This window comes from Bacillus pretiosus (genome assembly GCF_052947655.1).
The window spans coordinates 173,015-288,357 of record NZ_JBRFUV010000002.1; the positions used below are offsets into that span (position 1 = coordinate 173,015).

79 protein-coding genes and 13 pseudogenes (2 of these 92 running past the window's edge) are annotated in these 115,343 nt (G+C 31.8%); 33 read left to right on the top strand and 59 right to left on the bottom strand.

All coding sequences use genetic code 11. The annotated features are described in order from the left end of the window. The 10 genes from ACU8YW_RS28055 to ACU8YW_RS28100 all read left to right on the top strand — a co-directional run. Positions 1-379 carry the end of a GerAB/ArcD/ProY family transporter gene (locus ACU8YW_RS28055; protein ID WP_097891992.1) on the top strand. Its footprint begins 725 nt before the window's first position, so 379 of the gene's 1,104 nt are visible here — the last part of the coding sequence; its start codon lies off the left edge, out of view; it ends in the stop codon at positions 377-379. Beyond that, positions 376-1,503: a Ger(x)C family spore germination protein gene (locus ACU8YW_RS28060; RefSeq protein ID WP_097891996.1), complete on the top strand. Its 1,128-nt coding sequence runs from the start codon at positions 376-378 to the stop codon at positions 1,501-1,503. Before ACU8YW_RS28055 ends, ACU8YW_RS28060 begins: the two co-directional genes overlap by 4 nt. Before the next feature lie 414 nt (positions 1,504-1,917). Next, on the top strand, positions 1,918-2,595 hold the full coding sequence (locus ACU8YW_RS28065) for a papain-like cysteine peptidase (RefSeq protein ID WP_426934647.1): 678 nt from the start codon (positions 1,918-1,920) through the stop codon (positions 2,593-2,595). A 655-nt stretch (positions 2,596-3,250) separates the two neighbouring features. Next, the gene (locus tag ACU8YW_RS28070; RefSeq protein ID WP_426934646.1) at positions 3,251-4,000 is read left to right on the top strand and encodes a sugar phosphate nucleotidyltransferase; all 750 of its coding nucleotides are present in this window, start codon (positions 3,251-3,253) and stop codon (positions 3,998-4,000) included. A 20-nt stretch (positions 4,001-4,020) separates the two neighbouring features. Continuing rightward, positions 4,021-6,090 (top strand): glycosyl transferase, encoded by a 2,070-nt coding sequence (locus ACU8YW_RS28075; protein WP_426934645.1) that lies wholly within the window; start codon positions 4,021-4,023, stop codon positions 6,088-6,090. Positions 6,091-6,172: 82 nt separating this feature from the next. Continuing rightward, positions 6,173-7,132, top strand: a complete 960-nt coding sequence (locus ACU8YW_RS28080) for an NAD-dependent epimerase/dehydratase family protein (protein ID WP_340438641.1) — start codon at positions 6,173-6,175, stop codon at positions 7,130-7,132. A 28-nt stretch (positions 7,133-7,160) separates the two neighbouring features. Next, complete coding sequence (rfbG, locus tag ACU8YW_RS28085) at positions 7,161-8,249, top strand: CDP-glucose 4,6-dehydratase (protein ID WP_426934644.1); 1,089 nt, start codon at positions 7,161-7,163, stop codon at positions 8,247-8,249. Between the two features lie 1,023 nt (positions 8,250-9,272). Further along, positions 9,273-10,388 carry a response regulator aspartate phosphatase gene (locus tag ACU8YW_RS28090; RefSeq protein WP_097892001.1) on the top strand — a complete coding sequence of 372 codons (1,116 nt, stop codon included), beginning with the start codon at positions 9,273-9,275 and terminating at the stop codon, positions 10,386-10,388. Beyond that, the gene (locus ACU8YW_RS28095) at positions 10,388-10,549 is read left to right on the top strand and encodes a hypothetical protein (protein WP_088065107.1); all 162 of its coding nucleotides are present in this window, start codon (positions 10,388-10,390) and stop codon (positions 10,547-10,549) included. Before ACU8YW_RS28090 ends, ACU8YW_RS28095 begins: the two co-directional genes overlap by 1 nt. A 685-nt stretch (positions 10,550-11,234) precedes the next feature. Beyond that, entirely contained in the window at positions 11,235-11,609 is a 375-nt protein-coding gene (locus ACU8YW_RS28100) for a hypothetical protein (RefSeq protein WP_426934643.1), read from the top strand. A gap of 486 nt (positions 11,610-12,095) precedes the next feature. Here ACU8YW_RS28100 and ACU8YW_RS28105 read toward each other — a convergent pair whose 3' ends face one another. The 6 genes and pseudogenes from ACU8YW_RS28105 to ACU8YW_RS28130 all read right to left on the bottom strand — a co-directional run. Beyond that, positions 12,096-12,431 carry a hypothetical protein gene (locus ACU8YW_RS28105; RefSeq protein WP_426934642.1) on the bottom strand — a complete coding sequence of 112 codons (336 nt, stop codon included), beginning with the start codon at positions 12,429-12,431 and terminating at the stop codon, positions 12,096-12,098. 1,565 nt (positions 12,432-13,996) lie between these two features. Beyond that, positions 13,997-14,545 carry a fascin domain-containing protein gene (locus ACU8YW_RS28110; protein WP_088123170.1) on the bottom strand — a complete coding sequence of 183 codons (549 nt, stop codon included), beginning with the start codon at positions 14,543-14,545 and terminating at the stop codon, positions 13,997-13,999. A 255-nt stretch (positions 14,546-14,800) separates the two neighbouring features. Further along, positions 14,801-17,122 carry a putative mucin/carbohydrate-binding domain-containing protein gene (locus tag ACU8YW_RS28115; RefSeq protein WP_426934641.1) on the bottom strand — a complete coding sequence of 774 codons (2,322 nt, stop codon included), beginning with the start codon at positions 17,120-17,122 and terminating at the stop codon, positions 14,801-14,803. Positions 17,123-17,226: 104 nt separating this feature from the next. Then, complete coding sequence (locus ACU8YW_RS28120; protein WP_098082649.1) at positions 17,227-19,593, bottom strand: putative mucin/carbohydrate-binding domain-containing protein; 2,367 nt, start codon at positions 19,591-19,593, stop codon at positions 17,227-17,229. 421 nt (positions 19,594-20,014) lie between these two features. Next, positions 20,015-22,261, bottom strand: coding sequence for a M60 family metallopeptidase (locus ACU8YW_RS28125; protein WP_426934640.1), 2,247 nt, complete (start codon positions 22,259-22,261; stop codon positions 20,015-20,017). A gap of 593 nt (positions 22,262-22,854) precedes the next feature. Beyond that, a pseudogene (locus ACU8YW_RS28130) lies at positions 22,855-22,998 on the bottom strand (gamma-aminobutyrate permease); the annotation flags it as partial. Between the two features lie 395 nt (positions 22,999-23,393). Between ACU8YW_RS28130 and ACU8YW_RS28135 the strand changes: the two are divergent. Then, positions 23,394-25,040 (top strand): S-layer homology domain-containing protein, encoded by a 1,647-nt coding sequence (locus tag ACU8YW_RS28135; RefSeq protein ID WP_426934639.1) that lies wholly within the window; start codon positions 23,394-23,396, stop codon positions 25,038-25,040. A 403-nt stretch (positions 25,041-25,443) separates the two neighbouring features. Here the strand turns inward: ACU8YW_RS28135 and ACU8YW_RS28140 are convergent, their stop codons facing one another. Next, complete coding sequence (locus tag ACU8YW_RS28140; RefSeq protein ID WP_001136645.1) at positions 25,444-26,523, bottom strand: RNA-guided endonuclease InsQ/TnpB family protein; 1,080 nt, start codon at positions 26,521-26,523, stop codon at positions 25,444-25,446. A 5-nt stretch (positions 26,524-26,528) separates the two neighbouring features. Then, positions 26,529-26,930, bottom strand: coding sequence for an IS200/IS605 family transposase (tnpA, locus tag ACU8YW_RS28145; protein WP_033666944.1), 402 nt, complete (start codon positions 26,928-26,930; stop codon positions 26,529-26,531). 512 nt (positions 26,931-27,442) lie between these two features. Here tnpA (ACU8YW_RS28145) and ACU8YW_RS28150 point away from each other — a divergent pair. Next, positions 27,443-27,847, top strand: a complete 405-nt coding sequence (locus ACU8YW_RS28150; protein WP_088065097.1) for a DUF3221 domain-containing protein — start codon at positions 27,443-27,445, stop codon at positions 27,845-27,847. Positions 27,848-28,179: 332 nt separating this feature from the next. Here the strand turns inward: ACU8YW_RS28150 and ACU8YW_RS28155 are convergent, their stop codons facing one another. Further along, positions 28,180-28,923: a M15 family metallopeptidase gene (locus ACU8YW_RS28155; protein ID WP_088065122.1), complete on the bottom strand. Its 744-nt coding sequence runs from the start codon at positions 28,921-28,923 to the stop codon at positions 28,180-28,182. A gap of 244 nt (positions 28,924-29,167) precedes the next feature. Between ACU8YW_RS28155 and ACU8YW_RS28160 the strand changes: the two genes are divergently transcribed. Next, positions 29,168-29,422 (top strand): SunI/YnzG family protein, encoded by a 255-nt coding sequence (locus ACU8YW_RS28160; RefSeq protein WP_098134635.1) that lies wholly within the window; start codon positions 29,168-29,170, stop codon positions 29,420-29,422. A gap of 338 nt (positions 29,423-29,760) precedes the next feature. Here ACU8YW_RS28160 and ACU8YW_RS28165 read toward each other — a convergent pair whose 3' ends face one another. The 3 genes from ACU8YW_RS28165 to ACU8YW_RS28175 form a co-directional block, all read right to left on the bottom strand. Further along, positions 29,761-30,084, bottom strand: coding sequence for a hypothetical protein (locus ACU8YW_RS28165; protein WP_088065096.1), 324 nt, complete (start codon positions 30,082-30,084; stop codon positions 29,761-29,763). Positions 30,085-30,190: 106 nt separating this feature from the next. After that, positions 30,191-30,736 (bottom strand): hypothetical protein, encoded by a 546-nt coding sequence (locus ACU8YW_RS28170; RefSeq protein WP_088065095.1) that lies wholly within the window; start codon positions 30,734-30,736, stop codon positions 30,191-30,193. A gap of 14 nt (positions 30,737-30,750) precedes the next feature. Beyond that, positions 30,751-31,338, bottom strand: a complete 588-nt coding sequence (locus ACU8YW_RS28175; protein WP_218923189.1) for a colicin E3/pyocin S6 family cytotoxin — start codon at positions 31,336-31,338, stop codon at positions 30,751-30,753. On the opposite strand from ACU8YW_RS28175, the pseudogene ACU8YW_RS28180 reads away from it, so the two are divergent. The 4 genes and pseudogenes from ACU8YW_RS28180 to ACU8YW_RS28195 all read left to right on the top strand — a co-directional run. Beyond that, positions 31,317-31,445: pseudogene (locus ACU8YW_RS28180) on the top strand (3'-5' exonuclease); the annotation flags it as partial. The gene ACU8YW_RS28175 and the pseudogene ACU8YW_RS28180 overlap by 22 nt on opposite strands. Before the next feature lie 311 nt (positions 31,446-31,756). Next, positions 31,757-33,184 carry a serine hydrolase domain-containing protein gene (locus tag ACU8YW_RS28185; protein ID WP_426934638.1) on the top strand — a complete coding sequence of 476 codons (1,428 nt, stop codon included), beginning with the start codon at positions 31,757-31,759 and terminating at the stop codon, positions 33,182-33,184. Positions 33,185-33,578: 394 nt separating this feature from the next. After that, positions 33,579-34,700 (top strand): IS200/IS605 family element RNA-guided endonuclease TnpB, encoded by a 1,122-nt coding sequence (gene tnpB, locus ACU8YW_RS28190; RefSeq protein ID WP_427325940.1) that lies wholly within the window; start codon positions 33,579-33,581, stop codon positions 34,698-34,700. Between the two features lie 72 nt (positions 34,701-34,772). Then, positions 34,773-35,006 (top strand): annotated as a pseudogene (locus tag ACU8YW_RS28195) (3'-5' exonuclease); the annotation flags it as partial. A 78-nt stretch (positions 35,007-35,084) separates the two neighbouring features. On the opposite strand, the gene ACU8YW_RS28200 reads toward ACU8YW_RS28195, so the two are convergent. The 10 genes and pseudogenes from ACU8YW_RS28200 to ACU8YW_RS28245 all read right to left on the bottom strand — a co-directional run bounded on the left by ACU8YW_RS28200 (position 35,085) and on the right by ACU8YW_RS28245 (position 44,485). Then, complete coding sequence (locus tag ACU8YW_RS28200; protein ID WP_426934636.1) at positions 35,085-38,366, bottom strand: VaFE repeat-containing surface-anchored protein; 3,282 nt, start codon at positions 38,364-38,366, stop codon at positions 35,085-35,087. 733 nt (positions 38,367-39,099) lie between these two features. Continuing rightward, positions 39,100-40,028, bottom strand: a pseudogene (locus tag ACU8YW_RS28205) (DUF3994 domain-containing protein). Between the two features lie 182 nt (positions 40,029-40,210). Beyond that, the gene (locus ACU8YW_RS28210; RefSeq protein WP_257131297.1) at positions 40,211-40,459 is read right to left on the bottom strand and encodes a metal-dependent hydrolase; all 249 of its coding nucleotides are present in this window, start codon (positions 40,457-40,459) and stop codon (positions 40,211-40,213) included. Positions 40,460-40,718: 259 nt separating this feature from the next. Further along, positions 40,719-41,108, bottom strand: coding sequence for a hypothetical protein (locus ACU8YW_RS28215; RefSeq protein ID WP_098134647.1), 390 nt, complete (start codon positions 41,106-41,108; stop codon positions 40,719-40,721). Between the two features lie 152 nt (positions 41,109-41,260). Next, the gene (locus ACU8YW_RS28220) at positions 41,261-41,386 is read right to left on the bottom strand and encodes a hypothetical protein (protein ID WP_017658030.1); all 126 of its coding nucleotides are present in this window, start codon (positions 41,384-41,386) and stop codon (positions 41,261-41,263) included. Further along, positions 41,383-42,456: a response regulator aspartate phosphatase gene (locus ACU8YW_RS28225; protein ID WP_098134649.1), complete on the bottom strand. Its 1,074-nt coding sequence runs from the start codon at positions 42,454-42,456 to the stop codon at positions 41,383-41,385. Before ACU8YW_RS28225 ends, ACU8YW_RS28220 begins: the two co-directional genes overlap by 4 nt. 250 nt (positions 42,457-42,706) lie before the next feature. Then, on the bottom strand, positions 42,707-42,850 hold the full coding sequence (locus tag ACU8YW_RS28230) for a hypothetical protein (RefSeq protein WP_252196083.1): 144 nt from the start codon (positions 42,848-42,850) through the stop codon (positions 42,707-42,709). 268 nt (positions 42,851-43,118) lie between these two features. Next, positions 43,119-43,423: pseudogene (gene tnpA, locus ACU8YW_RS28235) on the bottom strand (IS200/IS605 family transposase); the annotation flags it as partial. A 74-nt stretch (positions 43,424-43,497) separates the two neighbouring features. Further along, the gene (locus ACU8YW_RS28240; RefSeq protein WP_071732440.1) at positions 43,498-43,725 is read right to left on the bottom strand and encodes a hypothetical protein; all 228 of its coding nucleotides are present in this window, start codon (positions 43,723-43,725) and stop codon (positions 43,498-43,500) included. Between the two features lie 160 nt (positions 43,726-43,885). Further along, the gene (locus ACU8YW_RS28245; RefSeq protein ID WP_098649461.1) at positions 43,886-44,485 is read right to left on the bottom strand and encodes a hypothetical protein; all 600 of its coding nucleotides are present in this window, start codon (positions 44,483-44,485) and stop codon (positions 43,886-43,888) included. Between the two features lie 260 nt (positions 44,486-44,745). On the opposite strand from ACU8YW_RS28245, the gene ACU8YW_RS28250 reads away from it, so the two are divergent. Continuing rightward, positions 44,746-44,952, top strand: a complete 207-nt coding sequence (locus ACU8YW_RS28250; protein ID WP_088063460.1) for a hypothetical protein — start codon at positions 44,746-44,748, stop codon at positions 44,950-44,952. Between the two features lie 180 nt (positions 44,953-45,132). Here ACU8YW_RS28250 and ACU8YW_RS28255 read toward each other — a convergent pair. Further along, positions 45,133-45,330: pseudogene (locus tag ACU8YW_RS28255) on the bottom strand (5-deoxy-glucuronate isomerase); the annotation flags it as partial. A gap of 898 nt (positions 45,331-46,228) precedes the next feature. On the opposite strand from ACU8YW_RS28255, the gene tnpA (ACU8YW_RS28260) reads away from it, so the two are divergent. The 3 genes from tnpA (ACU8YW_RS28260) to ACU8YW_RS28270 all read left to right on the top strand — a co-directional run bounded on the left by tnpA (ACU8YW_RS28260) (position 46,229) and on the right by ACU8YW_RS28270 (position 49,148). Then, positions 46,229-46,627, top strand: a complete 399-nt coding sequence (tnpA, locus tag ACU8YW_RS28260; protein ID WP_046956862.1) for an IS200/IS605 family transposase — start codon at positions 46,229-46,231, stop codon at positions 46,625-46,627. A gap of 11 nt (positions 46,628-46,638) precedes the next feature. Continuing rightward, the gene (locus ACU8YW_RS28265) at positions 46,639-47,751 is read left to right on the top strand and encodes an RNA-guided endonuclease TnpB family protein (RefSeq protein ID WP_446894118.1); all 1,113 of its coding nucleotides are present in this window, start codon (positions 46,639-46,641) and stop codon (positions 47,749-47,751) included. A gap of 1,100 nt (positions 47,752-48,851) precedes the next feature. Continuing rightward, positions 48,852-49,148, top strand: coding sequence for a hypothetical protein (locus ACU8YW_RS28270; RefSeq protein WP_000219733.1), 297 nt, complete (start codon positions 48,852-48,854; stop codon positions 49,146-49,148). A gap of 244 nt (positions 49,149-49,392) precedes the next feature. On the opposite strand, the gene ACU8YW_RS28280 is transcribed toward ACU8YW_RS28270, so the two are convergent. Then, a complete protein-coding gene (locus tag ACU8YW_RS28280) occupies positions 49,393-49,563 on the bottom strand; it encodes a hypothetical protein (RefSeq protein ID WP_166689422.1) in 171 nt (56 codons plus the stop codon). A 472-nt stretch (positions 49,564-50,035) separates the two neighbouring features. Between ACU8YW_RS28280 and ACU8YW_RS28285 the strand changes: the two genes are divergently transcribed. Beyond that, positions 50,036-50,710 carry a hypothetical protein gene (locus ACU8YW_RS28285; RefSeq protein ID WP_097815243.1) on the top strand — a complete coding sequence of 225 codons (675 nt, stop codon included), beginning with the start codon at positions 50,036-50,038 and terminating at the stop codon, positions 50,708-50,710. Between the two features lie 358 nt (positions 50,711-51,068). Here ACU8YW_RS28285 and ACU8YW_RS28290 read toward each other — a convergent pair whose 3' ends face one another. Beyond that, positions 51,069-51,533 (bottom strand): hypothetical protein, encoded by a 465-nt coding sequence (locus tag ACU8YW_RS28290; protein WP_446894119.1) that lies wholly within the window; start codon positions 51,531-51,533, stop codon positions 51,069-51,071. A gap of 654 nt (positions 51,534-52,187) precedes the next feature. On the opposite strand from ACU8YW_RS28290, the gene ACU8YW_RS28295 reads away from it, so the two are divergent. After that, positions 52,188-52,814, top strand: coding sequence for a hypothetical protein (locus tag ACU8YW_RS28295; RefSeq protein ID WP_262720393.1), 627 nt, complete (start codon positions 52,188-52,190; stop codon positions 52,812-52,814). 239 nt (positions 52,815-53,053) lie between these two features. On the opposite strand, the gene ACU8YW_RS28300 is transcribed toward ACU8YW_RS28295, so the two are convergent. Then, positions 53,054-60,652, bottom strand: coding sequence for a non-ribosomal peptide synthetase (locus ACU8YW_RS28300; protein ID WP_446894120.1), 7,599 nt, complete (start codon positions 60,650-60,652; stop codon positions 53,054-53,056). A gap of 366 nt (positions 60,653-61,018) precedes the next feature. Here ACU8YW_RS28300 and ACU8YW_RS28305 point away from each other — a divergent pair, with 366 nt between their 5' ends. The 4 genes from ACU8YW_RS28305 (at position 61,019) to ACU8YW_RS28320 (ending at position 65,696) form a co-directional block, all read left to right on the top strand. Continuing rightward, positions 61,019-61,945 (top strand): aldo/keto reductase, encoded by a 927-nt coding sequence (locus ACU8YW_RS28305; RefSeq protein WP_088063443.1) that lies wholly within the window; start codon positions 61,019-61,021, stop codon positions 61,943-61,945. 484 nt (positions 61,946-62,429) lie between these two features. Then, positions 62,430-64,082 (top strand): pyridoxal phosphate-dependent decarboxylase family protein, encoded by a 1,653-nt coding sequence (locus ACU8YW_RS28310; RefSeq protein WP_088063442.1) that lies wholly within the window; start codon positions 62,430-62,432, stop codon positions 64,080-64,082. Positions 64,083-64,185: 103 nt separating this feature from the next. Further along, a complete protein-coding gene (locus tag ACU8YW_RS28315; protein WP_016513521.1) occupies positions 64,186-64,830 on the top strand; it encodes a GNAT family N-acetyltransferase in 645 nt (214 codons plus the stop codon). A gap of 599 nt (positions 64,831-65,429) precedes the next feature. After that, positions 65,430-65,696: a hypothetical protein gene (locus ACU8YW_RS28320; RefSeq protein WP_000404243.1), complete on the top strand. Its 267-nt coding sequence runs from the start codon at positions 65,430-65,432 to the stop codon at positions 65,694-65,696. A 279-nt stretch (positions 65,697-65,975) separates the two neighbouring features. On the opposite strand, the gene ACU8YW_RS28325 is transcribed toward ACU8YW_RS28320, so the two are convergent. The 19 genes and pseudogenes from ACU8YW_RS28325 to ACU8YW_RS28415 all read right to left on the bottom strand — a co-directional run bounded on the left by ACU8YW_RS28325 (position 65,976) and on the right by ACU8YW_RS28415 (position 95,030). Beyond that, positions 65,976-66,542 carry an acyltransferase gene (locus tag ACU8YW_RS28325; protein WP_088063441.1) on the bottom strand — a complete coding sequence of 189 codons (567 nt, stop codon included), beginning with the start codon at positions 66,540-66,542 and terminating at the stop codon, positions 65,976-65,978. Next, a complete protein-coding gene (locus tag ACU8YW_RS28330; RefSeq protein ID WP_088063440.1) occupies positions 66,535-67,665 on the bottom strand; it encodes an aminotransferase class I/II-fold pyridoxal phosphate-dependent enzyme in 1,131 nt (376 codons plus the stop codon). The genes ACU8YW_RS28325 and ACU8YW_RS28330 overlap by 8 nt, the downstream gene beginning before the upstream one ends. Positions 67,666-67,684: 19 nt before the next feature. Continuing rightward, positions 67,685-70,243 (bottom strand): glycosyltransferase, encoded by a 2,559-nt coding sequence (locus ACU8YW_RS28335; RefSeq protein ID WP_088063439.1) that lies wholly within the window; start codon positions 70,241-70,243, stop codon positions 67,685-67,687. 176 nt (positions 70,244-70,419) lie between these two features. Further along, on the bottom strand, positions 70,420-71,211 hold the full coding sequence (locus ACU8YW_RS28340) for an enoyl-CoA hydratase (RefSeq protein ID WP_088063438.1): 792 nt from the start codon (positions 71,209-71,211) through the stop codon (positions 70,420-70,422). 746 nt (positions 71,212-71,957) lie between these two features. Beyond that, a complete protein-coding gene (locus ACU8YW_RS28345) occupies positions 71,958-72,767 on the bottom strand; it encodes a class I SAM-dependent methyltransferase (RefSeq protein ID WP_000651404.1) in 810 nt (269 codons plus the stop codon). A 395-nt stretch (positions 72,768-73,162) separates the two neighbouring features. Then, positions 73,163-73,573: a hypothetical protein gene (locus ACU8YW_RS28350; protein WP_088063436.1), complete on the bottom strand. Its 411-nt coding sequence runs from the start codon at positions 73,571-73,573 to the stop codon at positions 73,163-73,165. 540 nt (positions 73,574-74,113) lie between these two features. Beyond that, positions 74,114-80,278, bottom strand: a complete 6,165-nt coding sequence (locus ACU8YW_RS28355) for a non-ribosomal peptide synthetase (RefSeq protein ID WP_446894121.1) — start codon at positions 80,276-80,278, stop codon at positions 74,114-74,116. A gap of 381 nt (positions 80,279-80,659) precedes the next feature. After that, the gene (locus ACU8YW_RS28360) at positions 80,660-81,919 is read right to left on the bottom strand and encodes an MFS transporter (protein WP_088063434.1); all 1,260 of its coding nucleotides are present in this window, start codon (positions 81,917-81,919) and stop codon (positions 80,660-80,662) included. Between the two features lie 9 nt (positions 81,920-81,928). Beyond that, entirely contained in the window at positions 81,929-82,852 is a 924-nt protein-coding gene (locus ACU8YW_RS28365) for an aKG-HExxH-type peptide beta-hydroxylase (protein ID WP_446894122.1), read from the bottom strand. Between the two features lie 37 nt (positions 82,853-82,889). Then, a complete protein-coding gene (locus ACU8YW_RS28370) occupies positions 82,890-83,987 on the bottom strand; it encodes a ThiF family adenylyltransferase (protein WP_071680185.1) in 1,098 nt (365 codons plus the stop codon). A gap of 1,043 nt (positions 83,988-85,030) precedes the next feature. Continuing rightward, positions 85,031-85,189 carry a hypothetical protein gene (locus tag ACU8YW_RS28375; protein WP_179196841.1) on the bottom strand — a complete coding sequence of 53 codons (159 nt, stop codon included), beginning with the start codon at positions 85,187-85,189 and terminating at the stop codon, positions 85,031-85,033. 373 nt (positions 85,190-85,562) lie between these two features. Then, a pseudogene (locus ACU8YW_RS28380) lies at positions 85,563-85,753 on the bottom strand (DnaD domain-containing protein); the annotation flags it as partial. 264 nt (positions 85,754-86,017) lie between these two features. Beyond that, positions 86,018-86,470, bottom strand: coding sequence for a JAB domain-containing protein (locus ACU8YW_RS28385; RefSeq protein WP_446894123.1), 453 nt, complete (start codon positions 86,468-86,470; stop codon positions 86,018-86,020). Positions 86,471-86,892: 422 nt separating this feature from the next. Continuing rightward, positions 86,893-87,945 (bottom strand): McrC family protein, encoded by a 1,053-nt coding sequence (locus ACU8YW_RS28390; RefSeq protein ID WP_426936027.1) that lies wholly within the window; start codon positions 87,943-87,945, stop codon positions 86,893-86,895. A 16-nt stretch (positions 87,946-87,961) separates the two neighbouring features. Next, positions 87,962-88,079 (bottom strand): annotated as a pseudogene (locus ACU8YW_RS28395) (IS6 family transposase); the annotation flags it as partial. 457 nt (positions 88,080-88,536) lie between these two features. Beyond that, complete coding sequence (locus ACU8YW_RS28400; RefSeq protein ID WP_088062897.1) at positions 88,537-88,908, bottom strand: HEAT repeat domain-containing protein; 372 nt, start codon at positions 88,906-88,908, stop codon at positions 88,537-88,539. Between the two features lie 664 nt (positions 88,909-89,572). Then, a pseudogene (locus ACU8YW_RS28405) lies at positions 89,573-90,260 on the bottom strand (IS6 family transposase). 235 nt (positions 90,261-90,495) lie between these two features. Next, complete coding sequence (locus ACU8YW_RS28410; protein WP_088062896.1) at positions 90,496-93,252, bottom strand: DEAD/DEAH box helicase; 2,757 nt, start codon at positions 93,250-93,252, stop codon at positions 90,496-90,498. 11 nt (positions 93,253-93,263) lie between these two features. After that, positions 93,264-95,030, bottom strand: coding sequence for a site-specific DNA-methyltransferase (locus ACU8YW_RS28415; RefSeq protein ID WP_088062895.1), 1,767 nt, complete (start codon positions 95,028-95,030; stop codon positions 93,264-93,266). Positions 95,031-95,892: 862 nt separating this feature from the next. Here ACU8YW_RS28415 and ACU8YW_RS28420 point away from each other — a divergent pair. Together ACU8YW_RS28420 and ACU8YW_RS28425 are read left to right on the top strand one after the other, a co-directional pair. Then, a pseudogene (locus ACU8YW_RS28420) lies at positions 95,893-96,573 on the top strand (right-handed parallel beta-helix repeat-containing protein); the annotation flags it as partial. Between the two features lie 77 nt (positions 96,574-96,650). Continuing rightward, positions 96,651-96,944 (top strand): hypothetical protein, encoded by a 294-nt coding sequence (locus ACU8YW_RS28425; RefSeq protein WP_088062894.1) that lies wholly within the window; start codon positions 96,651-96,653, stop codon positions 96,942-96,944. Between the two features lie 614 nt (positions 96,945-97,558). On the opposite strand, the gene ACU8YW_RS28430 is transcribed toward ACU8YW_RS28425, so the two are convergent. The 4 genes from ACU8YW_RS28430 to ACU8YW_RS28445 all read right to left on the bottom strand — a co-directional run bounded on the left by ACU8YW_RS28430 (position 97,559) and on the right by ACU8YW_RS28445 (position 103,863). Then, positions 97,559-100,561 (bottom strand): AAA family ATPase, encoded by a 3,003-nt coding sequence (locus ACU8YW_RS28430; protein ID WP_426936028.1) that lies wholly within the window; start codon positions 100,559-100,561, stop codon positions 97,559-97,561. Beyond that, complete coding sequence (locus ACU8YW_RS28435; protein ID WP_088062892.1) at positions 100,536-101,168, bottom strand: ABC-three component system middle component 1; 633 nt, start codon at positions 101,166-101,168, stop codon at positions 100,536-100,538. The genes ACU8YW_RS28430 and ACU8YW_RS28435 overlap by 26 nt, the downstream gene beginning before the upstream one ends. A gap of 2 nt (positions 101,169-101,170) precedes the next feature. Further along, positions 101,171-102,952: a dsDNA nuclease domain-containing protein gene (locus tag ACU8YW_RS28440; protein WP_426936029.1), complete on the bottom strand. Its 1,782-nt coding sequence runs from the start codon at positions 102,950-102,952 to the stop codon at positions 101,171-101,173. Positions 102,953-103,302: 350 nt separating this feature from the next. Continuing rightward, positions 103,303-103,863, bottom strand: coding sequence for an LAGLIDADG family homing endonuclease (locus ACU8YW_RS28445; RefSeq protein ID WP_426936049.1), 561 nt, complete (start codon positions 103,861-103,863; stop codon positions 103,303-103,305). A 266-nt stretch (positions 103,864-104,129) separates the two neighbouring features. Between ACU8YW_RS28445 and ACU8YW_RS28450 the strand changes: the two genes are divergently transcribed. After that, positions 104,130-104,339, top strand: a complete 210-nt coding sequence (locus tag ACU8YW_RS28450) for a hypothetical protein (protein ID WP_088062889.1) — start codon at positions 104,130-104,132, stop codon at positions 104,337-104,339. 68 nt (positions 104,340-104,407) lie between these two features. Here the strand turns inward: ACU8YW_RS28450 and ACU8YW_RS28455 are convergent. The 7 genes and pseudogenes from ACU8YW_RS28455 to ACU8YW_RS28485 all read right to left on the bottom strand — a co-directional run bounded on the left by ACU8YW_RS28455 (position 104,408) and on the right by ACU8YW_RS28485 (position 109,981). Then, positions 104,408-105,105 (bottom strand): annotated as a pseudogene (locus ACU8YW_RS28455) (DUF874 domain-containing protein). A 314-nt stretch (positions 105,106-105,419) separates the two neighbouring features. After that, positions 105,420-105,553: pseudogene (locus ACU8YW_RS28460) on the bottom strand (Crp/Fnr family transcriptional regulator); the annotation flags it as partial. Positions 105,554-105,633: 80 nt separating this feature from the next. Next, complete coding sequence (locus ACU8YW_RS28465; RefSeq protein ID WP_446894124.1) at positions 105,634-107,022, bottom strand: MFS transporter; 1,389 nt, start codon at positions 107,020-107,022, stop codon at positions 105,634-105,636. A gap of 642 nt (positions 107,023-107,664) precedes the next feature. Beyond that, entirely contained in the window at positions 107,665-108,132 is a 468-nt protein-coding gene (locus ACU8YW_RS28470; protein ID WP_426936031.1) for a DMT family transporter, read from the bottom strand. Positions 108,133-108,152: 20 nt separating this feature from the next. Next, on the bottom strand, positions 108,153-108,851 hold the full coding sequence (locus ACU8YW_RS28475; RefSeq protein WP_098133278.1) for a Crp/Fnr family transcriptional regulator: 699 nt from the start codon (positions 108,849-108,851) through the stop codon (positions 108,153-108,155). Between the two features lie 20 nt (positions 108,852-108,871). Then, positions 108,872-109,297 carry a DMT family transporter gene (locus tag ACU8YW_RS28480; RefSeq protein WP_426936032.1) on the bottom strand — a complete coding sequence of 142 codons (426 nt, stop codon included), beginning with the start codon at positions 109,295-109,297 and terminating at the stop codon, positions 108,872-108,874. Positions 109,298-109,555: 258 nt separating this feature from the next. Further along, entirely contained in the window at positions 109,556-109,981 is a 426-nt protein-coding gene (locus tag ACU8YW_RS28485; RefSeq protein WP_088062884.1) for a DMT family transporter, read from the bottom strand. 217 nt (positions 109,982-110,198) lie between these two features. Between ACU8YW_RS28485 and ACU8YW_RS28490 the strand changes: the two genes are divergently transcribed. Continuing rightward, entirely contained in the window at positions 110,199-110,783 is a 585-nt protein-coding gene (locus ACU8YW_RS28490) for an HD domain-containing protein (RefSeq protein WP_426936033.1), read from the top strand. Positions 110,784-111,748: 965 nt separating this feature from the next. Here ACU8YW_RS28490 and ACU8YW_RS28495 read toward each other — a convergent pair. From ACU8YW_RS28495 to ACU8YW_RS28505, 3 genes and pseudogenes are all read right to left on the bottom strand, one after another. Continuing rightward, positions 111,749-112,930 (bottom strand): DUF7018 domain-containing (lipo)protein, encoded by a 1,182-nt coding sequence (locus ACU8YW_RS28495; protein ID WP_426936034.1) that lies wholly within the window; start codon positions 112,928-112,930, stop codon positions 111,749-111,751. 425 nt (positions 112,931-113,355) lie between these two features. Next, positions 113,356-113,556, bottom strand: a complete 201-nt coding sequence (locus tag ACU8YW_RS28500; RefSeq protein ID WP_000569753.1) for a hypothetical protein — start codon at positions 113,554-113,556, stop codon at positions 113,356-113,358. Positions 113,557-113,861: 305 nt separating this feature from the next. After that, positions 113,862-114,010, bottom strand: a pseudogene (locus tag ACU8YW_RS28505) (IS4 family transposase); the annotation flags it as partial. Positions 114,011-114,257: 247 nt separating this feature from the next. On the opposite strand from ACU8YW_RS28505, the gene ACU8YW_RS28510 reads away from it, so the two are divergent. Together ACU8YW_RS28510 and ACU8YW_RS28515 are read left to right on the top strand one after the other, a co-directional pair. Next, positions 114,258-114,569 carry an ArsR/SmtB family transcription factor gene (locus ACU8YW_RS28510; RefSeq protein ID WP_000995770.1) on the top strand — a complete coding sequence of 104 codons (312 nt, stop codon included), beginning with the start codon at positions 114,258-114,260 and terminating at the stop codon, positions 114,567-114,569. Positions 114,570-114,689: 120 nt separating this feature from the next. Next, positions 114,690-115,343: the 5' portion of a saccharopine dehydrogenase family protein gene (locus ACU8YW_RS28515; RefSeq protein ID WP_001036800.1), read on the top strand. Its footprint extends 435 nt past the window's final position; only the first 654 of its 1,089 coding nucleotides appear in the window; its start codon is at positions 114,690-114,692; its stop codon lies beyond the right edge, outside the window.

Here is a 115,343-nt window from a genome sequence, read left to right on the forward strand (position 1 = left end):
TCCCGAGGGGATAAAAGACGTAATTTGGCCCGTATTTCATTTGTTAAAAGGGGTTCGTTTTTCTTTCGTGGAACGTTTAGAAATTATTTATATCGCTTACTATTTAATTGTATTCTCCACTACTTTATATCCGTATTTATTTTTCAGTTTTAAATCTATGACCATATCACTTCAAAAAAACGCCCGAAATTGGGCGCTACTTGCTTTTGTGTTATTTATAGTTGGCCTATTTATTTTCGTAAATCCCGATGTAGATCAATATTTGTTTATTTATTCTCTTATGGATATCTTAAATGTCATTTTCTTTATTCTATTACCGATCTTATTTTTCGTTTACAGTATTCTTTTTACTTGGGTTACTAGGAGGAAACAACTTTGATTCGAAAATGGATATGGATTGTAATTTGTTGTGTATATATAATTGGTTGTAGTCAGAGAATTCCTCTTGAAAAGGTTTCATTAATCCTGTTAATTGGCCTGGATAGAACTTCTAATGGAGACATAAAAGTTGGAACAAGTATACCACTCTTTCATCATAAACAGCCAAAAAGTACTATAGAACATTGGACACAAGCATCAACTGTATATACTGGATTCAGTAAGATAGATACGAAGTTAACGGGCTTTATGACAGCTTCCAAAGCTGAAATCATTTTAATTGGGAAAAAATTAGCGCAAGAAGCAAATTGGTTGCAGGAGCTTGATTCTTCTTACCGTGATCCTTACGCTACCATTAATGCTAAAATAGTACTTGTAGATGGATCTGCAGAAGAAATTTTTAAAATTCACAAGCCTAGTAAACCATCACTTTCATCTTATATAAATGGTGTAATCGAATCCTCCATCCAAAATAACCAATCCGTCTCTTCTACAATTCAACAATTAATGAGAGAACAAAACGAAGAAGGAATGACGCAAACTGTTCCATTTATTAAAAAAACAAAGAATGAAATCGACACGGTAGGAATTGCATTTTTAAATCGCCAAGGGAAATACTTAACTCATATTCCTAAAAAAGATGTTAAATTTTTCAATCTTATAAATAAGCCAAAAAGTAACGGCCGAATGATACTACACCTTGCGCTTCCGCCTAAAAAATCAAACAAAAAAACAAACACTTCTATCTTCATACAGAATGCGACAAGGAAGGTAGATGTTACTTTTCAAAACGGAAAGTTTATATTTAATCTCGATATCAATGCCAATGTAGCTTTAATAGAAAAAACCAATCCGAATTTAAAGAAGGGGCACTATGATAATAAAAAAAATATAAATAATTTAAAAAGTGCTATTGAAAAAGAAATTAATAATAATTTAAAAAGTATATTAAATGAGATACAGCAGAATAAAATTGATCCAATTGGATTATCCCTATACGCTAGAGCCTTTCAATATAAAGAGTGGAAAAAAGTAAAAGGAGATTGGTTACAATCGTTAGCAGAGGCTAAAATAAATGTAAAAACACACGTCAAAATAAAAGATACTGGGACCATTAGAAATTAGTCTAGTATTTAATAGCATTTCTTAATGGAATTTTCCATCTTCAATAATTATTATGTAAAAGATGCTAATTCAAAGAAAAATCTACTGGTTAAATGCTAACCAATAGATTTTTCTTTTTTATCTAAGGATTTTTTAAAAGGATTAAAATTTTACTGAAGTAAACAAGGACAGGTTTCTAATTTAGGTTGCTGGAGAATATATAACCCTCGTGTAATCTCCCTACCACTTTCATTCCAATGGCAACTCCATGATATAACATCAAAGATTAAATTCCTTAACTTAGGCATTTTGATTTTTTAAGTTTGTATGAATGTATTGGCTTTATCTACTTTGATATATAGGTCCACATCAATATATTATTGCATCATATACTGAAGAGATAATTTAAATTATTCTATAAAAAGGATGATGAGGATGAACCTAGAGGATATACAAAAATCCTATGGCCTAATTGTAAGTTTAGGAGGATTGTGCCAAGTTACTAACCAAATCAAAAGGCACCATTTAAGAACATTTTCTGGACCTTTAGATTGGTTTTATTATCCATCACTTTCAGATGTAAACAGATTACTTCAAAATCGATTTGAAAAATTTATGAAGTTGGAAAATATGGTCATAGAAGGTTCAGAAAGTTACGGTCTTATTGAATCAGAATTTGATAATCAAACTAAATGGGCAAAACGAATTACCCACTGTATAAAGGACACTTATTATAATTGTTTTTCAATGCATGACTTTCCTATTAACTCAGATGAGGATTGGAAAGTAATCTATCCTTCTTTTAAAGCTAAATTAGACACTAAAATTAATCGATTCCTTGAAAAAATAACTAGTAGTGAATCAATTTTATTCATTAGAATTTGGGGAAATCGAGATGAAGCAGTTGAATTAGAAAACGTATTATCCAAAATTACAAATAAAGATTTTAATATTCTTATCGTTAATTTTAAGGAGGGTCTATCTAATATTGTTGAACAAAATTGGGGCATACCGAGGGTTTGTTCAATTGAACTCCCACGTTATCAGGATAGATGGGAAGGTGATGATTCCGATTGGGATTATATTTTAAATAAAATAGCATTAACTTATTAATTTTCTTTTTACTTTTCACATAATTTTGTCTGTAGATTAAAATAGGCGTAGAGAAATAAAATTCCCCTCTAATTGATACACACTTAATTCATTATCCGTTCATATAATAATTCATAAGTCCTTCTTTATAGGATCAATAGTTCTTTACAAAATTAATTTCATGACTAGAGCACCTTTATGCGGTGCTCTTTTTTAGATTTCTAGAATGTAAAATGTAATATTTGTTCACTTTTCCTTTAAATAGTTAATTTCTTTGAAATCATTTATACAATCAGTTTATTCTGCTACGTAATATGTTGATGACTACTTACTTCCACACTTTATCTTATTTTCAGTATAATTTTGTCTTCTTAGATTTTTCATTATAAGATTCTTCAATTCCCCTGATTTCCCTCCCCCTCTTTTATCTTACAAACAAGCAATGTCTTTTATTAGTATTAAATATAACTAAAGCATTAATTTTTAAAATAACCTAATTTACATACAATTGATGATAAACTACAGTGCGTATTCTCCACATTTAATCAGCATTTGAATTATAAATCTAACATATTTTTTTAGTTGATTGTCATTATGGTACAACCGTGTATACATTTATCAAACAAGCTACATAGTTTAAATTAGTAAAATATATAGAGAGGAAGGAAATAGATCTATGAAAGTCATAATTTTGTGTGGCGGAAAAGGGCTTCGGATGCAAGGAATTTTAGAGGATATTCCCAAACCATTAGTTCGAGTTCAAGGAAAGCCTCTCCTCTTGCATATAATGAATTGGTATAGAAAATATGGACATTCTGATTTCATTTTGCCCTTAGGATATAAAGGTGAGAAAATTAAAGAATATTTTATGGATTTTAGCTGGAAAGAGAATGACTTTAGTTTGAATTTTAAAACCAGTCAATATACGCTACTTCAGGAATTAGAAAATTGGAATATACACTTTATAGATACAGGAATTGATACAATGACCGGGGCAAGGCTAAAAAAACTTGAACCCTTTGTACAGGGTGAAACCTTTTTATTAACTTATGGCGATGGATTAGCCAATATAGATATTGATCAACTAATAGCATTCCATAAAGAAAAAGGAAAAATTGCTACATTAACTGGAATTAAAAAGAATAGTCAATATGGCCTATTGGCGGTTGAAAATGGAATTGCTATTGATTTTAAAGAAAAACCCTTACTTGATGAAGTAATTAACGGCGGGTTTTTTGTATTTAACAAAGAAATATTCAATTATTTAGGTAATAGTGATGATTGTGTTCTAGAAGAAGCTCCTCTCCAAAATTTAATAAAAGATAATGAGCTGGCAGTCTATGAACACAATGATTTTTGGGCTAGTGTCGATACACCTAAAGATTTAAAAACCGTAGATGAAAGTTGGAATCCTAATAAATTTTAGTGGAGAGGACTGAATAAACATTGAGCTTTAATGATAAAAAAATAAGTTTACCTCGATTATATATCCCCTCTAATGAGAAAATAATTAACCCGCTTTCAACAGAAATTAAGACTTCAAATCTCTCCCCTAAAAATACTCAAAAACTAATTAACCCTCAATTCTATAATCAACAACATGATCTAAATAATCATTTCTGTGTCATTGTAGGTAGTGAATATGTCTTGAAAATCATTGCCTTACAGCAATCATTAATGCAGTACTCAGAAAAATTTACATTGTGGATTTGTTGTATAGATCCTTTTGCATATTCATTATTAAAAGAAATGAATCTAATTAACGTAAACCTTTTACAAGTTGAAGAATTAGAAGATAGTGAACTAAAAGCAATTAAGAGAAAAAGAAAAGTAAATGAATATTGTTGGACTTTAAAATCTGTCTTGATAGAATATTTATTGGTAAATTACCATTTACCATCTATTCTATATTGTGATGGTGATTTATGCTTTTTCTCTGATCCTAATATTATTTTTGAGGAATGGGGTGAACATTCTATTTTCCTTACTCCCCAAAGAGATCGTGATTGGGTAGAAAAAATGTACGGCAAATATCAGGCTGGTCTAATTGGATTTAAGAATGATCTCTATGGGCTAAAGAGTGTAAGTTGGTGGAAAAATAAATGTATAGATTGGTGTAGTGCCGAACCTGAGGAGGGAAAGTTTGGCGACCAAAAGTATTTAGATTATATCCCTATCTATTTTCCAAAAGTAAAAATTTCCAATAACTTAGGTATAAATGCTGCGCCTTGGAACTGTATATATAATAACGATTACAAAATTGACAAGAGTAACAATGATGTATTTATTGAAAATGATAAACTAGTTGTTTACCATTTTGCATGTATTACTATCTTTACTGAAAATGATTTTGATCTATGGTCTTTGGGAGCAATTTCAATACCAAACAATATATTAAACCATATTTACACTCCTTATTTAGAGAGAATCCAATTTGTTTTAAAGCAATTAAAAGAAAAATTTAATAAAAATACGAAACAATTTTTAAGTAAAAAAGATATAAATGAAGCTCAAACCTTATATAAAGATTCACAATTAAGAAGAAAAATGAATCAATCCAACCATTTTATGAACTTTTCTATGATTATAAGTAAAGAACGATTAATTCAAGGATTGACCTCTTATTATTCCTTAGAAAATCTCAACACTAAATTTACTGTATGGATCTGTTGTATGGATGATTTAACTTATCAAATATTGGAGAATTTAAAATTAAAGCACGCCATACTCATTCCGGTAAAAGATCTTGAAAATCATGAACTCCTCAGTATAAAAAATGAGAGAAATTTACAAGAATATTGTTGGACATTAAAAGCACCTCTTTGTCTACATGTCCTTAGTCTTTATCCCGAGGTTGATCACATTATACATTGTGATGCTGATATGTATTTCTTTACAGCACCTAATATCATTCTTGATGAATGGTGGAAATACTCTATATTCCTATGCCCCCAAAGAAGTTCTACTGAAATTGAAAGCATACACGGTATATACCAAGCTGGTTTAGTTGGCTTTAAAAACGATCAAAATAGTAAAGAAATTTTAACATGGTGGAAAGATAAATGCCTAGAATATTGCAAAAATCATTATGATGTTGAAATGAATAGGTGGGGTGACCAAAAATATTTAAATCACATTCCTAACATTTTTTCTAATATAAAAATCATGACTCATAAAGGTATTGATGCAGCACCTTGGAATGTAATTCTAAATAGCAGTTCTATATCAAAAACAGATAATAAAGTTCTTATTGATCAAGATGAATTAATTGCTTTTCATTTTGGAAGTATGCAGATTATTAATCCAAATGAGTTCGACTTGTGGAAACATGAAACTTTAGAATTACCTCCAACGATTTTAGATCATATATATATTCCTTATATTGAACAAATGAACAAGACATGTCATATCCTTCATAACACTTTTCAAAAATCCCCTTCCTCTTTATTTGCTGGCCAAATTGATACAAATACAATAAAAAATTATTTTAAATACTCCTCCCCTCATCACAATTAAGACTGATATTCTCCTTATGTTAAAATAAGTGAATTTATTCCATTAACTAAAAATAAATCTTAATAAAGGATAGATTATCACTATGATTACTTCATTTAAAAATAAAACTTTTCTTATTACTGGTGGATATGGTTTTATTGGTTCTCACTTGGTACGAAGACTTTTAAATTTACAAGCAAAAATTGTTCTTTTTATAAGAACATCATCCAATTCTTGGAGACTAAAGGATATTCTAAAAAATATTGAAACCTATGAAATAGATATACGAGACAAAAAACAAGTACAAGATGTAATAAAGAAAGTTAACCCGGATTATATCTTTCACCTGGCAGCCTATGGTGTAAATTCTGCCCATATAGACTACATGCACGCTATAGAAACAAATATTATAGGGACATGTAACATAATTCAGGCAGCAAAATTAGTAAATTGTAAAAAAATTATTCATATGGGTAGTAGTTCTGAATACGGCAATAAAATGGAACCTATTCATGAAAATATGCTACTAACTCCTGTGGATATCTATGGAAGTACCAAAGCTGCTGCTACTATATTAGCCCATCAAATGGCAAGCGAAAACAATATTAATCTTATAACACTAAGACCTTTTGGCATATTCGGAGAGGCTGAGGAGCCACATAAAATATTCAGCTATATTATCTTGCAAGTGTTGCAAAATAAAGATGTAAATTTAACTTTATGCAATCAATTAAGAGATTATTGTTATATAGAAAATATAATAGATGCCTGTATCCTAGCAGTAGAAAATACCACTGTACAAAATGATATCTTTAATATTGGGAGTGGTACCATTCATCCCTTAAAACATTATGTAGAATTATTATTCAAACATTTGAACACCAATTCCAGACCAAATTACGGTGCAATTTCCTCTAGAACAAATGAAAGATGGGTTCCTGAAGCAGATGTTCACAAAATTAAAGAATCTCTTTCTTGGGAACCTAGAATTAATATTGAAGAAGGAATTATTAAAACTATTGATTGGTATAAAAACAATACACATTTATATCTAATCCCCTGAAAATATTGTACTAAAGGAGGTGGATTAATTGTTAAACAAAAACTTTAATAACGCTTTTTACGGAAAGAAAATTTTAATTACAGGACATACTGGTTTTAAAGGTTCTTGGTTATCCCTATGGTTGAAGGAATTAGGTGCCACTGTAATTGGATATTCATTGGATCCTAAAAATAAAAACGACAACTTTAATGTTACCAATCTTCAAAATGATATAATAGACATTCGCGGTGACATAAGAGATTTTAGTAAACTAAATAAAGTTTTTACAGATTATAACCCTGAAATTGTATTCCATTTAGCTGCACAACCGCTAGTTAAGTATTCATATGAATATCCTAGAGAAACATACGAGGTAAACGTTCTAGGAACTATGAATGTACTAGAGGCAATTCGATTACATGAATCAGCTAAAATAGGAATTATGGTGACAAGTGACAAGTGCTATGAAAATAAAGAATGGCCTTGGGGTTATCGTGAAATTGATCCTATGGGCGGTCATGACATATATAGTTCAAGTAAAGGATGCTGTGAGCTTTTAATTTCTTCCTATCGAAATTCTTATTTATCAGAAGAAAAATTTTCTCACCACAAGAAAATAATTGCAAGCGTTCGAGCTGGTAATGTAATTGGTGGTGGTGATTGGTCAATAGATAGGATTATTCCTGATTGTATACGAGCATTAGAATCGAATAAAAAGATTATTATTAGAAATCCTACTGCTATTAGACCCTGGCAACATGTATTAGAACCCTTAAGCGGTTATTTACTCCTCACAGAAAAAATTATTAATAATGATATTATTTTTTCAGGTGCATGGAATTTCGGACCATCCCTAGACAATATTGTTCCAGTAGAAAAATTAGTGACGAGTTTACTAGATATTTGGGGTTGCGGGGATTGGACAACAGAAAATATGGGTCCAATGAATTTCCATGAAGCAAATTTACTAAACCTTGACGTTAGTAAAGCAAAATTCAAGCTTAATTGGCAACCGAGGTGGTCCCTACAACAGACTTTAGAACATACAATAGAATGGTATAAACATTATAATTCTTACACCAGTACAGAGATGCTAAATTTATGTGTTAACCAAATCAAACAATATTCCGCACTTTAAACTATCCCCCTTACTCATACTCACTGCTTGTTTCTTAAGGAGGGAGTCTTCTTAGCTAAAGAGACATTAACTTTTATAGTCTAAATTGTGAACCTATTATACCTAGAATCCTGTGACTGCCCATTAACAAAGATTTTATTTCTTCGGTTATTTCAAATTACTCATAGACATTATACTTAAGAACCAAGGAATCACATATTGTGCTAGTGATTCCTTGGTTCAGAGAGAATAATGTCTTACTTTAACGACAATACAGTATATGAACTTATCCATTTATTTGTTCTAGTTATGAAAAAAACTTTTTCCTATCAAAAAAGCTTATTTCAAAGAAAAACTTCCTATCTTCTTCAACTTATCCTATTAGAAAAGCAAACAAGGTGAAAATCTCGATAATTATACTAAGCTTTAACAATTTTATAATTATACCTTTCTGGTATATACTCCCCCAAAGTTCTTACTTATATATCGAGTCTCTCATTTACTTTCACCAATGGGGATAATTTCATGAACTATTTATTCTACAGACAAATAACTTTTAGAATCATCTTTTTAGAACGTTTAAAGGAAATTTTCCCTTTTATGCGCCTTTTCCACTACCTTTCTTTAATTTGTCTTAATCACAGCGAGAACAAATCCTTGAAATAGTACATCTTCAGCATAAATTCACATAATTTTCAAACACAAAAATTCTAAATGCTAAAACTTGTTATATAATGAAAGCAAGCCATAAGTAAGATAGTTTCCCTGTTACGAGTAATGAGATAGTCTGTTTCACATTTTTACATTATCTAAAAAAACTTGTAGGAATTCCTACAAGTTTTTTCTTTCTTTATTCTCTTCTTATTTACATACGCAAAGTTTATACATTTGTGTTAAATTCTAAGTACATTCGACATAAATTGATTGTTTTTTATGAATTTTATTGAAAAACATTGTAAAATACCTCCATTTTTTCTTTTATTTTGCTATGATAGTTACAATTATATAGGATTAAGATATTTCTATAGGATGGGGGAGTATATAGTGAGTGTTTCAGTAAAGGGAAATGAGCAATTAACCTCTCTATTGAACGACTGGTATCGATCTATGCTATCTCAACAAGTTATAAAAGCTACTAATCTAAAAAAGAAGATTGATGAAAAAATTAATAAGTTAAGCATTGAGCCAAATCAAGAACGTCAGGATCAAAATTTGTTACTTTATTACTCACTACTTGAATTTCGTTACACGGTCTTAACAGATAGCCTCGGTATTCAACAAAATAGTTTTGATGCTATTAGTGATTATGATATGCCTACAGACCATTTTCTACGCTTCTATTATCACTTTTTTAAATCCATTCATTCCACTTTTATATCAAGTTTTACTGAGGCAGAGGAACATTATAAACTGGCAGAAAAGATATTAGTAAACATTCCAGATGAAATTGAACACGCTGAATTCTACTATAGAATTGCTACTTTTTATCACCATACCTATAACATGCTCGCTTCTATCGAATACGCAAATAAATCAAGGGCAATCTTTTCGAAGTATGAAGGTTATGAAGTAAAAACAGCCTTTTGTAATAGTTTGCTAGGTGGTTGCTGTATCTATTTAAAGCAGTACGAACAAGCAGAAGAATATCTACATTGTGCAATTGAATTACTACAGAATAATAAGGAAGAAGATTCCTTGTTATACGTAAAAAGTACTATGGGGTGGCTGTATTCTGATCAAAGTATGTCTACGTTAGCTATTCGTCACCTTTCAGAAGTAACAGAAAAAATCCCTACACACTTCAAGGCTATCTTCCTACAAGCTAAGGAACATTATAAATTAGGAGAACAATCAGCAGCTAGCAAACTCATTGATAAGGGATTACAGATTTGCAGAGGAATTCATAACGAAGAATACACACACCACTTCTCTATTTTAAAAAGATTAAATGAAAATATTCCACTGGAAGAATTAGAAAAAATCATTCAAGAAGGAATCTTATACTTTGAGGAAGAAGAATTATGGGAATATGTTGTCGAATACGCCGAATTATTTGCCACAAAATGTAGACAATTAGAGAACCACCAAAAGGTAAGTGACTATTTCCATATTTGTTACCAAGCAAGACGAAAATCAATCGAAAAAGGAGTGTTGAAATAATGAAAAAAATCAGCCTATTATTATCGGGTATTGCTTTTATTGGGGTTCTAACGGTGGGAATTTCTCAATTTTCTAAAGCGGATCAGTTTGCTACTCATGGACATTACCCCGCTCCCACATATAGTGTTGGCGATCATGGTGGTGCACCACAACAAACTTAATGTAAGTGTATGTAAAGCCCCTCCATTCGGAGGGGCTTTACATATAATTTATCTCTCACGTATCACCCTATACACGCTTAAAGAATGTGAATCTTTTAGGAAAATCTGTTAAACAATAATGGAAATACGCTAACTATTATAACTACCGACTCTTCATATGCAATATTACATGCGAATAGTTCTAAATATTTTGTTATACTATTCATGTGGATTTTTCATCCAAAAATCCTCTTAAACGCATATTTATGTATATGCCACCCTAATTGATGAAAGTGAGAAGAATGTTTATCATTTTTCTCACTTTTTTATATTTAAATCTTAATAATTCACACATGTGAATAATACTATAAAAATAAACTTAAAAGAGAATCTAACTTCCAAATTTAATCTTTGGAATCATTTATTTTCTAAAAAAATTCCCACATCTTTATCAACTCATTTTAGAATATTTAAACAATAATTTTATATACATTACTTGCATAAATTATTCATTTTCTTTTATCTAAGACCTACTTTTTTACTTCTGATAAATTATTAAACATTGGATTATTATACACAATCCCCAAAAAGATGAGGTATTTTGTAGAATTTTGTCTATCAATATGTATGTACACCCTTTTGTAGTGGATATAGACTGTGAGGTGTAAGGAGATACCTTACAAAATAATGAAAAGGAGATTGTAAAATGAGTAGATTAACAAAATTCTCAAAGTTAGCATTTGCAACATTAATTGTGGGAAGTGGTTTAAGCGTCTTTGTGTCGTCACACAGTGTACAGGCTGACACCTTAGAACATAATTACCAAGACACTGTAAGATTCATACCACCTTCTAGTGCTAGGCAAACATTGGAACAAAAAAACACTATTGTTCCAGAATCAAAAGTTATTAAAAACCATTATGTAAAGTACTCTAAAGCACATTTCCAAACTAAAGAAAGTATACCAAAAGAGATTTATTATTCTTCAGAAGGCTTTAAGGGCTATATACAAGCAAGTACCGTTTGGGATATGGGAGATCATTTCGCAACACTATATTCCGGAACCGTTATTCGATGTTAGACTTTTAATCCCTTCTCTCCCAATGCTTATAATAATCAATAGCTCACTGCCAATACTGTAATATCTATTGTTCAAAAAATAAACCACAAAATCTTTCGATTTCATGGTTTATCAAATATAAAGATAATGTTAAGCGAATACTCTAACATTACCTTCCCCAAAGTTAATTATAGAGTATTTCCCCAAAAAAGACACTCTTGTAGTGTCTTTTTTATAATATTTTAATTTACTCTCATCTTACTTTTGTTAAACTCGGATATGCAATGATGCATATTATTTTGATTACATATTATGATATACTCTCATTGTGAGCTGATACATAATTTCTTTAGATTGGAAAACTAAAACCTCGTTTACCCAATTTTAGGACGCCTTATGGCGTCTTTTTTTATGTTCTTGAAGTAAAAAACAGGACCGTAATATCATTGTTTAAAAAAATTGTATACTTTAACAAGAATTCCACCTACTAACCCTTATTTTTTGCGGCTATTTATTTGTTTCAACATAATAATTTTTCATCTCGTATATGCAATAGACAATGATAGCTAAATTCCAACTGACACCATAGTAATCATGTGTGTAGAAGTCATAACCTGTCTTAATACCTTTTTCCATTACAACTAACGTAAATCCTAACGCCACCCACTTGTTAATTTTCATCTTAATATACGTTATCGCTATAATTATTAAAAATAAAATATTTGTAAGGTAGTTTATCATTAGCTCATATTTTTGAATGTATACTGCCATTATACAAGCAACGATATTAGTCGCAATGCCCAAGGCAACCACGGCTCCCCAAATCCTGTCCGAAATTCCCACTCCTGATTCAGGCCCTTCCCTAATAACATTACATTCTTTTCCTTAATTCGTTCCTATACCCTATTTAAGGTATGCTGTATTATCCTTGTCTGATGAATATCTATTTATCTTTTCATATAGAGCAAACAAAATTTCTACTCATAATTTTTTCTTTATTAGGCATACTAGGTTTAAGCCGTTTGAACTAGCGGCTTCACTCTTCTGGTAATGGGGTAGCAATATATAGTAATTGACTAACTCATTCAGTCCATTGGCACTGGCAGACGACAAAATTGTTGTCTGCCATTTTCATGTATACTTTTTCTAATTTCATTCCAAATCATATGTTTACCGTACTTATTTTGAAAAGAATGAAATTTAATTTTTAAATAAGTAAAAAAGATACGGCTCAGTCCACTTTTGGTATAGGACTTTTTCTTTTTACATATACTATTTTTGAGCCTTTTTACCAATACGTGTTCTATCGGTGTCTTGAATTCCTCCTAAAAGGGGCGGCAGATACGACTGCATGCCCTTTTTATTTATACTGCTTTTCTATACCAATAAATAAATAAATTGAAAACTAAAAATGCAATATTACATATTCTTTTCAGTCCATATTATGTTAAAATTTCTTAAGTTGTTTATTTCATAGTCGAATTATGATTTCGTATCTAATTCAGCAATATGTAAGCTGTATACCAAAAGAAAAGACACCCGAAAGGTGTCTTTTCTACTTTTAATTTAAAAACATTTTTCTTTTTCAGGAAGATCCAATTACCTCAATAACCTAAACCCCTTATTTAAAGAAAGTTTGATCACGATGCTCCAAAGTTTTCATCTATATCAACAGGTAAACAGTTCACTTCCAAACCATATCTCCACCAATATAATTTCTTAAAGATTTTCTGTCTTGTTCTTAATTTTGTCAAAATCCTCATATAGCTACACAAAATATATATGCTATTATGTTTTTAAGAAACTATGCGTTCCCTTAACCCTGTATCCGACCCTGTATTTTTTTACAGGGTCTTTGTTTATTTTATTTACTTTCATTAGCTTATAAGAGTTAATACACACCCCATTTCAATTAAAATCGTTTAAATGTTAGTTAGAATTTGAAATGATAAATCTATTAGCTTTTTTGACAATTATAATCTAATACTAGATTTCTAAATGTATACTACACGAAACATCAATTAACACTATAAACATAGTGTTAACTATATTAATTGAATATTAGTAATAGTAAGTATAAACATTATCAATTTACTATATCTTACATTTATGTAAAAATAGATGTATGTTAAGCTTTTTCAAAATCTTTCCCCTAATAAAGATTTGAAGTAGCATTTCATGATTCTCCTTACTGTTAATATGCCTTGAAAAAGAACCCAATAGGGTTCTTTTTCTTCTCATTATATCCTCCGTAATTACTTATTTAACATACAAAAAGGACTGACAATTACTTGCAGTCAGTCCTTTTTACACCTTAATATACACTTGTATTAAGTACTTAACTCTTTATTTAGCATGCATATGAACTAAACCAGTCATTATTATTTATATATAAAACACTTCAAAATTTAGAAATACACAATAACAAATCTTTCCCAACTTCCAGCTACATAACTATTAGCAGTTAATTCTCTACCACTATTTGCTGATATAAATCTACCATTACTTAACGCTTGTAATACATATATCCTATTGTCTCCACCATTATATAAAATAAATTTTTCCCATGCCCCAATTGATGTACGATCTGCTACTACTCTACCATTTGGCTCAAACGAAACGTACTTGCCATTACTTTTCGCTTTTAAAGCATACGTATATAATTCTCCAGTCGGAATTAATTCGAATTTCTCCCATTCATTAACTGCATTACGATTTGCTACTACATTGCCCGATGGCTCAGCAGAAACATATTGTAAATTTGCAGCTTGTATAGCAACAGTCCAGCTTCCATTAAATAGATTCACACCTTTTAGTGAACTTGCATTTGATTGGTTGGCTGCCAATGCATCATTCGATGGGGTTATCATCATTATCATTAGAACCATTGGTAACACCATTAAAACTAACTTTTTAAAGATATTATTACCATTTGCATGAGCTATGAACCACTTCATTCTCATTCCTCCCTTATTATATAGCACTCATATACATCATACCAAATATGTAAAATATTGTAATACAATAGAGTCTTTATCAACATATACCTTATTATTCTGTTTCTTTTTTCTCAAATCTATAGCACCTAAACATCACTCAGTCCTCAAACATATTTTTAAAATTAATTTCACTTTATATTAAATAAATGCCAAATAGTCGTTCATAATGAACGACTATTAAGCATCAAACTAAAAATTTGAATGTTTTTCATGTTAATCTATTTTGTTTAATCCCGTTGAAGTAGCTTGATAGATTCTTTTTTTGCCTATATATTCTTGTTTATTATTCTCAAGGTTAGTAAGTTTAGCCCGTGTCTTTTCATTTACTGCTTCCCCTTCTATATGGGTAAACTCGATATAATCTCCCACTTTGACCGGCACAGTTTGGCTTTCAGCAGTTTGCTGTCTATTTCCCACTATTTCCTTATTGTACACAACACTACCGGATGAATTCTGTACTTTGATACTCGCATACGTATTATTAAAATAAGAATGTGGTACGCCTGCTTCTAAATTCACCTGCATTTTCTCTGTTACCCTATTATAATTTACTTTTGCAATTTCTCTATCACTATATCCTTTTAAAGACCAACTAAATTGATTTCCATCTAAAACCGTTGTTTCTGGCATTTTTTCTACTTTCTTCAGACCTTCTTTTGTAACTTCGTACATTGCTTTTTTTCCAAAGCTTTCTTGTTTACTATTATCTACATTTGTTAAAGTAGCTCTATGCACACCTTCTTGATGTGTTAACTCAATATAATCTCCTACTTTAACTGGAACTTTTTGCGATTCAGCATTTTGTTGTTTGTTTCCATAAATGTTTTTATTGTATACTACTTTGCCTGATGCATTTTGTACTTTAATACTTGCATATGTTTCATTAAAATAATGATGCGGTACGCCTGCTTTTAAGTCCACTTGCATTTCTTCTGTCGACTTATTGAAATTGATTTTAGCAAACTCAAAATCACTTATTCCTTTTAGTGACCATGCAAATTGATTTCCTTCTAAAATACTAGAAGAGTTCGGTATATCTGAATTAAAATCTAAGTTATCTAATATAGATTTTAGATCAGGTAAAACACCTATTCTATCATTCCACGGATCTTGAGATTTTGTTCCTGTATTTGGATTACTTAAGATATTTCTTAATTCGGCTGGTGTATAAGGAGAACCTCGATGTTCTTTAGCAATACCTTGAATCGAAGTTGCTGCTCCAGCAATAATTGGTGAAGCACTTGATGTTCCACTAAATGTTGATGTATATAAATTTGTAGTATTTTGACTTGGATTTGCTGATGTTGTATCAACATTTTCTCCCCATCCATATACATCTAATCGACTTCCATAATTTGAAAACCATAAACGTTTATGTGGAACAGTTGATGATCCCGCCCCAACCATAATAGCACCTGAATCCTTGAAGTCTGGACTATTTCGATTTAAGATCTTTTTTCCATTACGATCTTTAAAATTATCTAAGTCGTTTGAACCATTTGCGCCAGCTTCTATAATAATAATCCCTTTATCTGCACCAACACGAATTGCATCAAAAATATCTGGATGTACTTCTACAGGTAAATATTTATCCCCATACCCATCATACGAAGCTTGTGCCTCTAATAAAAGAATATCTCCCGCTTGTAAATTATGTACAGCACTTAAAATAGCATCCGCCGTATTATAAATTCCATTATCCCTGATCTGGGATATTACTTTTACATTTGCTTTTGGTGCAATTCCAATATTTCCAATTTGATTATCTTCAGATGAAACAATTCCTAATACAGAAGTACCATGAGCTCTATGCTGGCTTATATTTTGTCCCGACATAAGCTTAATATTTTTATTGACTAAATCCTCATGATTCAATAACCATCCATATTCCATATCCACAAAAGTTGTATCCTTCCCATCACCACCTTTAATGCTCCAAGCATGCGAGGCATTAATTCCCTTTGGTGCCGCTTCAAGATATCCTTGATTTTTAAATCTAGGATCATCGTACGGATTAACAGATAAATTTGGTAACTGTATTTCAGGGGGTGTCAAAATTTGTTTTTCTTGTATATAAGCCTCCTCTACGAGAGGAGATGTTTCAAATTTTTTCAGTAATAATTCTATTTCTATGTTATTAGGAGCTTGTACAATATAATAATTTAATAAATTATTAGCTGATTCATTAACAACTGATTTAGATTGTACTGATAACTTTTTAATCTCTATCGGATTTACAGATGAGAACAGACGATTCAAAGTAAGTTCTGTATTTTCGGAAAATAACTTCTTTAAATTGTTATCATAATCCCCATTTTTTATTCGTTTCTCAATACCATCTTCATAAGGTAAGTCAATTTGATTTTTAAACTTTACAACTAATCTTTCTTCCTGTGAATCTCTTTCTTTGTATGTGACATTATAAGATTCAGCGTAAACTTTATTATGAATACTATCATTTTGTAGAATTAGATCTGTTCCTACAAATGTGGTCATTGCAATTGATGAAATTAGAAACCCTTTGAATATGTTCATACTATACCCGCCAATCTATATTCTCTTGAGAATTTTTTAATGCGTATAATGGTTAAGATTTTTATATAATATATAAATCTATAATTTAACTTTTGTAGTGAAATCTATGACTTTATTAATAATCCCATAGAGGTAACCTGATATATTCTTTTCTTTCCCATATACTCCTGTTTACTATTCTCAAGATTAGTAAGTGTGGCGCGTGTCTTTTCCTTTTGTGCTTCTCCCTCTATATGAGTAAACTCAATACAATCTCCTACTTTGACTGAAACGGTTTGGCTCTCAGCATCTTGTTGTCTATTTCCTATAATTTCTTTATTGTACAAAATATTACCGGATAAATTCTGGACTTTAATGCTTGCATACGTATTAGTAAAATAAGAATGGGGTATACCCGCTTCTAATTTAAGCTGCATTTTTTCTGTTGCTTTGTTATATTCTATTTTCGCGATTTCTCGATCATTATATCCCTTTAATGACCAAGCGAATTGATTTCCATCTAAAACCGTTGTTTCTGGCATTTTCTCTACTTTCTTCAAGCCTTCTTTTGTAACTTGATATCTTGCTGTTTTTCCAATGGTTTCATTTTTGTTATTTTCAAGGTTAATTAAAGTTGCTCGCGTTTTTTCCTTTGTTGCTTCTCCTTCTATATGGGTAAATTCAATGTAATCCCCTACCTTAACGGGCACAGTTTGGCTTTCAGCATTTTGTTGTTTATTTCCCACGATTTCCTTATTGTACAGAACGTTACCAGAAGAATTCTGGACCTTAATACTCGCATACGTACTAGCAAAATAGGAATGTGGTACACCTGCTTCTAGTTTTACCTTCATCTCTTCTACCGTTTTATCATAATCTACTTTTGCAATTTCTCTATCACTATATCCTTTTAATGACCATGCAAACTTGTTTCCTTCTAAAATTGTTGCTTCTGGCATTTTTTCTACTTTCTTCAGGCCTTCCTTTGTAACTTCGTATATGGCTTTTTTTCCAAAGCTCTCTTGTTTACTATTATCTACATTTGTAAGAGTAGCTCTATGTACACCTTCTAGATGTGTTAACTCTATATAATCGCCTACTTTGACTGGAACTTTTTGCGATTCAGCATTTTGCTGTTTGTTTCCATAAATCTCTTTGTTATAGACCACTTTACCTGATGTGTTTTGCACTTTAATACTTGCATATGTACTATCAAAGTAGTCATGTGGTACACCTGCTTTTAGATCAATTTTCATTTCTTCTGTTGATTTATTTAAATTTACTTTCGCAAATTCAAAATCTCCAATCCCTTTCAGCGACCATGCAAATTCATTACCTTCAAAAATGTTTGGAGATTCATTTTTGATTTGTACCTTTTTCTCAACAGTTTGATCAAATATATCCGTTAATACAATTTTTGCATAAGCATTTGTTGGTAATGATATAGATTGACTGATTCCATTTTGATAAGATTTAATATCATTAATTACGTTAATAGGTTGGCCCGTCATATTTTCATTGTTATAAATTTCAATTTTCCCCTTAAATTGCGGTGTACTATTTTCTTTTAGTTTCCAAGATACATTTAATTTTTCATTTTCATAATATATAGATTGGATATCAAAATCTAGTTTTCCTATTTCAGGTTGAGTAGGTTGATTTAGCGTGAATATTTTTCCTGACCCAATAGTAGACTGCGTATTACCTCCTGCTTTGACCCATACATATTCTGAAGTAGATCCTCCATCATATTGATAAGTATTATCATGCGTTCCAGAAATACTTTGATTATTCCAAGAACTCCATTGTTTATCAACTAATTTTCGGCTATAACCATTTTTTAGGCGCGCTTCTCGAACGTTCTGTCCACTATCAGCCCAGTCTTCTTGAAACATTCCTAATCCATGATTAAATGCAACATTAGCAACCGGAAAGTCCATAATTGCAATTTGATGCCATTTATTCTTTGTTACATCTTTCATCCATTGTCCAAATTTAGTATGACCATTTTCTTGCCATGAACGCATTGTCATTGTGTACCAATTGTAGTCTTTCCAACCATAAGTTGTTTGAACCTTCATTCCTGTTCCTTCTCCTCCAAAGGGTCCAGCTTGCGAATTCGGAGATAAGTATTCGGCCTTTATTGCTTCTTTAGAGGAAATTGGATCCCATAAGGCAAAATGTAAAGTACGTTTTCCATTTTCATCAAACCCACTTTGTTGTTGAAAACCAGCATATCCTCCAGCTTCACCACCTGCATTCCAGTTGTGTACAGCCCAGTACGTATAAGGTGGTGTCTGAACTGGTGACCAGTCTATACTAATAATATCTGAGGCAGGTATATTTTGGGGACTCACATAAACTGCTGGAGCAGCTGAATGTGTTGCAGCTTTAGTGTGCAAAATAGACGTTCCAAACATAGAAAACATGCTACATGCTGCGGTCATTATAATAACTTTATTAAATCTTTTCTTCGTTTTCTGACTAATCACTAATCTACATCCTTTTCTAATTTTTATTTACTTGTACAGATTGCTCTTCGAAAACTGAAGATATGAGGTTGGTTGCAGAAAAACGTTGCAACCGTAAAATCTTCAACGTTCTATCGCCCCATGCTTGCCGAAGTTGCGAAAACCAAGCTAAAGTAGGGAGTGTGTTGCGTTAACGTACAAGATACTTATGTTCTCACCGTAGGGACTACGGGTAGAGCCTGCTAAGATAACCGGTGGATACACCGGTGTTCGCAGGAATCTCCCACTTCAAAAAGTCCGTAAGGGCGTTAAGTGGTGAGTAGTTCAATATTGAATAATAACTTAGTAGAGAAATCTATCAAAATTCAAGCAACATCCAGTAAATCTTTAAAATACTGCCCCAATTTTATGTTGTTCTATCTTCACATCTGATTCTTACATGTTATTTTATTGTAAGTGGTTTCCATAAAGATAACGCAAATATCCAATTCGGGTCACCATTTCCTTGATGATTTTGAACCGCTTCATACACTGTCCCTTGATGTTCTACTTTATCGCCCTTTGTATATGCTTTCTTTGGATCCCATTTTTCATAAGATACATTTTGATCTTTGGTTTTTACCGGAAGAATTTCACTTTGAATAGATGTATTTCCAGCTGCATCTACAGCCTTCACTGCATATTTATATTCCTTATTAGCTGTTAAGTTTTGATCAATAAATGTCGTTCCTTGTACGGTTTGAATCAATTGTCCATCACGTAATACCTGATATTCTTTTACACCTATATTATCTGTAGAAGGATTCCATTTTAGCTCTACACTGTTAGAAGTAAGGTTGCTTGCATATAATCCTTGTGGCTGTGTGGGAGCTTCTGTATCTGGTTTCGGATTAACAATTTGATTTACTTTTTTCAGGCCATCCTTTGTAACTTCATACATTACTTTTTTATCAAGGCTTTCACGTTTATTATTATCTAAATTTATTAATGTTGCCCTCTCTCCACCTTCTAAATGTGTAAACTCAATAAAATCGCCGGTCTTTACTGAAACTTTTTGTGTTCCAGCATTTTGCTGTTTATTCCCATAAAACTCCTTGTTATATACTACTTTACCTGATGTGTTTTGCACTTTAATACTTGCATATGTACTATCAAAGTAGTTATGTGGTACACCTGCTTTTAGATCAATTTGCATTTCTTCTGTTAATTTATTTAAATTTACTTTTGCGAATTCAAAATCTCCAATCCCTTTCAGCGACCATGCAAACTGGTTTCCTTCTAAAATATTATTTACATTAGGCATATCTGGTTTAATCGGATTAGAATCCGTCCCCTTCCAAATCTCTGCTGTTAAAATCGGATATCCTAATGCAGCCACTTTTTGAATGGTATCATTATTTGGACGTAATCCCCACTTCTCAAAGAAAGGCATCAAATTTTGTTTGGCTACTTTTGATGCTGAGATCATAAATAATTGTTTTTTATTTTCATCAGTTTGTGGAAGTTCATTAGAAGGCATATCTCTATACAATTGATGCAATTTAGGATAGAAGTCTTCTCCATATGCTAACTGTAGTTGCCAGAGCATAACAAGCTTAACAAAAACATCACTAACTTCGTCATAATTTTTATTAGGTTGTTCTAAGTATTGAAATGCCTTAGTATAAGCGCCCTCTTGTTGCAATCTAAAAGGTTGATTAGATGTAAATGCTTTTTCTACAGAAAGGCTGTAAATATTATTTTGTACTTCTGTCATATTATAAAACTTCCATGGTGATTGCTGTCTCAAATGCCCTGCCTCATGCCAAGGACCCCAACCATCTTTTATAAATTTATTAATATCTAACACGTATTGAATTGCATCTCCTACATATGCAGTTCGATAAGAAGTCGCATACATATAATAATCTGGTGAATGATTTTCTTCTACGTAATGAATATAATGCTTGTCTGCTTGTTCTTCGGATAATCCAGCTACTTTGTCTTGAATTCGGGTAGCTTCATCCATCTTTTTTAAGAGTTGTACAGGATCTGTATTAGAACCTAGCAAATATTTCTTAACACGTGCAGGGCTGGCCGTAATTAATACACGTTCTCCTTTTAGCTCCACTGCATGTGCATTTGGGTATTGGTTCAGCATGTCTATTAAATCTTGTTTTGTATGCTTGCCTAGTTCAAAGAGAGGAGTAGTCGTTCCACCAGTTGTGACTGTTGTTCGAATGGTGCCACCTTGTTGTTTATTGTAAAAATAAATCATTCCTCCATTTGGAGATTGGATTGTGTTTATACCTGGTTTTAATGTAAATGATTTTATTTTAGAATCTTCTCTCCAAGAAGCATCATACGAATACGTTCCAATGTATGCTTGAATATTTTGATTTCCTTCTACATTAATCGTTATTTGTTCATTTGGCTTTGCATATAAACCAGTCGGTTCATATGGACTAAATGCCATACTTTTTCTTTCCTGTTGTTTCAGTACCTCTACATCCCCTTTTCCTGGGACTGTATATGTCCTGTTTTCTGATTTAACTGACTTTTCCTCTTGAAGTGATGTCGATATTTTATTTTGCCGCTGCGTTTCCTCTGCAATGATATCTGTTGTAGAAATCATTCCAGTTGCAAGCATAGTTACTGTAGCGGTGGCTGCAAGTATTTTTCTAGTTTTATGTTTTGAATTATTCCCCATATTAACTCCCTCATTTTTCCTTAATGCACTTAAGGATTTTTGTTTTTTATGTTTTTACACCCCAAGCTATTCATGCTATCTATGTTGTATCTTTTAATCTATTTTTTCTCATAATAATCTCCTTTTCTTTATTTATCATTGTATACAAATACTATTTGATGACACATTAAATAACAACTTTACGATAAACTCATCAATAACAAACTATTATGTTTTGATTCAACACCCATAACTTCCATCTAATTGTATAAATGTATTCATTTGGCGAAATAAGTAAATAAATTTCAACATTTAAAGCTTATAATCTAGCGAAAAATTCATAAAAGTTTTTTAACTTCAAAGGTTTAAATAATTGCAACCACATTTATTTAAACTTCCTCGAATTTTTTCTAAGCTATTCTCTAAGAATCTTATTGTTTATTCAAGAATTAGTGCGATCAAATTTACTATCTAAAATACAGTAAATAGTATATACGAAGTACTTCGTTAGAAATTTTAGGAGAGTACTTCTTATTCGCCTTTTTCAGGAGATGTACAAAAATACCCCACATATAAATCCAAATTATTTAATTTATTATCTTCAATAATTAATTGATAACGACCAACATGGATATAATTAAACCTGTTGCACCATTTGGTAAGAGGCCACCGTGACTGTTTAAATTTAAAAACCCCGCAGTATGATGACCAAATAATACAAATAATAATAGAAGTCCAACGAAAATAAAAACCACAATAAATAACTGGTAAATAACGCTAAACATCCCTCTTTATTTAATTCATCCTTATAGTTATTATAATGAGTAATTATTCACCTTACATAATAATTACTTACTATATTATTAACATGGTTACCTTACAAAAATGTAATTCTTTTTTAATTGACACTCATATATATAAGTAACTATACTGGTTACACGAGCTTGGTAAATATATCAAATAGCCCCTTATTATAAGTGTATGCCTATAGATTTTTTTCGAAATAATAATTTAAATTAACTAATTATTATTTACCTGTAATATAACGAAATTGCCAACCTACTCTATTATTTAAACTAATTCATATTACTTATAAGATTCACTATAAATGATAGATTTACCAAGCTATACTATTTTTTAGGAGTGTTACATTTTGAAATACAAATTAATTGCTACAGGAATTCTTGCTGGAAGTCTACTATCCTACTCATCTAGTGCATTTGCAAATACTCATAAATTTCCAGATGTCCCAAATTGGGCAAGCCCTTCTGTAAATTACCTAGTTGAAAAAGGCGCATTACACGGAAAACCCGATGGTACTTTTGCTCCTGCTGAAACAATTGACCGCGGTTCAGCTGCCAAAATAATGGCTATAATGCTTGGATTAGAAATTAATAAGAATGCTAAACCATCTTTCCGAGATGCTCAAAACCACTGGGCAGCACCTTACATTGCAGCTGTTGAAAAAGCAGGTGTTATTAAAGGAGATGGAAATGGTAACTTCCTTCCAACAGGTTTGATTAATCGTGCATCCATGGCTTCAATGGTGGCAAATGCTTATAAATTAGAAAATAAAGTTGCTAAAAATAGTGTAACTACATTTGAGGATTTAAAAGGGCATTGGGGAGAAAGATATGCAAATATTTTAATACAAACAGAAATTTCTAAGGGCACTGAAGACGGAAATAGCTGGTCCCCTAATAGAGCGATTACCCGTGCAGAAGCTGCACAATTTATTGCAAAATCTGATCAAATCAACAAACATACAAAAGTAGAAGAAAATACTGTAGTTGGTGTAATAAATGATGCAGACCCTTATTATGTGACTGTTGCATATAAAGATGCTAATGGAAATAGTCAAGAAGTGACTATAGACTTCCCAAATGGTAGTAACTCTAACCTTAAAAAAGGTGACAAAGTTAAAGTTGCTAACAAAAATCAATGGAAACATCAAAAAATCTATGGGCAAACTGTATTTTACACTGATGTGAATTCTATTTCTAAAGTAAATGATGAATCTAACAAACAACAAGAAAACCATGTAATTGGGGTAATAAATGATGCAGATCCTTATTATGTGACTGTTGCATATAAAGATGCTAATGGAAATAATCAAGAAGTGACTATAGACTTCCCGAATGGTAGTAACTCTAACTTTAAAAACGGTGACAAAGTTAAAGTTGCTAACAAAGATCAATGGAAACATCAAAAAATCTATGGACAAACTGTATTTTACACTGATGTAAGTTCTATTTCTAAAATAAACGAAGAATCTAACAAACAACAAGAAAACCATGTAATGAGTAAAGATAAAGAACAAAAACTCTTAGCACAACTAAAAAAACGTTCTGGTACAGTGACAAAAAAATCCGAAGATAGCCTAGAAATTTCAAGTGAAAATCAAACCATTCGTGCCCATGTTAATCCAAAAGTACTACCAAACATTCAGATAGGTGATACAGTAAATGTTTATGCTCAAGCATTTGAAATGGCCCCTATCCTTCTAAAGGACTTACCTTTCGAGGCAAGAAACGCGATTATTCAAAAAGGAAATGAACAAAATATTTTAGAGAATCAATACAAAAAAATCACAGGAAATGTTACAGGAAAATCGGATAACTCAATCTTAGTTTCAAGTAACAACATAACTTATGAAGTTGAAACTTCAACCGAAGTATTACAAGATATTGTAATCGGTGATACGGTGAACGTTTATGCTGCATCTTTTGAGTTTAGCCCTATTTTACTTGCTGGTGTTCCTGTGAAAGCTATTTCTCCTATTGTTGAAAAAACAAACTAATGTTCAACATTCTATAATTTTGTTAACTTCATCCGAAAAGAACTCCTAAGTAACATAGGAGTTCTTTTTATGAAGTTATATATTTTCTATCGTGCTCGCAAGACCTAGTATATTAATCGTGATTTACTATCTGTCCAACAGTAACTATCTTATTTTTATTTCTATAAGTTTTTATCAAGAGACAGAGCTTTATTTCCCCATCTTTCTTTGAACTCCCCCACTCTCACTTCTAAATAAAGTGAACGCGTTTGACACTCCCACGGCTAAAGCCGCAAGTCCTACACCTTACGGTGTAACGGATGGGATTCTTGAATGACTAAGCATTCGCAGTCCATTTCTGTTTTGAACAGCCTTCAAGATGAGGGTGTGCCATCACCCCTCCTAAGACAGACCATATAGGTTCTTAGGCTGATTGACTATTACCGCCAACCACAGTTGCGTAGCGAATATTCATCGCCCCAACGATATCACGATGTTTCTCAAATCCACATTGGCACTTGTATTTTCTGTCTTGTGCCTTGTTCTTTTCAGAACATTTCGGACATGTTTGACTTGTATAAGAAGGGTTCACATATTCGACCTTTATGCCAACTAATGTCGCTTTGTACTCGATGAATTGTGCTAAACGATGGAATGACCAAGTGTGTAGATTTTTTTCGTTTTTACGGCTTGTTCGTGCCGTCTGTCTAATGTTCGTTAGTTGCTCTAATCGAATGACAGAAATATTATTATCCGTTGCAAAATCAACGATTACACGACTTACTTTGTGGTCTTGGTCTTGCATCCATCTTTGTTCTTTATCATCGAGTTGACGAAGGGCATTCAGTTTCTTAGCTTCTCCTAACTTCTTGCGAACACTGCGAAACTTACGTTTCATAAATTTGTTTTGCCTACCGTTCCCGAAGAAACGAACTTTATCATCATCTGTGATGGCTACCGCAGGAACTTTAAGACCTAAGTCTACTCCTAAAATCTTTGTTCCCGTTTTTTCGTTTGTAGGAATCGTGACAGATATTTGAGCAATCCATTTAGCAGATTTCTTCGTGATACGGAGTGTACCTAACTTGTGCTTCAACAATTCGAAATTGCGATTATATTTGTCTATTAATAAAGCGCGAACCTTTAAACGAGTTGACTTTCCGTTTACCATAAACGGAATTGAAATGTGCGTGAAGTCAAATGAATAGTTTTGGTTATTCCATACACAAACAGGTCTTTTTAGAATCGGAACGATTTTGTATTTACTCTTTTTCACCTTTGTAGAAAACACACTTTTCGCATCTTTAATTGCTTGATTTTTCACCGCACTTGGGATATTGGCCTCAATATCCTTTGTACTTTTCTTTGTGCTTTTCTTTGCTTCAACCATTTCAGATACAAGGGCATTAATGACTTTTATATACTCGTGGCTACTTTGTTCCAATAGCATGATTTGTTGTTTTGTTGGAAGCAATTTAACTTTAACTGTGATGGTTTGTGGCACAAGTTTCACCCCCTCGTTTTTTGATTTTCAACATAATGTTTTATTGTCTCACTTGATACATTTCCAGCAGTAGAAACAAAATAAGAACGCGTCCATAGGCTCGGCAAGTGTTGAAGATGAGGAAACTCTTCTCTCAAACGTTTTGATGTCACTCCTTTAATTTTTGCCATTGTATCAGCAGGACTAAGTGTTGGTGGTGTATTTAAGAACAAGTGAACGTGGTCTTTGTCGCATTCCATTGCAACAATAGAAATATCCAATTCTCCGCATATTTCTTGAACCAACTCTTTGAAACGTTCTTCTACTTTTGTATTAAGAAAAATCTTTCTTCTGTATCGTGGACAAAACACAAAATGATAGTTAATTAATGACACGGTTGTTTTGGTTCTTCTATAATCATTCATCATGTTTGCATTGTATCAGTTGGATTATAAAACTGCAACGCGAAAGAGAAAAAAATAAAAGATACCAACATTTTGGATACTTAGAGTGCCACAAACCTTCCGGTTTTTAGTAGCACTCCTTACCCAACCTCCCTTTCATCCCCTGCCTAAACGCGAGGGGCTTTCTCGTTCGGGAAGGGCTGTAATTCAACTGTTTTAAAAAAATCAAATTTTATTGCTCAAGGCACCTTCGAACTTTAGAAGGAACAAAAAAAGAAGAGGGATTTCCTCCCTCTTCACCAATAAAATCAAACATATTTACAATTAAGGAAGGGTATACATTCATCAGGGGATGAATGTAATAATAATATTTCACATAGTGAATCATAACACAAATCCACTTCCATTAATAGATAATTTTAACATTTATGGATTATATGTGACAGAACTGTTAAACATCTTAATATTAAAAGGTTTTATATGATAGAACTAGAAAATTGCTAGTGTAGGGATAAAATATAAGGGGGATATGTATTATGTTTACAAAAAAACAAAAATTAGTAACAACCGTAACAGCTTTAACATTAGGATGTGGATTTACTTTCGGATCAACACCGGCATTTGCAGATTCTAATAAGGCGTCTGTAAGCACTGCACCTATTTATTCTATTCATAAACAAGAACAAGATCCTTTTACTGGATATGTCATTTCAGTAGAAAACAATTATTTAGTGGTTGCTTCTACATCTACAAAAGATGAAGCTCTCGCTTACCAAAATGATTGGTGGGAGTTAGTAAATCAAAATAAGATTTTAAGGGTTCCTATTTCAGATGGTGAAAATTACACTATAGGTGAACAGTTAAATGTTTATGCTGCTGCATGGACCAAATCTTTACCACCAATTGCTGTAATGCCTAAAATTGAAAAAGTAATTCAATAGATTATGCTAAAAATAACAGGGCATCATTCTAATTAGAATGATGCCCTGTTATTTAGTAAAAAACCGAATACGTAATCTTTATATTCTTTTTCGTTGCTTTCTGATTTCCATCATATATTAACCTAATACTTATCATTCTGCACCTGACGCAAGATCCTACATCTCACATTACTGTAAAGATATTATTCGCCATCTTTCATCTCTAAAATAGTAGTATCGTTTACAATCCCATGGCATACCCTTTAAGAGCATTAAGAAATACCTTGTTTCATACCCCTATCTTTTACACTCTTACTGCTATCGCTAGCAAATTTAATTCTTTAATTCTATTTTCACAGATTCATATATTCTTCTAAAGTCAGTTTTTTCTTATATATACTTTCAGCAATATCTCCTACATAGCGAATATGCCACGGTTCATAAGCATATCCAGTAATACCCTCTTTACCTTTTGGATAACGAATAATAAAACCTGCACGATGCGCATTTTCTTTCAGCCATTTTCCTTCTTTCGTATTCGCAAAAGTTAGCTCTAGCTCATTATTTGCACTTTTAGAAGAAACATCCATCGTTAATCCCGTTTGATGTTCACTATGTCCAGGCTTTGCCGAGAAGCGATCCGTATGCTCTTGCCCTTTCTTTTTAACATTGTTGGCATACAGGCCTTTTTGATACTCATAGGAACGAAATCCTGAAACAGCATTCAACTGGATTCCATCCTGCTTAGCTAAAAGGAATAGTTTTTCTAACGCTTCCGCTGCTTCTTTACGAAGATGACTCTTTTCTACCGTTCCACTAAATGAAAACGGTACATTTGGGACAACTAAATCCTCTGGCATATAGTCTTCGGGTAAACCATATTCCTTATTTACTACAGCCTGTACACTAGCAAAAGAACTTGCTATCTTATTTGAAGTCCCATTTTGCTTACTATTTTTTTCTTTATTTATGGAGTTTTCACTAGTTTCATGGTTTGTCTTATATGGTTCTTTACCAATAGATATATTGGTGTAAATGATAAAGATACCTAACATTACTACTATACAAGTTAAGGTTCCTACTAATTTAAGTCTCATCATTCATTTCCTTCCTACAGCGCCTACTGTTACTCATTCATCATACTTCAGCCATGTCAAATCCATATTAATTCCCTGTGAACTTTTCTTCATAACGTATTTCTTAATAGATTGATAGTATATCTTCCCGTACTTTTGACATCCTTAAAATATCAGTTCTATTCATACATGTAGAAATATAATCTAAAAATTCTTATAATAAGATAAGAAGTGTAGCATTCTATTATAGAAAGGTCTTGGTATAATGTTAGGTATTGATGTAAAAAAAACAAAAGAAGAGTTAATAATTTCATGGCAATTGGCGGAGGTTACAATCCCATTACGTGATGTGCTTGAGGTTACCGAAGATGCTACCTATGCGGGAGTTGAAGAACCAACTGCAATCCGTATCGGAACTGCATATGCGACAACTGATCGTATATTAATTAGAACTGTAAAACAAAATTATGTATTATTTACTACAAACAAAGTGTCGATTTTAAAGACTATACTTGGTTAAAGATGGTCATATAAATAGATTCAAACAAAGTTCGAATAAAGCAAAAGAGAGAAGTCATAGAAATTTCCTTATTTTATTAAATTCATTAGTATGGCTGCTAACACTTTTGAATTCTTCAAAACGAAAATTATTATCTTGGTCACCTTTTGCTATATTTGAGGGTAATATGTAATTGATGCTGCAGAAATTTGGATGCAAAATTGCATCTTTAATTCAGATATATTGATGTATAATGAAGATGAACTGCTCAACATTTTTCTTTTAAGTTAGTATGTCAAACCCTAACTACCTAAAGAACTAAGGTAAACGTATATTATGTCATTTTAATATTTTATGTTTTAGAGTTCCTCTATTTGAATCGTAAAATGTGGTTTGAATTTCACTTCAATTGTTTTGTTTCCTACGCCACCTTGGACATACAATGAATCATTGCGGGTATAGATTCGTTTAGCCGAATCCATATTGGTTTCAAATATACAATTATTTTCATAACACATTTTTAATTCAACAGTTTCCTCGTAATAACACATAATCATTACTAATTCAAATCCCAGTTTGTCTATTTTACTATATCTATATGCACCTGCACCAGGAATAAAATAATCTTCTGGTTCACTCTCGAAAATTTCCAATAATTCGTATTCATCATATTTAATATTCAACTTGAGTATTCCTAACTTATTTTATAGGTAGTGTATTTATAGTTTCATACGATGTTTATTTTGCACCGTATGAAACTAGTATATTTACTATATGAAGTAGTGACTATTATTCTGGACATAAATCAAGTACATCATGAAACATAGCGTATTCTACAGTCACCTGAGGTCCAAAAATTGTTACCCCCTCTGGGAATTTGAGGTTCATTACAACCTCATTTACTTCTGCATAGGATAGTTGTGTATAATTCTTCGATGTTAAAGATTGAATAACTTGTTGGTCAAATTCCAATTGCTGACTCGTATAGGGCTGTGTGTCATATCCATCTAAAGTTGACATGAGTGACGTATCGCCAGGACAGTCAACTGAAAATTCATGCTGTAAGTAAAATACAGGTGCCAATTTTGAAATTAATAAAGTACTGCTGTAGTAAATATTTAAATTCTCTTTCTTATATGGTTTAAAATCGAATACATATTTTTCTGCTGGCCAAATATCATCAATGTTGACAGGTGTTGTTTGAATGTGTGCATTATGAATAAATACAGTTAATTCTTTAGGTAATTCAATTTTATTTTCACACCTAAGTAAATATTCATTTACAGCTCCATTTACATAAAAATGTTGTATTGCTTTTTTTACTAATTCATTCATATATGAATCCTTTCTTAACCCATTTTCAAATCATGTCCCGCAGGTTTCGTTGAGTTTAAATTAAAGTCTACTTCTCCCTGATGTTTCCCCTTTTTATTAAGTACTTCAAATCTACCATGTTGTGTATCTAAAGCATAAAGATTATTGGATTTTGAATCAACATATACGTCCCTTTTATTTACTCTGCTCAGTTTTGAGTCTTTTTTCCAACCATTTTGCTCAGCAATGCCTTTTGAGGCTATTTTTATTTCAGCGGCTTTTTCATTTATATTCATTTTTGCGATTTTTTTATCAAAGGCTGCTACATCGAAAGAACCTGTTGATACATTTTTTGTTACATTACCAAGTTTCTGTGCATTTTTCTCCAGATCGCCTAGTTTACCAAAGGTACGGCCAATTACTTTTGTTGTACCACCAGTAACTGCAGTAAGTGTTCCCCATACAAAGTCACTTGGCGCATATTTATCATGAGTAAACATTTCCTCGCCCGTAAAGAGCTGTATACCTTGTTTTACTTCTCCAATTCCAGGAGCTAAATCAAGGAATAATGAAGTTTGTTTAGCGGAACGTTTTTGTTCTTCTAAATATTCCAGCTGAAGCAACCTCCATTCATGGTATTACTAATAAAACTGTCCACGATGCACCATCGTGGACAGTAATGTATAAAAAATTATGTGAAGTTACTGCAGGAAAAACTCTACTTATTTATTGTATAATAGTAATAATAATAAAGTTATTGAATTTTGATTATTAAAAGCTAAGAGCCTTACTACATTCTACGTAGTAAGGCTCTTTAAAGTTGTTTCAAATTACATCCATCTGTTTATATAATACTTAAAAAATGAATAATAAAGTTGTTTACTTCTTATTGAACTAACGCATCTGTTCGTTTAAGTGTAATTCTTTACAATTACTTGATACTATATAGGTGAATAGAAAGATAAATTAAAATTTAGTTTCGTAGTTGTAAAAGGAGGTTATTTATATTATTCTCTTATAATTTTCCAAAAAGGAGAGTTTATGAAAAAGATTATTGTTTTTGTGTTAACGATATTTATATTATCCTCAGGATTCGCAACACAAAGTTATGCGTTGTCAGATTCGCAATCTGCGGCAATACAAGCGTTGCTAGATGATGCCTGTCGTATATCAGGTGTGCCGGGAATGTCAATCTCAATACTTGCTGATGATGAAGTGTTCTACTTTTCTTCAGGATATGCAGACCGTGAAAAGGGTTTGTCTGCAAGTGAAAATACACTCTATGAGTTAGCCTCAGTCAGTAAAGCTTTTACCGGTATGGGTATTATGCTGTTGGAAGAGAAAGGGCTGCTCTCAATGACTGACCCTGTCCAAAAATATTTACCTTGGTTTACGTTAAAGTATCAAGGGAAACCTGTTGATATGCAAAGTCTTACACTAAATAACTTTCTTCACCATACCAGTGGTCTAAAAAATATTATGCATACTCAAAATATTCCACAAGGCAATACACCGGATATGTTGCAAAAGACTGTGGAAATGCTCGTGGATGCTGAATTGGCGTTCCCTCCCGGTGAACAGTATAACTATGGAACCGTTAATTATGACGTATTGGGTTTGGTTATTGAGATTGTGTCGCGACAAAGCTATGAAGACTTTATGAAGGAACAGGTATTTCAGCCATTAGGTCTTCACCAGACGTATGTTTATAAAGAAGATGCTCAAGCGACTGGGCAGTTGGCACAGGGCTACCGTTCTTCCTTTTTTATGACAACTCCATTTAAAGCTCCGGATTATGCTGGGAATAAACCGGCAGGCTACATCATTTCTAATACAAAAGATATGGCGCGTTGGATGGGCATACAGATGGGTATTGTGCAGGACATACCCGGAATATTTCACACGGTTATCGAAAAATCACATAGGGGTGATATGTCTGTTCCAGCTGTCAACGGTATGTATTATGCGGCAGGTTGGTCCGTAAACGCCGAGCAAACGATTATAGAACACACTGGGGGCAATCCAAATTTCAGAACCGAAGTAGCCATACTGCTAAATGAACGAACAGCCGTCTCCTTGCTGAGCAACGGCGCAAATACCAATATAAACATAGTACTAAAAGTTAAAGATATATTAGAAGGCAATCTAACTCAGTCATATGAAATAAGCGGCACACAGCTTTTGGATATCATTTTGTCGTCTATCACAATTATTCTTTGCCTATTGGCCGTTTTGCTATTTCTCTTAGGATTACGCAGAAGGAAAACGAATGAACGGCAGCCAATGACAAAAAAGAGAATAACCGTAACAGTTATTTTCCTGATCGCTACGATTGCCCTGGGTATACTGTGCTGTGCTTTCGATTGGTCAACAATACTTATTTGGCAAACATATAGTGTTCTTACAGCTTTGATTTCGTCAGCATTATTAACAGCAAGCATTACATGGTTTGTATACACTCACCGATAAAATACCTCGCTCCCAAGATAAGCAAAATGTTAAGTAATTAAATTTCAATTTATCGGTATGCTTAATTTGAAAAACATAAGACACTTCGGTGTCTTTTTTAATATCATCGACAATTTTCCCAGTCAAACCTAATTACTATTGCTTCCACTAACCTGCTCCATTCGTGGAATAAAGATTTTTAAACAACTTTATTATTTCTGCACATTTATCATTTTAGCCAAGAAGACTCCTTCCTCAAGGAACGCGAAGTGAGTAGGTGGGAGATGAATTGGCTTCGAACAAGGGATGGCAGGAAGCCATCTTAATTGTTCGACATACAGAAGGTGTTACTTTACTATCTATCGAATATATGTTCTGTGTATAATAGTTATATACCGAAATGGAGGTGAATGAAATGATGATCAATAAAGCCTATAAGTTTCGTATCTATCCAAATCAAGCACAAGCAATTCTAATAAACAAGACGATTGGTTGTTCCCGCTTTGTATTCAATCATTTTCTATCCTTATGGGATCACGCATACAAAGAGACAGGAAAAGGCTTGACCTATGGTACATGCTCTGCCAAACTTCCTGCCATGAAGAAAGAGTTTGTTTGGCTGAAAGAAGTGGATAGTATTGCGATTCAGTCGTCTGTTCGCAACCTTGCCGATGCTTATACACGCTTTTTCAAAAAACAAAACAGCGCACCGCGCTTTAAATCTAAGAAAAACAACGTTCAATCTTACACCACAAAACAAACAAATGAAAACATTTCTGTTGTAGGAAACAAGATAAAGTTGCCGAAACTAGGTCTTGTTCGATATGCCAAAAGTCGCGAAGTAAAGGGACGTATTGTAAATGCTACAGTTAGACGGAACCCTTCTGGCAGATATTTTGTGTCACTATTAGTTGAAACAGAAGTACAAGAACTTCCGAAAACACATTCTTACATTGGGATAGATGTAGGACTAAAAGATTTCGCTATTTTGTCAGATGGAACACCCTATGAAAATCCGAAGTTTTTCCGATCATTAGAAGATAAGTTGGCGAAAGTACAGCGTGTTCTTTCTAGAAGAATGAAAGGATCTTCTCGTTGGAATAAACAACGAGTAAAAGTAGCTAGAATTCATGAATATATATCAAATGCTAGAAAAGATTACTTGGACAAAATCTCAACTGAAATCATCAAAAACCACGATGTTATCGGTATAGAGGATTTGCAAGTATCGAATATGTTAAAAAATCGTAAGTTAGCAAAAGCAATTAGTGAAGTATCTTGGTCACAGTTTCGAACCATGTTGGAATATAAAGCAAAATGGTATGGTAAACAAGTCATTGTCGTATCGAAAACATTTCCTTCCAGCCAATTATGTTCTTGTTGTGGATATCAAAACAAAGACGTTAAAAACCTAAACCTACGTAAATGGGACTGTCCTTCTTGTCGTACACACCATGATAGGGATATTAACGCAAGTATCAATATAAAGAATGAAGCAATAAGGCTTCTAACCGCAAGGACTGCGGGGTTAGCCTAATCAATTAGAGTTCGATAGAACTCTTTACTTAGGAATCCCCCACTTCTAAACGAAGTGAAAGTGGGGGTAGTTCAAAACGCTGAATTTGATTTAGGCATGATAGAAAACACTTGTATTGCTAACAATGTAGAATTTAAGGATTTTAAATCCACATGTGTTATGAAAATGTACGGCGATTATGTTGATTCAAAAAAATGGATTTCATTAAGTGATGCAACGGAATTAACGATTAAGCATCGAGCAGCAGCTGACTGTTTTGCTGTCCTGGAATTATTTCAACAACTCAAAAATAATCAAATAGATTAAAATACTGTAAATAGGGCTAAATTACTAACATAAAAATAAGCACATCCTGTAAAAACAGATGTGCTTATTTTTTAATTTTTATGCGTTTTTACGTTTTAAGAAAATAACTCCACCAACAATTAACAGTAATGCACCTGCAGCCATAGAGATCCAACTTGTTAGGTCAGCACCTGTTTGCGGTAACCATCCAATTTTAGATTGAATTTCTTTCTTAGGTTGTGGTTGTTCTTTCACTTGCTCTTTTGGTTGTTCTGAAGTTGGAGTATTTTTATCTTTATGTGGCTGTTCTGGTTTTGGTTGCTCCGGTTTTACTTCTTTAAATTTCACTGTCTGACCCTTATCTTCGATGTCAACGTGAATAGCTACCAAGACATTATCTTGATACAATTCTTCAAACACTACCACTTCTTTACCTTGTAATGCAGAAGCATTGAATATGAAGTCTAATGTAATAGAACCATTCTTCTCTTTAGCAGTAAACTTAGACTCTACTGTTACTTCTTTACCATCAACTAATAATGGTTTTTTTGTTGCTTTATCCATTAGTTTACCTTTTACTACGTACTCTTTACCCACGATTAAGTCTTTGTATTCCACTTTATCTTGGATTGTTACAGTTTTAGAAGAGTCTAACTCTTTAGAACCATCAGCTTTATTTGTAGCTGTCGTTTTAATAAAAGGCTCTACAAATCGAACTGTTTGACCTACATCGTTAATATCAGCGTGAGTTGCAATTACTTGACCTTCATGTAATAATTCTTCAAACACTACTACTTCTCTTCCTTGCTGTTCAGCACCACCAAAAGTAAAGTCTAATGTTACAAAACCATTCTTTTCTTTTGCAATAAACTTAGTCTCAGCTGTTACTTCTTTACCATCAATTAATAATGGTTCATTAATAGCTTTGTTCATTAATTTACCTTTTACAGTGTACTCTTTACCAACAACTAAGCTAGTGTACTCCACTTTATCCTGGATAGTGATAGAATCCTTTGAATGAATCTCTTTTCCACCATCAGCTTTGTTTGTAGCAGTTGTTTTTACTGATGGCTTAACGAACTTAACTGTTTGACCTTTATCATTGATATCAGCATGTGTAGTAACAACTTTTCCGTCTTTCAGTAACTCTTCGAATACTACTACTTCTTTTTCTTCTAAAACAGTTGCATCAAAAGTGAAATCTAATGTAATAGAACCAGCTGCTTCTTTTGGTGTAAACTTCGTTTCAGCAGTTACTTCTTTACCATTTACAACTAATGGTTTATTAGTCTTTTTATCCATTAATTTACCTTTTACAGTGTACTCTTTACCTACTTGTAGGTCTTTGTACTCCACTTTATCTTGGATTGTTACAGACTTAGAAGTGTGCATTTCTTTTGTACCATCTTTTTTATCAGTTGCTGTTGTTTTAATTGAAGGAATCTTCTCATCTTTGACGATATGTTTAATTATTTGACCATTCTCTTTGATTTCAAAAGAAAACGTCTCTTCATTTAAAATGTAACCGTTTGGTGCAATAGTTTCTTTATATGTGTATTTTCCAAATGGTAGCTTTTCAAATTTAGCGATACCTTTATCATCTGTTTTACCTTTTACTACTTCTTTTCCTGCTTCGTTATAAATCGTAAATTCTGCATTTGGAAGCTTATTGTTTCCATCCGCAACATCTACCTTTGTAATTTCCAGATCACCTTTGATTAGATGATTAACTGCTAATAGCTCAATAATTTTTCCATGTTCCTTTATTTCGAACACAATTGGTTCTTTAACAAGAACGTAACCGTTTGGAGAAGTCTTTTCTACAAATGAATACTTACCATACGCTAGATCTTTAACGTTAATTTCGCCATTTTTATCTGTCTTATATTCGCCAATTACTTTTCCACTTGCATCTTTTAACTCGAATACTGCACCTTCTAATTTTTTACTAATATCTTCGTTATCTACTTTTAGTAGTTTTACACTACCTTTTACTTCGGTGTTTTCTACTGTAAAAGTCAGTGTTTTATTGTGTTCTTTAATTTCAAAAGGATACTTTGTTTTATTTCCAATATATCCATTTGGTGTTTTTGTCTCTAAGAAATAATACTTCCCAAATGTAAGGCCTTCAACATTTGCAATTCCATTTTCTTTTGTTACTGCCTTTTTCACTTCTTTTCCATCTTCAGTAAAAACAGTGAATTCAACATTAGGTAGCACTTTACCTGAATCACTAAGTTTTTTTATTTCAATGTTCCCTTTTGCCTTGTTGTTTACTATTTGAACAACCCCTGTTTCTCCTGTCTTAACCTCAATAGTTTGTGGTTTATCACCTAAAACATAGCCTGTTGGCGCTTTTATTTCTTTTACAGTATAAGTACCAATTGGTAGGTTATTTAATCCTGCCGTACCATCAGCACCAGTCGTGATTTTTCCAACTGATTCATTATTTGCATTAAAGACCTCAAATACTGCACCAGCTAATACTTCTCCATTTTCTCCAACCTTTTTAATTTTTAAAGCACCAGCAGCTTCCCAATTTACTGCAAGGTCACTACTAAGCTTTTCTTCATTTCTTTCTAGTAATACTGTAGCATTCTGAACAGTATCCGTACCGCGGTAAGCAATTGCTTGAACTTTTGTTAAGTTTGCAGCAACACTTAGATTAAATTCACCTGTTTTTGTATTTTTAGGAATTTGGATACGGAATTTCTCTCCAACTGAAAGTTGATCTTTCACTTCACCATTTTCACTAACAATTTTTACTCCATTAGGTGCATTTTTCGCTACTACTTTATAAGAACCACTCTTAGCATTTGTTTGTACTGTATATAGATTCGTTTCGAAGAACTCACCTTTTAATTCTGCTTTTTGCTTTTCAGCTGGGATAACATTCATATAGATATCTTGTGTATCGCCGCTATTATTAGCAGCATTGATAATTGCCTTAGCCGCTTTTTCAACATTTTTATTTTCATGTTTCAGTTCATTTACATCAAGTTGACCTAATGCATTCCAAACTGCAAGCTGAGTCGCGTAATGTGCTTCATTCTGATTAGCTACTCCTAGCTGCTCAACACTTTTTTGCGGGAAACCGTTTAATAGGACCCTATATACTATATTATCTGTTTTCCCCATTTCAGGAAGATCTTCACCATTTGGTGATTTTAGTCCCAGAGTTAAGCAATAAGCAATTTGACCACTTGAATTTTTAATCATTTCAGTTCGAATGTACTTACCTAAACTATTACTATAACTCCAGTTCATTGAATATTTCTCGTGCGTCATAACCTCTGCACTAGCCCTTGGTAAAAACACATTAAGGCATAATGCTAGTACTGATAATAATGTAAAAACTCTTATAATAACTCTCTTACCCAATTTTGAAACCTCCCTAAAATAAATTAATCCGATTGTATATCGCAATATCTAAAACATTCACGACCAACCCGAGTATCATTATAAAACAACAAATTACAAATATTAAATAGATTTAATGAAAAATTCGAAAAATTTACATATTTTAATGTTTTTCAAGTTTTCAAATGAAATTACTATATACAAATCTCAAAACACGCCCACAATTAACAAAACAAATATGTATGTTAAGTATGTTAATAGCAGTTCTTTTACTCAAGTTATTAATTTTCCACATTTTTTTAGCTAGCGGAATAGGCAGATTTAATTCCCTTGTTCTTCATTCTGCTAGGGCTCAAAAATAATTATGGAAACTAAATTTCAAGTCTATTTGTAGGTACTACAGTCTCAAAAACTCGGAAAAGGAGGCACTAAAATAACGAGAAAAGCAATTCAAGTTTTAGGTATTACTCTAGGATTGGTAGCCATTTTTCAGATTTAGTTTTACCTCAAACAACATTACTCAAAATGCTGAACATGGGAAAACATTTTAATACTTAAAAAGAGCCATACAATCTGGCTCTTTTTTCATGACATTACTTTGCCTTTTCTGGGGGGAATATTTGGTGCTTACAAATCAGCACGCTTTAAAATTAATTTATTGCTTGCAGCGGCTTCCATTTGTTGCAATTGTAGCATCCGTTGTAGTGATGCTACAGTAGCATAATTCATGAATCCTCCCCTTTGTAAACAATATTTACTTCTGTCTCTCTACTTCTAATTTGTTACCTTTACTATCTACCATTCTTAAAGAACCTGCTCTCAAGAACTCAACAGTATAATCTACTACCGCATTCATTTGTCTAGCATCTATCTTCTTACCGTCTTTAACAAATTCAGTAGGGATCATGGTTACTTGCTTCTTGTCTGCATTATATAACCACGTACCTATCATATGGTTATCTTCATAAGAAGACTTACCAGTATCATCATAAGCCGTGAATGAATTATCTTCTCTAAGGTCTAAACCTTTATGAAACTCAGAACCTCTGTAACTACCCCACGTGCCAAATAACTCTTTACCGTCTGCGGATATTTGCACATTATCATCATCGGACTTAGCAGGTGGAGGAGTATCAGTTTTTGCTCCTGTACCGAAACCAAGATCGTTAGCTTTTTTTACTGTAGCATCTTCAACTGGTTTGAAACCAGTTTTCCAATAACCATTACCTTCTCTGATTAAATCCATTGATTCTTTTGCTTTTGATTTATCTATGTCTTTAGCATCCGTTTTTGCCATTTTAGCCTGAATTGCATATGCCTTACTATAACAGTCTACCGCCTTTAATATTTCTTTATGTGAGTCTTGATACTCTTTAGGCGGTTCTATTTTATTAAACTTAGTATAGTCTTTTGTAACTCAGCTTCTTCTTTTACTAACCCTTTTACTAAATCTTTTTCGTCCTTCGTTTTATCTAATGCTATCTCAGTTATAGAAGAAATTTTATTCATTAATTCAGAAGATAAACCCGTCATGCGTACTGGATACTGCTCTTTTGATAACTTTTCCTTAGTTTCTGACTTAGACTCTACTTTTTCTTTTTGCTTTGTGTCTGTTTTATCGGTACCACAACCTGCCAATAGCATAAATGGTATCGCTAACGTTACTAGTTTCTTTGCTTTCACTATGCCCCATCCCCTTAGAAAAAATTGTATTTAATTAACATATTGCACCATAACATAATGTGTATAAATAAGATGTAAAGTTATCTCATCATTAATTAAAATGTAGACTCTACATAAAAAAAGCACTTGAACATTAAATAGCTGTTCGAGCGCCTTATCTCTTCCCTATGTTTCATGTAATTTTAAAAAGAACCTCCAATTAAAGTTATGTCAATTACAATAAGTGAAAAGAAAAATATATATTCAATCATACTCCCTGTGCTTGTATATATCGGAAATCTTATTTTCATCTTCAAAGGATAAAGCAATTGAATCCCACTTGGAGTAAGGGCATCTAACACTAAATGACTTAATACCCCAATAAACATTCCTATATATATTATGGGGTACTGGGGAGCTAGGTACTTAAGAAGTGCCGTTATACCAAACAAGAAGATTAGACTATGTGTTATAGTGCGGTACCAAAAGTTTTATTGATACCCCAAGATAATAAAGGTATTTTTCTTCCTAAAGTGGATCCTTGATGACAATTATCTGGTATTAATGCTCCAATTATTGATGTGCCCGTTAATAAATATGGATCATCCCTATCCCCGCATAATTATGTGTAATTAAAGCGAATGCTGCCCCTGCTACTACATGAGTTGGTTCTCTCAATCTTATCTTCCTTTCTATTATTCAAGCCTTACCTTAACAGTTGGCAAAAATATAATATCCTTTTACCCAACGCTCTTTTAACCATCTCAATTTATATTCCATATTTGGTGTATAGTTTGCCGCAGAATCCATTAAGTTATACTGAGTCAAAATTTCCAAACACCTTTTGGGGTCAGTTAAAGAAAATAGAAATTCTAAGTCCTCCTTTTCGAGAGAACTCAATACAATGCCTTTAAAATTAATTGGCAGCAGTTCTAATATCAGATCTCTATTCAAACCTGATGTTTCTAAAAAGTTTTGAAGATAAGAAAGAGATAAGTAACTCCAGTTTGTACTTTGATATCCTTCCCCCCAAAAAGTATACCAATTTAAGTCGTTACCATTTAATTCATAACCTCTTATTGCTTCTATTCCCCATTTCATCTTTTTCCCCCACAATCATTATTTCCGTAATCAACCGATAGTTATGTTCACAAATCCCCTATTATTAAAAAAGATCCAAGCATCAGTAATACGCTCAGATCTCTGTTTAATAATTAGATTAAATAAAACTTTATTAGCCTCTTTTTAGAAAATTAAATATGTTCCCCATGATCCATAAATACTTCAATTGATTCTTGTTGTGGTACGTCTTTTACATTAGTAAGACCAAAAGTAAAAACGGTGGACAACATCATCATTAATAAGATAGCTTTTTTCATTTTAGCGCCCTTCTTTCTTTGCTTATTTTGTCTGCGTCTAAAGCAATGTGTAAATATTTGCTTGCCTTTTCATGATTTTTTGAATTGTAGAATTGGTCACCTAAAAGAGAAGCATACTCTTTTACCCACTCATATAATTCTTCTGCTTCAAAATACGAAATACCTTCTATAACTAATTTCTCAAATTCTTCGAGTGGCGCTTTATTATGTAATGCCCTTAAGATTTCGAAATGATGACGATAACCTACATCACTAAGCTTATAACCTTGTTCAATATATTCATTAGCAATAGTATGCTTTCCTAGCTTGAAATGTTCTCTCGCTAAAAGAAACATAGTTTTAAAGTTATTCTCTAATGAATTCTCTAAATGTTTAACTGCTAACTCTGGCATGTTTTGACTTGCATATAAAAGTCCTAAATTATGCTTAACGCGTTTAATTAGAATTTCATCACCTGATTTTTTGAAAGTGTCTAATGCTGAAAGTAAATATTCTTCTGCACTTTCAAATTCATTTAGTCGTATGTTTGCCATTCCTAAAGTATTTAAACATGCAGCTATTTTCAATTCATATCCTGCGTTATTTATAAATATTTCCTTTGCCTTCATAGCATATTGAATTGCTAGAATTGGTTTCATTATATGGTAGTAGTAAACAGCAACCCAATAATTAAATTCTGCTTTTTCAATTTCATCATGCATGTAATCTAGAAGCTTTTCAGCTTCTTCAAAATGAACCCTTGCTTCACTATTGTTGGCCGTATTGATGGCGTAAATAGCTTTAAATAAATGATAATAGTACTCTAAAAATGTTTCATTTTCGTCTGTTAAAAGTTCGACTTTGTCTAAAATATCTTTTGAACCCTTCGTATCACGAATTAGAAGGCTGTACCGCGCATTTAGTAAAGCGTAATACATTAATATTGTTTGATCTTCCTTGATATAATTAATTTTACTTTCAATATCTTCTTTTATCTTTTCGGACTGTAATACACGTTGTGCAATCATAGCTTGATACCAGTCATTTAATAATTTGGTGATTTTTTCGTTAGAAATGAGGTTAACACTCATCTGCTCCTACCCCCTTTTATCAAATATTATCACGGTATACTTGCATTTATAAATATATTCACAATATTTTAACTTGAGAAACTTATTTTTGAATATTCATAGAAGAAAATGAAGAAAGTAATTCAAGTTTTAGGTATCACTCTAGAATTAGTAGCTATTTTCAGGTTTAGTTTCACTTCAAGCAACAAAATACAGAACATGAGAAAATATTTTAATACAAAAAGAGCCACTCTATCACAAATGGCTTCTTTCATTTCATATATTTTCTTTGCTGTGCCATTTCAGATACAAGTGCATTGATTGTAGAGATATATTCTCTTTCAATAGCCTTTATGATGAAAGCCTGTTCTTTTGTAGGAAGTAGCTCGATTTTTACTGTTATCGTTTGGTACATTTTTCTTCAACTAAATTCCTAATAAATCTAGCTCTCTTAAGACTTTTTTATTCGTCTAAAGTTATAACTCTTACAATTGACCACGAACCAAGCCACATCATTTTTCTGATATAACCACTCGGAATTTTAATTTGAGAAGTATCACAAGCATTTCTCCCACACAGAACAAACAAGGCATTATTGTAGTCATCTCTATATTCTCTGTTGAATTTATGGTCTTTCATAAATTGTTCAAATCCGCAATTACTACATTTAATTTGCACCTTTCTCAGCTCCTTGTTTTTTGTTTTTCTACATATTTTTTAAAAGTTGCACTCGATACATTTCCTGCGGTAGATACAAAATAACTACATGCCCATAAACTTGGAAAATGTTTAGGGTAAGGAAATTCCTCTCTCAATTTTTTTGAAGTTACTCCTTTGATTTTTTCCATAATATCAAAGGAATAAATGTTGACAGCGTGTTTAAAAACATATGTGTATGGTCTTTGTTACACTCTAAAGCGACAATGACAATTTCTAATTCGTCGCATATTTCTTGTACCAACTCCCTAAAGCACTCTTCTAAATCTGTCCGGTATGATGCTCCCTACTTTGTTCAAAGAAACCCGTTATCCATTCTATCCCTTTCCCCTTTTAATTAAAAAGCTATCTGTTACTCTTTATTTTATATATACTTTTCTTTAATTTAGGCTTTTTATGTAACCTTACTTTGCTTCCATTAATATCAAAATCCAACTTTTCTTCTTCTAAAGCCTCCATTTTCTGCTTATGTTCTTTTTCTATTCTATCTTTTTCTTCTTTTCTCTTAGTCGCTTTAGGACCAATTACGAATAGAATTAAGAAAATACTAACCATTACAATGAACGTAGTCACTAATACTCATCCTCCCTTATCAAAACCTCATACACCAAAAGCTTTTTAACTTATTAGATTTAAATTAGAAACCTAAAGGAGAATAAGTACTAGTATATATAGAAGGAATAAATATAGATGTTACCTTCACTATTCCTCTATCTCCTTATATAAACCAAAATTATAAATGGCGCAGTAAGGCTGGTACTAACAATGTCGTTACAAATATAAAAATGGAACTATATCTTAAACTTGAACTCCATTTCCCATATTTCGGATGTTCAAATTTCTTATAAAGCATACCTAGTGCTAGAGATATTAAAAACATTAATACAGCTGTCCCTAAAATTATAGAAGTGATTAAACCCACCATATTACTCATAAAAGTTTGAAAATCAAAAGAACGTGTTGTCAACATTAACACCGGTAAAATCCTTATTAATAGTATGAGAATGAAAGACCCTACTCCAAAATATATTGATCTTTTTTTCCACTTTATATGTTTAAACCATAAAGAAGCCCCAAAAACTAATAATGATATTAAAATTACTACAGAAAGGATCAGGAAAATAACATCAAAGAATGCAGGCACACTCGCATGAACTGCCCCATCTATTTTGTCTCCCCCATCTTTTATTACATCACTGCCTCCATTAAACAAAGAACCAAACCAATCTACAATCCAATCGGTCATCCAGGAAATATCGAATGGTAGATCTTCATTTTTTGTTTGTGCAGGAGCAGCTGAGTTATATACCTCCAAATTATTCTCCCCCTTAATTGAAATTAAGCCCTTTACTTTAAGTATATAAACTTAACGAACCAAAACTAAGAAAATATCAAATCATATCTTATCTTATTAGATAGAAGAACCACACTTTCGAACTTGAATTCTGTATCCCTTTATTCATCACCAATATTTTTTTGTTAGTTAACTTTGCAATATAAGTTTGTATATAATTCCTTTCAAAGACACAAAATATCGAAGTGTCTATTAATAATTCCATTTTTTTATCTCATTCCAAAAAGGAGCTGTATAATATGGACAAAGAAAATCTATTGAGCGAACAGATTAATCGCGTCCCTTCGGATGCCCTGAATACCCCTAGTAAGGAACAAGAACAACTGCTAGAAACATCATCTCAAGTGAAAAATAATCCAAACAATAACAATAACGAAAGTAACCAAGACCTATACAGCACAGACTCACCCATTTTAGATGTAGATAGAACAACAAACAAAAAATAAATTACAAAGAAAAAACTTAATAACAGTAAACTGATTTTTCCATAAAAAATAACTATCAGGTCAGAAGCAAACGTCAAAATAAAGGATCATTTCTACATACTTACTGAAAGAATTCTCCTTCTTCAAATGTGCGCAGAACGATAGCCCGACAGTAACAGTAAAAAGGATCTTCCTTTCTATTTATTCCTTTTCTGGCCAAATTTTCACGTTTGGTTCTAATAACCACTTGTGGTCTTCCTCCATAATGCGATCATTCCATGGGTTATTCTCAAGATGTCGAATCATCCAACAAAAATACATTGCATATCCAGGCGCGGTTGCTTGCGGGTGGTCTAGCTCACCTGGAATTGTAATAAAGCTATTATGTACAACGCGATAATTTTGCTTCTTGGTACACAAAAGGAATTCTTTTAAAATTTGTAAGTATTTCTATCTTCCAGCGTAGTGTTTCATTTTTACAAGCTAATCAACCTTGAGGATACACCGGTAGAAACATTTCACCGATTTGCTTATTAGACATTTGATGTCCATATGCAAGGCTCATTAGAACCAGAGCATGCAGGAACATTCATAGTTCTTTCTCCCATTTACACCAACTCACAGTAATCTCTAATTATTTATTGTAATTCCTAATATTAAGATGTAAAATAATATTATCTTATATGCGCTTAAGATAGATCGGAATAAGAAAAGGAACCCTTCTGGGTTCCTTTTTCTATGCAAAATAAAAAGCATTCTATTTAAATGCTCTGTGCTCTTATTGTTTCTATATGACACTAATTCCTACTGCCATAAGGATACCTCATACAATACATACTAACCCTACTAATATTGAAAACTCTGGTAACCCAAAATGTCCAAGTATCATACATAGAATTAAGCCTATAGGATATACAAAGACTTCTATGCAATTTATCCGTTCATTTTCCCTAGCTATATAGGACGTAGTTATACGATAATTAAGACTCCTAATACAATTAAAGCACGCACTTTCTTCAAAGTTAATCCTTTTTGCTTGTCCTTTTACTGTCTCGATAATTGAAACTACCCCTTTCCTCTTTATAAAATCAAAAATATTATAACCAAATCTAGTTACTGGTCTATCTTGCAATTTTTTAACGAATTCCCCGAAAGAATTCTCCTTCCTCAAGTGTGTGAAGGGCGTAGACCAACGGTAGGTGGGAGATGGACTTCGGTTTGGCGTAGCCAAAAGGTTTTGCATTTTATGTTGCCTCTGATATAATCAGTCTTATAAATGATAAAGGTTGGTATATCAATGAAATTAGATAGTAATAACCATTCAGTATTCTCGTTGTATTATCACCTTGTATTGGTCGTGAAATACAGAAGAAATGTATTTGATGATGATATGTCAGACTATGCAAAAGATATGTTTGTTCGACTATCTGAAAGCTATAACATCACATTAGTTGAATGGAATCATGATATAGATCATGTTCATATTTTGTTCAAGGCACACCCTAATACAGAAATGACAAAATTCATCAATGCTTATAAAAGTGCAAGCTCTCGACTCATCAAGAGAGACTTTCCACAAGTGAGAAAAAAACTATGGAAAGAGATGTTTTGGTCAAGAAGTTTTTGCTTACTAACTACTGGTGGTTCATCAATAGACGTAGTAAAAAAATATATTGAAAATCAAGGTGAAAAGTGAGGTGAAATGATATGACAAAGCATAATAAAGCATATAAATTCCGTTTGTATCCAACAGAAGAACAAGCATATCTTATGCGTAAAACCTTCGGTTGTGTACGTTTCGTGTATAATAGAATGTTAGCTGAACGAAAAGAAGTGTACGAAAAATACAAAGATGATAAGGAACAACTAAAGAAACAAAAGCTTCCCACTCCTGCGAAATACAAAGCAGAATTTGAGTGGTTAAAAGAAGTGGATTCATTAGCATTGGCAAATGCTCAACTAAACTTGCAAACTGCCTATAAGAATTTCTTTCGTGGTCAAAATGACTTCCCAACATTCAAAAGCAAAAAAGACAGAAAGTCTTATACAACGAATGTAGTGAACGGAAATATTATGTTGCTTAACGGTCATATTAAATTGCCAAAACTGAAAATGGTACGTATCAAGCAGCATAGAGAAATACCACAAGACCATGGAATCAAGTCATGTACGATTTCTATGACACCTACTGGTAAATACTATGTGTCTATCTTGACTGAATACGAAAAAGAGATTGTACAAAAAGAAGTAGTAACAGTTGTTGGATTAGACTTTGCGATGAATCGATTATACGTTAGTTCTGAGGATGAGAGAGCCAATTATCCTAAGTTCTATCGTGAAATGTTAGACCGATTAGCAAAGGCACAACGAGTATTATCAAGAAGAACAAAAGGTTCTATTCGTTGGAATAAACAACGTATCCGTGTAGCTAAGTTACATGAAAAAGTAGCGAACCAACGTAAGAACTTCCTTCATCATAAGTCTAAAGAGTTAGCTACTCATTTTGATGTTGTAGCTATTGAAGATCTAAATATGAAAGGCATGTCGCAAGCACTTCATTTTGGAAAAAGTGTCGCTGACAATAGTTGGGGTATGTTCACTTCTTTTTTAGCTTATAAACTACACGAACAAGGCAAACAACTTGTGAAAATAGACAAATGGTTTCCTTCCACAAAAACATGTAGCAGTTGTGGAAATGTGAAAAATATGTCATTGTCTGAGCAAGTATATTCTTGTATATGTGGTGTAAATCTCGATAGAGATTATAACGCAGCTATCAATATCAAAAATGAAGCAATACGCCTATTAGCGTTAGCATAGATAGCAATCAAATAACCCTTGGAACGAGGGAGTTAGCTCGGTTGTCTTAGGACGAATTCGTTAGCTATCAAAAGTAACGACTAACCGAGAAGCCCCCACTTCAAACAGTCCATTAGGACGTTAAGTGGCAGGTAGTTCACCACATGCTGAAATGGCTTCTGTATTAACGAAGGCATTCCAACCATATCGCGGAAGGCACAGGTAACAATGACTATAGTCCTTATATGAAGGTCTCTAGAGAACAGTACGCACAATTTATCTTTAATGCTATGAATAGAAATAATAGATCAGATAATAATTTACCACTTATTCCTGTTGAGGAAATTGGAGAAAGTGGAGAGTCTCATGTTACTAATGGAGGAACACTATTTAAATGATAAAATGTACTAATACAATATTAATAATTATCTATATCTACTTTCGAATAATACACCGAAAGTTTGCTAATAATATAAAATACCAAGTCTCCAATTCCCCTGGAGCTGAGCAGTTAGTTCATTCTAACTGCTCTTTTTATTTTTTATCGTCACGCTTCCATAGTATCTCCATATGTTGTATAGAGATATCTCCTTCTAAATTGTCATTGATGCCTCTTTCAAGTCCTAATGCACATCTTAAAAAGTGCTCTTTTTACTTTGCGTGTCACTCATCCAACGATGAATTGAGATTTTAACTTATGAATAATTTATAGAATTATTTCCAATACTACGAATAGATGGGTAACAACCAATCTGTATCCATAATGAATCTCTAATTTTCTTGGATTCTCCCTGAGGCAAGGCGGTTATTTTTAATAACCGCCTTTCTTGTATAGATTATAAATATTTACACATACTATTAACGGAATGGTTGAATCATTGTCATTGAAAATGTTCAGCGCTTCCGCTCCTTAAGAGAACAGTCTACGCAACTGTTCTCTTTCCTATTTCCTTTTTTCACACATATAATATGACAAGCATTATTAACTCCGCTACAATTAATAGCATCTCAACATTCTCAACGTTTCCTCAACAATTTCACAATATTTTTCATGGACAACAGCACACTTTCTCAACAGGTTTAATATCTTAATATTAAATACTGAAAGGAGATGTTGAAAAATGACTTGGTTCATTATTTTAGGATTTATGCTTATTTTAATAATAAGCGGTTTTCATGCACATAGTATTCATATCATTTTCAAAATAGGTTCAGATACAAAAGCTGTGCCAAGTTGGTCTTTCGTAAATAAAATAAACTTCCAAACATTAAAAGAATTAATAAAAGGACTAAATAAGGATAAACTTAAAATCCTTACAATAGGAGAACTTGTTATTCCTTTAAGTTTCTTTAATAGATTATTTAGCAAAACATTAATTTTTCTATTCCTATTCTTTTACTCTCAATATTTAAACTAACGTAATATGAGATGAGTTAAAGAATAGCAATCACTACGCGTAGCAAGCCAACAATCGATTGCCTATAATGAACTGACCCTGAAGAATTAAACAAAAAATTAAGCGGCTGTTTGAATGTGAGTCCGGTATTGTACTGGACTCATTCCTTTTAAGTGTAATTTGATTTTTTTGCGATTGTAATGACCTCAATAATTATCTAGTACTATCTTAATATGTTATATACTTTCGAATTTTGTAAGATAAATTACTCTTGCTTTGTCTTGTTCTGTAATTCCATCTCTTTTTGAAGGAAGGCCTTTAACTTTTTTAAGTAATCAATTTCCATACATAAACATTCATTTTCATCTTTTAATGCCTCTATAGCCTCTTCAATAGCTGCATTATCTAACTTCGATCTTGTATTTGTAATTCCCATAGCTGGATCCCCTTTCTTCTTTTATATAGGAAATCCATGTCTTTTAAATCATATATTCCCCTTCATCTACGAACTATTTCAATGAATTCCTTAACAAAAACGATTCATTTATTTCCTTTGTTTTTAATCTATTTCTAAACATTTCAGATATACTCTTTGATAAATCCCGCTATATTCATTCCATATTTTTCTCTCCAAAACGAACCGTAGTACATATTATCTACAACATATTTATAGGTTTTAATAGTATTTTTAACAAAATCTTCTTACATTTAAATAGACATACCACTTTAATCTATCAACTCCACCTATATTGATAAATATGAAAAAACAAATTTATTTGACATTTCGATGACTTATAACAGGAAAATATATACATTAAATGAAACCTGATATATCTTTAATTTGTAAGTTGTAGTTAGTTGGCCAACTTTCCATACAATTTAATAATTTAAAATATGGGGGATCTAAAATGAATCAAGTATTAAGAAAAAGTAAGAAAAAAATGATGTATCTAGTTGGTTCACTTCTAATTTCTCTATCAATGTTTTCAACTACTAGTTTTGCAGCTACAGAAGGTGCTGTAAAAAGTGTTACAAATAGTACCTATACCGGGATTGCAGCTGATATAAATCTACCAAAATCAGTTGTTGTTAAAGATGGGTATGTGAATTGGTATTTAGGTATTGGAGCATCTAAAGTTGAGGGTGGTATTTCCAAAACACCAAGTGGATATAAAGTATTTCTAAATTCAGGATATAATGAATCAGGTCAAAACAGTAAATATTGGAACACACAGTTTGATGCGTCAATTAAAGATGGTGATCGAGTAAATCTTAAAATAGTTAATAACGGAAATGGTACGGTTACTATGTATGTAAATGGAAACCCTAGATATGCAAATCAGCCAGTATATGGCTCATTTTCTCAATATGAACCAGTAAAAATGGTTCAGGGGGTTGAAGATACTGGACGTAATACTTTTAGCCAAGCTAGCTTTTCAAATGTACTTCTAAGAGCAGATACATCTGGGTCTACCTACAAAAGCTGGAACAGTTCAATTTCTTCCTCATTTTCAAGACACGGTACTTATGGTAACAATTTCACAGTTTATTCTCAAGTACCATTAAACGCAAGTTTACGCTAAATGTGTTATTTGAATAATAATGTTTTTGAAAAAAAGTAGTTGCACTTGCGACTACTTTTTTTATAGGGTCCATTGTAATAGATATTCGCGCCAATATAAATACCATCTTTCAACTTTTTCAAAAAACAAGCTGTTTATTTAAATGTTATGTACAAAAAAACGTAGAAATATTTAATTCCTACGTTTTTATAGGTTAATCAATTAATTCATTTACTATTACAATTCAAAGTTATACTTCGTTTGATAAGCCACTAAGTAAAAATAATACTCCGAAAAAATAACCCCAACTGGCTTTACACATATATCTCTTGAAAAAATAAGAAACCACCCATTTGGATGGGCTCTAAATTTACTAGTTTTAATATTTTTCTGCTACTAAAATATAATCAAAGTTATTATCTTCATTCCCTCTTACCGATGAACTTACTTCAATATAATAGTCTTCCCATTCTTCTGCTTCAAAGACGATTTTTTCCATATCATTAGAAAGGTTCAAAGATTTTTTAATTATTTTACCTTTCGAATTTCGTACAAATAGATCAAAATCATTATCATCATGCATTCCCTGCAAAGTAACTTCAACTTTCATGGTATTACTTGGGGAAAATCTAAAGATATCTATACCGTCTTTATCGTCTAAATTTAAATTGCCATAAACCACACAATCATACCCCAAATCTAATCTATTGGCTGTTTCAAGTGTATTATTTGGCTTCGTATCTCTAAATTCTTTCTGTTTTCTAGCAGCATCTACAAAATTTGTAGTACTAAACACAAGTGTTACGGTTCCTAATAATATAATCCCTAATTGTTTTAAATTCATTTTCCTCATCCCCTCTTTATTTTTTGTCTTTATTACGAAATCATATACCTATATTTTACTATTGATAAAATCTGTTTATCTTTATTTACTTTACAATCATTTTATAAATGTTTTCTAAGAGTCAAAGTTTTCGAGTCGGTATGTTAAAATTTGTTTCCCCATCTTTTAGAGCTCTAAAAAAACAGGTGGATTCAGCGGATTAATTTGCAATAAAAAATAGACAGTCATGATGGCCTATTTCGTCTTTTTTAAATGTATTAAATGGCTAGTATTTCCCTCTTAATCCATCGATTTCTCCACTCTTCTCCTAAACATTCCCTCAAACGGATAATATAAACTTTTATAATTTTCCACTGTTTAATTAGGAAATTCATATGTTGACCATTTACGCCTAGGATTTTTCTTTCCCCATTTCGCACGACGGTTCCTTTTTACTCTACGGTAACAATTTCAAACATACACATCTTTCGTTCCATTTGAATAATAAATTACTAAATTAAGATTTATCGTTATGCAAAATTACATTTCAATTTTAGTTGATAATAATTCTCGTTGTAACTATAATGATTACATGTTGGGTGATATAAGAAAGTTATTTACGAATTAAACCTAACTGCGCATTTAACTACAACCGGAATGGAGATGTTATAAGGTATGAAAAAAATCATTTTAGCTGGTGCATTAGGAATTGCAGCTCTTGCAGGCACAAATCTACCAGGATTAGAAGTAACAAAAGCAAGTGCAGCTTCTATCGAGTCAAATTTATCAACAATTGAAGGGCGTGTAATTGAGGTTACTGATAATGTTATCTCTGTTGAATCAACAAAGTATTCAGAGCCTATTAGTATTTATTTCAACTCTACACCAAATGTAAAAGTTGGTGATCAAATAAAAGCTACTGGTGCAATGATGCGTAATTTTACGGACTATATGGTTGCAGAGTCAATTGAAAAGGTTCAAGGTACTGATACATTACACCAGGGAAGTTATTTAAAACATGTTTTTGCATACGAATATGAAATAGGACATGTTACAAAAGTAGATAAGTTTAAATTTGGAATAGAAGAATATATTTATGTAATTGTTCAATATACTGGAAATGACGGAAGTAAACGTAATGTTACAGTTTATTTGACACACGGGCAGAAATTTAATGTAGGTGAAAAGGTTAAAGTTCATATGGCGAACGCTGAAAGAAGTAATGAGTGGTCGATAACAGATGAGATTGAAAAAGTTAATGATTCTCAAGCATTAACTGGTGATCGATGGATTTGGTCTTAATATAAAATTGTATTTTTTCTCTTATTGAAAAGAATTATTTGTCTTGGTTAATTTCTTCTGTTAGTAATATGAAGAATTGAAATATTATCCAACCAACTAAATGTATAAACCTTTTAATCGAAAAGAACTTGTAGATAAAACTACAAGTTCTTTTTACTTTTCCAAAAAACAAGCAAAAGTAAACAAATATTCAAAACTTCATATTTATAAACCAATCTGTTCAAAATCGATTGTATATTCTATAGCGATATTGGTTCTTTAATGGTTGGTAAAAACTCGATACTCATAGCATAATTTAATAACAAATTGATATACTCTTGATTTGGCTCTAAACAATGTATATTCTTCAAATATCCTTGCGTGTATAAACAAGATGGTATAGCTACTGATAACTCTTCTACAGATTCTAATAAAGGCATTATGAGCTCTAAAGCTTTCTGTTCATCAGTAGTTAGATTCGTATTAAAAAACTTCTCTATATACTTCTCTTGTTTCATTAGCAGGATATCGTATCCAAAAGATTGTAAACTATTAATAAATTGATACCATTTAAGCTGATTTGGATTACAGATATGCATGGTTTTATTTACTGTATTGGCCTTATAAGATAATTCAGTAATAGCTAAACTTCCATAATCTACAGGCGTTAAATCTACATACGTATTGACGTCAGGAGCTATGCTAGATAGGCATATCCCTTTTAATAATCTATAAAATGCGTTTTCATTAATATTGTATTGAAATTTACCTGTTTTAGAGTTACCCACTAAATTCCCCACACGGTATATCGTGGCACGAACTCCTTTTTCCATTGCTTCTCTGACCATTTTCTCGCCTTGAAACTTACTTTCTAGGTACAGATTATCTAAATTTTGCCCTCTATCAAAATTAGACTCAAAGAATTCAAATTCTTTTGGATCGCTTTCAGCCTGACCTACTACACTTAAAGTCGATATATAATGAAAACGTGCATTTGTGTTCTTAGCTAATTCCAATAAGTATTTTGTAGACTGAACATTTACCTTTTGAAAATGCTCACGTTCTCCATAGTGTCTAACTTCTCCACCACAATGTATGATTGACTCTACCTTATTCTTTAAATGGTCCAATTGCTTTGAATCTAGACCTAGATTCATCAAAGATAAATCTCCTTCAATTAATTCTACTCTCTCCTCTAACTTTTGAAGGATTTCTTTACCGAAATAAAACTCCATTCTTTCTTTTAACTTTGCACCAATTACTTGATTCTCATTTTTTCTTACTAAACAGTATATAGTCGTAGATGGCAACTGTAATAACCGTTCTAAAATATGTGCCCCTAAATATCCTGTTGCCCCTGTAAGAAAAACTGCTTTTGGATAATTCACCATATCTAACTCACATTCTTCTAATTTAGTTGTTTCATAAACAGGAGTCGTTTTCGTTTCATTTTCCATACGAGCTACATTCATATTTTTCTCTTTCTTGAACGACATATCTTCCATCTCTTCAATATGAGAGGCTAATTTTTCTATTGTTCTATACTTAAAGAAATCTTGAATTTTCAAGTTAGGGTATAACGGTTTTAATTTGACTAATGCCGGCATAACTTTTAAAGAATGTCCACCCAAATTAAAGAAATCATCTTTTAAACCTATAGATTTTATGTTTAGAACTTCAGACCATACTTTTGCAATGTTTTTTTGCACTTTAGTTTGAGGTTTAAGTTTGCACTCATCGTTTTGCTCATAATCAAACTCTATTTTGGGCAGCTTTTCAAAATCAATTTTCCCGTTCGCCGTTATTGGTATTTCTAACACATGAGAGTAATATTTAGGGACCATATATTCTGGCAATACATTTGATAAATGTATTGCTAACTTATTTTTCTCTATCCCTATACCGTCCACTGTTTTATAATAAGCTTGCAGTAACATTCCATCTTTCGTTTGTGTTACCACAGCCTGATTTATCCCCTCAAATTGTAATATTGCATCTTCTATCTCCCCTAGTTCAATTCTGTGCCCTCTAATTTTAACCTGCTTATCTTTTCTTCCCATAAATTCTATATTTCCATTTGATAACCACTTTGCTAAATCACCTGTTCGGTATAACCTTTTACTGTTATCTTCTGAAAATGGATTTGCAATAAATGCCTGTTTTGTTTTTTCTTCCTGCTTCCAATACCCTTGGGCTAATCCTAAACTCTCAATATATAATTCGCCAATGCCCCCTACCGGACAATGTTGCATATATGAGTTCAATATGTAAACCTTTGTGTTAGAAATTGGAATGCCAATCGGTATACTACCTAAAATGTTATTTTCGCATTCTAAGTCTGGTATGAAATAATACATCGCTGAAACAGTTGCTTCCGTAGGACCATACTCATTTACCAGTTGTACTTGGTTTTTAAAAGTATTTTGCCAACTCCTAATAGCATTTGTTGATGCGGCTTCCCCTCCCATTATCATAAATCTTAACGAACGTATCTTTTCACTATCCAGTTTATTTAATGAAGTCGATAGTTCATTAAAAAATACTGTTGGTAAATCAGAAATAGTTGCTTGTATTTCTTGGACAGCTTGGGCATATGCTGCAGTTGAATAGCGCTGTTCATCACTTAATACATATAGTTCCGCCCCATTTAACAAAGTAGAAAAAATTTCCGATACAGAAGAATCAAAACTATGGGAATAAAACTGTGTTACTTTATCATTTGGTGAAATATGAAATACTTCATTTCTCCATTCAACTAAATTTAATACTCCTTTATGAGTTAATAATGTACCTTTTGGTTTGCCTGTTGATCCTGAAGTATAAATTACATAGGCCAAGTCATCTGGTTTATTTAAAATTTTCACATCACCATTTATTGTCGTACAATATATATCCTCTATTATTGAAACGTTATAACTACTTGAATTCAAATGATTTTTGTATTTGTAATTCGTTATAATTCTACATGCCTCGCTGTCACTTACTATATAATTTATTCTATCCTCAGGGTATTTAACATCGATTGGTATATAGGCAGCACCGGCTTTTAATATTCCAATCATAGAAACGATACTACTCATACTTCTATCTAAAAATATGGCTACCTTGTCACCTTTTTTTATACCTTTATCAAGCAAATGTTGCGCTACTTGATTAGAACTCCTATTTAATTGCCTATATGTTAAAGACTCTGTTTCAGTCGCTATAGCAATCCGATTTGATTGTGTTTCTACTTGCTTATAGAATTGCTCCTGTATATTTTGAAAATAAGGATACGGTCTTTCTGTATGATTTACCTTTCTATATAGAGATTCCTCTTCCAGTGATAGGAATGAAAGATTCTCATATGCCACTGTTCTTTGATGAATAAATGCGTCCAGTATATTAAGTAAATTTTGAGTAAACCTATTAATTGACTCTTCCTTGAAAAGATTAATATTATACTCAAATGAAATCTCTACATAATCCGATCCTTCTTCAACAGCTAAAGAAATGTCAAACTTACTAACATCTTGTTTATTAGGTAACAATTGAAGCTTGTACGCATCATGTTGTTGCAAAATATCTTTCTGGTAACTAAACATAGTAGAAAAGATCGGGTTATTTCCAAAGCTTCTATCCGGATTTATTTGCTCAATTACTTTATCAAATGGGTATGATTGGTTTTGGAAAGAATTCAAACATTTTTCTCTCACTACTTGTAATAGCTGTTTTAAATTTTTTACATCATTTAATTGTGTTCTAATAGCTAAAGTATTTACAAAAAATCCTTGTATTTGTTCAAATTCTTGATAATTCCTTCCAACAACCGGTGTACCTACAATAATATCTTTTTGATCCGTTAGATAATGTAACAATTGAATATACGCTGCCAAAAATAGCATATACATAGAAACATTCTCTTGTTCACATACTTGTTTCAAAGACTCTTTCATTTCATTATCTAACTTCATTTCAAATACTGTACCCTTATTTGTACTTTGACGATTCCCACTAAAATCTAAAGGAAGATTTAATATAGGAAGAGGTGCTGCAAGTTCGGCCATCCAATAAGATTTTTCTGTATCCCACCGACCTAATTTTAACTGCTCCTGTTCCCACTCAACATAATCTACATATCGATTAGAAATAGTTGGCAACTCAGGATTTCTTCGTTTAGCAAAGGCACTATATACCTTCATTAATTCATCTAATAAATTCCTTACACTCCACTCATCAGTAATAATGTGATGTAAATTGATATATAAATAGGATTTTTTCTTATCAAGATTAAAAATTCTAATCCGGAAAAGCGGTCCATTTTCCAAATCAAATGGTGTATGATCCGTTTGATTTATTGTTCTACGTATATATTCTTGTTGTTCCTTTTTAGCCATCTGTTCAATCTCATGGTGTATCAGGTCAATCGCTATTGATTTTAATATGACTTGTCTAGGCTCCCCATTTTTTTCAATAAACACTGTGCGGAGCATCTCGTGTCGTTCAACTAAAAACCTTATGGCGTCCTGTAAAATATCTTTTTTCAAACTCGGCTCAATATATATGTGTAGTGGTGTATCGTATACTCTATTAATAGCGTTTGATTTATTTAAAAACCAGATTCTTTTTTGAGCACTTGATAACTGATAACTTTCCTTATCTGCAACTTTTAATATTTGCATCTTCTGTTCTTCTCTATCATGATTTGCTTCCATTAATTTATCGATGTAAGCAGATAGACTAGCAATTGTTGTATGCTCAAAAATATCTCTAATTTCTATTTTCAAATGAAACTTTTTTTGAATTTGATTTAATACTTGCACAGCAATTAGTGAATGTCCCCCAAGTTTAAAAAAGTCGTCATCTCTACTGATTCTATATTTCCCTAAATTTAAAATCTCTGACCATGTTTTTGCCAACCTTTTTTCTGTGCCACTTATTGGTGGTATATATTGATTTTGCATATTTTCAAGTAAAGATGGGATTTGTAATTCTAATTTTTTTCTATCAACCTTACCACTTGGTGATAATGGAAATGTTTTAAGATGAAATATATAATTTGGCATCATAAAATCTGGTAATCTTTCACTTAAGAATGTTTTTAAGTTCTCTTGTTTTATCTCTGTATTGTCTTTTGATACATAAAAGCTAGCAATTTTGTCATTTTGATAAGTTACTACTACTGCATCTTTTACCTCTGGGTGTTTAAATAATGCTCTTTCTATTTCATCAAGCTCAATTCGATACCCACGTAGTTTTACTTGATTATCTTTCCTTCCGATAAATTCTAAGTTTCCATTTGGTAAAAGACGTACTAAGTCCCCAGTATGATATATTTTTTTATTGCGATTATATGATTTTTCGAAAGAAATAAATGCCTCTTCTGTTTTTTTCTTTTGATTTATATATCCTTTAGCAACCCCATCACCACTAATGAATAATTCACCTACTACTCCTGACGGACATAACGTGTTGAACGGACTGACCACGAAAACTTTACTATTAGCAATTGGTTTACCTATTGGGATATTAGAAGTTTCTTCTTTTATCTCATGATTTACTTCATAAATGGTTGTACATACAGTAGCTTCAGTAGGACCATATGCGTTAAGAATTGGAATCTTTAACCCTACTTTACTTTGCCATTTACGAACTGATTCAGCAGGTATGGTTTCCCCTCCCACAAATACACATTTTAAGGAATTTAATTTAAGCAACATTTCTTTAGGCATATCAGCTATTAATTTAAAAAATGCAGTTGGTAAAAGAACAAATGTAATACCATTCTTGTTAATTACATTTATAAATTCTTCTGCAGAACGTTTTTCCATTTCAGAAATTACATGCATTCTTCCTCCGCATAACAAAATCGGAAACATTTCCATAATGGAGGCATCAAAAATCATTGTTGCAAATTGTAAAAATACATCATTTTTGTCTAAATTAAATTGATTCATTAATGAATATGATAAATTAATTACTCCTCTATGTGGTACAACTACTCCTTTTGGTAAACCTGTTGAACCTGACGTATAGATAATATACGCAGCATCTTCTATGGTATGTGTAGGCGCAATATTTTCTATAGAATTAGCGTAATGAAAATCTTCTAGATAAATTGTATGAATCGCAAAACTTTCAACCAATCTCCTGTATTCTTTCTTCGTAATAATCATTTGACTTTCGCTATCTTTTAAGATGTATTCTATTCTTTTTTCAGGAAACTTTGGATCGATTGGTACATAAACTCCACCTGATTTTAGTATACCTAGAATGCATACAATTGTATCGATCTCTCTCACCATAGTAATACTTACACGCTGTCCCTTTTTTATATCATTTTCACGTAAATAATTCGCAATTTGATTTGACCTTTGCTGCAATTCATAATAGGTAATCGATTTATCCCCCATTGAAATCGCTATTTGATTTGGCGATTTTAATGCTTGTAGATCAATTAATTGATCTAATGTTTTTAAATTAGGATATGCAAGAGTATTTGAGTTTATATCTTTGTATAAACGATGATCCTTTTTTAAAAGTAAATCCAATGAATGGATAGGTTCGTTCACATTCTTCATTAGTTTTTGTAACAAATATATATATCTTTCAACTAAATCATTCATACTATCTGGTTTATATAATGCTGAATTATAGTCAACCTCAATTTTATTCTCTGTTTCCCCTTCATATCTCATTATTCTCCAGGTCATGTTAAAAGGATTTACTCTTTTACAATCTGTTAAAACTGTGGACTCAATATCGGGAATTTTCAATTGAGGTATCCTTACCGTATTAAATGCTGTTGAATAAATCATATTATGATGTGTATTATTATTTAGATTTAAATCTCTTACTATATGTGAATATGGATTATGTTTATACTTAATAGCCAAATGAACAGATTTATTCACCTTGTTAAGTATTCCCTTAAATGTATCACCTTTTTCTATTGTTATACGTATAGGTAATGTATTAACAAAATAACCAAAAGCATTCCCTTCTTCCGTTTGTGGTCTAGTATTAATTGGAATACCTACAATAATTTCTTCAGCATTTGTCATTTGATGAAGCAAGGCACAATAAGTACTTAACATAACCCGATAGACACTTATGTTATTTCTTTTAGCAAAACATTGTATTTGATAAAATAGATCGGCATCAATATTCTTGCTTATATTTTTGTTCGTATACATCGGTTCATTCATTTTATTAATAGTAGCAGGAAACTCTGTAGGAGGTAATTCACCTTGTAAATAATCTTTCCAATAGGATGATCCTTCTATATATATTGCACTGTCAATAAAACCTTCCTCAAATTCTACAAGGCTCTTATAAGGAGATTCTAATACCAAACCTGTATTTTCTTGAAGTAATTCACAATACGTATGAGACAATTGTTGGATAAAAATTCCTAAACTACATCCATCATAAATAATGTGATGAAAAATCATATGTAAAATAAATTCATCTTCACAAAATTTAATGATGTGGAATTTAAACAAAGGTCCCTCTTCTAAACTAAATTTCTCATTCACTATAGAGTCTAAAAATTTTTTAAAAATAGATTTTTGTTCTGTGTTTTTAAAAGCAGTTAAATCCTTAATTGGTATATCAAAGTCTATACTCTTTTGAATGAATTGTTTAATTTTTTCGTCCCTCTTAATAAATAGTGTACGTAGCGCCGGGTGAGATTGCACTATTAAAGTAAGCGCTTTCTTAAGGGTATCTATTTGAAGATTTCCTTTTAGCTTTATTATGTTAGCTTCATTGTTCATAGCATTTTCTAATTCCATTTGATGAGCTATCCATAATGCTTCTTGCCCTACTGTTGCATCCAATTCTTCTACAATTTCATATTGCTTTTGTATTTCCTTCATATGAATTTCTCCTTTTATAAATATTTCAAAACGGATAATATTTACAATTACAACTATATGTACACATTCTGCGATTTGTAAATGTATATTTTCCGACTAAATTCAACATTTATTTCGCTTATTGCATAGTTATTGAAATGATGAATAAAATTCATATTTATACCGTGAAAGTTCATACTTTTATTCAATTTAAGCATAAAAAACCATTTTACTAATAATTCCAATTACTTTTTATAAAGTAATCTCATATATATTTATTAAAATATATACTCTAATTTACACCCCGAAACCAAATTCAAGAATATTCCAACTGGTCACTATGTATATTTCTAATAATATACACTGAAAAGGAGGAGTCCGTATAAAATGGAATATAGATTATTAGGTAAAACGGGATTAATAGTTTCAGAGATAGGATTCGGCTCTTGGGCAATTGGTGGAGATGAATGGGGAGCAGTAAAAGATAATGAATCCATTGATGCAATCAATAAAGCAATTGACCTAGGGGTTAATTTTATTGACACTGCTGATGTTTATGGACTAGGTCATAGTGAAACACTAGTTGCAAAAGCTATACATAAACGTAGGCAGGATATCATTCTTTCTACAAAAGGTGGATTAATTGGTCATCATTATGACCCCAATCAGGCAGCCGTTTATGGAGATCCTAAAAAGATCATTGATGCGTTTGATGCTAGTTTACTACGGCTTAAAACGGATTATATAGATGTGTACTTTTGTCATATTTGGTGGGATAAACCTGAAGAAACAGAAGCTTTTCTACAAGCTTTCCAAACCTTAAAAAAATCTGGCAAAGTGAGATCAGTTGGTGTTTCTACTAATGATTTAGATTATATTAAACATTTTAATCAGAATGATGATTTAGATGTTGTACAATTCGATTATAGTATTTTAAATAAAGAACCTGAAAAAGACATCCTTCCTTATATTGAAAAACATAATTTAGGTGCTGTGATAAGAGGTCCACTTAAGATGGGGATTTTAACAGGGAAATTTAATCATGAAACCAAATTTCCAGACGATGATTTAAGAAAAGATTGGCCCCAAGAAAAGTGGTTTAAAGATAGCTTAAACAAAGTAGAGAAATTAGGTTCACTTGTACGATCAAATCGAAGTCTAGCGCAAATTGCCTTACGTTATGTTTTAAGCCACCCAGCCGTTTCAGTTGCGATTCCTGGTGCAAAAAATTCTAATCAAGTTGAAGAAAACTCTTCACACTTAACTCGCCCATTATTATTAGATAATGAAATTGAATTCATTAAAAAGCTTTAATCAAATAATTATTCTTTCATAAAAAATTATGCTGATTTTACTACCAAATCCATACCATTACTTCTTCTCCACTAGAACATATCTTTAACACTTCTACCCTATTTTTTCTCTTTTCCCAACAATATCTACAGTTTATAAGGTAGTTGAGCTCTTATATTCAACTACCTTATAATAGTTCTACATTATATTAAAATAGCTACTACATTAGTTGAATACACGCTAGGGCATCATGCAAACTAAATAAACAATTAATTCAGAAATATTTTTAGAAACTTCATTATCTCACAATTACTATTTTTAAAATAAATCAAAAAATTTTTCTTTACTTTAAATTCCATAGTTCATATAATCTTCTATGGAATTACATTTTTTTCTAAATAGCTCCTCATTTCTAAGTATTCAAAAGGGCAATTACAAATTATTATACCCTTATGTTTAACCAAGTAAAATAAAAATCCAGTTTTTCACAAGGAGAAGTGACTGCATGCAAGATATTTTAAAACTATTTCCGAGCGTTGACGGAAATGAAGAAAAACAACAACTTTTATTAGAATCTATGCAGAAAATAATTAAAAATCTTGACCAATTAAAAAATGAAGAGCGAGCTACTTTAGGTAAATGTGAGGAAAAATCAGAAGGATACTATAATAGCTTAATTCACCAAAGTCATATACCACTAGCTGGAATCACTATGTCTGAGGTTATAGAAGAGCTAAACCAATTTATGAATGGTCATCCTTATCCAAATAAATATTACTTGTCTAACGCTGTACCACTACCAAGTATACCTTCACTATTAGGTGTAATAACCATGGCCCTTTTAAATGGTAATGGTGTTTGGGATGTATATGGTCCAGGGGCAGCTGAAGCAGAAGTAAAAGTTGTATCCATGCTTTCAAAACTGATTGGTTATAATCCGCATAATAGCGGTGGCTATACAACATGGGGTGGACAAGGATGCGTGTTTTCGAGCTTGCGCTTAGCAATTTCTAAACAATTCCCATCAGCAAAAGAACATGGCGCTCCACAAAATGTATATTGCTTTGCTTCTGAAAATGCACATTATAGTTTATTAAAGTCAGCTGAAGCAACTGGCATCGGATCAAATCACTTAATAAAAGTGAAAACTGATCCATATACAAATTCTATGGATATAGAAGATTTAGAGAATAAAATGATACAGGTTATTAAAAATGGTGGTATCCCCCTCTATATTCTAGCTACTATGGGGTCAACAGATACATTTACCATTGATGATATAAAAAAAATTAAAGAGAGTGCTGAAACAATACAGAAAAAATATAAATTAAAGCCTATTTATATCCATGCTGATTCTGCAATGGGCGGATTCTATAGCTTCTTTAATAATTATAATTTTGAAGAAAATCCACTCTCATTTGAACCTAATGTAAAAAACGCCTTACAATACGTACAAGATAAAATGCAATATATGTCTCTTGCAGATAGTGTATGTTTTGATTTTCATAAATTAGGACAAACACCTTATGCTTCAAGTATTTTAATCGTAAAAAATCATACTGATTTACAACTGATGGACATTGAACAAGATGATACACCTTATCTTGGTAATAGATCATATGGTAGTTATCATACAGGCTATACCTTAGAATGCTCACGAGCTGGTAGTGCTATTCCCATGTATATCAATCTATTAGCCTTTGGAATTGAAGGATATCAAAAATTATTAGCAAATTATATTCGTGTAAATCTATTATTTAGAGAGAAGTTGCGCAAGGCCTTGCCTCAAGTCGCAATCACAAATGATTTTACATTTGGGCCAATTACAACTTTCCGTTTCTATATGAATGGAGATGGCCAAGAAAATTGGGAAAAAGAACGAATAGGCCTTGCAACAAAAGAAGAGATTGAGGATACAAACCGATTAAATATAGAACTATTTAATTACCTAGGAAAAAATCGCGATCAAGTATTTTTTGGTGACACAACTCGTTCTTGTGTAGTAGATGTAATAAACAGTTATGATAGAAATCCAATTTCTACATTAAAATTCTTTTCTATCTCTCCATATACAACTGTTGAATGTATAGATGAGATCGTAGAATTTCTTTATAAATATATTTCAATTGCTACTAAACAGATTTATTTATATGTTTAATAATCATTTTTGTTAGCGCTTTAATAGTTAAACTTAACTAAATTAAATAAAATTTTTAATCCTTTTAATTACTATTAATTACATCAGGAAAGAGGAAAAACATATGAATATAGAGCTACTTGATACACACCACGTGAAAGATGCAGCACATTTACTTGCACATTCTTTTGTGAATAATGAACCTCTTGTAAGCAGTTTACAAATTCCTTTTGCTCCTTTTCACAAAATGTGCGAAGAAATGATGAAACAAGCTGTATCTCAAGCTATGTCATTTGTAGCAATAGAAAATTTTCAAATTGTTGGGGTTCTTTTAACAAAAAAAGTAACTCAGCCACTAATAGATACAGAGAAAGCGATTGAACTATGCCCGCAAATGGAACCTATTTTTCAACTTTTAGATACATTAGAGACAGAATCTATTGAGTTTTCTCATTTAGATAAAGAAAAATTGGTTTATCTAGATATGGGCGCTTGTCATCCAGATTGGATGGGAAGTGGTATAGTCACTACCCTTCTTTCACATGCCATTCAAGAAATAAGTAAAAGAGATTATGATTTTATTGCTGCTTGTACAAATAAAATTTCTCAAAAAATCCTAAAAAAACTGTGTACGACCTATGAAATGAATGAAATAGTGTATAGTAATTTTCTTTATAAGGAAGCATACCCATTTGCTAATACAACAACTTCTTTAACAGCTCAATTACTATATATACCTCAATCTCAATTCGTCATTAAAGCCATATAAATTTGTGAAGAAGACTAGCTGTACTTTTGTGCAGCTGCTTTTTTATATAGAGTAGATAAGTAATAGATATTCAGGTTAACATAAGTGAAACTTTTCACATTTTAACTTCTTCGAATTCAATAGTCACTTTCTAAGCCTAACCTATCGAGATCACTCTTATATTTGCTTTAACATGTTTTAATTTCACACGCTCCATTATTTCATCTATAAAAGCAACTTACTTAGACACTTCTCCCTATTCTAATGTCTAATTTTTTACTTTTTAATTAACGAGTGATACATATCTTCCTACTCTTAAACACTTTAAGACATATTGCCTGATAACCTCTTAATATTCTCTATAATTTTAACGGTTAAAAATCTCTTTAATTTCGTTTTTCTATTCATTCATATCCCATTCCATATGAAGATTTCTTAAGGAAAAAGAGTGTAATCTAATAATTTCTCCTTTCTTCTCATTATTTTTAAGGAGTTTTAAGCAGATTCCTACTACATTCCTACTAGATAACATGCTCACTAACTATATAAAGACTCTACTAAATCATTAAAGGATTCTCCTTTCCCCTATCGAATTATTGTAGAGGAAAGGAGAGGAATACATGGAAATTCTAGGTTTAGATCCTCGGGCATTAGCGACTTTAGGTGCACTTGAATACACCAATCGTCGTAATAAATTAATCGAAGACTCGGAGAATAATATATACGAGTGTAAAGAAATAAAAGAGATACTTCAATCACTCCCTAAAGAGAAGCAGATTGAGGTTCTTGAGAATCAAGCTCACTTTGAAGCTGTGGCAAAGATGATTGAACAAAACAATTTAATTCTTTTAGAACAGATGAAAGCTCTACAGCTAATTCAGAAATAACAAACTTATGATTAATTAATTCTACATATGCTTCCATATATAATGTCTTTTTATCTATACCACTAGCCTCTGTTTTGATAGGGGCTTTTATTATGCTTTGATTCATATTTTGAATTTGAATTGTTTCTTTCACATGTATGAATAGATCTTCTAATAAACCTGGTGTAGACTCTACTATAAAGATAGCCCCATAATTAATACAGTAATCACATAATATCCCCTCATACATGTCTTTTTTTTATTTTTTTGAGAAATGCTGCAACAAAATCTTTTAAACACTCAGGAATTAAGGCTTTTTAAAAATTCATTTTCTAATTCTACTATCTTTTTTTTACGAGCTTTTATTTTTCTTACAGGCACCCCAGCATACATATACCATTCATCTAAACTTTCTTTTACCATACTCATCGCACCAACTGCCGCTCCTTCTCCTATTACTACATTTGGAAAGATAATAGCGTGCGCACCAACAATAGCATGCTTTTTTAAAGTAACTTTTCCAGCTTTCACATTTTTATATTGATGTGGAACAGTCGGTCCCATTAATGTATTTCCGCTAAAATCATCAATTGCTGCATATACAATTGTTTTTGATGAAATATTTGCAAAATCATGCATTTCAATCCCCATTTCTCCTCCATATAAAGCTGTATATGCCGCTATATGCGAGTAACTTCCAATTGTAATTTTGCCACTTAAAATGCAAAAGTCATCGATTCTTACATTATTTCCAATAGATATAGCACCTGGATTATATATGCTGGTTTTTTTACTTATTAATACATTTTCCCCGACAGATAGAAAGCCAATTTCGCTCAACTCTTCTTGACTATAAAAACTATTCATCTGTGGACATCCCCTTCTGCATTAAACACATTATAATTTTCTCTACGATTTCTTTTGTCATTCCTTCCCATAAAGGGAGACTAATTATTCGTTTTGCTATTTTATTTGTATTTGTTAAATCTGTAGACTTATATTTTTTAAAAAAATCTTGTTGATGACAAGATGGTGAAAAATATGATCTAGCTTCTATCTTTTGCTTTTTCAACTCTTCTATTATCTGCATATTGTTAATTTTTTCTGAACAGAGGATAGGCATAAATTGATGAATAACTGCTTTTGTCTTTTGAACTTGCCAGCCTTTTTTTATTAATCCCGTACTTTGTAATAACTGTTTATACCATTCAGAGATACGAGTTCGTTCTTGCATTTTTTGATTCCATTTATTTATCGTTGTAATCCCAATAGCTGCTGCATATTCAGTCATTTTACAGTTAAACCCCATCATCGTACATTCACGATTATGATCAAATCCAAAATTACCCATTCTTTTAATTTGATTTATCTCTTCCTCATTATGGCTATATATCATACCACCTTCACCAATTCCGAAAGGCTTTGTTGCATGAAAGCTATATACAATCATACCACTAAAATTCTGACCGTAATGTACACCCTCATGCATTAATCCAAACCCTGGTGCCGCATCTACAACAACCGGAACGCCCTTTTTCTCTAATTCTTCATAGTCTTTCAAGTCCATCCATGATCCGAATGTTGCATATGGAACAACAACTGCAACCTCTTCTTTTAATTCATCAATCTTATCCAAAAGTACCGTTTTATCCATACACCAATCATCTAATGAAATATCAATAAAATAAGGCTCCAACCCACACCAAATAGCTGCCAATGGAGTAGCAGGGAAAGTAAAACTAGGCATAAGAGCATACTTTCCTTTTTTTCTTTTCTTACATTGAATTGCCGCCATTAACCCTAGCGTTGCGTTTGCTACTGTTGTAACTGTTCCCCTGTTCTGAAAAAATTCCGACATAATTGTTTCTTCAAAACGTTGATTTATAGGTCCATAATTTGTATATATGTGGGATATATCAATTCGCTCTAATTCATCTAAGTACTCGTTTGCAGGTACAATTGACGCACGTAAAAAAGGAATATTCTCCATATGCATCTATTCCTTTCTATCATTTTCGGACAATATAGAGCATATCCGTTTCAGATAATCCGAATTTCCTAGCAATTTCTATTCCTTGTTTCTGAGCTATGTTATACAATTCCACCTTAAATCCCGCATCTGTTAATCGTTGAATAAATCCCGGTCGATTATAAATCCTAACATGATCTTCTTGACCAAAGGCTATTTTTCTCAATAATGGCGTTACAATAGATTTATCCTCTATAATAAAATCTACATTCATTACGATTGGCACTTGAATAATTCCCCATCCATTTGGCTTTAGTACCCTATATAATTCTCGCATTGCTTTTTCATCGTCAGGCACGTGTTCTAATACATGACTACATAAAATAACATCGAAGGTATTATTTTCGTATGCAATTCTCGTAATATCAATTTCCTCCATTAAAGAATCCTTTGGTTCTAAATCCCCACATATATAAGTAATGTTTTCAAACTGGTTAAGCCATCCCCTTACCTTCACTTCAGGTGCAATATGAAGCATAGTATAATTCCTACTTAACAAATCTGTTTCTGTTTCAATGTACGCACGATACAACCTGTCACGATCCATCGAATAGCAAACTGGACAGATACCTGTATCTTTATTCCACATCTCAAATTCATATTTAAGAAAATCATAATGTGCTGGCCAAGGAGAAAAACTTTTAAATTCTTGATTGCAATATTGGCAATAACAAATATTTTTCTCAAATATTTGAGTAACTAGTTTAATTAACCCACTTTTTATCTTTTCATTATAAATTTGATCTAGTTCTCCACTTCTTACTGCATCCTTAAGTATAAATCCCGCATTCTCCAAACAATAAGATAAGCTCTCTTTATAATCTTGTTCAGTATTTAAAAACCCACTATTATGTGCATCTGTAATTAATTCAATCCATTCTTCAATTGTCATTAATATAAAGTACATTTGTTTTTGATTTTGTCCACTATGTTGTCTAAAGTAGCTAAGAGGTTCCTCTATATAAACTACTTTTCCTTTCCTCATCATATCTAACCAAGTTGCAATGTCATTAATAGAAGAATACGCTTTCCCCTTAAAATAACCAAATTTCCCTCCAAAAAAATTGCGATTAAACAAAACCGTTGTCGGTTCTCCAACTACGTTTTTCAAGTTTTTCAACATATAATTCCCTAGTGTTTCCCCTTCAAAAATTGTAGTTTCTGTGGCAATTTTCAAATTCAATGTTGAGGGGGGTAATACCTCTCCATTCTCATCAATCAGTTCACGGTACGACGTCACAAATGCAATGTTTTCTAATTCAAAAAAGTATTTCATCATTCTCTCAATCTTTTCAAGATGAAATAAATCATCATCTAATAAAAAATTTATATATTCACCAGTAGCAAGCTCTATACATTGATTAAAATTTTCAGCCACCAATGGATTTTCATTTTTAACATATGTTATACATTCATGTTCTTTTAAGTATGGCTGGATCATTGTTTTTACTTCATCATTTGTACTATCGTCAGAAATTATAATTTCAATATTTTCATAGGTTTGATTCAAAGCACTTTTGAGGGCTAATTCTAAGTAATGAGGTCTATTGTAGGCAGGAATTAGTATACTGACTTTTGGGAGGTGCGAGTTGATATTCATACGCTCTTTTTTCTTTTCAATATTTATTTTCTTTAGCTTGATTTGTTGATAGTAGTCCAATGAATATAATATGGATGATGGAACAATTCTTCTTGCATAGTCTAGAAAATTTGTAATAGCTCTGTCTAACTCCTCTTCGGAGGATAAGAAACCATATTTTTCTCCAGCTATAATAATACTATGAGAAAAATCTTCTAACCCATCCATCATTTTATTAGATTCATTTAACTGCTGATTAGAATGTAATCGAAAGTAACTGAGTGTCTCCGCTATATATACTGCTTTCCCTTTACTCAGTAAGGATAACCATGAAGCTACATCTACGTTGCAAAGATACCGCCTTTTATCAAATACACCATACGGCTCTGTTAAATCACTTTTACGAAATAAAACCGTTGTCGGTTCTCCTATATAATTCTTTTGATTCATAATCACCATTTTTCCTAATTGTGACCCATCTATAATCGTATCTGTATAAAATAAACGCATCGTTGAATAAACATCTGGCAATAGGTTTCCTTCTGCATCCATTACTTGGCGATGGGATGTTACAAGCTTAATTTCATTATCTAGGTCATTTAAAAAGTATTTCATCATTTTTTCAATTTTATTTACATGAAATAAATCATCATCCATTAAGAAATTTATATACTCACCTTTCGCTTTATGAAATAACATACGTGAGTTCTCAAATTGTCCAAGAGTTGACCTATTTTTTATATAAATAATATTTGAATGATCATACAAGTACTTTTGTAACACTTTCTCTGTTTCGTCGTTTGTACTATCATCCCCTATTATAATTTCTATATTAGGATACGTTTGTTCTAATACACTACATAAAGCTTTTTCAAAGTAGTGCGGACGATTATACGTAGGAATTAATACACTTACTAAAGGCGTTTGATTTATTTCCTTTTCATTTGTACCATTTTCCATTCTATTCCTCCGCCTTTTTATTTATTTTCACTTTTGAAATATACATGCTACTACAAATCTATTTATTAGACGAACTAGATCTGAGAGGTGTTGCGAAAAACAAATAAATAGCTTTAAAAACAGCATCTATGTTGACATAGTATAGAATAAACCTGGATAACTTTTTTCGTCCCATTCTATTTATTTGTAAAATGCGGCATTCTTTTTTCAATAAATGCCTTTACCCCCTCCTTCACATCCTCTGTTTGAAATACTTTTCCAAAGTAACGCGCTTCAATCTCAAGCCCTTCTTGTAAAGGTACTGCTGCCCCTTCGCGAATTGCCAACTTCATATAGGCGAGAGCTGGAAGAGAAAATTTACTTATATCCATTGCAATCTCTTTTGCTTTATTTAACGCCTCTCCTCGAGGGGTAATGTAGTTAACCAAGCCTATTTCTTTTGCTTCTTTAGCTGTAATCGATTTCCCTGTGAACATCATCTCTTTTGCTTTCCCTTCTCCAATTAATCTAGGTAAGCGTTGGGTTCCTCCAGCCCCAGGAAATAAACCTAACGTAATTTCCGGTAATCCAATTAAAGATTGTTCTTCTATTATCCTTAAGTCACAAGCAAGTGCTAATTCACATCCACCACCTAGTGCTAACCCATTAACAGCAGCTATAGTCGGTTTAGACAGATTCTCTAGTTGATTAAGAGGTTGGTGCAATTCAAATGATTTCATCTCGGCATATTTTTCACCTTTGCCCATCCAATCTGGAAATTCTTTTATATTCCCTCCTGCTACAAAGGCCTTTTCTCCACTTCCAGTTATAATTACGACTGAAATATCATTATCAATTTCTATTTCCTCTAATACATCTACTAATTGTTGAACTACTTCTAAACTTAAAGTGTTGACTGGTGGATTTTGAATTGTAACGACTGCAATACTTCCTTCTTTATTACAAGTTACTACTCGTTCATTCTTCATAAAAAATCCCCTTTTAAACTACCTAATTTTTCACAACACCAAGCATCTTTACTTCACTCACCATCAGCCTAAATTTCCAAATATGGTTCCGCTTTTAGAAATTCATCAATTTATTGTATGAACTGTAGAAGCATAAAATGAGCAATCCTTTCTTGGCACCATTTTATAATCACAACATATTTTTAAATTGTTCTTTTACTGTATTAATTTGGCTTCATGTTTCTTAGGTTTCCGTTACACAGTTTCTGAAGCTGGGATGACTCTTAGAAAAAATGAGATAAGAAGACTGATACATGAGGAACATTAAATGAGAACAGTTTAAGAAAGACACTATTTTAGTAACCACTTGTATTAAAGTCTTTCTTAACTAATTTGTTGTAATTACAATTGAACTACCCCCACTTTCACTTCATTTAGAAGTGGGGAATTCCTAAGTAAAGAGTTCTATCGAACGCTAAATAAAAAAGCTTATCCTTTAACACGTAATGATAAGCTTTTTTATTATTCTTTTCATTTTTTGTTTTCGGAAGTATTTCTTTAAGTTGATAGCAGTGCAGTGCTATCCCATCACTATAAAGCAAAAACTTTATAGTGCTCTCAAAACGGAAACAACAAGTTGCATTTATATAAATAGCTTTTGGAAAATTGATAATTTTGTTTAGGGATACTTTAAGATTTTAGCTTGAGAGGCATATAGTGCAACCTCATACAGAGTGATTAGGATATTAAACTTAAACGTGTTATTTTTAGCATTCTAAATAATCGGGTTCAATGTATTTTTCTGTTTCAGGAGAGCTTTTAATTTCTATAGGATATTTCTTAAAAGCTACAACAGTAACCCTATCTTCTTGAACTAAACTTCTGGATTCATTTATAGAAGAGAAACCTGTTCGCGTTAAAAAATTGTATAGAGAGGATTTTGTCATCCAAAAACTAGTAATGTTATCTAATGATGCCCATTTTGATTTTAAACGTTCTTCTATTGATGAATTAGCAGAGTGTTCTAGCATTGTGTGCCCCTTATATTCATAATTTTTATAGAGTACTGATACATTGGGAGTATGAGTGATATGAGTATCAATTATTACAAACCTTTTGCATACTTCATACACTTTTTCTAAAAAAGGGAATACATCTGAGCAATCTAAATGATATAAAATACCAGAGCATAAAACAATATCAAATTGACCATATTTTTCAGCACTTAAATTTCTTACATCATCTTGATAAAAGGTTAAGTTTTCCAACCTTAATAAATCTTTAGCAAATATAGCTTTTTGTACGTTTGATTCTCTTCCTTCTATCCCTACAACAGTTGCTCCTTGCATAGCAAACTCAATAGCGTAATGCCCCTCTAAACAAGCTAAATCTAAGATTCGAAGATTTTTAAAATCACATTGTGTGATATCTTGAATCATTGTCACAATTTTTTTTAACGCAGGATTTGGTTGTCGAATATCTCTTGTATATAGAGTATCCGTTAATTTAATATCATAAGCGGTCCATTCACCATATTTACGAATAATGTTTTCTTTTTCGAGAACAAAATCTTTCATGATACAATTCGCCACCTTTAACATACTATTATGTGTAATATATATCTTTATAAGATCAATATATGTGTGTATAACTTGTATTTAGACGAAGGTAAACATTTTAAGTCTAATTCTATTGTATTCCTGCTAAATAAAATTCTCACTAATAAAAAATATGTTATATAACTATAAAAACTCTACCAAATTATTAAAGGAATCTCCTTTCCCCTATCGAATTATTGTAGAGGAAAGGAGAGGAATACATGGGAATTCTAGGATTAGATCCTCGCGCATTAGCGACTTTAGGTGCACTTTAGGTGCACTTGAATACACCAATCGTCGCAATAAATTAATCGAAGACTCGGAGAATAACATATACGAGTGTAAAGAAATAAAAGAAATACTTCAATCACTCCCTAAAGAGAAGAAGATTGAGGTTCTTGAGAATCAAGCTCACTTTGAAGCTGTGGCAAAGATGATTGAACAAAACAATTTAATTCTTTTAGAACAGATAAAAGCTCTACAGCTAATTCAGAAATAACAAACTTATGATTAATTAATTCTACATATGCTTCTATATATAATGTCTCTTTATCTATACTACCAGCCTCTGTTTTTACAGGGGCTTTTGTTATGCGTTGATTCATATTTTGAATTTGAATGGTTTCTTTCACATGTATGAATAGATCTTCTAACAAACCTGGTGTAGACTCTAATTCCTGCTTTTCAATTTCCTCTGTGACGGCACTGATAAATTCCCATAGTACTTTTGCACCTAGTAGTTCTGCTAAACGTTTTTCACGCATTTCAAAAGTTTTCATGTTCATATTTAACCACTTCCTTCTCCTTTCGAAATAAAAAAGAAGAGACTGCTCCTCTCATCTTTTTTCACCTTCTTTTGTATTTTGAAATCCAAAATTCTTATTTCCCCACTACAATTCTTAATAATTTAAGATAATCTATCACATCCTTGTTAGTTGATTACTTATCCTATTCCCACAACGCAAAAAAACCTTCCAGGAATACATTCGTATTACAAATTAGCGTATATCGTTATACACTTCCTTGTAATGAATCGTAAACCCGAAAGGTTTGTGGTTATTTAACAATGATTAAAAAGGAAAAATTTCCTTGAACTTATTATATAATAAGTTCATTTCTATTTCAGTTAAAGAAAACGACATATTCATACTTTCTTATAGAAGGACTTCCTTGACGCTACTCTCTATTGAAGACTAAAAGTAATATATGATAGTTTACTTTCATACGCTGACTAAAAGCCGCCCTTTTCCAATGATTTCACCTAAAAAATTTCTATGTTTTTTTAATTACTTTCCTTTAAAATAGCTCATTTCTCATATTCCCAATCAGCTTTTTAAAGTATAACTTTGTTTTAAAAAATTTGCTACAGAACCACTACCAGTAACACTCGTCATATAAGCAATTATTTGTTGTATATATTCACTATTAATAATAGGCCATTGAACACCTAATAATTTTAGCTTTTTTTGAGTTTCAGTCGAATCAAGCTTTATTGGTTTATAACAATTATCTTTCGGCTCTTCAAATGTCATGAGATTTTGAATATCTTCCTGTTTCTTTTTATCTTTAGATATTTCTAAAATAAATTGCTGATACTCTGTTTCAGAAATTACTTTAATTGGATATCCCATTGAATTTAGTAACTTTACAAGTTCCTTTAAATTTAACGTAAGATGATTGTATATATGATTTACGCAATCTTCACTATTTTCATGCACTTCATTTGATGTTACAAACCCTGTGATAATTTTGCTGCAATAATCTACAGGTGTAAATTCAACTTCACTTGATAATAATACATCTGTCACGATACCATATTGTAATATAAATTTTAATTTGCTCATAAATGCATTTTCGGTGAAGTTATATTGATGTTGTCCATCAATATATCTATTTGTAAGATTTCCTACTCTATAAATAGTAGCATCTGTTCCCCTTAATATTGCCTTGAACACTTCATATTCTGCTAAAAATTTACTTTTCACATACACATTATCTTTGTAATTTTGTTTTACATAAAAATCGCTTTCTTTATATATTATTTCCTTTTCACTTAATACAAATTGTCCTGCTACACCAGTCGTAGATATATGATGTAAATCCTTAGTATCACCAACAAATGCAAGAAGTTCTTTCACCGCCTGGACATTCGCTCTTTCAAATTCACTATACTCGCCAAAATGTTTTGTTAAAGCCGCAGCATGAATAACAGTTGAGATTTGTTGATGAAGCTCCTTATATAATGCGTTTTCTAATCCCATATTTTGTTTAGCTAAATCACCTTGCACAATAAAGATACGCTGATTTACTAAAGATTGATATCTTACAAATTTGTTTTTAAAATAAAATTGTAACATGTCTAATAAACGATTTTTCGCCTCTAGTTTATTTTCCCCACGAACTAAACAATATATCTTACATTCTGTAGTATCCAATAGTTGTTCTAGTAGATGTATACCTAAGAATCCTGTAGCTCCTGTTAAAAGTATTTTGCTATTATTACTAAATGCATATCTTTTTGTTTCCTTTAGCTTCTTCGGAGGTGTTAACAATTTAATATCTAATGTATCTGAATGTGAATTTACTCTATATCCATATTGAATTTTTTTAGCTATATTATTAATAGTTTTTAATTCAAAGTAATCTTTAATAGTTACATTCCAGCCTTCAGAAAATGTTTTTACTAAAGTACTCATAATTTTTAAAGAGTGCCCACCTAGTTCAAAAAAATTAGCGTTTATCCCAATGACAGAGGAGTCAATCCCTAATACCTCTGACCAAATTTTTACCAATTTTCTCTCTATTCTATTCCGTGGTGCTATATACCCATCGCTTGTTTGTATAATAGAATCCCATGCAGGTAAAGCATTTTTATCTACCTTCCCATTAACAGTTAACGGCAATGATTCTATCTTGATAAAATGAGCCGGTACCACATAATTTGGAAGATGTACCTCTACATGTTTTCTCCACTCTTGTATATCTCCTTCACCTACAATATAGGCTACTAAGATTTTATCTCCAAATGTATCTTCTTGCGCTACCACAGTAACTTCTTTAATGTCTGGATGTTTTCCTAATATTGTTTCAATTTCACCTAACTCAATTCGAAATCCTCTAATCTTAACTTGTTTATCAGCTCTCCCTATATATTCTATATTTCCATCAGGTAAATATTTAACTAAATCACCTGTCCGATATAATCTATCATTTGAGCTATTCTTGAATGGGTGTGGGATAAATGATGCTTTTGTTAATTCAGGTTGATTTAAATATCCTCGTGCTAATGCGATACCTCCTATATAAAGTTCACCCACTGTTCCAATAGGGACAAGTTTTTGAGCTTTATTTAATACATATACCTCTACATTTGGAATAGATCGACCAATAGGTGGTGTCCCTTCACCACTATAAATTTCTATAGTAGCAACCGATGCCTCTGTTGGACCATATGCATTAATAAAGAGGTGATTTTTCACCCACCGTTTTGCCACTTGTTCACTACAGACTGAACCCGCAGAAATAACAGTTTGTAATTCCTCAAATTTAGATTCATCTAACAAATTAAGTACCGTAGGTGGTAAAAATGCATGCGTAATTTTATTTTCTAGCAAAAACTGAGTAAGTGGCTCAACTGGCATAATATCTTGTTGACCACATACATATAAAGTTCCACCCGACACCAGAGTTGCGAATATATCATATAGTGAAACATCAAATGCAATTGAAGAAAACTGAACTACCTTACTACTCGTATTTAATTTTGTAAAATCAATGCTGGCATTAATAAAATTGCATAGACCTTTTTGTGCATAAAGGACACCCTTTGGATTTCCTGTGGATCCAGATGTATAGATTACATATGCTAAATTATCTGGTTTAACTTCAATTGTAGGATTTGTATTTTTTTCTCTCGAAATATTCATTTCATGTTCTTTTATATCAATACAGTCTATTTCTTTAGGTATCCACTGTGTTAGATGACTTTGTGTTAGCAATACTTGTATGTTGGCATCTTTCAAGATATATTCAAGTCTCTTTGTTGGATAGGCTGGATCTAGTGGGACATATGCGCCACCAGCTTTTATTATTCCTAATATACTTACAATCATCTCTAAAGAACGTTCTATATAAACCCCTACCATACTTTCAGGTCCTACGTTTCGTTTCTGTAGATAAAAAGCTAATTGATTTACTTTTTCATTTAATTCCTTATAAGTTAACTGTTGTTCTTTATATACCAACGCAACAGAATTCGGATTCTGAATCACTTGCTGTTCAAATAACTCTTGAATCACCACATCTTTTTGATAATTCCCCTCTATGTTAGTCCATTCATGTAATAATTGCTTTTCTTCCTTCCTAGTAATTATTCTTAAATTCTCAATAGGTTCCTCCGGAAATTGTAAAATTTCATCTAGCCAAATTTCAAAAGATTGAGCCATTCTTTTTATTGTAGAAACCTTAAATAAGTCTGTATTATATTCAAAGTCCACTTGTAATCCTGTTGGTACCTCTTCCATTGCTATAGTTATATCAAACTTTGCACCATTCATATGTCTAGGCATTTTTTCTACGCTATGATCTAATAATTTTGGTAACTCTTTTAATTGATTATGAAAAACAAACATTGTCTGAAATAGTGGAGAATAACTCATATCACGTTCTGGTTGTATGGCTTCTATAACTTTTTCAAAAGGAACGTCCTGATTTTCTTGTGCATCTAACATTTTTTTCTTTATCTGTTGGACCAATTCTTTAAATGTTATATTATTTGAGCAATCTGCACGATAGACTACAGTATTCGCAAAGAATCCAATAAGATCTTCAACTCCTGGATAATTCCTATTAGCAATCGGGCTGCCTACTAAAATATCTTTTTGATTTGTATAACGAGAAAGAAACCCTTGATAACTTGCTAATAACGTGGCAAATAGTGTAACACCTTCCTTATAATTAAATACCTTTATTTTTTCTAACAATTTATTGGGTATGACAATTTGATACGTATCTCCATTATAGCTTTGTATTGTTGGACGAGGATAATCAAATGGGAGTTCCAATATAGGAAGTAAGCCACGTAATTCATTCCTCCAATATGCTAATTGTTTTTGTATAACGTCTTCTTTTAACCAGCTTTTTTGCCACTTTGTAAAATCAATATACTGAAAAGGTAAAGGGGGAAGCTTTTCAGTTTCGTCTTCCAAAAATGCATGATAAAAACTCATCCATTCATTGATAAAAGTATCTAATGACCAGCGATCAAAAATAATATGATGGACGGTACAAAGAAGTACTAACTCTTCATTGTCCATTATTATTAAATGAGCACGCAATAAAGGCCCTTGGCTTAAATCAAACGGCTTTTCAGCTTCTATTTTCGATATTTTATCCATTTTCGATATTTTATCTTCCGGAGAAAGATAACATAAATCAATTACTGATAAGGGAACTGTTATATCTTTTTGAACAATTTGCACTGGTTTTCCGTCAATTTCTTGAAATACTGTCCGTAAAATTTCATGGCGATGTATCATTGCAGCATATCCTTTTTTTAACATCTCAACGTTCCATTTCCCTTTTAAACGCCATGCAATCGGGACATTGTAAAGTGCACTATTTGTTTCAATTTTATCCATTATCCATAAACGCTGTTGAGCGAAAGATAATGGTTCGTATTGTTCACGTTTAACTGATTGTAATGGTATTAAAACATCGCTTTCCCCCATTTTTTCCAATAAAAATGTTAAACGTTCTGAGAAACTTTTAATAGTAGGGTATTCAAATATGTCACGTACTTGTATTAGAATTGAAAAATCAACACCTAAACGTGAAGTTATTTTAGTTGCTAAGAGAGAATGTCCACCTAACTCAAAAAAATTAGCGTTTACCCCAATGACAGAGGAATCAATCCCTAATACCTCTGACCAAATTTCTACCAATTTTCTCTCTACTCTATTCCGAGGTGCTATATATCCCTCGCTCGTTTGTATAATAGAATCCCATGCGGGTAAAGCATTTTTATCTACCTTCCCATTAACAGTTAACGGCAATGATTCTATCTTGATAAAATGAGCCGGTACCATATAATTTGGAAGATGTACCTCTACATGTTTTCTCCACTCTTGTACATCTCCTTCACCTACAATATAGGCTACTAAGATTTTATCTCCAAATGTATCTTCTTGCGCTACCACAGTAACTTCTTTAATGTCTGGATGTTTTCCTAATATTGTTTCAATTTCACCTAACTCAATTCGAAACCCTCTAATCTTAACTTGTTTATCAACTCTTCCTATATATTCTATATTTCCATCAGGTAAATATTTAACTAAATCACCGGTCCGATATAATCTATCATTAGAGCTATTCTTGAATGGGTGTGGAATAAATGATGCTTTTGTTAATTCAGTTTGATTTAAATATCCTCGTGCTAATGCGATACCTCCTATATAAAGTTCACCCACTGTTCCCATAGGGACACGCTTATGATCTTTATTTAATACATATGCCTCTACATTGGGCATGGGCCGACCAATAGGAGGTGCTCCATCTCCTTTATATATTCCCGCGACAGTATAAACTGTGGTTTCTGTTGGACCATACGCATTAATAAAAAGGTGATTTTGCATCCAGCGTTTTGCAACTTTTTCACTACAGGCTGATCCCGCAGAAGTAACAACCTGTAAATCTTTAAATACAGATTCATCTAACAAATTAAGTACCGTAGGTGGTAAAAGTGCATGTGTAATTTTATTTTTTTGCAAGAACTGAGTAAGTGGTTCAACTGGCATAATATCGTGTTGACTACATACATATAAGGTTCCACCTGAAACTAGGCTAGTAAATATCTCAAATACTGAAGCATCAAATGATAATGAAGCAAATTGAATATTTTTACTGTCTGCATTCATTTTTGTTAAATTAATACTAGAAATAATAAAATTACATAAGCTCTTTTGTTCAATTAATACCCCTTTGGGTTTTCCTGTAGATCCAGATGTATAGATTACATATGCCAAATTATCTGGTTTAACTTCAATTGTAGGATTTATACTTTTTTCTTTCGAAATATTCATTTCATGTTCTTTTATATCAATACAGTCTATTTCTTTAGGTATCCACTGTGTTGAATGGCTTTTGGTTAGCAATACTTGTATATTGGCATCTTTCAAGATATATTCAAGTCTCTTTGTTGGATATGCGGGATCTAGTGGGACATATGCACCACCAGCTTTTATTATTCCTAATATACTTACAATCATCTCTAAAGAACGTTCTATATAAACCCCTACCATACTTTCAGGTCCTACGTTTCGTTTCTTTAGATAAAAAGCTAATTGATTTACTTTTTCATTTAATTCCTTATAAGTTAACTGTTGTTCTTTATATACCAACGCAACAGAATTCGGATTCTGAATCACTTGCTGTTCAAATAATTTTTGAACATAATGTTCTGATTTATCAGTAAATTTAAGGTTAATATTCATTATATCGCTCCTTTAATATCATATTTAGCAGTAATCATAGTACTCATATATCTTGATTTACTCTTTCTTAAAATCTAGAATATTATCAATAGATATATAAAACAGGATTAGGTTCCGAAAATTTGATTATTTAATTTATTATCTTCATTAAACGGGTAATTGTTATATTTCTAAACATTAGGGTTAATTTTATCCACCCTTAATACGGTTTATTTCACCGACTAATCAAAATTTTTATATCGCATTTAAAAAATTAATGAACATAAAAACTTTTAGAAAATCCTAAAGGTTTTTATGTTCACTATTAATTTTATTACCCATAGCAATCATTAATTTTTTAGGGTATACACTTAAATATAAAAAATATTATTACTTACAAAATCATGCTTCTGTAATAGAGCTATTATTTACTTGATCGTTTTTAACATATAAAAATTTATTCATAAGTAGTGAAACAATAACTGGCAAAATACCAATAACAAACAAAGTAAACATAAATGTTGTATTAGCAAATAACCAACCAACTAAAAATGAACCTATTCCCATACCACCTATAATTAAAACATCAATAGCTGCAAATACTCTTCCCGAAGCATTGTCAGGAGTCTCTTCCTGAATAATAGTCATAATAGGTGCTTCCGGCAACATAGTAAAAATACCTATAAATAAAACTGCTAAATATGCCACGAAAACATGATTTATTCCACCACAAATAATACAAGCAATAAAAGAACCTAATACGCTTATCCAAATTATAAAAGTAAGATTTTTCTTACCAAAGTGTCCACCTAATAAAGTTCCGATAACACAACCTAATCCATTAATCGCTAAATAATATCCCGTACCTGAACCTTCTTGTCCAGTTATATCAGCAAGATATGGAACAAAAACAAAGACTGATCCAACAACTATATGAATAAAGCATAAAATAATAGAGACAGAAAAAATCTTTTTATTGAATAAAATAAATTTAAATCCCTCTACAATATTATTTAGAGAATCTGAAATTTTAACCTTTTGTTCAGTTTGCAACAGTCCATCAAAATTTTGATTGATAGCTTTTGGTATAAAACACACTAAAACTAAACAAATTAAATATACTAGAACGTTAATTAAAAACGCCCAAAATAAATCGTTTAAACCAACCAATACGCCTCCAATAATAGGAGCTATCATAAGAGAAATTGTACCTAATGAAGTCGTAAGTGTATTCATTGCTAATAATGAATCCTTATCAACTAATTTTTTACCAATTGTCAATCTAATAGGGTAATCTATAGTTCCTACAAACACCTGAATTAAGGAAACTAGAAGAAACACATATAAAGAATTAATTTTTAAGAAAGAAAATATAATAAGCATTGTCATAGATAGTACATTTAAAAGATTTATAAAAATAATTATTTTTTTCCTCGGAAATCTATCAATTATATAACCAGATATTGGTGAAAAGAGTATATATGGAATTTGTCTTGTAAGACCAAATATCGCAACTCCTGTAGTTCCAAATTGCTGATAAATCAAAGCGGTCATTGCAACTACATAATTCCAATTCGCAATACTTGTTAAGAAACCGGAATATAAAAAACTTTGAAAACCGGGAAAGTGAAACGTTTGCTTCAAATACTTAAATAAGTTCATAAACTCTCCTTAAGAATAAATTAATAAAAACTCGCTCAATTCTTGCTTAATTTCATCAAAAAAGATTTTCCCTAAATTAGAAAACTCAGCTTCGTTTTCTAAAATCTCCACACCTTTTTCCAATCTCAAAATAAATTCTTTTTCTAAGATATCCATTGTTATTTTTTCCTCTTCAGATAAAACAACTTCAGATTCTTTTATTTTAGAAAATACTTTTAAAACTCTCCATAACACATATGTAGCATGTAACGTACCATTTAACCAACGTTTATCTTCTCTTAAAGGAGAATCTGCTTTTTTAGTTAAATTTTCAATCATTCTTCCAAATGTTTGTTTAACCATTAATGCTTGATGTCCACTTTCATGTATTAAAACATCAACAAAATTCATAGCATTCCAACCTGGTTTATTTTTCAAAAATATTGCCCCAAATGAATATGCTCCAGTAGCCGAAGTAAAATTATCACCATTAGAATCAATCACAACAATCTTTTTTGATAATAATTTTATTTGTTTATAAGCTTCTGGCCAAGCCTTTTCAATAATACTTAAAGCTCTATTAATTAATTCACATTCTTCTGTAGTTGGAACATTCATTTTCAACACAATTTCTCTATTTAAATCTTTTGAATTACTTTCAGATAAAATATCAAGTGAACGACTAACCCAATCATTATCATTTATAGAATTAAACCATGACTTATCTTGTTCTGAGATAGCAAGATTTTCCTTTAAAAGCTCAACATTTTCAGGATCACGATAAATTGACCAAGCCATAGCTGGATGGTATTTTAACTCATCTGAAAAATCTATTTCATACTTACTTAATAATTCTTTATATGTATCTAAAAGGGCTAATAAAAATTCATTTGCTTCATATTTCAACTTAGATTCCTCTAGAGTAATAGTAAATATGTCTTCTATTCTTTCCATTAATTAAACATCTCCTATCAAATATTAGATTAATAAATTATATAGAACACGATTCACATAATTCATTTTTCAACACATCCTCTGTTCTTACAATATCACCTGTTTTAAAAGTTAAAACTTTATTTTTAGTTAAAGGCTCATATGTACCTGTTAACCAAGAAAACCATTCTAAAAACTGATAATGTGATGATAATGTAATTCCTGAAACAACAGAAGGATACTTTCTTCCTCGTTTCTTTTGCATCCCAATAATTAAATCCTCATAATCATTTTTGTCTAAATTTTGTCTTATATATTCTTCATAGCATGTAAAACAAGCTGTTTCTTCTGGTATAAATAATGGACCAATCTGTTGAGCAAAGCTTCCTATATAAGGAATTTTTAACTTTATACACGCTTCATTTACCCACCTATTCAATATAAATCTTGGTTCATCAGCTTCTACAAAAATAAAATCAAGACCATCAGCAAACGAATAAACATCTTCTAAATTTTCAACATAACTATTAATACATTCCACATTAACATCTCTATTAAATGAATTTATTCTCTTTTTAATAATTTCGGCTTTAAATTCACCAATTTGATTTTCATCATAAAAAATTTGCCTAACTAAATTCGAGGATTCAATTTTATCTCCATCCATTAATTTAAGATAACCAACACCAGTAGCTCCAAGCATCATTGCTAATAAGCTACCTGTTCCTCCCATGCCTATAATCCCAACTTTGGCATTTCTAATTTTTTCAAAAGCTTCCCAGGGATTATTTTTTAAATCCGGAAAATTTTCAAACAAATCAATTAAAGTAAAATACCGATCATATTGTTCATTAGAAAGCCATTCTGGAACCTTTCTTTTATTACATTCAACTACAATTCCATTTTCAGAAAATGTCTCTAATATTTCCTCAATTTCTACTTCTGTTATATCATAATTTTCCAATCTTAATTCATTAACAATTTGCTTTATATTTTTAGTGCCATCACACTTTTCAAGTAAACATTCAAGTATAGATTCTGCTTTTTCAATTCTCATATGACGCCCCATATGACTGTTTAGAAATATATCTCCATTCGACAGTTTTATAGGCTCAATTGACGATGATACTATAGGGAATTCAATTTGTTTTTTCATTATAGTAACCTCTCTAAAATAAAGTATTGAAAATCTATATAATATATAAACTAAATATTATTCATATTTTGAATCAAAAAATTAGTAAAGGGGCCTAATGTAAATAGGCCCAATTACTATTTTGAATTAAGCGCGTGGCTCGCCAAGTGAAGATGTTAATTCTTCAGCTTTAATGTTAACTTTAACTTTAACTTTTTCCATGATTATCAACTCCTTGTTATGTAATAAAACCTAAATTGTAATAATATACAACACTTAGATTAAGCACGTGGCTCGCCAAGTGAAGATGTTAACTCTTCAGCTTTAATGTTAACTTTAACTTTAACTTTTTCCATGATTATCAACTCCTTTTCTTGTTTTTAAAAAAATTATGTTGTCATAATTTCCACACTTGGATTAAGCGCGTGGCTCGCCAAGTGAAGATGTTAATTCTTCAGCCTTAATGTTAACTTTAACTTTAACTTTTTCCATGATTATCAACTCCTTTTCTTGTTTTTAAAAATTATGTTGTCATAATTTCCACACTTGGATTAAGCACGTGGCTCGCCAAGTGAAGATGTTAATTCTTCAGCTTTAATGTTAACTTTAACTTTAACTTTTTCCATGATTATCAACTCCTTTTCTTGTTTTTAAAAATTATGTTGTCATAATTTCCACACTTGGATTAAGCACGTGGCTCGCCAAGTGAAGATGTTAATTCTTCAGCTTTAATGTTAACTTTAACTTTAACTTTTTCCATGATTATCAACTCCTTTTCTTGTACTCAAAAGCTTATGTTGTAATAATATTCCACACTCGTTCGTTTGTAAATATAAAATATTCAAAAAATTCTTTATTTTAACTTTATAAATACTTTTCTGAATTTATAGAAAAATTTTTATAAAGTTACGGTATGATATGTGCTTAGATATACTAATATGGGATTTAAATGAAGAAATAAATGGTTTTTAAAAATATGAAGAATTGAAACATTAGTCAACCAACTAAATGTATAAACCTTTCAAACAAACAGCGGCAGTAAACGAACATTCAAAACTTCCTATTTATAAACCAATCTTTTCAAAATCCATAGTAGATAATTTGTTTTTGGGATTATCAAAATATTTTTGCATTGATTTGGGTTTTATCAAATTTTTCTTCTGCCTGCCAATTACTTGTTTGGCATGATTATGTAGCTCTTCGACAGATTGCCACACCTTCAATACAATCACTCCTTCAACTTTGGAATCTGATGAAGCTTTTTATGTGTCTAAAGCTAAAAATGCAAATTGAATCTCTTAATATAAGCCTTTTCAAAATCAAATATTGTTAGTTGCTCAGGCATTATAATCACTCCAAACCCTTACTTTTTATTTTTCAGCTTGATCATAGACTAGTAAAATTGCTTACTGGGGTTTCCGTTTAAATATTTTCAAAATGTTCCCTACAGAAATACCAAATTTCCACATCTCTCGAAAATCATTAATCTATTGGATACTTCACCCATGATTAAATTTCTCTCGCGTAATATAATCTACTTCCATTTGACTTAAGCTTCTTTTCGATATTTAGCTAATACTTGTTCTAAACGTTTACGTTCACCTTAGGCGCATTCTTTTGTAAAGCTATTTCCATTGCCTTGAGAACAAGTTGTGAATTTAAATCTTCAATCCCCGTATTATTCCCTTCAGCCACAAATGGTTTACTAACTCCAAAGTTTGCTCGTTGAATGCTATTGGGTTTTCTTCTACTACTTTTCTATCACTTGAGCAACTTACTGCTTCTTTTCCCTTCATATCAAAAACCTTTAAGCTAATTTTTCTCGCTTTAGGTTAGAGCTACCTTGTTAGGTTATTAGGCATAGATCCTTTTTTTCTTATCCTATATTTCTGACCTTTTAATCTGTCCATTTCCACGAATCACATATTATGAATTTATTTATAAATCACCCTTACAAATAAAAAAATAAGAAGATCCATGCGAATAAACGCTTTAGAATCTTCCTATTCCTCCTTATACACCCTTAAAAATAGTTGGCTTATTGCTCTGTATTAGATAATCCCCTTTTTCATTAAACTTACATAGCTGTTATCTCCAATAATGACATGATCTAAAAGAGGTATACCAATAATGTTTCCACACTCCTTTAATCTCTTAGTTACTTCGACATCTTCATAAGATTCCATACTATGCCCTGATGGATGATTATGGAAACATACTATTGAAGATGCATTGTTTAATATTGCTGTGCGGAAGGTTTCCCTTGGATGGACTAACGATGAATCAACAGTTCCTTCGAACACAATACTACATCCAATAATTTCATTCTTTGTATTTAAGTTAAATACACCAAAAATTTCATTTGGCCTTGATTCTATATCAAATATAATCTGTGCAAAGCGTACAGCATCCGCTGGACAAGTGATTTTCTTTTTCTCAATATCATAAATACGATTACTGTCTTTTACCAACTTTACAGATTGAACCATAATTTTCTTACCCATGTCCTTCTCCTTTCGAAATAAAAAAGACGAGACTGCTCCTCTCATCTTTTTTCACCTTCTTTTGTATTTTGAAATTCAAAATTAATATTTCCTTACTACATTTCTTAAAAAGTTAAGACATCCTATCACTTCCTTGTTAGTTCAATACTTGTCCTATTCCTATAACGCAAAAAAACCTCTCAGGAATACATTCGTATTACAAATTAGCGTATATGTTTTATACACTTCCTTGTAATGAATCGTAAACCCGAAAGGTTTGTGGTTATTTAGGAATGATTAAAAAGGAAAAATTTTCTTGAACTTATTATATAATAAGTTCATTTCTATTTCAATTACAACAAACTAAATAATCATACTTTTCTAAAAGATATTTGATCTCCATAATAAAAGACACCCATATTCAATCGAGTGTCTTTACAAAATTATTTAACTTGTTTTTGTAGAATTCTCTCTAATTCTCGCACAGTCTCGGAAAATTCATCAATTCTTATCGTGCACATTTCAATAGTTTTTTCTGTATCGATAATTTCCCACACAGGATGATCAGCTTCTATTTCTTGTCTCGGGTATAGCAATATACACCTTTGAACTTCCTTATAAGCAGTTACATACGCATACATTTGATAAATGTCACTCTGTACATAACTACTTCTTCCATTATTTGTTGCACTTTTCCACTTCGTATCCATGATTATCCTATTATCAATCACAAAATCTGGTTTTAATAAAATATTCTGGCGTCCACTCTTCTTGTTACGTAATAGTCTTTTCTCTGCATGTTGACTAATTATTTTATTATTACCAATAGCTTCTTGAAGTGCTACTTCAATATACTTTTCGAACAACATATTCATTTGAAATAAGAAAGAGAACGATGATGCTCCTTGTCCTTTACTATAAATCGTTGCCCGCTCAACTATTAGCTTAGCAAATAAATCGGCTTGACGAAAACGTTCATTCTGTCGGTTAAATGTAATACTCTTTAATTCCTTCTCCGTGAAATACACTACATCCACAGGTTCTAAGTAGCCTAAACAGCGCTCAAGATAAAGTTTTAAAGTATGTATTTTTGTATGCTTTTTTACAATGCGCAATGCACATTTAAATAGCTGGTTTAAAGAGTTATTTTTTGTATATTCATCAAATGCACAATATGCTTTTGTTTTTTGAAATACATTCTTATAAATGTGTTTACTAAGCTCGAGTTTGCCACGCAGTGTATTTAAATTTTCTTCATGACGTTCGTATTTTTTAAAAGTCCCTTTTCTGAGTTCATTTAGCAAACGAGTAAGAAATGTAGCAAGAAATGCCGTAAGCAGTTCCACTCTATCTTCACCATTTAGTACTTCCTCATAAAATGAAACCGGCAAAAATCCTGTAACCGAAAGCATTCTTAGCAATGCCTTTCGATCGTCAATAGGTGTGAGTTTTATTTTGGGAATAATTTCGTATCTCACATCTGAACATTGTATCACGCCAACATAATTAATAAAGCGATAAACCCCGTTTTTCTAGCATTTCCACCAAATCACGAAAACTGAGGTTGTACCGTTAACAAAATAATATCAGGCTGATAATGCCTCCATTTGAATACATTTTCCTTTCCCACACCAATAACGCACTCTTTCTAAAGTAATAGTAACAGTATGTCCAAGATTTATAGATTCATTGCAATTGTCCTTAAGTTTTTGCACCAGAATCCCCCATATAATTAAACATCTGACCCAAAATCAAATAATAATTTATTAAACTCTGAAATTTATATGTCGTTTCCCAAAACTCGTATCTTCCGCAAGATCCCGTAAGGTGTTTAGAGATAAAAAAATTTGAATCTCTTAAACAAATAATTGTAATTCATCAGATACAGCAACTGCAAAAAAACGCCATCTTTTCTTATGAACCCATAGAAAGAATAACGTATCTTTTCATTTTAGGGTGTATTGTGTTGCGTTAGTTTGATAGCGATGTAGCATTATCCCTAGGCAGAGGTTTATTCTTTTTATAAACACTAAAAATATCGACCTCCTCCATTCTAATATGGCGCTTCGTATATTTCACTTTAAGACTTATTTTTCTTGAGCTAATTGGTTTAGGATTTTCTCTACTTCTACTCTTACACCATACGCTTTATCTTTTAAGAGGGGAGTTAACTCTTCAATTGAATTAGCTCCACGAACTTTGTATATACCGTGTATGGCCTCTACACGAATATGCCACGATTTCATTTTTAAAATCCTTTTTAAAGTAGCGATATCTTCTTCAGTAGCAATTTGGGAAAAAGCTTTTGTTGCACCTACTTTTGCGTATGTAGGCCCATGTTCGATTATATTAATAAGATCCTCCCTTAAATTTAATAAGTTGGACTTGATAATTTCTTCTATTGCTTTGTCTCTTTCGTTTATATTAGTTGATACTAACATCTTTTTTAACTCTTCCATAGTTCCACTCCTTTTACATCTATACTTATAATAAAATCATGTATATTTTAACATAACTAGAGATAAAAAATTTAGTTTCCCTAAAATACCTATACATTTTTCATAATGTCTAGTCCAAAGCAATAAACGTTTATAAAAATAACTATTTAATATACTACATTTCATTATTAGTATGATTAGTTTTAATATTTTATATTAAAATATTAAAAGGTATTGCTATTTACGGATTGGAGATTATTATGCAAAAATTAAATTAGGAAATGATTGAAACTAACGTAATTAATTTATCTAAAAATCCGAAAAATTGAAACATGGATTAACGTCAGGAGGCACAGAAATTTGAGATTGATCTAATGAGAGTGTTTGGTGTGGATTTTCATGAAGGATTACATGAATATCAGATTAGAGATACTCAAGTTAAAATAGGCTATATTGATTAACTTTTGCCAGGTAAAATTTTGATTGAAATGAAGAGCAAGGGAGAAAGCTTGGTGCGTGGCTATAATCAAAGGTATGAGTATACCAAATGTTTAAAATTAGAGGAATACCCTGAGTTACTCTTAGTATCCGATTTTAACTATGTTCAAATAACTAATTTAAAGGTTCTGGTGCAAAAATAAAATAAAAGAGAATAAAGCGCATATATTCCTAACGGAATCGTATCTTATGCTACCAGTCCAAACAATTGATGGATGAATTTTTTCTGGTTTTGGACAGACTGGTCCCGTAAATCAATCTGTTCTTTTTTAATCATATGCATAGCTCCAGAAAGAATGGATGTAGCTGTGTCAAAACATTTGAACCCTAGCATAGAACAAGATCATCGCTTCTTTATAAAGCGATGATCTTGTTCTACTATGTTATTCAAGTATTTTTGTTGTCTAAGTTGCATACCATCAGGTATGCTTTTCTCTTTTTTCAACTGTTCAATTGCTATAGGATAAGCTGGATTCTTATCGACTGTTATAACACGAGGCTGCGAAACATGAAAATACCGCAAAGCTTTCTTGAAAAAGCGCTTTGCAGTCTTCTGGTCTCTTGTTTTGCCTAGGCAAAAATCGATTGTGTTTCCTTTCGAATCAACAGCACGATATAGGTACATCCATTGACCTTTTACTTTGATATATGTTTCGTCGACTCTCCAAGAGTCATTTGTTTGTTTGAGGTGACATCGGATTCGTTTGTCCAATTCAGGACCATACTGGTGTACCCAACGCATAATCGTTTTATGAGAAATGGATAAACCCCGTTCTTCTAGCATTTCCACCAAATCACGAAAACTGAGGTTGTACCGTTAACAAAATAATATCAGGCTGATAATGCCTCCATTTGAATACATTTTCCTTTTCCATACCAATCACGCACCTTTTCTAAAGTAATAGTAACAGTATGTCCAAGATTTATAGATTCATTACAATTGTCCTTAAGTTTTTGCACCAGAACCATAATAAGTTTTTTGATTTTGTTAACTTAAATATCCCCTAACATCTGTTATAGATGTTAGGGGATATTTGAAAAGAAAATAGAACGGTGAAAATAATATCTATGATGGCTCCATTAAGTATCTATACTAATTAAAAAAGAGTATTATAGGTCCTTCATAACTTCTACAAATCTATCTAATGTATATGCACCGTCTAAACCCAGATCCTTATCTTTAAATACCATAAAATAACGGTATAAATTTCCAGACTCTGCCGCCCATTTCCTACCTAATTTAAGTTTAATTTTACTATCATCACCATCTAAATAATCACCTTTAGCTTCAATAAAAATAATTTGACCCGATTTTGTTCTAACTATAAAATCTGGATAGTGATTAATAAACCCATTAATTCGAATACCTTTTCTTTCAATTATTCTATGCCACCAAGATAGATTTTCTAGCCCTACTATTATATCAATAAGATTTCTTTCAAAATTATTTAAATCATTTTTTTCTGCCTCATATAATGAGTTTGGGATAGAATCTATATTAACTGGAGGTGTAATTATGTTTGGAAATTTATATGACTCTCTACAAACTATTTTTCCACTATCTACCCATCTATAGAACTGATTTTCTCTATACACACTATTCAAGCTCTCAATTTTTTGAAGTATTTTACGTGCATATACAGGAATTGCGGTCTCCATAGCTGCTAACTCGTCTGCTTTCATATTCGAAATGATTCGACGAACATAATCACTAATCTCTGACGTAGCATAACGGTTATTTTTATTAATTTGTTTACAAATCATATCTGTACACTGTTTAATCTTCATCTCTGGAGGTAATTTGGCAAGATACTCTCTAAGAAATTCACTATCACTCTTTGATGCACGTTTATATTTAGGTACCGCTTCTCCTTGTTCCTGAATATCTATTTGGTACATTTCCCCAGTGGCTAATTCAAAACTTATATTTGCATCTTGACCACTTAAAGTAAAGCCATCAGATAAATTTTCTGGTTCTAATAGACTAAATTCTTCACCAAACAAATCCGGCAAGCTTTTAAGGAAGAACTGTGGCACCTTAATATTAGCCACATCTTCTAAAAAATGTGGCTGGATTGTAAACTGCTTTAACATATCCCCAAGTTCTCCCCCAGTATATTCAGAATCCGTATTTCTTATTACCTCATTATTGTAACTTTCAGATTGGATTGTAGCATCTAGTATCATTTTTGAAAGTGTACTATCAAGATTTTCATCGTTACCCTGTACAGTAACATTTATTTCACTAGGCTCGATATCTTCAAAATTATCATTGATATCTTCATTATTTATTGCTGTTCCACCATTTTTCACTTCATCATTTGTTTCTATTATTTCATTATTTGATTCCATTGTTTCAACATTTGCTTCTGTTGTTTCATTGCCCATTGCTTTATCACTTACTACTGTTGCCTCATTACCTATTATTCGAGTATTTATTTCAAATGGATCATCATCTAATTTATTTTGCGATGGACTCGTAGTAGTTTCAGATGATTCTCCTATCCGGAAATCTTTTCTACTAAAGCCTGCTTTATTTAAGCCCACTACAATATTTTCTAAAGTTTTATGAAAATCGTTAGATGAAGTAAGTACATAGGAGGTATTTAACAACTGTGATTTATGTTTAGTTACATAAGGTAGTCGTAGTATACGACCTAATATCTGTTCTACATCAATTGATGAAGTTTTATTAGTAAGTGAAGCCAAAATATATGCAAATGGACAATCCCATCCCTCTTTTAATGCATTAACAGTAATTATGTATCGAATTGGGCATTTCTTACTCATTAAGTTCATATCACCAATTTCATCTATTTTAGATGTCTTAATAGCTATCTGCTCCTCAGGAATTCCCATTTCTACTAGTAAGGATTTAATTTTATCAAAAGTATCACTATCCTCACTTGTTTTTGGTTGTGCTTGAAATAATACAATAGGCCGTATATATTTCCCACTGATATTTTCTTCTTCAATTGCTTGTTGTTCAATACTACCACGAAGTTGTATTGCATCTTGAATTACACTTTGGCGAGATGTACGGTTATATACAACAACTGGTAATTTAACCATATTTTCTTGTTTAAGTTCTCGCGCATCCACATAAGAAATAATGTTACTATTCTTTCTAGGTGTAGCAGTTAGATCTAAAACTAAAGATGGATTTAAGTTTTCTAACATTTCTATACTCAAATCTGACCCCGCATTGTGACTTTCATCAACAACTGTGACTGGAGAAAGATGTCTAATTACTTGAATCAATGCAGTATCAGGAGTATCAGCAAGTAAAACTGCATCATCTTTAAAGTACTCTGCAAATCGTAATAGGTTTCCATTTTCTTTATAAACTTTACGAACATCTTTTTTAGCACTATTAATTCGTAAAGAACCGTAACTTAAAACACAAATCGTTAACATATCACGAACTGTATCTGGAGAAAAATTTTCTCCATTAAGCAACATCTCTTTCGTGTATACACCAACACGTCCAGCAAAGTCTGCATCCAATTTTTTTCTATATGGATGATTAACATCCGACAATGTTTTAATTGTTTGAATCAAAATAGCATCAGACGGTACTAGCCATACTACAAAATGAGACTTATCAGATGGCATTCTCTCAAATATGGGTTTTATTGAAGCACATCCCATAAAGGTTTTACCACCACCAGTGGGAACTTTCATACAAATATGCGGAACTCCAGATATGACGTTGTTATACACTGGAACTCCACCAAAACCAACATTAATATCTTGTGCTTGCCAATAATCAGACCAAGCAGTTTTGATGTTATTGCTATCATTAACACAATTCAAGTAAGAATTAAGATTATTTATAACATTTTTCTGATATGTCTTCAGTTCCATTAGGCATCCTCCTATAATCTTGAAATATCTCGAGGTATTTTTTTAAACGTAATGTTATATTTCTCCAACTCCACGTCACTTAATGTACATAAATCTGCATAAATAACATAGTTATCGGCTTTAGTTTTTACTAAATGTAGTAACTCACGATTCAATGTAGTTATATTCTGTTTTTCGTAACATAAATAGTAAGCTGTATTTATATGAGTACCTAAGTAATATGGGTCATCAATTTTAACTGAATGAGGCTTACATTTTGTTTCAGTAAAATATACATATTCACGAATTTTTTCTACTTCAACTCTGCTATTAAGTTTTTCACCTTCAAGTAAAGGTTCTCCTAGTTCGTAGTAACTGAATTGGCCATTAGTTCCTTCTATATAATTTTCTTCAGTTCCATATCCTGTAATAACGCGTTTCACACGTTCAGCAGTAACACTCTCTACATAATCCATCATTTCAATAAGGATGAATTTTCTGTTACCTTTATTTATTTTATTTAAATTTAATACTGCATGTGCTGTAGTTCCAGACCCAGCAAACGAATCCAGAATTATATCCCCATCCGAAGTTACAGCCTGAATAATACTAATAATTAAATCAAGAGGTTTAGGATAATCAAAAACCTTAGCTTCCTCTGGGAATATTGTTTTTAACATTTTTGTACCATTAACTGTATAAAACGATTTTTCACTCCAAATTGTCGGTATCTGCCCCCCTACAGTTTGATTTTTACCAAAACGTAAAGTTGGAGCATTGTCCTCATTCCCTATTACCTGTAATTCTCCAGAGCTAATTTTCTTAATAACGCCACTAGGTAAATATTGAATGCTGTATTTATTAGGGCTGTTAGCTGATTTATTTAAGCTTACCTTGATATAACCTTTTTCCCAATCGCTTTTCAATCTCTGAGGTATTTGACGCCAAACACATTGTTTTCCATTTGCAGTAATAGGATACACAGCCACAGTCCCTTCAGGTGCAACCGAATAATCATATGGAAAATCCGCTTTTTCTCCCACATACGAACCATCATCAATCTGTTCTTGAAGAGATTTCCCTGTACCTACAAACAATCCTGTTTCACTATCAATAAAAATTGGATACGTTTGGTTAGGACGTTGTGTTTTATCAAATGTACTGAGTGTTAAGCCTTCAAACGGTGAACGGCTCTTTCCGCCCCAAAAATCTATAGAATTCGCTTTAAAATCTTTTGGGACGACAAAAATCAAGTATTCATGAACATAGTTAAACCCACCTGATGGTTTCCCACCTGATGTCTGTACAGTTACAGTAACAATTTGTCGTGTTGCAAAAATTTCTTTACATATTTCAATTAAATTGTGTAACTCATGATAACTAATACTTAGTATTAAACAGCCGTCTTCTGAAAGTAGTCTTTGTAATAATTTAAGACGCGGATACATCATAGATAGCCATTTATCATGACGTGATAAATCTTCGCCATCTTTTCCAACTACATCACCAAGCCATTTTTTGATTCGAGGGTCATTTACATTATCATTATATATCCACTCTTCATTTCCAGTATTATATGGTGGATCAATGTAAATGCATTTAATACTCCCTTCATATTGCGGTAACAGCGATTTCAAAGCAGCAAGGTTGTCCCCATTAATAATCATATTCTCACTACCGTTATCATCAGAGTGTTGCCCGGTATTATCGAAACTATATTTGTGTTCTAACACACGATAAGGCACATCTAAATGATGATTTACTATTTTTTCTTTTCCAATCCACTCTAGTGTAGGCATAATTTACTTCTCCACCTTATTTCATTAAAGTATTTCACTACATGCCAAAATGCACATCCAAGAGTTCTATTAAATCTGATATTTAGAAGTATAAGAACTTTATCATAGCATAATTACCCAATATATTTTGAATATTTCAGTAGTGTTATTGATATTTGCATCAAGCACCAATTTTTACTAAAACAGTAAGCTTAATATATAATTTCAACTAAATTCCTTTGAATTACTATATCAAATAATCAATTTCAATAAAATCTCTTCATAGTATACAGGCATCCAAATTACTAAATCCATACGCTACCCAAAATTAATTGGATTTTTTGAAAATACACGGAAGGTATCTTATCACGTATAATTCACTCGAATGAAGAAACTATGACCATCTTTAAAAAATGGCAGGAGAACCAATTGATTTTTCTTTTAACACATGGAATTAAAGTTAATATGAACAAACAGATTAAAAGCTAAGAATGGTTAAATTAACCCCTTCCATCTTAGTATTTTTTCATAACAAATTAAAGATAATTTACTTCTTTTTATTTTACTTACCAAAATTTTTATAACATTTTGTTGTTCACTTTACCATAATACATTATATATCCTATAAAAATATAGAAAACATCAAGGATATTTTAAGCTATTATGAAATTACAAGATAAATAAAACTATTGCTTTATATTCAAGCAAAATTAATAAGATTTATTTTCAAAACAAATATCCCTCTAAGATTCAACTCCATATTCATGTCTTTCAAGAATTCAAATTTTTCTTAAAAAGTTAGTATAAGGTTAATTAAAATTGATTGCGATCTTTGCTAAATAAGCTTTAATTATTTCTTTTAAAGAATCTAAGGTTTCAATTAATCTTTGAAGTAAATCCCCCTGCCACAAGCCTTGCAAAACCCAATAACAATGTTACATCTGGAACTGATTACTATGTATCTCCGGCAGGAAATGACCTCAATCCCGGCACATTAGATCAACCTTTCGCTACCATTCAAAAAGCTGCAAATGTCGCCAAAGAAGGAAGCACAATCTACATAAGAGGCGGAGTTTATAACCAAAAGGTACATGTAGCTCATTCTGGGATTTCAGGTGCACCGATTACTTTTCAAAATTACCAGGATGAAAAGGTAATTCTCGATGGTTCTACTGTCAAGTTAGAGGATGATGGGTTATTTACAATAGAAGACAAAAATTATATTCAAGTAAAAGGATTAGAATTTCGTAATTTAAAATCAGCTAAAGTTAACGAAACCCCTATTGGTATTTATATTACTGGAACGGGGAGCTATATCGAGATTCGAAATAATTATATCCATCACATTGAAACGAATGTAAAGGATGGAAACGCCCACGGTATTGCTGTCTATGGGACTTCATCTAATGCACAAAATAATTTAAATCATATTGTCATAGATAATAACGAAGTAGCAAATTTGAAATTAGGACTAAGTGAAGCAATTGCTGTGAATGGTAATGTAGATTCTTTTGAGGTTATGAACACAAAAGAACGTCAAAATATTCTTATCAACATCATAATTTATGCTGGTTTTACACTTGTAAGAAATACAAAGCAACAAAAAAAAATAATTAATCAAAAAAAAATGAGGAAGTATTGATGCAGAAAAAGAAACAAGTAGAAGAACTAAAACGTGAGGCGCTACTTGAGGCGCTACTTGAAGTACAACTTATTAAAATGGAATACGAACAAATTATCGAAAAGACCAGGAAAGAAAAAAAGAAAACTATAGAATTGATTTCCGATGAGGACTTAAAAATTCTTTATATCCAACGTAAAGACAGAAAATATGCCGCATTGACAATTGAATTGTATTCTCTTGTGGAACAATTTTTAAAAGACATTTACTCTTTGCATAACAATATAAGCGAATATAAAAAAAAGGAAAAGTAAACACTATCATAGATTTACAACGCAAACTCGATAATTATATAGAATTTAAAAATATTACCAATACCAAAATACTTACACAGCTAAGAAATTATATAATTCATGATACATTTTCCTTAAAACAAGCAAGAAAAAAATTTGGAATTAAAAAGAAGAACAAAGAGCTATATTTCTTACTAGTGGAAAGTATTGAAGTGTATATATGTACAATATTTGCTAAGTAGAGCTAAGACATTATTTCACTACATACCGAACTAAATAAACAAATGAAACAAAAGGAAAAATTCTATAAATAGTTTTATCCTATAACTACTGGTTTTAAATTATAATAAAATTTATTTGAAATAGAGTTATTCAATTATGCAATTTAAAAATGAAAAAGCACTAAATGATGCTTTTGAGGTAGCTAAGGTAACTTTAGAAGTTGAAGAAATAACCATTACAGAAGAAATAGAAAAAGAAGGAATATAACACAGAAACAACTAACACTTTATAAAATGATTAGTTATAATTCTTCAAAACAAAGAGGCATTTACCATTTAGTTAACGCCTCTTTGTCTTTGATCTAACATAAAATTCTCACCGTATGAATTTTGTTGTTTCTCCTCATTCTCTTTCTAGCTTACACTAATCCCCTCTTCACCTTCTACGACACAATTCCCTTTAACCGAGGCTCCTTCATCATTATATGCCTGGAAAATAATATTCCCTATCTTCTCAGGGTTCAGACCCATTTTCGCCCTTATAAGGCTTGCAAAGTCTTCATTATGCGTACTAATTAATAATTGTTTGTTTTGCAGAGAGACAATTTGACTTATAACATCAACAAAGGAGAATATGTTAATATCATCTAGATTTTGAAATGGATCATCAATCCCAACAAATTTTAATTCCGTCCATTTTTGAGAACGATTTAAAGCTAAAAAGATACACAGTGCTAGTACATTTGATTGTCCTGAGCTAAACATTAAACTAGCATTAAATTGTCGCTTCAATTCTTGCTCATCTAGTTCACGAAGTTTCCGTGCATCTTCATGATTTTTCGTCATTACAACATAGAGATTTTTTCCTCTTGGCACCAACTGAACATATCTATATACTGAGTGAGGGCTAATTTGCATAAATAACTGATTTATATACTCACTATGTTGAGATAGATAGTCACTTATTAATTCACTATTTGCCAATGTATGAGATGCTTTCAGAGCGGCTAATTCTCTATTTAAAAAGTCATTATATCCCTCTAAAACTTCTTCTTTTTTTGCTACTTCAATTTCAATACTCTTCTTCTTCTTTTTTAACGCTTTTATCTCATCATCTTGTAAAAAGATATGTATTTTAGCAAGCTGTATTCTCAAGTTTCCCTCTGCTTCATTCAAAATTCTGATACTTTTATTTACTTCATCTTTTATTTTATCTAACTCTGTTACCGCACCTGTAAAGCTTGTATCCTCTTTTTGAAAATCTCTTATTTTTGCTTCCCTTTGTTTCCACATCAAATCTAATTGAATAATTGCTTTATTTAATTCTAATTCTTTTTGATTCAAGTGTAGTTCTTCTTCATCAACCCTAATTAAATAATCATCAATCCTCGGTATTTTTCGATTTATTTCTTTCTCCTCTAAATCTAAGTATTTTGCCCAATGTTTAGCTTCATTTCTAAATTCAACTAATACATTTTTTTGTGACAAAACAGCTCTTTCCAATTCAGATAAATTTTCTTCTTTCTCTACTAAAGAATTCACCATACCAAAAGAAAGCTGGTAGTCAGATAAAATTTTCTCTTTTTGTTTATAAATTTCAGTTATATTTAAATCATTATTAGTTAAATATAGATTTATTTGAGGAACCTCTGTAATCAATTGCTCTTTTTCTAATTTTAAAACTTCTTCAAGTTTTTTACTTTCATCAATTTCGCTATCCATCTTTTTCTTTTTCAATATAATTAATCGAATTTCTTCTTTATATATACTTTCCTTAGCTTTAAAATCAAATAATGTTTCTTCTAATTTAGATAAACTTTCTTTAAAAACATTGATTTTTTTTGTAATTGATGCTTTAAATTCTTCATTTGTTTTGTGATCAACACCACATACCGGACAAATAGTTTCATTTTCCTTCTCTAATACATGTCCTTGAACTTGATGAACTAACTCGTCTAATGTGGAATTTTTCCTTTCCGACACTTCATTCTCGAACTCTGTAACCATACTTGAAATAAATCTTTGACTCTCTTTAATTTCATCTAACTGCTTGTTATACCTCTTAGCATCTTTAGACTGAATTAAACACTTATTCTTTATTTCTTCTAGGCCACGATTTATTTCTATACATCTTAGAACTTTTTTAAGAATATTCTGTTCCTGTAAACTCCGTTTATAGATTTCAATAAAAGCTTGTTTCCCACCAAACCCATTGATAGCTTTAGCTACTTCTTCATGGGCTAAGATGCTTTGTATTACCGAATTATTCTCAGTAATTCTTGTTTTTAGAACTTTATAATATTCTTTCTCCCTTTGATATTCTCCCCTTTTTATTTTAAAGGTTTCCAATTTTAGTTTTCTATCCCTTACAATATCCCTCCCTTTTCCTCTGCGACTTCTTTTATTCCGTAACATTTTTATTTGGCAATTGATTTTAGATTTGTTATCAGTATACATTTCAGGAGTTATAGAAAAAATTTCTCGCGAACTCTCTACATCTAATCTTATTTTCTCTTGATGCCCCCTACTTTGAGTTATATTTTGTTTAATTTTGATTAAGCTGTCTTGTAAATTTTTCTGTATTTTTGATATAGGATTCGGAAATTCAACCGTTACTATTTCGAGCTCTCTAATTTCCTCCAGCAATTTCTCTGTTGAATTTATTAACTCCTGCTCTGACTCTTCTCCTATTTCTAAGCGTAATTCTTCCTTCTCAGAGATTTTCATCTTGATTTTATTTAATTTTTCATACGGTTTTTCTAAATCGTTCAACAATTTTTCTTTCTGCTCTTCTACAATTTTTTGAGATAACTCAATAAACTTCTCAAAGTCCTCACCATATTTTCCAATACCTAAAATTCCATTTATCACCTTATAACGCTCTGAAGGCTTATCAGCCCTAATAAAATCATGCAATGCATCTTGTGATAACACTTGTGTTGATGCAAAAAACGAAGCTAAATTTATTTCATTTTTTTTACCACTTCTCTCGTGCTTTAACCCCTCTCTAGTCAAGATTTCCCGAATTTCCTTTGCTCCCTTAGATATGTTAAATGCTTCATCATTTATAGTAATGTTCGATGAACTAAGGTTTCCAGCGCTATCTTTTTCACTACTTCTTCTAATCTTAAATATTTTTCCCTTGGTAGTTTTTAACCGCACTTCAACAAACATAGACTGTTTGCCTTCTGTCTTATATATATTTTCATTCATCAAGAAATTAAACTTTCTCCACTCATCAGTACCTTTATATCTCGGTATTTCCCCAGTTAAGCACCACTGAATTGAGTCAAAGATTGTGCTCTTCCCATTACCATTTGTTCCATTAATTATAATTACATCTCTATTACTAAAATCAAATTTATATAGTCCATTGAATATGCGAAAATTTTTAATAACTATCGTTTCTATCTTCAATCGATTTCACTCCCGCTCCTATAACTTTCTCAATTAGCGCCTTTTTCTCTTCATTATTTTTTTCTAGTTCATCATATACTTCAAAATAAACATCGACTAATTCTTTAATCCTTTCAGTCATCACTCCATACTCTGAGAGGATAGTCTTATTATTAAATAACTTGTGTTTAAACTTTTCTTCAAACACTACTGAGTTCTTATTTGATTCCATGAAGTTATGATTAAATGCCGGTACTCTTTTTAAATCTTCTCTCTCCTCGACAACATATTTACGACAAACTCGATCATTTTTTTCTATTTCGTTTATTCTCCATTCCATTTCTTTATTTCTTTCATTCTTAAAGTCAACAACAAGTAAAAAATACAAATTATTTCTTGAATAAGTTGGTATTACATTATAAACAAATGAAATTACTATCTGATCATGCAACCAATCCCCTAATTGTGCTACACTAGTATATCCCTTTGTAACTATATATCGATTCCCTTTTTTCCATACTTCTAAATTTCTATCACGAAGCCTTTGACCTAGCTCTTCATCTGAAAATGAAACAGCACTATAATCATATTTATTGGTTAACTTCGTCACTACATAATGTAAACTCATGATTATTTCTCCCTTTTCTTATAAGATGCAACCAAAAATTTTCTCCAAACATCAATTATCTCTTCATTTTTAAATGAAGATACCCTCAACTTTTCCAATCTTTTCATGAACTTATATATAGGATCTGTTGTAAGGAATTTAATATTTTCAGTTTGTTTGGTTATCTTCATATCTTGCAAATTTTTTTCTTCTGAAGCAGGATCTAAAACAGAGACGTGAATACTATCTGCTTTTAAGCAGTCCATCATGCCGAGGATCTCATCATCTTCTTCGTCTGATAATTCTGGATCTGCAATAAAGCAATAATAATCATGTTTAAAGCTTTGTGAAACAAAGCACTCTTTAGCAGATATTCGGACTATTTTCATAGCATACTCTATATCTTTCTGTTCACAGACATTATATAAAGAAAAAATATCTAGCATTTCCTCATGACTTAATAATTCTTTGAATAAGAGACGCGCATTTTTTTGGGCTCCTAATACTTGTTTGTAAAGTACAGAAAGATAGAGTAAAATTTCTAACGAACGCCGTAAATAGGGGCCATGACATCCATCATCAAATGGAAATCCACTTTGCGAATTACTAGTATTAAATAAACGTTGTAAAAAACGCTGATAAACAAACGGGTCTTCTTCCGTTTGGAATTGATCATCTAAATACTTTCTCATATCTTCTAAAGTATCTATTAACTCTTTCTGTAAATTCATTTCCCAATTACTTGACCTTATATCTTGTTCAATTCTGTTAAAACATGTTGTAAACTTAGCACGTAAGCTATCTTGTTCTGCAGCTAGATGTGCCGAGTTACTAGCCTGTACAGTCCATTCTTTAAACTTCTTTTCTAGCTCTTCTTTACGAAATATAAAGTTCTCTGAAGAAACGGTCTCATCGTCTTGACAAGTTCTTTTAACAATTTCTTGTAAGAGACTGTCCAAAATTATTTCCGCCTTATATTTATGAAATAAATCTGCATTCCCCGAGCTGTTATCTTTAATCTTTCCAATCAAACTATCTCTTAAAAATGAAATATTTCCATAACGCTTAATACGAAATCGTTTTAAATACCACATTGCTTTTGGAGCTAACGGTCTATTGTAATAACTGGTATCTACAATAACCCCTTTTTCTGAGCCTTGAAAGATAGCAACTTTCCCATTTCCTTCTAATATTTTTATTACAGACTCATAATCATCTTCACTTTTATAATTACGAAAGTCCTCTTCTTTCTCATAAATTGCCATATCATCGTTGTACTGGACATTTGTTGCTAATTCAAACTCCAATGAACTAGATAATAATTCCCTGTATGGCACCATCCCTCTTTTTTTATTTTCAGTTACTTCTTTTTGTTCAGGAATATGTGTATTGAATAAAAATAATTTATCAAGCCAACTCCCTTTTCCATTTGTCCTTTTACACATATGGCTAGGTGTAAGATGATTTAGTACATTACGTTCCTTTTTAGTTTTTACCTGTATGAATCTAACCTTCCGTCCTCCACTCACTGCTATATCATCTAAATACTCAAAAACTACCTTATCCCACCAAGCACTTTTGGAAAATACCATATCCATTATATAATTCGCTGCTACATAGTATTGATACATAAAGCCTCGAATTGCTGTCACTCCACTTAATTCAGGAATTTTCCCTTTCAATAACGTATCAATCAATTGTTGTTTTTCTTCCTCTAAAAGATTCTCTTCATTCTCCTCTAAAAAATTCTCTATTCTCTGTTTTAACTTAATCTCTGATATTTCAACTTGAGCTTGTGTCGTCATTCCTTTACCTCCAAAATAACAAATAACTCTTCAATGTTATATAAGAATAATAAAATCAATTTTATATAAAACGATAACTTTATACATTCTCTGCCATTCTCCAAAGTCTATTATAATACGCTTTATACCAATCCGTCGTATCAACATCATATACAATATGAAAACTATTTACTTCAGAAAAAGTATTTTGCACCTCTATCGACTCTTCTCCTTGAATTATGTAAAGAACGACTACCCTGTACTGTTAATTTCTATACATAATTGTAAATGTTAACAGACATATGAAATATATAAAATAACTTTTCCTACAAAAATATAAAAACATAAAAATACATACAAAAAACGACGATCTACAGATCGTCGTCTTTGTATATATCTTGGTATTTCCGGATGCTGGTCCCTCCGTCATTCATATACTTTCTGATTGATAAAATCTTTTTTATGCCATCTTTTCTTTTTCCTTCTCCTTTTATAATTTTGTAACAAATTATTTTAAACAAAATAAAATCTTTTGCTTTTATATTTTTCAATGGATATTTAGAAAAGAAGGGAATTATCACCTCTACAAGGTCTGTCAAGTTCACTACTGTATATTCAACCTTATTTTTTCGAACCGTTACTTTTCCACACTTCAGCTTATTTCGAATAAAAGTTAAAATTCTTTTGTCTGACCGCTTCAGCGCTACAGAAAATGTAAGTCTTATCGAATAACCACAGGTGTATGTTTTACTTTTATCAATTCGAATATTAAAAGACCCCTCTCCTATAAAAGTTAAAGAAAAATTAAAAGTTGTAGTTTCAATTGAAGCTACAACTTTCTCATACTCATAAAAATTCTGTATCCATTCTGTAAGTACATAGGCATATCTATAATTATTTAGTGAGCCGCGATTAATTTCCCTTAATATGATGTGTCCCCCCCTTCCTTACCTCATAATTTTAATCGGGAAATTGAGAAAGAACATGCTTCAAATTAAAGTATCAACTCAGCATTATTATTCTGTAAACATTTAAATATTTCTATCCACTTGTCATCAAAACAAGTTATACTATCTCCGCCTTTAGTTATATTACAACACGATGGTTCGAGTTGGAGGAAGGCACTTTATGTTGTCTTTTTTTTGTGCACAAAGTAATGTAAATTGTATTATATATAGAGGGATTTAAGGGAAGATAGGTGAATATCATAATTAATTTTGAAGCGTTTAACCCAACTATAAACGACCTAGCGATCAAATTGACTATAATACTATTTATACCGTTATTTTTAGCGTTGCTTGTCAAAGTGATACTTATGAAGTTTATGAAAGAATCGATTGCTGGCAGATTAGCAAGTCTATCTTTGTTATTTTTTATGTACTATGTATTTAAATTTGTTACAGAATAGAAAGGCACCTTAGGGTGTCTTTTCTTTATGGAAAAATCCCCACACATTGTGCAGGGACCACGTTTTTCTTACCATTTAATTTTTGTTGGATTTAACTTGGAAATAGTTCCGCGTGCTAATTGTTTTTCGTTGCTGTCAAAGATACCGATATCACCAGAAAAATTTCCCCAATATTCCCCTAAATAGTCTTTTGATGGTGTTTTCAAATCTACATATAATCCCATTGTCCCGAAACTTGCCACCTGACGCGCTGCTGTGTCTCCTACTTGTTGCGCTCGTTCTTTCGTTGTTCCCACTGGGACGATAACAACAATTCGAGTTAGGCTGTCTTTTGCTTCAATATGGACGTCTTGCGCCTGTACAGCAACCTTTATACCATCCTTGCTGTTTGGATTCCTAATTGACTTAACTTGACATCTTTATTACGCGCTCCCTGGCCTTGTGCTGTCTTCGATTCGTCCGCTTTTTCTTGTGCTTGCGCTTCATTTAATCCACTGGCTTTCGCTTGTTCAACTGGCGTTGACTCTGCTTTTGGTTCTTCTTTAACTGTTTCCTTAACTACATTTTCATGCTGTTTTGATTTATCCGTCGATTGTTGCACAGGTACTTCCCTATGTTCTTGCTGCTTTTCTTCCTGAAATGCTTTAACTTTTTCTTTTTGTTCCTCTTTCTTCGCATCTTGCTCTATTTTCGCTTCTTCAGTACCACACGCAGCCAATAATAAACCTGCTGCAAGTGTTAAACCTGCTAATTTAATTGCTTTTATAATAAATACCGCCTTTTCATAATTTTATTCTTTCCTATGTATAAACGACCTCAGCTACAAATATTAACTTTGTACCCCAGCTCTGAATCATTCAAATGATAACATTTTAATATTTAAATTCTTTATATTTAAATATTAAATTTATAATCTAATTTCAATCAAAACAAATTAATTTTTGCATAAAACGTGGGTCATTCTTTTAAATGGATAGTGATATGACGGTACCCCCCTAATCGAAAAGAAACCCTATGTATTTTGATCAATCCTTGTTTCAAATACGTAGGGTTTTTCTTATAATAAAATCGATATTTACAGCATGCTTCAACGACATTATGTGCTTTGTTATTTTGTATCAATTCGAAATCTTCGACAATCGCTAAAGGGTTATAAAACGTAAGATCAGTTTCTTACCTTCTGGTGTGATTGTATAAACGTTCACTTCTCCTTTTTGTTTCACAGTACTCTTACATTGAAATTCTAATTAGACAAGTTAGCTATTAGTTAACTTGTCTAATTAGAAAACGTAATCTACTTTGTCCTTTTTCGTTCTACTAATACCCAGTACAGAGATAAACTGAAAAGAGTAATGAGTGCGAGAATGAATAGGATATTACTATACATGGAAATATCCGCATTGCTTGTAATGTCTAGAATGCTTTTTCGCAGTGAGGAATGATTCATCATAACTGCTGTATAGGCTATTCCGATTGACATAGCGACATTAAGAGTTAAGTTATAAAAACCGATTGCTGTTCCTGTTTTATCTTTCTCAATTGTACAAATGCAAGAATCAAGTAATGGTGCGTACATGAATGCAAATGAACTAGAGAATAGAACCATGGATATCACAAATACCATAACAGAAGTTTTTATAAAGAATCCGCCTAATAGTAAGCTGATTACAATACTAGACATAGCAATTGTAATACATTGCTTGCTTCCTAAAACTTTTGCAATTTTTCCAGAAAGAGCGCCGACAGTAGCTGCTGCTATATAACCTGGCATCAATAATAGTGAAATAGTATCTAGCTTCAAATCATAAATCTTTTCAAGTAAGAAAGGGAATATGAAGATATATGCTAGCTGTACAGAGTAAATTACAAAAGCAACGCCAAGCAGTGAGACAAACTGTTTATTTTTAAAGAAAGATATTCCGATAAACGCTTTTGAGTTCTTACTAATATAAGTAAGGAACATTATGACTACAGCAATAAACAAAAGAAGGTACATCCAATTGAAATCAGTAATATATAGTAGTAGGGATGCTGAAATCGTTGCCACTAAAAATAATCCCACTACATCTACATTACTGTTTTTCGTTTCTTCCTTAGGAAGATATTTCAAAATAAAAGGAAAAGTGAAAAGTGTTACTAAAGAAAGTAAAAATAGAGTTGTCCAATGGAAGTACGTAGAAACATAGCCTCCAGTTAATGCACCGATAAGCTGTGAAAGAGCAAAACTACTCGTACTGAATCCTAAAAATTTCTTTTGTTCATCTGCAGGTAAATGTTTTGTTACAAAGATAACATATAATGTTTCAGCTGATGCTAGACCCGCTGTTTGGATTATCCTAGAGATAACAACTAGTAAAAATGAATGTTGGAAAACATATCCCATGATTGAACCGACACAGATAAAGATAATACCAACACTAAAAAGTTTTCTCATACTAATAGAATCCGCTAAAGCTGCATAAACAACTGCCCCAATTCCAATCACAAGGCCAGCTAATGTTGCTTGCCAGCTAACTGTTTTTGCTGAAATGTGAAAATCCTTTGCCATATCAACAGAAATAATCTTAAATGAATTGTCAATTACCAAACATAGTAGAAATAACAGTAAGATAACAGGTACTGCTTTCCTAGCACTAAATTCCTGAGTTTTTTTCATGCTTACATCCCCACTTATTGTAGACATAACTATATTTCTCTCCTTTTGTTGTACAGGAAAATTTTCTTCCTGAGTTATAATTGTCACGCTTTTAACTACTAATTGATCCTTTCGTAAAAGGTTGGGGTCAGTAATTTTTATACCATTAGTTTCATACCGGGATTCCTTTGTTTACAGTTATCCCCCTATTTCCTTCCCATGATGTTTTAAGAAGAAACATTTTCATAAACATTTAAAAATCCCAACTTTTGATTACGCTTTCATAAAAACTGATGATAATCCTTCAAAATATACAACATCGGATGGTTGTATAAAAGTTTGTATGAATCTAGACGATGAAAGGGATATCTTGCCTGCCTATGATGTTTATGGAGCCAGCCACAAAACGCGAATTTCGTACGCTAAGCTATATTCTACAAAGAAGAATCCGATTTTCTTTATACTAGGAAAATCGGATTTTCCCTAATTAATCTGTTCAATCCATGCTTTATGAAGCCCTATTTTATCTGAGTAAACTTTCTTTTTCTTATAAGAAAAAAATCTTTAAAAATCAATACATCAATTACAAGTAGGCTTATACCGACTAATTTGTCCATTTGAAGAGGTGCTTTTTCGACAATACCTCAAATCTAAACTACGAATATTTAAATTGATTATCATTCCAGTTTACTAAGCTCCTTGCTTATCTTTTTCAATTCTTTTTTTGTAAGGTAGAAGATTCTTAAAGATAACGACTCCTAGTACCAACATGCCTATACCAATTAGTTTGTTTATTTGAAAAGGCACTTTCTCTATTCCAAACAATCCAAATGTATCTATACACAACGCAAGTACTAACTGAGTTATAAGACTGATTAATACTGTATAAGACGGTCCTAACAATTTAATAGCACTCATAATAAAAATAACCAAGCCTATACCATATAAACCGCTTAAATAATATATATAATTTGTCGTGTGATAGTTTATGAACAAAGTTTTTTCCGTAATAAAATAAGCTATTAAGGAACTAATCAATCCAAAACCAAGAACACAGGAGGTCGTTAGCCAATGCCCTACTCTCTCGTTAATTTTGACATTAAAGACTGATTGCAAACTGATTAATGCTCCTGCTAAGATAGCAAAAATTAACCCCATATATTTCCCCTCCTTTTTTCTTATTCATAAATATTATTTTTAGCAATTTCTTTCATTTTAGAAACATCTTTAATTAAAATAGTTCCTTTTTTCTTTTCAATCAGTTGTTCCTTGTAAAACTTTTGTAAAATCCGAATAACATGCCTATAACTTACTCCTATAAAATCTGCTATGCTTGATACCGATGTAGAATCTATATCTTCTCTATATATGTTTCCAGTACTATCCGTTGATATAGACAACAAATAACTTGCTACACGTACTTCTACAGGATAAAGTAAATTGAGTGCCGTGAAATCAGTTGCTATTTTTAAGGTATTCGCCATGTTTTGAAATAAAAAATTCATAAGTGCAATGTCATGTTTTAATTCATTTTTTATCACTTCAAATGGTACAGAGATCGTTTCCACATCAGAACATGCTTCAACTACATTATGAGATGTACTATTTTGAATGAGTTCAATATCACCGACAATTGCTAAAGGATTAATGAATCGCAAGATAAGCTTCTTACCGTCCGGTGTAATGGTATAAACTTTCACTTTCCCCTTAACCACAAAAAATAAACGATCCATTTTTTCGTCTTTATTACAAATAAGTTCCCCTTTTTTGACATGATTCAACTGAAAGTACCTTATATTTATTTTTTTTAAAGTCTCAAAGATATTGTGGATTTTTAAATAATGAATAATTAATTCTGATCTGCTATCATCTATCATTTTCACCAACCCTTTCAAGCCTAAATATTAAACACAACAATACCTAAAATCATAATGATAGTCCCAATTACATGATGACTCATTATTTTAATTTTTTTTATCCCAAACAAGCCATTAATTTCAATAAAAGTAGCCGTTAAAAGCTGGGCAATCATGAGGGTTCCGACTGTTAATGTAATCCCCATAGAATAAATAGCAAAAGTCTCAGCAAAAATAATAATTACTCCAAATGTACCTGAGGATAAATATATTTTTTTTACGTTTTTTAAATCATTTAACGAACTTTCTTTCTTTATAAAAAATAAAGATATTGCAATTAGAAAACCAATTAAATGTGTAATAATACTTGTTGACCAAATTCCAATATCTGAACTGAGTCGGGCATTAAAAGTACCTTGAAGTGTAATTAATGCACCGCCCATAATTGCAAAGAGTATACCTTTCAAAAAAATCACCTCCATTGTTCTGTCCACAGTGTAATTAAAAACTAAAATGATTTTACGCGAAAGGACAATTGTCCTTTTGTAAACTTTTAACTAATACTTAAATAACAATATTCTAAAAAATAAAAACTTCAATGAAGTAATTACCTTTATCTAAGACATGAGATTTAACTAATGAATCAAAGATATTATGGATTTTCAAATAATGAGTAATTAATTCTGATCTGCTATCATCTATCATTTTCACCAATCCTTTCAAGCTTACATATTAAACACAACAATACCTAAAATCATAATGATAGTCCCAATTACATGATGACTCATTATTTTAATTTTCTGTATCCCAAACAAGCCATTAATTTCAATAAAAGTAGCTGTTAAAAGTTGGGCAATCATGAGGGTACCGGCTGTTAATGTAATCCCCATTGAATAAATAGCAAGAGTCTCAGCAAAAATAATAATTACTCCAAATGTACCTGAAGATAAATATACCTTTTTCACGTTTTTTAAATCATTTAACGAACCTTCTTTCTTTATAAAAAATAAGGATATTGCAATTAGAAAACCGATTAAATGTGTAATAATACTTCTTGACAAAATTCCAATATCTGAACTGAGTCGGGCATTAAATGTACCTTGAAGTATAATTAATGCACCACCCATAATTGCAAAGAGTATACCTTTCAAAGAATCACCTCCATTGTTCTGTCCACAGAGTAATTAAAAACTAAAATGATGTTACGCAAAAGGACAATTGTCCTTTTGTAAACTTTTAACTAATGGTTAAATAACAATATTGTACAAAAATAAAAACTACAATGAAGTAATTACCTTTATCTAAGACATAAGATTTAACTTATGTATAAATAGACTATATGAATATAAATTAGAGAGGGCTGTTAAAATGAACAATCAGAATAGTGATTTACAAAATATTATTTCTTTTGTCAAAGAACTGGAGCATCTAAAAAATACGCTTCGAACTGCTTGGACAAAAGATAAAAGACAAGAGAGTGTTGCAGAACATTCATGGCGACTAGCTATTTTCTCTTTGGTACTAGAAAATCATTTCTTAAATATGGATTTTAATAAAGTCATTCGCATGTGCCTGATACATGATCTGGGTGAGGCGTACGAGGGAGATACACCCGCTATACTAAACATAAACAAACAAGAAAAACTCCAACAAGAAAGTCAATCTATTTCAAAATTAACTACTTCCCTTTCGGAAAAAACACGTAACAAAATATTTGAACTGTGGGAGGAATACAATAAAGGGGAAACTGAAGAAGCAAAGTTAGTAAAAGCATTAGATAAAATGGAGACAATTATTCAGCATAACCAGGGTTATACTCCCTTAGATTTTAACCATGATTTTAATGTTACATATGGTAAAGAATTTTCATTACATAATCCGATTATCAAAATACTTCGAAATTATATAGAAAATGAAACTAAAAATAAAATAAAACAACGAGATTTAACATAATTAAATCAATTTATAACCCGTGAGGTTGTGTTGCAAAGTTTCTTAAATCTAGTTACAGAATTATTGATTAAGGGAATATTGTTATTGTAAGAGGAGTCACTTCAGAACTTGATTTGGGACTTTGAATCATGAAAAAGTTCATACTCCCCAAAAATTGAAGATACCATTGAATATAGAATGGAATACGAGAGGCAAGGTTTTGTTTAAAACTAATTTGAATTCTTTATTATTGGCTTAATCACAAGGTTCTTGCTGTAGACCGCAAAGTAGCTATTCGTATATCTTAAATTGAAACCAACCTTGGCTCTTTTATTGTTTATTTCCCCTAAACTAAAAGTGGAGATAGCGAATTTATACAAAGGGAGATACAAGAGTGAAGATGATTTTCTGCGACCTATTTTCATACGTATCTCGGCTGTCTTAGGACAAATTCGTTAGCTATCATAAGTAATGATTAACCAAGATGCCCCATCACTCTCAAGTTAAAATTTTATAGTACCTCCAGAACGAAATTTTTTCGTTTTGGGGGCATTTTCCTTTCTTAGCTTGATGGCGATGTGGTGCTCCCCCTAAATACATGTAATCTTGTGTGAGCCTATAACTTTAGATATAACTGGAATTTTATTTAAATTCATTTCTGCAAAATAACATGTAAAAAACTAAAAAAGCAAAAAGAACACTTTTTTAGTTTTTCTAGCTTCTCAGTACAAATTTGAAAAAAGATTTCAAGCTATTTAGCTTATATAACGTATAAGGCAGCTATTGGCTAATCAAGTGTACATATTTGCTTATGACGCAATAGATGTTTAACCAAGAAGAAAAGCATTAGAGGAAACAAGAAATTGAATAATAAGATATCTTGCAATATATTTCTCTTTGTAAAAAGATAAGATCCTACTCTCCGATCTTATCTTTTTTATTTGTAAATTTGCAATAGGGCTACCGCCATATACCCCTTTTCATGATTAATTGGTTTTACTTTTAATACTCTCAGTTGCTTTTTTAAATAGTTTCATTGCCTGTTCTGCTTTGTTTTCTGCCTGTTCCAACTTATTATCATTTTGTTCTTCTAATGCCTCTGAGAGTAATTGCAGAGCATTCCAGTAATTATCCATTGCTTGCTTTATCTTTTTTTGTTCAACTTCTAACCCTTTAGGTGCCTCAAGGTATTTGATGTCTCTTACGTGTATTTTTGCCATATCCAAACTCAATTGGATTTCACTTTTCTTTGACTCATAATCCTTTATATCTGAATGCCCTATATCTTGTATCAGTCTCATAACTTCATCCATCTTATTTGTATTTTCTACGATGGCTGCTTTGTATTTATCAACTTCTAAACCACTAACTTTGTCGTTTAAATCTTCCTCACGATGACCCTCTTTCGCATGTTTCTGGTTCTCTTCCTTTACCTTTTGCTCTACATCAGGGTATTTCTCGTTTATCCCATTAAATACTGTCTCCCATTTAGAAACACCATCATCTATCCCCAACATACCGTTTTGTATGCTTTCTTTTGCTTTATTCTTATCATATTCACCATCATACTTACGGGCATCATACTGTCTAACTGCATCTTCTACTTTTATTAGGTGTTTTCTAATCTCTTCTACCCCTTCTTGTATTAAAAATTGGTAGTCTTGATACTTTTTAGGTGGTTTGATTTTTTCAAAACGGTTTATGTCCAAACTAATGTGACTAATTAAGGAATCTATCTCACCTATGTAGACACCCTCTTCTGTAAATAATTCATCAGTTTTCTTTTCTAATTTCTTTAAATGATACTGGAATTCTAAGTGTAGTTCAGTCAAACGATAAGGATAATCTTCTTCTGATACCTTTACCTTGTTTTCACCTTCTGTGTCTGATACATTTGATTTACTTTCTTTACTACTTGATTCGTCTTCCTTACTTCCCTTTTCATACTTAATTCTAGACAATGCGTTTCTTAGTTGATTTTCAATCTGTTCATCACTATAGTGCAATTTCTTTAGGTCAGATACCATTTTATCTGCATCATAATACTTATCTACTTTTCTATACTCTGACTGTGTAAGTCCATATGTATTTAATGTGCAACCTACTAGCATGAAACTAACACTTAATCCTGCTATTGCGATACCCTTAAATGATTTATTAATATTCATTTTAAACTTATCCCCTTTTTCTTTTAGTAATTCTTTTCTTCAACAATAGACAGATTTTCATGAGTTTTTGCATTGTCTGCTGCGTCAGTTTAGTTTTCCTAACTTATTGTTTCAGTCTTAATTTGAATTTCTTCCTTATAATTACAAAAAGGATATACCTAAACATATAACTGCTAGTAAAATATATCCTTATATTATTTTATAATGATAATAATTAATGAGTCAAAGTGATTTGCGAAAACTATCAACTCAGATACCTACTTTTATAGAAATACAGTAGGCTTTTTTACATTAAAAAACTCACCATCCAACAGAAATGACGAGATCCTTATATATTATTTAATATCTTGTTTTCTCTAATGCTTTTCTTCTTAATTAACAAATAACTGCACTATACGTTATATAAGCTAAAATATCTGAAAGGTTTACTCTGATAAAAGCCAAATGACTACAAATATTCCTGTAACTGCCGCACCTCCGAAAAATCCTACCAATATTTTCCCATGAGTACCATTAACAACTTCTTTTAAATCTGCTTTTGCCTTTTTCTTGTCTTCTCCTGTTGAAAAGAGATAACTAATAAAATGTACGACTAGTGAAACTAATGCCGCGATTATTTCTATCATTACTTATGTACCTCCCTAATATATATGTACCTTTAATTAACCAATAATTTCCTTATACATTATATCAGCTAGGGTACACGGAAGTATAATAAATTATTTATATAACATATTTTATTAATCGATATCGTATTATGATGGTTCATATCAAAAAAGACATCTAATAATTCCTTAACGTACGAAATTCGCGTTATGTTGGCGGGACCCCACATCCATCAACTTAAGGAATATTTTGAAGTATCCCTAAAACAAAAATTTTATATCACTACAACAGTCATTTATGAGAATTTAGATCATTTTATTTATTGCTATGCTGTTTTCTTGTGACACAGAGTACAATTATAGACAACATCTAAAATATTAAAGACTTTCTTTTTTTCATAACAGTGGAACTTTCGCCGTTTTTCTGTAGGAGGATAAACAGGCGAAGCAGGATTACTTGAGTTGAAAGCTCTTGATACAATCCGATATAAGCTTCGTAAATTTCGTGGGTTTGTCCTGGTTATAGCTGGAATGAATTTGACAATTGTTACAGAAAAAAGAACTGACATTCTTACAAATCTGGAAAATTGATAATGGCTGTTTATGAAACTTTCAATATTTATAATTAAAGTTGGTGCTACTTCTTTATTGCATTAGATAGCAATGTAATTTATAATACGTTTAAATGATTAAATTCTTAAACGGAAGGTAATGTTAGCGAAATGAACTGTAATGATAAAGTAATGCATATTTTAGAAAATTTAAGACCATGTTTCCAAGGGTTGGGAGATCCAACTCGTCAGCAAATTGTATCGCTTTTAATTGATAAAGATAGCTTGAATGTGACGCAAATTGCGGAGCATATTCCCATGTCAAGACCTACTGTATCTCATCATTTGAAAATATTGAAACAATCAGGGTTACTTCGAGTTCAGAAAAAAGGCACTGAAATGTATTATTGTCTTGAATTTAATGAAACAATAAATCTTTTAAAAGAACTTGTTTCTTTAGTTGAAGATGAATGTAAGAATTAGGTACTCATTTATAGTTTAGGGACACCTTTTGTCCCTTTTTTTAGCGACATTATGTTAATAGGTTTAAGTTTTTAATTATTTAAACTTATGATCTCACACTAATTAAAATGGAGGTTTCAGATGAATAAGAAAACAGTATTAATTGTTGGTGGGTATGGTGTTGTTGGTAGTCAAATTGCTCAAATTTTACATGATCGACATCCTGATTTGGAAATTAGATTAGGAGGAAGAACTTTAGGGAAAGCGTTACCTTTTGAATCAGATAGAGTAAAAATAGTCACTGTAGACAACACAATAGATGATCCTTTAAGAAATTTGGATGATAATTTCACATTAGTTGTTAATGCGGTTAATGACCCGCAAGATAGACTACTTCTATCTGCAGTTCAAAAAAAAATTCCATTGGTTGACATTACTCGTTGGACTGAACGTTTTAAGAGTTCTATTGATCGATTAAAAAATGTTGAGGTCCAATCCCCTGTTGTATTAGCTTCAGGGTGGATGGGAGGGACAGCAGCCCTTTTTGCTAAAATGTATTCAAAAGATCTTCAAGAGGTTACGGTTGATATCAACGCACTATATTCTCTTCAAGACAAAGCAGGACCAAATTCAACAGCATATATGGACCGGTTAACGATTCCATTTGAAGTCAAAGCTCCAGAGGGAATGCGACAGGCTTATCCAATGACTGACCCAATCAAAGTCCGCTTTCCCAACGGTTATATAACCAAATGTTATCGTTTGGATACTCCTGATCACGTAACCCTGCCGGAA

Bases quoted from the DNA above. Each gene is read 5' to 3' on its own strand.
- tnpA (WP_033666944.1), bottom strand. From the start codon at position 26,930: ATGATGAATGATTATAGAAGAACCAAAACAACCGTGTCATTAATTAAC.
- ACU8YW_RS28330 (WP_088063440.1), bottom strand. From the start codon at position 67,665: ATGGAGAATATTCCTTTTTTACGTGCGTCAATTGTACCTGCAAACGAG.
- tnpA (WP_046956862.1), top strand. From the start codon at position 46,229: ATGAAATTAGATAGTAATAACCATTCAGTATTCTCGTTGTATTATCAC.
- ACU8YW_RS28360 (WP_088063434.1), bottom strand. From the start codon at position 81,919: ATGAACTTATTTAAGTATTTGAAGCAAACGTTTCACTTTCCCGGTTTT.
- ACU8YW_RS28285 (WP_097815243.1), top strand. From the start codon at position 50,036: ATGAATCAAGTATTAAGAAAAAGTAAGAAAAAAATGATGTATCTAGTT.
- ACU8YW_RS28100 (WP_426934643.1), top strand. From the start codon at position 11,235: ATGAGTAGATTAACAAAATTCTCAAAGTTAGCATTTGCAACATTAATT.
- ACU8YW_RS28290 (WP_446894119.1), bottom strand. From the start codon at position 51,533: ATGAATTTAAAACAATTAGGGATTATATTATTAGGAACCGTAACACTT.
- ACU8YW_RS28470 (WP_426936031.1), bottom strand. From the start codon at position 108,132: ATGGGGTTAATTTTTGCTATCTTAGCAGGAGCATTAATCAGTTTGCAA.
- ACU8YW_RS28305 (WP_088063443.1), top strand. From the start codon at position 61,019: ATGGAATATAGATTATTAGGTAAAACGGGATTAATAGTTTCAGAGATA.
- ACU8YW_RS28250 (WP_088063460.1), top strand. From the start codon at position 44,746: ATGGACAAAGAAAATCTATTGAGCGAACAGATTAATCGCGTCCCTTCG.
- ACU8YW_RS28160 (WP_098134635.1), top strand. From the start codon at position 29,168: ATGTTAGGTATTGATGTAAAAAAAACAAAAGAAGAGTTAATAATTTCA.
- ACU8YW_RS28150 (WP_088065097.1), top strand. From the start codon at position 27,443: ATGTTTACAAAAAAACAAAAATTAGTAACAACCGTAACAGCTTTAACA.
- ACU8YW_RS28345 (WP_000651404.1), bottom strand. From the start codon at position 72,767: ATGAAAGATTTTGTTCTCGAAAAAGAAAACATTATTCGTAAATATGGT.
- ACU8YW_RS28475 (WP_098133278.1), bottom strand. From the start codon at position 108,851: ATGATAGATGATAGCAGATCAGAATTAATTATTCATTATTTAAAAATC.
- ACU8YW_RS28110 (WP_088123170.1), bottom strand. From the start codon at position 14,545: ATGAAGTGGTTCATAGCTCATGCAAATGGTAATAATATCTTTAAAAAG.
- ACU8YW_RS28325 (WP_088063441.1), bottom strand. From the start codon at position 66,542: ATGAATAGTTTTTATAGTCAAGAAGAGTTGAGCGAAATTGGCTTTCTA.
- ACU8YW_RS28230 (WP_252196083.1), bottom strand. From the start codon at position 42,850: ATGTACCAAACGATAACAGTAAAAATCGAGCTACTTCCTACAAAAGAA.
- ACU8YW_RS28465 (WP_446894124.1), bottom strand. From the start codon at position 107,022: ATGTCTACAATAAGTGGGGATGTAAGCATGAAAAAAACTCAGGAATTT.
- ACU8YW_RS28125 (WP_426934640.1), bottom strand. From the start codon at position 22,261: ATGGGGAATAATTCAAAACATAAAACTAGAAAAATACTTGCAGCCACC.
- ACU8YW_RS28320 (WP_000404243.1), top strand. From the start codon at position 65,430: ATGGAAATTCTAGGTTTAGATCCTCGGGCATTAGCGACTTTAGGTGCA.
- ACU8YW_RS28295 (WP_262720393.1), top strand. From the start codon at position 52,188: ATGAAAAAAATCATTTTAGCTGGTGCATTAGGAATTGCAGCTCTTGCA.
- ACU8YW_RS28095 (WP_088065107.1), top strand. From the start codon at position 10,388: ATGAAAAAAATCAGCCTATTATTATCGGGTATTGCTTTTATTGGGGTT.
- ACU8YW_RS28170 (WP_088065095.1), bottom strand. From the start codon at position 30,736: ATGAATGAATTAGTAAAAAAAGCAATACAACATTTTTATGTAAATGGA.
- ACU8YW_RS28440 (WP_426936029.1), bottom strand. From the start codon at position 102,952: ATGACGACACAAGCTCAAGTTGAAATATCAGAGATTAAGTTAAAACAG.
- ACU8YW_RS28350 (WP_088063436.1), bottom strand. From the start codon at position 73,573: ATGAACATGAAAACTTTTGAAATGCGTGAAAAACGTTTAGCAGAACTA.
- ACU8YW_RS28435 (WP_088062892.1), bottom strand. From the start codon at position 101,168: ATGAGTTTACATTATGTAGTGACGAAGTTAACCAATAAATATGATTAT.
- ACU8YW_RS28080 (WP_340438641.1), top strand. From the start codon at position 6,173: ATGATTACTTCATTTAAAAATAAAACTTTTCTTATTACTGGTGGATAT.
- ACU8YW_RS28280 (WP_166689422.1), bottom strand. From the start codon at position 49,563: ATGGGAATTACAAATACAAGATCGAAGTTAGATAATGCAGCTATTGAA.
- ACU8YW_RS28315 (WP_016513521.1), top strand. From the start codon at position 64,186: ATGAATATAGAGCTACTTGATACACACCACGTGAAAGATGCAGCACAT.
- ACU8YW_RS28355 (WP_446894121.1), bottom strand. From the start codon at position 80,278: ATGAATATTAACCTTAAATTTACTGATAAATCAGAACATTATGTTCAA.
- ACU8YW_RS28495 (WP_426936034.1), bottom strand. From the start codon at position 112,930: ATGAATATTAATAAATCATTTAAGGGTATCGCAATAGCAGGATTAAGT.
- ACU8YW_RS28070 (WP_426934646.1), top strand. From the start codon at position 3,251: ATGAAAGTCATAATTTTGTGTGGCGGAAAAGGGCTTCGGATGCAAGGA.
- tnpB (WP_427325940.1), top strand. From the start codon at position 33,579: ATGATGATCAATAAAGCCTATAAGTTTCGTATCTATCCAAATCAAGCA.
- ACU8YW_RS28155 (WP_088065122.1), bottom strand. From the start codon at position 28,923: ATGAGACTTAAATTAGTAGGAACCTTAACTTGTATAGTAGTAATGTTA.
- ACU8YW_RS28510 (WP_000995770.1), top strand. From the start codon at position 114,258: ATGAACTGTAATGATAAAGTAATGCATATTTTAGAAAATTTAAGACCA.
- ACU8YW_RS28215 (WP_098134647.1), bottom strand. From the start codon at position 41,108: ATGAAATGGGGAATAGAAGCAATAAGAGGTTATGAATTAAATGGTAAC.
- ACU8YW_RS28300 (WP_446894120.1), bottom strand. From the start codon at position 60,652: ATGAAGGAAATACAAAAGCAATATGAAATTGTAGAAGAATTGGATGCA.
- ACU8YW_RS28490 (WP_426936033.1), top strand. From the start codon at position 110,199: ATGAACAATCAGAATAGTGATTTACAAAATATTATTTCTTTTGTCAAA.
- ACU8YW_RS28415 (WP_088062895.1), bottom strand. From the start codon at position 95,030: ATGCCTACACTAGAGTGGATTGGAAAAGAAAAAATAGTAAATCATCAT.
- ACU8YW_RS28365 (WP_446894122.1), bottom strand. From the start codon at position 82,852: ATGGAAAGAATAGAAGACATATTTACTATTACTCTAGAGGAATCTAAG.
- ACU8YW_RS28385 (WP_446894123.1), bottom strand. From the start codon at position 86,470: ATGGGTAAGAAAATTATGGTTCAATCTGTAAAGTTGGTAAAAGACAGT.
- ACU8YW_RS28370 (WP_071680185.1), bottom strand. From the start codon at position 83,987: ATGAAAAAACAAATTGAATTCCCTATAGTATCATCGTCAATTGAGCCT.
- ACU8YW_RS28065 (WP_426934647.1), top strand. From the start codon at position 1,918: ATGAACCTAGAGGATATACAAAAATCCTATGGCCTAATTGTAAGTTTA.
- ACU8YW_RS28410 (WP_088062896.1), bottom strand. From the start codon at position 93,252: ATGGAACTGAAGACATATCAGAAAAATGTTATAAATAATCTTAATTCT.
- ACU8YW_RS28225 (WP_098134649.1), bottom strand. From the start codon at position 42,456: ATGAGTGTTAACCTCATTTCTAACGAAAAAATCACCAAATTATTAAAT.
- ACU8YW_RS28265 (WP_446894118.1), top strand. From the start codon at position 46,639: ATGACAAAGCATAATAAAGCATATAAATTCCGTTTGTATCCAACAGAA.
- ACU8YW_RS28115 (WP_426934641.1), bottom strand. From the start codon at position 17,122: ATGAACATATTCAAAGGGTTTCTAATTTCATCAATTGCAATGACCACA.
- ACU8YW_RS28270 (WP_000219733.1), top strand. From the start codon at position 48,852: ATGACTTGGTTCATTATTTTAGGATTTATGCTTATTTTAATAATAAGC.
- ACU8YW_RS28500 (WP_000569753.1), bottom strand. From the start codon at position 113,556: ATGATAGAAATAATCGCGGCATTAGTTTCACTAGTCGTACATTTTATT.
- ACU8YW_RS28335 (WP_088063439.1), bottom strand. From the start codon at position 70,243: ATGGAAAATGGTACAAATGAAAAGGAAATAAATCAAACGCCTTTAGTA.
- ACU8YW_RS28310 (WP_088063442.1), top strand. From the start codon at position 62,430: ATGCAAGATATTTTAAAACTATTTCCGAGCGTTGACGGAAATGAAGAA.
- ACU8YW_RS28340 (WP_088063438.1), bottom strand. From the start codon at position 71,211: ATGAAGAATGAACGAGTAGTAACTTGTAATAAAGAAGGAAGTATTGCA.
- ACU8YW_RS28220 (WP_017658030.1), bottom strand. From the start codon at position 41,386: ATGAAAAAAGCTATCTTATTAATGATGATGTTGTCCACCGTTTTTACT.
- ACU8YW_RS28185 (WP_426934638.1), top strand. From the start codon at position 31,757: ATGAAAAAGATTATTGTTTTTGTGTTAACGATATTTATATTATCCTCA.
- ACU8YW_RS28425 (WP_088062894.1), top strand. From the start codon at position 96,651: ATGCAGAAAAAGAAACAAGTAGAAGAACTAAAACGTGAGGCGCTACTT.
- ACU8YW_RS28400 (WP_088062897.1), bottom strand. From the start codon at position 88,908: ATGGAAGAGTTAAAAAAGATGTTAGTATCAACTAATATAAACGAAAGA.